Origin of the sequence: Paraburkholderia bannensis NBRC 103871 (assembly GCF_000685015.1) — a bacterium.
GTDB classification, from domain to species: Bacteria; Pseudomonadota; Gammaproteobacteria; order Burkholderiales; family Burkholderiaceae; genus Paraburkholderia; species Paraburkholderia bannensis.
On record NZ_BAYA01000008.1, the window covers coordinates 1 to 106367 of the forward strand.

The following is a 106367-nucleotide window of genomic DNA, read 5'->3' on the forward strand; positions in this document are numbered from 1 at the left end:
AGGGGCAACGCTAATAGACCGACACGACAACAAGGAAATGCCAAAAAAAATCACCCAAACGCAGGCAAAGTCACATCAATAGCCTCACCCAGCATATCGAACGCAGGCCCAATTTCCTCATCAGGCACACACGCATAGCCAATCAACAACCCCGACCCGGCCCGCTCCCGCTCCGAGTAATACCCCGACAACGGCCGCACAACGATATTGCGCGCCAACGCAGCCTCAGCCACCGCGCGATCGTCGCTGCCCTCGGGCAACTGCATCACCACATGCAGCCCCGCATCCCCTCCCATAGCGGGCAGCGCCTCCCCATAACGCCGCGCAGCAGCATCAAGCACGGCCTGCCGCCGCTGCCCATAAAGCGCCCGCATCTTGCGAATATGCGAAGTGAAATGCCCCTCGGCGATAAACTCCGCGAGCACAGCCTGCTGCAATAACTGCCCTTCCCGATAAAGCTCCGCACTCGCCGTAGCAAAACTCTCGGCAAGCGGTTCCGGCGCAACCAGGTACCCCACACGCAGGCCCGGAAACAGCGTCTTCCCAAAGCTCCCCACGTAAATCACCTGCCCCGCCGTATCGAGCCCCTGCAACGAAGCCAGCGGCCGGCTGCCGTAGCGAAACTCGCTGTCATAGTCGTCCTCAATAATCCAGCACTGATTCTGGCGCGCATATTCGAGCAGCGTGCGCCGCCGCGCCAGGCTCATCACCATCCCAAGCGGATACTGATGCGAAGGCGTGACGAGAATCAGCTTCGGCGGCGGCGCAGCGAAATCGGCAGCGGAAGGATTGATGCCCTCGCTATCGACGGCAATCGGACGCGGCTTTAGACCCGATACATGCAACACGCTGCGCACGCCCCAATAGCACGGATCCTCCGTCCAGATCGTGTCGCCCGGATCGGACAGCAGACGTACCGCCAGATCGACGGACTGGTGAATGCCGGTCGTGATGATGATCTGCTCAGGCGTGCAACGCACGGAGCGCGATGTCCGCAGATAGTCAGCCAGCACGTGACGCAGCAACGCAAGGCCGCCGCCCGGCGCATAGGTCAGCAGATCAGGGCGCAAGGTGCGCCAGTATTTGTTGTGCAATCGCGTCCAGATGCGCGCCGGAAAGCGCGAGACATCGGGCACGCCCGGCATGAACGCGCCGCCCTGCCGCTTGGAGACGCCCGCGCCAGCAATCAGGCGCGCGCCTCGCGCCGACAACGCCCGCGCAGCCGGACGATGCAACTGAGGCGACTGCAGCGACTGGGACACCCCCAGGATGAGCGAACCACCCTCGCCATCGCGCAAATCCGCGCCGACAGCCGCCACGGGCGGCGGCAATCCCGCCAGCACGTCCGCATTCGGCAAGGTCTGGCTGTTAGTTGCAATCAGACCGGATTGGCCCGTAATGGAACCCAGTTGCCTCGGGGTTTTCACTGATTCGATAGAGCCAATTTCCGCCGCGCCGACAATCTCATCCGGCGAAGTATCGGCCACAAATGTCCCGCGCCCCGTCGCCGAGGTCACGTAGCCTTCGAGCACCAATTGCTCGTAAACCTGCGTCACCGTATTGCGCGCAATCCCCAGCTCCGCCGCCAGAAGCCTTGAGGACGGGACTTTCGCGCCCGCCGGCAGTTCGCGCGAGTGGATCGCCTGCTGCAGCAAGCGGTGCAGTTGCCGGTACACCGGCTGCCCGCTGCCGCGCTCTAGCCGCTGGGCCAGCCAGTCGGACAGGACACTCGCACGCATAAAATTGGCTCCTAAAGATTGCACTGAATGGCTCTAAATTTTGGAGCCAAACGTGAGTATAGTCGCGGCATGGGCAAAGGATGCACTCCCGGCCCACCAACCAACCTCAGAACCGAAAGCATTGAAGGAGATGAACGTGAGCAAGAACGCCGATCTGCAGAGCCGCAAGGACGCTATCACCCCGCGTGGCGTGGGCGTGATGTGCAACTTCTACGCCGAGCGCGCCGAAAACGCGGAACTGTGGGACGTCGAAGGCCGCCGCTTCATCGACTTCGCAGCCGGTATCGCCGTGTGCAACACGGGCCATCGCCATCCGAAGATCGTCGCCGCCATCAAGGCGCAGCTCGACCAGTTCACGCACACCGCTTACCAGATCGTCCCCTACGAGTCGTACGTCTCGCTGGCCGAGAAGGTCGCGCAGCGCGCACCGGGCAGCTTCGCGAAGAAGGCCGCGTTCTTCACGACCGGCGCTGAAGCCGTCGAAAACGCCGTCAAGATCGCTCGCGCGTCGACGGGCCGTCCGGGCGTGATCGCCTTCGCAGGCGGCTTCCACGGCCGCACGATGATGGGCATGGCGCTCACCGGCAAGGTCGCACCGTACAAGCTGAACTTCGGCCCGTTCCCAGCTGACGTCTACCACGCTCCGTACCCCAACTCGGTTCACGGCATCAGCACGGCTGACTCGCTCAAGCACATCGAGATGCTGTTCAAGGCCGACATCGATCCGAAGCGCGTCGCCGCGATCATCTTCGAACCGGTTCAGGGCGAAGGCGGCTTCTACCAGGCACCGGCGGACTTCGTGCGCGGCCTGCGCAAGATCTGCGACACGCACGGCATCCTGCTGATCGCCGACGAAGTCCAGACGGGCTTCGCGCGTACCGGCAAGCTGTTCGCGATGGAACACTACGACGTCGCACCGGATCTCATGACGATCGCCAAGAGCCTCGCCGGCGGCATGCCGCTGTCGGGCGTGGTCGGCCGCGCGGAAGTCATGGACGCGGCAGCGCCTGGCGGCCTGGGCGGCACGTACGCCGGCAACCCTCTGGCGGTGGCGTCGGCACACGCAGTCATCGAGATCATCGAAGAAGAAAAGCTGTGCGAGCGCGCTACGAAGCTGGGCGACAAGATCAAGGCCAAGCTCACCGCGATGAAGGCTGAAGTCCCGCAGATCGCCGATGTGCGCGGCCCGGGCGCGATGAACGCCGTCGAGTTCTGCAAGCCGGGCACCAATGAAGCCGACGCCGACTTCACGAAGCGCGTGCAAACCGCCGCGCTCAACCGCGGCCTGCTGCTGCTCGTGTGCGGCGTGTACTCGAACGTCGTGCGTTTCCTGTTCCCGCTGACGATCCAGGAAAACGTGTTCGACGAAGCACTCGCGATCCTCGAAGAGTCGATCAAGGAAGCCGTGGGCGTGCCGGCGTAAGCCTCCCGCTCGCTGCTCCAGCGCTTCAGTTTCAGCTTTAGTCCCGAAAACGGCACACCGGCGCGCGCCGCTGTGCCGTTTTCGCTTAACCGTTTCGAATCGAATAGAAGCACTGCCCGGAGTTCAACCATGAACCTGAAAGACGCATCGCTGCTCAAGAACGCCGCCTATATCAACGGCGAATGGCAAGGCGCCGAAGACGGCGCCACGCTCGACGTGGTCAACCCCGCCACCGGCGCGCTGATCGGTACGGTGCCGCGCATGGGCGCCGCCGAAACGCGCCGCGCGATCTCCACCGCCAACGCCGCCTGGCCCGCATGGCGCGCCAAGACCGCGAAGGAGCGCAGCGTCATCCTGCGCAAGTGGCACGATCTGATGATCGAACACGCCGACGACCTCGCGCTGATCCTCACGACCGAACAAGGCAAGCCGATCGCCGAAGCCAAGGGCGAAATCGGGTACGCCGCCTCGTTCCTCGAATGGTTCGCGGAGGAAGGCAAGCGCGTCTACGGCGACACGATCCCGACGCCCGCCAACGACAAGCGCATCGTCGTGACCAAGGAAGCGATCGGCGTGTGCGCCGCGATCACGCCGTGGAACTTCCCCGCCGCGATGATCACGCGCAAGGTCGGCCCCGCGCTCGCCGCGGGCTGCCCGATCGTGCTCAAGCCCGCTGAAGCCACGCCGTTCTCGGCGCTCGCGCTGGCCGTGCTGGCCGAACGCGCAGGCGTGCCCGCAGGCGTGTTCAGCGTCGTCACCGGCGACCCGAAGGCAATCGGCGGCGAACTCACGAGCAACCCGATCGTGCGCAAGCTGTCGTTCACGGGCTCGACGCCGGTGGGCCGCCTGCTCATGAGCCAGTGCGCCGCGACCGTCAAGAAGGTCTCGCTCGAACTGGGCGGCAACGCGCCGTTCATCGTGTTCGACGACGCCGATCTCGACGCCGCAGTGGCCGGCGCCATCGCGTCCAAGTACCGCAACAGCGGCCAGACCTGCGTCTGCACGAACCGCTTCTACGTGCACGACGCCGTGTACGACGCATTCGCCGCCAAGCTGCGCGATGCGGTGGAAAAGCTCAAGGTCGGCCTGGGCACCGAAGCTGGCGTGACGCAAGGCCCGCTCATCAACGAAGCGGCCGTGCTGAAGGTGGAATCGCACATCGAAGACGCGCTCGGCAAGGGTGCGCAGGTGCTGACGGGCGGCAAGCGCCACGCGCTCGGCCACGGCTTCTTCGAGCCGACCATCCTCACGGGCGTCACGCCCGCGATGAAGGTCGCGCGCGACGAGACCTTCGGCCCGCTCGCGCCGCTGTTCCGCTTCTCGTCGGATGAAGAAGTGATCAAGATGGCCAACGACACCGAATTCGGCCTGGCCGCGTACTTCTACAGCCGCGACATCGGCCGCGTCTGGCGCGTGGCGGAAGCGCTCGAATACGGCATGGTGGGCATCAACACCGGCCTGATCTCGAACGAAGTCGCTCCGTTCGGCGGCGTGAAGCAATCGGGCCTGGGCCGCGAAGGCTCGCACTACGGCATCGACGACTACGTCGTCATCAAGTACCTGTGCATGGCGGGCATGTAAGCCTTCCGGCTTGGTCGGCTTGATTGGCGCTTGATTGGCTTCAAGCCGATCAGCAAAAACCGGCGCGTGGCGATGTGTTCGCTACGCGCCGGTTTTTTTATGTGCAGCGCTTACTGTGTCGAGCCGACCGGCGTCACCTGCGTGGCGTAGGCCGAAACGAACACGGCGTGAATTGTGTCGCCGACCTTGAGCGTCTTGAGATCGATGTCCGGCGTGGCCTTCACGATGGTGGTCTGATACGCGCCGCGCAGCGTGACTTCGCGCTTCTTCATGTTGATGTGCTGCACGGTCGCCTGAACCTCGACCTGACGCGCGGCGTCATAGCCCGACGAATCCGGCACATAGACGTTGGTATCGACGCGCTTGCGGATGCCCTTGTCCTTGCCCGTGACTTTTTCAGCCGTGACGAGCAGCGCGTTCTGATAAAGCACGTCGACGGTATCGCCAATGTTCAACTGATCGAAGTTGCCAACCTGCTTGCTCAGCGCGACATCGACGCTGTTGCCGAGCGGCCCGCGCAGCGTGACGATGCGCGAAGCGCGATCGATGCCGACGATTTTCGCCTGCACGTGAATCGGCTCGCTATGAGCGAGAACGTCTTGCGCCGCGCTCGCCAGTGCCGATTGTTGGGGCGCCGATGCGGGTTGCGCGTCCTGCGCGAACGAAACCTGCGAAACACACAAAGCCATCGTCATTGCAACTGCCAAAGCCGATACTTTTTTCATTTTTTGCACTCCTCTTTACGGTGAACTCGCTTCGCAAAACGAATCAGGCCTGCATGAGGCGCGATGTGCGAGCGATTCTACGCGGGAGTACGAAGTACAGGCTGCTGGATGCGCCGAGTTTGACCGAGATTATTCGCCGCGAATTTGAGATGATTGGTTTTAAATTGTTTGGTGATTGTTAACGAAATTCTCGGCCCGATTGTTTCGAATTTTTAAATCTATTGCGTCGATAAGACCAAGAAAAAAGCCGCGGATCTTAAAAAGACCCGCGGCTTTTTCGGAATGACCGGATGCGAATTAAACGCGTTCGATCGCAATAGCAATGCCTTGGCCGACGCCAATGCACATCGTGCACAGCGCATAGCGGCCGCCGGTGCGATGCAGCTGATACATCGCGGTGGTCACGAGACGCGCGCCGCTCATGCCCAGCGGGTGGCCCAGCGCGATCGCGCCGCCATTCGGATTGACGCGGGGATCGTCGTCCGCGACACCGAGCATGCGCAGCACAGCCAGACCTTGCGAGGCAAACGCTTCATTGAGTTCGATCACGTCGAACTGATCGATCGTCATACCCAGGCGCGCGAGCAACTTCTGCGTCGCCGGGCCGGGGCCGATACCCATGACGCGCGGCGCAACGCCTGCCGTTGCCATGCCGATCACGCGCGCACGCGGCGTCAGGCCGAAACGCTTCGCGTTTTCTTCGTTGGCGAGCAGCAGCGCGCAAGCGCCGTCGTTGACGCCGGATGCGTTGCCGGCCGTCACCGAACCGTCCGGGCCAACGACGCCCTTGAGTTTGGCCAGCGCTTCAAGCGAGGTTTCACGCGGATGCTCGTCGCGCGACACGACCAGCGGATCGCCCTTCTTCTGCGCGATGCTGACCGAGACGATTTCCTGAGCCAGCGTGCCGTCGGCGATGGCGCGCGCAGCCTTCTGCTGGCTACGCACCGCAAACGCGTCCTGATCGGCGCGGCTGATGTTGTAGTCGACAGCGACGTTTTCGGCCGTTTCCGGCATCGAATCGACGCCGTATTGCGCCTTCATCAGCTTGTTGACGAAGCGCCAGCCGATCGTCGTGTCATAGATCGCGGCGTCGCGTGCGAAAGCCGTGTTCGCCTTGCCCATCACGAACGGCGCGCGGCTCATGCTTTCCACGCCGCCAGCAATCATCAGACCGGTTTCGCCCGACTTGAGCGCGCGCGCGGCGATACCCACGGCATCCATGCCCGAACCGCACAGACGGTTGACGGTCGAACCCGGCACGGCCTGCGGCAGGCCCGCCAGCAGCAACGACATGCGCGCGACGTTACGGTTGTCTTCGCCTGCCTGGTTTGCGCAACCGTAGATCACGTCGTCGATCGCCGACCAGTCGAGCTCCTTGTTGCGCTCCATGAGCGCCTTGAGCGGCACCGCGCCCAGGTCGTCAGCGCGAACCTGAGCAAGGGCGCCCGCGTAGCGGCCGATCGGCGTGCGAATTGCGTCGCAGATGAATGCTTCCGTCATAAGAGTCTCCTGTCGATTGCGCGCGCGATGTGAGCGTCGGACGCAATCCCATGCAAAACCAGTTGGGATCGACGGACTGCGCGGGCGAAGAATGAGGTATCGAACGCGCACGTCCTCGTGCGTTTTGTTCGACCTACGAACTCATGGTCGATAATCGAACATTTGGCGCCCATGATAGGCGTCGCGGCGCGCGAGTGTCAAGCAGGGGTATCCGCAGGGTGGTGTGCAATCCGGACGTCAGAAATGGCGACGGCCGTGCAAGACGGAAGTCTCGCACGGCCGCTAGCCTGGTCTGATCAAATCGACTGGCTTATCGCGACATCATATTCATGCTCACGTTATGCATGACCCAGATCGTGCCGATAATCAGGAACGCAGCGGCCAGCACTGTATAGGCAAGCGACAACACGTTCCAGCCCTGCCCCGGCGACGCGTTCAGGTGCAGGAAGAACACCAGGTGAACGACCACCTGCACGAAGGCGAGCACTGCGAGAATCGCCATGCCCGTACCCGGCGCAAACGCGCCGTGCATCACGACGCCAAACGCACCGGCGGTCAGCAGCACCGAGAGAATGAAGCCCGCGGCGTAGCTGCCGAAGGAGCCATGAGCTTCGCTATGAGAATGAGCCATTTAGAGCACGCTCCCGAGATAGACAAAAGTAAACACGCAGATCCACACCACGTCCAGGAAGTGCCAGAAAAGGCTCAGGCACGTGAGGCGGCGCACTTCGCGCTCATCGAGTTGCGGACGGCGCAGCACCTGGATCATCAGCACGGCCATCCAGACGAGACCGAAGAACACGTGCAGGCCGTGGGTGCTGACCAGCACGAAGAACGACGAGAGAAACGCACTGCGCTGGGGCCCCGCGCCATCGGCGATCAGATGCGAGAACTCGCGCAGTTCGAGTACGAGGAACAGCACGCCCAGCACGAAGGTGAGCGCCAGCCAGCCGAGCACCGCACCGCTCTTGCGCTGCTGCGCGCCGAGCATTGCAAAGCCATAGGTGATGGACGAGAGCAGCAGGACGGCGGTTTCGATCGCCACGCCGCCGATATCGAACAGATCCTTGCCCGTCGGGCCGCCCGCATACTGGTGCGCGAGCACGCCGAAGGTCGCGAACAGCGATGCGAACAGGACGCAGTCGGTCATCAGGTACACCCAGAAGCCGAACACCGAGTTCGAAGGCGGGTGATCGTGATGATCGAAGTCGGCAACGGTTGCCGTGTTGGTTTTCTGTAGCATGGCTTAGGCCTCCACTTCCGCCAGTTCGCGCTCGACGGCGACTGCCGCGCGATGGCGCTTCTCTTCGATCTCGCGAACCTTCGCGGCCGGAATGTAATAGCCGTCGTCGTCACTGAAGCTGCGCACGGCGATCGTCACGACGATGGCGGCGAACGCCAGCGCCGCGAGCCACACGATGTGCCATACGCCCGCGAAGCCGAGCAACAGGCTGAAGATGCCGATGAAGAAGCCCGCCGACGTGTTGGACGGCATATGAATGTCGCTGTACTTCGCCGCGAGGCCCAGACCGCGGCCCGTTTCCTTCATGTGCGTGAAGGCGTCGATGTCCTGCACCTGCGGGATCAGCGCGAAGTTATAGACCGGCGGCGGCGACGAGGTTGCCCATTCGAGCGTACGGCCATCCCACGGATCGCCCGTGACGTCCTGGCATTCCGCCTTGTTGCGATTGACGAACGCCATCACCCATTGCAGCACCTGGAACACGATGCCCACCGCGATGATCGCCGCGCCGATGGCGGCCACGATGAAGTACGGGTGCCATACGGGATTGTCGTAGTGGTTCAGGCGGCGGGTTGCGCCCATGAAGCCGAGCACGTACAGCGGCACGAAGGCCACGTAGAAGCCCACGAACCAGCACCAGAACGAGGCCTTGCCGAGCTTTTCATTGGGCTTGAGGCCGAACACCTTCGGGAACCAGTAGTGCAGGCCCGCGAGATAACCGAACACCACGCCGCCGATGATGGCGTTGTGGAAGTGCGCGATCAGGAACAGCGAGTTGTGCAGCACGAAGTCCGCGCCCGGAATCGCCATCATCACGCCCGTCATGCCGCCAATCGAGAACGTCACCATGAAGCCGATTGTCCAGAGCACCGGCGCCGTGAATTCGATGCGGCCGCGGTACATCGTGAACAGCCAGTTGAAAATCTTCACACCCGTCGGGATCGCGATGACCATGGTCATGATGCCGAAGAACGCGTTGACGTCAGCACCCGAACCCATCGTGAAGAAGTGGTGCAGCCAGACCAGGAAGGCCAGCACCATGATCGCGCACGAGGCGTAGACCATGGTCTTGTAGCCGAACAGCGGCTTCTTCGAGAACGTGGCCATGACTTCCGAATAGATGCCGAACGCAGGCAGCACGAGGATGTAGACCTCGGGGTGACCCCACGCCCAGATCAGGTTCAGATACAGCATGGCGTTGCCGCCGCCGTCATTCGTGAAGAAGTGCGTACCGACGTAGCGGTCGAAACCCAGCAGCGCGAGCGCGATCGTGAGGATCGGGAACGTGGCCATGATCAGCACGTTCGAGCACAGCGCCGTCCACGTGAACACGGGCATTTTCATGAGGCTCATGCCCGGCGCGCGCATCTTCAGGATCGTGACGAAGAAGTTGATGCCGGTGATGAGCGTGCCCACCCCCGAAAGCTGCAGCGACCAGATGTAGTAATCCACCCCCACAGTTGGACTGAATTGCAGCTCGGAGAGCGGCGGATAGGCGAGCCAGCCGGTCTGTGCGAATTCGCCGATCACCAGCGACAGGTTGATGAGAATCGCGCTGATCGCCGTCATCCAGAACGAGAGCGAGTTCAGGAACGGGAACGCCACGTCGCGCGCGCCGATCTGCAACGGCACGACGAGGTTGAACAGGCCGACCATGAGCGCCATCGCCATGAAGAAGATCATGATGACGCCGTGCGCCGAGAAGATCTGGTCGTAGTGATGCGGCGGAAGATAGCCCGGCGCGTCGAAAGCGATGGCCTGCTGGACGCGCATCATGACGGCGTCGGTGAAGCCGCGCACGAGCATGAGCACCGCCACGATGATGTACATCACGCCGATGCGCTTGTGGTCTACGCTCGTGAGCCATTCTGACCAGATGTACTTCCACTTGCCCTTCACGGTCACGAGACCGAATGTGGAGAGCACGATCAGCGCCATGGCCGCCGCGGCGCCCATGATGATCGGCTGATCGAACGGGATATCCCCTAAGGTGAGTTTTCCGAACATGACTGCTTACCCCTTGGTCACGCACGACGGGTCATTGAAGTCCGTGACGTGGCCGTTGTTGTACTTCGCGATGATGTTGTTGAAGAGCTTCGGATCGACGGTCGAGAAGTACTGCACCGGTGCCTTCTCGGTCGGTTGCGCGACGCCCGCGTACTCGTCCATCGACAGGCCGTCGCGCGAGGCCTTGACCTTCTGCACCCACGCGTCGAAATCCTGCTGGCTGGTGGCGAGCGTGCGGAACTTCATGTCCGAGAAGCCCTTGCCGCTGTAGTTGGCCGAAATGCCTTCGAAATTGCCGGCTTCGTCCGCAATGAGGTGGAGGCGCGTCTGCATGCCCGCCATCGCGTAGACCTGGGTGCCCAGTTGCGGGATGAAGAACGAGTTCATCACCGAATCCGACGTGATGCGGAAGTTGACCGGCGTGCCCACCGGCACCGCGAGCTGGTTCACCGTGGCGATGCCCAGATCCGGGTAGATGAAGAGCCACTTCCAGTCGAGCGCGACGACTTCGACGTTGATGGGCTTCACGTTCGATTCAAGCGGCTTGTAGGGGTCGAGCTCGTGCGTGGTCTTCCAGGTAAGCACGGCGAGGAACAGGATGATGACGGCGGGAATCGTCCAGACCACGACTTCGATCGCCGTCGAGTGGGCCCACTTGGGCGCGTAGGTGGCGTTGCGGTTGGACGCACGGTAGCGCCAGGCAAAATAGAGCGTGAGCAGGATCACCGGCACCACCACGAGCAGCATGGCCCACGTGGCTGTCGCGATGAGGGATTTTTCGGCCACGCCGACGCTGCCCTTGGGGTCGAGCACCGTCAGGTTGCCGCTACATCCCGCGAGCGTGGCGACGAGCCCGCCGCCGAGGGGGATTAACCACCTTTTGAAGGCTTTTCTCTTCATGTTTGCCTGCTTTTCCGTTTAACCACTTTGAACGCTGTCACACATCTGTATGGCAAAACCCGCCATGCAAAATGCACCCGTACCGTTTTGAGCGAAATTCTACGGAAACGGGTTATTCAAAAATTTGATTTAGGCTAAGGTTTATTGCGGGTGCACCAGCGCATCGCTATCGGCGCGACGGAACGACACACATATCTTTCAACTGTCTTTCGCATTGGCCGGATTCCTTGCGTGGCAAGGCGCCGCAGGCAGCAACAAGCGCTTGCCAGGCGAAAAAGTGCGTGAATGTGACGGAAGCTTGCTTCGTCATTCAACGGCGCTTAAAAGTCAGCCGAGGCGGGTTCCAGACCTGTACGATTAAACGGCACGAATGAAAATATCGACCGATATATTCGATCGACTTATATTCACCGATTTCGTCAATATCATTAATCAACAACTCATTTGCGAAAAATCAAATGACATAAGTAAATTAGCGCGCCATTCTGCTTGCATTTTCCCGCCGGGGCGTCACCCCGCCGCCGCGCGCCGGTTGGCGAAACAATGCGCTTGCGCTATCGTCATGGGTTCCTTCCGCGCCGCCTCCAGCCCTTGATCCGACGCCACGACGCCATGAACCCCGCTACCCGCGCCACGCCCGCCCCCTCCGACGAGCCGACGGATATCCCCGAAAAGCCGGGCGACTCCTATGTGCAGTCGTTCGCGCGCGGGCTTTCCGTGATCCGCGCGTTCAACGCCGAGCACCCCGAGCAGACGCTCACCGACGTCGCGGCGGCCACCGGCCTCACGCGCGCGGGCGCGCGGCGCATCCTGCTGACGCTGCAAACGCTCGGCTACGTCGAGGCCGAAGGACGCCTGTTCCGGCTCACGCCCAAGATCCTCGACCTCGGCTTCGCCTATCTGACGTCGATGCCGTTCTGGAACCTGGCCGAGCCGGTCATGGAAGCGCTGTCCGGCGAAGTGCACGAAAGCTGCTCGGCGGCCGTGCTCGACCGCACCGAGATCGTCTACGTGCTGCGCGTGCCCACGCACAAGATCATGACGATCAACCTGTCGATCGGCAGCCGCCTGCCGGCTTACTGCACCTCGATGGGACGCGTGCTGCTGTCGGCGCTCGACGAGGACGCGCTCGACGCAACGCTCGGCGCGTCGCCGCTCTACGCGCACACGCCGCGCACGGTGACCGACAAGGACGAGCTCAAGAAGATCATCGCCCAGGTCCGCGAACAGGGCTGGGCCATCGTCGACCAGGAACTGGAAGGCGGCCTGATCTCGATTTCCGCGCCGATCCGCAACCGCCAGGGCCGCGTGATCGCGGCCATGAACATCAGCGGCAACGCGCAGCGCACCTCGGCCAAACAGATGGTGAAAACCTTCCTGGAGCCGCTGCAACAGGCGGCCCAGCGCGTTTCAGGGATGGTGTCGCGACGCACTTGAGGCGACCCGGCGGCCCGGAGCGCGCTTCAGGCTTGCCGCCGGATTCGAGACCGGATTCGACTGTATTGACCTCGCGCCCGCACCAACGCTACGATCGACGACATGCCTGATTTCCTCCCACTCCCCGCTTCGTTGCATCGCGCATGTTGTCCGAACATGCCGGGGGGAAGTCGCGTCTAGCGTTCCAGCTATACGTCGAATCCATTGCCTTCTGGCCGCCCGTTGAAAAACCGGCGGCCTTTTGTTTTGCCCAACGCTTTTGTGACGGAGAAGCCCATGCCGCTTGCGCTTTACGACTCCTGGTCGCGTACCGTGCGCCCCTTCACGCCGATCCACGGCAACCAGGTCGGCATGTATTGCTGCGGCCCCACGGTGTACGACCACGCGCATATCGGCAACCTGAGGACGTACGTCTTCGAGGACATCCTGCGCCGCGTGTTGATGCACAACGGCTACGCGGTGCGGCACGTCGTCAATATCACCGATGTCGGGCATCTCACCTCGGATGCGGACGAAGGCGAAGACAAGATGGAAAAAGGCAGCCGGCGCACCGGGGAATCCGCGTGGGCCATCGCCCAGCGTTATACCGAGGCCTTCGTCGCCGACTGGTGCGCCCTGCACCTGCTGGAGCCGACGATATGGTGCCGCGCGACGGATCACCTCGCCGAGCAGATCGGCTTCATCGGCGAGCTGGAGCGGGCGGGCTACGTCTATCGCACCTCGGACGGACTGTATTTCGACACGAGCCGGCAGGACGACTACGGCTATCTCGCGCGCCTCGATCGCGCTGGCTTGCAGGCGGGCAAGCGCGTCGCCGTGGGCGAGAAGCGCAGCAGCACGGATTTCGCGCTATGGAAATTCAGCCCGCCTGACGTCGTGCGCCAGATGGAATGGGACAGTCCGTGGGGGCGTGGCTTTCCTGGCTGGCATATCGAATGCTCGGCCATGTCGGCGAAATACCTCGGCGCCTGGTTCGACATTCATTGCGGCGGCGAAGACCATATCGCGGTTCACCACAGCAACGAAATCGCCCAGACCCAGGCGGCGCATGGCACCCGTCTCGCCAACTTCTGGATGCACGGTCACTTTCTGACGTTCGACGCGCACACGAAAATGTCCAAGTCGAGCGGCGACTTCGTGCGTCTGGAGACCTTGCAGAGCCGGAACATCGATCCGCTCGCGTATCGCTATCTGTGCCTGACGGCTCATTACCGGAGCAAGCTGCGTTTCAGCTGGCCATCGCTCGAAGCAGCGCAGACGGCGTTGAACCGGCTTCGGCATCTTTATGCGGGCTGGCCGCAGGGCGGTCGAGTCGATCAGGCTTTCGCGGCGCGCTTCGACGCCGAAGTCAACGACGACCTGAACCTGCCCAGAGCGCTCGCCATGCTGTGGGAGCTGATCCGCAGCGGCCTGCCGCCCGCGACCCTGCGGGCGACCGTGGATCGCTTCGATAGCGTGCTTGGCTTCAAGCTCAACGAATGGCGCCCCGAAGCGGCCGACGTGCCGGAAAGCATCCGCGCATTGCTGATCGCGCGCGAGCAGGCCCGGGCGGCGAAGGACTGGGCAGCAGCCGACCGGATCCGGGCAAGCTTGAGCGAGCAAGGCTGGCGAGTCGAGGACGGCAAGGACGGACAGCATCTGACTCACGTCCCCGCACTCCCGCTCGATTCGAGATAACCCGACGGCTCAGTGTTCCGGGGCGAGCGCTTCGCTCGCCTCGAACACCTCGCGCGCGGCGAATAACGCATTGAGCGCCGCCGGAAAGCCCGCGTAGAGCGCCATCTGCATGAAGACCTCGACGATCTCATCGCGGGTGCAGCCCACATTCAGTGCGGCCTCAATGTGGATCTTCAACTGCGGCTGCGCGTTGCCGAGCGCGGCCAGCGCCGCAATCGTCGCGATTTCGCGGGCGCGCAGATCGAGTTGGGGCCGGCTATAGATATCGCCGAAGCCGAACTCGATCAACAAGCGGCCGAAGTCCGGCGCAATGGGCGCCAGCGCCGCCACGACTTTCTCGCCCGCCGCACCGTCGATCTGCTTCAGCTTTTGCCAGCCTTGTGCATAACGGTCGTGCCGGTCGTGCTTGCGGGGTGTTGCGTCGGTTCCGTGTTCCATGGCGAGTCCTTTTCCTGTCGATGGGTGGGCGTGTCTTCGTCATGTCGGGCCGCGTCCCGCGCCGCCGCTTCGTACCAGCCGATCTTGTCCGTTATCGCCGCAAGATTGGCGTGCAGTTCGTCGATACGTGCGAGCACGTCGCTGCGATGCGCCGCCAGCATGTCGCGGCGCGCCTCGTAGGTCGCATCGCCCTGCGCGCGCAGCTCGGAAAACGCCTGGATGGACGCAATCGGCATCCCGGTCGCCTTCAGGCGCATGACGAACAGCAGCCAGTCCCGATCCGCCGGCGAATACAAACGGTGCCCCGCCTGCGTGCGTCCGATCGCACGCAACAGGCCGGCCTGCTCGTAATAACGTAGCGTATGGGTCGTGACGCCGGTGGCCGCGGCCACCTGGCCGATAGTCAGGGCTTTTGACATGACGGATCTCAGGTTAGGACTTCGAGTGCACTCTAAGTCAAGCGTCGCGCACTGTCAGCCCTCCCACGCGGTGTCGCCTCGACGGGGTCGCCCCGACGTGACGCCCCAAAACAGGAACGCATGTCAGCCAGCCCCGCCCCTCAAGACCCCGCGCTCTTGCGCCGCCTGCTACGCGCGAAAGACCGCATCGACGCCGCCTCGCACGAGGCCTGGCCCGTCAGCCGCCTGGCCGAAGTCAGCGGCGTCTCCGAGGCCCATTTCGCGCGCGCCTTCAAGCGCGCCTTCGGCATTCCGCCGCATCGCTATCTCCTGACGCGCCGCATCGAGCAGGCCACCACGCTCCTGCGCGACACCGACCTCGACATCACGGACATCGCCTTCGCGACCGGCTGGGAAAGCCTCGGCACCTTCGGGCGCACGTTTCGCGATATCACCGGCCTGAGCCCCAGCGCCGCCCGCCGCGTCGCCCAGGCGCAAGCGCAGGCGTCCCAGCTCGAACGCGTGCCTGCCTGCGTGCTCAAGGCCGCGCAGCGCCCCGACCTCACCAGCGCAGTTTTGGAGAAGCGCCGCCGCGAGGCCGGCGCTACAGTCCAGCCATCGACCCGACCACGTGGATCGGGCGATCGAAACCGATCAGATAGGGAGGAAACATGAGCGAAGGCATCAACGTGGCAGGGATCTACGTGGACGACCAGGACGCGGCGCTGGCGTTCTACGTCGACAAACTGGGCTTCCAGGTTCACACCGACGTGCGCAACGGCACGTACCGCTGGCTGACGATCCAGCACCCGGATCAGCCGTCGTTCCAGCTCGGCCTGTTCGCGCCAGGGCCGCCGGTTCATGACGAGGCGACGGCGCAGACGCTGCGCGCGATGGTCGCCAAGGGCGCGATGCCGCCGCTCGTGCTGACCGTTGCCGATTGCCGCGCGCGCTACGCCGAATGGAAAGCCAAAGGCGTCGAGTTCACGCAGGAGCCGGTGGAGCGCTTCGGCAGCATCGATGCGGGTTTTCGCGATCCGGCCGGCAACGGCTGGAAGCTGATCGAGGCGGCGAAAAACGCGTCCTGAACGCGGCCTTAACGCGTCCCGGGCACGAACGGCTCGCGCCCGCGTCAGCCGACGTCCGCGAAAACCTGCACGAGCCAGTCCGCGAAGGTGCGCACGCGCAGCGAAAGCTGGCGTGCCTGCGGAAACATCACCGATACCGGCATGGGCGGCGGCGGCTGGTCGGCCAGCACGACACACAGTTCGCCGTTAGCCAGCTGCTCCCGCACGCGGTAGCGCGGCACCTGCACCAGCCCAAGCCCGGCGATGGCGCCCGCTGTGTACAGCTCCGCGCCGTTCACGGCCACCGGGCCTGGCAGCGTGACGTTGCGCACGCCGTCCGCCAGCGCGAATTCGAGGGGATGCGCGCGGCCCGTGGCCGGCGAGAGGTAGTTGACGGCGCGATGACCGTCCGTGAGCGCGTCGATGGAAGCGGGGTCTCCGTGCCGTTCGAGATAGGCGGGACTCGCGACGGTCACCTGTTCGAGCAGCGCCACGCGCCGCGCGATCATCGACGAATCGTTGAGTTCGCCCGCGCGCAGCACGCAATCGATGCCCTCGCGCACGAGATCGACAAAATGATCGCCCGAGCCGATGAACAGTTCGATGCGCGGATAGCGCGCGAGGAATTGCGGCAGGCGCGGCATGACGAAGTACTACGCGAGCGTGCCCTGCATGTTCACGCGCAGACGGCCTTGCGGGTCGGTGTCGCGAAAGGCTTCCTCGGTTTCTTCCAGGTCCGCGAGCAGGCGCGTGCAGCGCTGGTAGTAAGCCTCGCCTTCGTGCGTCGGCTTCACCTGGCGCGTGGTGCGCTCAAGCAGGCGCACGCCCAGGCGCGTCTCAAGACGCTTGATGGAATTCGTGACGGTGGCGCGCGGCAGGTTCAGGTCTTCGGCCGCCTGCGTGAAGCTGCGGCGGTCGACGATGCGCGTGAAGATCTGCATCTCCTGGAAGCGGTCCAAGGGCGGTCTCGTGGTTTTGTGCGGTTTGGTAACGATTCACGGGTCGGCGTCATCTTCTCATGAGCCCATGAGGTGGCCAAAAATACCCGGAACCCGGCGCAGCACATGATCCGAGCACGCCGTTGCCCTCACCTTCACCGCACTTCAGCCCTTCAGCACCACTCGCTGCACCGCCGCGACAAAGGCCGCGCCCGCGTCTTCGATCCGTCCGGAATTGTCGATCTGCACGAACGTCGCGCCTTCGGGCACGACAAACGGCGCACGCCGCGCGAGCCGCTGCGCGACCTGTTCCGGCGTTTCCCGCGCCCGCGAGGCGAGCCGCGCGGCCAGCACATGCTGCGCGGCGTTCACGTGCACGAGCGTCATGCGCGGATAACGCGCAAGCGCCTCGCTCACGTAGGCGCGCGAGCCGTTCACCACGACCGTGCAGCCGAGCGTGAGCCACTGCTCGATTTCCACGCCGATCCCGTAGCGCAGCGCGTGGCTGCGCCATTGCAGCGCGAACAGGCCCATGCGCGAACGCGCCTCGAATTCGGCGTCGGTCAGGGCGATGTGGTTCTCGCCGCCGCCTTCCTCGCGCGTGATGTAGCGATGCGCGAACACGACGCCCTCCACCGCCAGCCGCTTGCGCGCGTAGCCGAGCAGCGTGTCCTTGCCCGCGCCCGACGGCCCCATCACGTAGATCAGCCGGGCCGTCATGCTTGAAGCTCCTGCTGGAAATCCACGCGCTGCCACAGCACGAACGGCGCGCCGGGCTGCGGCTCGACGTAGATCGCCGCGCCGTGCACGGGCAGCGCGCCCGCGTCGCACATCTGCGTGTTCCAGGCGTGCATGAGCGCTGCGCGCGCGGCTGCATCGTCGAGCGAATCGGAAAGCGTCATATGAAAACGGAACTCGTCGAACACGTACGGATAGCCCCAGGTTTCGACGTAATCGCGCTGGCGCGGCGTGAGCGGCGCGTCGAGGCGCTTCGCCAGTTCGGCGGGCGTCTGTCGCGCGCGCAGCGAGCCAAGCGTGCGCAGGGCGTCGGCGGCGAGATCCTGGAGCGCTTGTGCACCCGCATCGTCAGCGGCGCACACGGCGACAAAACGGCCGATCGTCGCGGCTTGTGCAGCGACTTCGAAGCGCGCAAGGCGTGCGGCCCATGCTTGCGTGGCGGCGGCGAGCGCCTGCGGCGTCACGCCGTCGGCCAGCCGGAACGGCGGCACCAGCGTGCCATGCCAGCCGTAGCGCGCAGGCGCCACGGTGAGCGACGCGAGCGGCCTTTCAAGCTCGGCAGGCTGCGGCGGCGCAAGCGTTGCGCCGCTTTCGGGATCGCGACCGAGCCACACGCAGCCAGCACGCCACCATGCGCTGTCACGCGGCGGCGCGAAGTAGAGCGCGAAGCGCGTCGCGGCGTTCCACTGCACGTGAGCGTCGCTCATACGTCGTGCTCCACCATCAACTGCACGCGATCCGCCGCAAAGTGCGTCACGCCGTACTTGATTGCCACACCTTCCAGATCGACGTCGACGTTTTCGACCCACAGCACCGGCTGCTGCCGGTTGATGTTCAGGCGCCGCGCCACTTCGGGCTCGGGCAGCACGCTGCCGATACGGCTCCATTTACGCAGATAGTCGGTCACGCCGAATTCGGCGAGCGCCTTCGAGGTGCTGTCGACGCGCTCCATCACCGAAGGCAGGTCGGCAAAGCGCGCCGCCGGATACCAGCTGCGCGCATACGTGAGCGGCACGCCGTCCGATTCATGCAGCGTTTCCAGCCGATACACCAGCGCGCCCGCGCGCAGCCCCAGCGCCTTGGCGACTGCGGGGTCGGCCTTCACGCGCGACGACGCCAGCAGCTTGCCCACCGCCGAATGCTGATGGCGCTGCAGGTTTTCGGTAAAACGCGTGCGCTTGCCGATGCTGTAGTCGATCGCGCCCGGCTGCACGAACGTGCCGCGCCCCTGCTCGACGCTCACGAGCCCCTGCGCCGCAAGGCCCAGCATTGCGCGCCGCACCGTATGGCGGTTCACGTCGAAGCGCCTGGCCAGTTCGCCTTCGCTCGGCAGCCGGCCGTCGTCGCCGAAACCCTTCGCGGCGATCTCGGCTGCGAGGATCTGTTCGATCTGCCGCCACACCGCCAGCCCTGCGCCGCGCTCGAGCGTGCTGTGTGGCGCGTCGTCGTTCGATGTCATGGTGCTGTCATTCCCCTCGGTTTCAATAGCGTTTTGCGCATTGTAGTGGCCAGGGCGTGATGGAAATATGAAAACGTCCTCAGTGCCGGCGTGGGTTCACTGTAACATGAAACGTCTAGACGTTTAGATGAATAGATGCTTCAATATCCCGACGTCGCGACGCCTCGCAACGTGCGCATTCCGGCAGCTGTTGCACCCGATTTAACCGGCTTTATCCGCAGTTCAATTCCGTTCACGACACAGGAACTCCGATGAACGCATCCTCCGCCCCGTCCACCGCCGCCGGTTCCGCCGCGCGCCGCGCCTGGATGGCGGTTCTCGCGCGCACGCCGCGCGCCGAGCTCGAAGCGGCCCTGGCCGCCGCGCTCGGCGGCGAACCGGCGCCTTCCTTCGACTGGCTGCGCGCCCCGCAAACCGGCCTCGCCATGGTGCGCGGACGCGTCGGCGGCACCGGCAACGCCTTCAACCTGGGCGAAGCCACCGTCACGCGCGCCACGCTGCGCCTGCGCGCCGCGGGCGGCGCCACGCCGGGCGCTTACGCCGCGACCGTCGGCGTCGCCTGCCATCTGGGCCGCGACAAGCGCCGCGCCGAACTGGCTGCGCTCGCCGACGCCCTGCTGCAACAGCCCGAACGACACGCCCGCCTGCACGCGCAGTTGATCGAGCCGCTGGCCGCGCGCCTCGCCGAACAACGCGCGGCGCGGCGCGACGACACCGCCAGCACGAAGGTCGAGTTCTTCACGATGGTTCGAGGTGACGCATGAACGAATACGCCATGACTGCCGATATCGCCAGCCCGCCCGTGCACCTGTCGCTCGACGTGCTCGCGCCCGGTTTCGCCGATCCGGTTCACGACACGCAAGCCGTGTTCCGCACGCTGCTGAACGCGCTTTCGCGCCCCGGCACGATCGATACGATCGAGACCCCGCTGCCTGCCGCCGACGTTGGCACTGACGACACGCCGCGCGCCGGTCTCGCGGTGTTTGCCGCCCTGCTCGCGCTGGCCGACTACGCCACGCCGATCTGGCTCGCGCAGCCCGACGCCGCCCTCGCCGCCGCCCTGCGCTTTCACGCCGACGCGCCCCTCGCCGCCACGCCGCGCGACGCCGCCTTCGCCTACGTGCACGACGCCGCCACGCTGCCGCCGCTCGACGCGTTCGCCTGCGGCAGCGCCGAATCGCCAGAACAGTCGGCGACGGTGTTCGTGCGCGTCGATGCGCTGACGGGCGGCGCGCCGCTCACGCTCAGCGGCCCCGGCATCAAGACAACGCAGCCGTTCGCGCCCGTTGGCCTCGCCGCGCATTTCTGGCAGGAGCGCGCCGCGCTCGCGCCGCTCTTTCCGTGCGGCATCGACTTCTATTTCGTCTGCGGCGCCCAGATCGTGGGCCTGCCGCGCACGACCCGCGTGGAGGTGAACTGATGTACGTCGCCGTCAAAGGAGGAGAGCGCGCGATCGAGGCATCGTGGCGCCTGCTCGACCAGGCGCGCCGTGGCGACACGAACGTGCCCGAGCTGTCCGTCGCGCAGATCCGCGAACAGATGCGCCTCGCCGTCGCCCGCGTGATGGCCGAAGGCTCGGTCTACGACGAAGAGCTCGCCGCGCTCGCGATCAAGCAGGCTGCGGGCGATCTCGTCGAAGCCATCTTTCTGCTGCGCGCCTATCGCACCACGCTGCCGCGCTTCGGCTACACGGTGCCGGTGGAAACCGAGCACATGGACGTCGCACGCCGCATTTCCGCGACCTTCAAGGACGTGCCCGGCGGCCAGGTGCTGGGCGCGACTTACGACTACACGCAGCGCCTGCTGGATTTCGCGCTGCTCGCAGAAGGGGACGATAGTCCGGATAACGAATCGATCGCCAGGCCCGCCGCATCGCATGAAGCCGAGCCGATGCCGCGCGTCGTCACGCTGCTGAACAACGAAGGCCTGATCGAGCAGGAAACGGTCTCGGGCGAAGGCGCCGAGCCGGGCGATCTCTCGCGCGAACCGCTGTCGTTTCCCGCCGATCGCAGCGTGCGCCTGCAAAACCTCGCGCGCGGCGACGAAGGCTTCCTGCTCGCGATGGGCTACGCCACGCAGCGCGGCTACGCGCACTCGCACCCGTTCGCGGGCGAGATCCGCTTCGGCACCGTGGCCGTGGAAATGGTGCTGGACGAACTGGGCGAAGCCGTCGAGATCGGCGAAATCGACCTGACCGAATGCCAGATGATCAACCAGTTCGCGGGCAGCAAGGACATGCCGCCCGCCTTCACGCAGGGCTACGGCTTGACCTTCGGCCACGGCGAGCGCAAGGCCATGGCGATGGCGCTGGTCGATCGCGCGCTGCGCGCCGGGGAGCTGGGCGAAACGCTCGCTTCACCGACCCAGGACATCGAATTCATGCTTTCGCATAGCGACAACGTGGAGGCGTCGGGCTTCGTGCAGCACCTGAAGCTGCCGCATTACGTCGACTTCCAGGCCGAACTCGAACTCGTGCGCCGCCTGCGCGCGCAGCATGGCGAAGCGCAGGGAGAACCGCGCGACCCACTCAGCGCCGACGACGAACTGCAAACCGGGGAGGCCGCATGAACGCGCCCGATACTTTCGACACGGCGCTCGCCTCGCACGAGACGCAGGCCGCCGATGGCTACAACTTCGCGTACCTCGACGAGCAGACCAAGCGCATGATTCGCCGCGCGCTGCTCAAGGCGGTGGCGGTGCCGGGCTACCAGGTGCCGTTCGCCTCGCGCGAAATGCCGCTGCCGTATGGCTGGGGCACGGGCGGCATCCAGGTGACGGCGGCCATCATCGGCGCGAAGGACACGCTCAAGGTCATCGACCAGGGTTCGGACGATACGACCAACGCCGTGAATATCCGCCGCTTTTTCGCGCGCACGACGGGCGTGGCCACCACGCGCCGCACGAGCGAGGCGACCATCGTGCAGACGCGCCACCGCATTCCGGAGACGCCGCTCACGGACAAGCAGATCCTCGTCTATCAGGTGCCGATGCCCGAGCCGCTGTTCCGTCTGGAGCCGCGCGTGGCCGAATGCAAGAAGCTGCATGCGCTCGCCGATTACGGCCTGATCAGCGTGAAGCTCTACGAGGACATCGTGCAGCACGGCAGCATCGCCACCACCTACGACTATCCGGTGACGGTGAACGGGCGCTACCTCACCTCGCCTTCGCCGATTCCGAAGTTCGACAACCCGAAGCTGCATATGAACGCCGCGTTGCAACTGTTCGGCGCGGGCCGCGAGCGGCGCATCTATGCGATTCCACCTTATACGCCGGTGAAATCGCTCGATTTCGACGATCACCCGTTCGAAGTCCAGCGCTGGGAACACGCGTGCGCGCTGTGCGGTTCGCGCGAGAGCTTCCTCGACGAGATGATCGTCGACGATGCGGGCAAGCGCATGTTCGTGTGTTCGGACAGTGATTATTGCCACGATCGGCGCGACAATCCGCAAGACAGTCAGGATCACGAAGCGAAGGGAGCGCAACAATGAATGCAGGAATGACGCCGCTCTTGAGCGCACGCGGCCTGACGAAACAATACGGCGGGCGCAACGGCTGTCGCGACGTGAGCTTCGACCTGTACCCCGGCGAAGTGCTGTGCATCGTCGGCGAATCGGGTTCGGGCAAGACCACGCTGCTCAACACGCTCGCGCTGCGCACCGACGCCAATGCAGGCTCGCTCGACTACACCAGCGCGAACGGCGAAACACTCGATCTGCGCACGTTATCGGAACCGCGCCGCCGGCTGCTCGCGCGCACCGAATGGGGCTTCGTGCAGCAGAATCCGCGCGACGGGCTGCGCGCGGGCGTGTCGGCAGGCGCCAACATCGGCGAGCCGCTGATGGCCGTGGGCGCGCGCCACTACGGGCGGATCCGCCAGAGCGCCCAGCAGTGGATGCGCCGCGTCGAGCTGGACGAGACGCGTATCGACGAATTGCCGTCGGCGTTTTCGGGCGGCATGCAGCAGCGCCTGCAGATCGCGCGCAACCTCGTCACCGGGCCGCGCCTCGTGTTCATGGACGAACCCACCGCCGGGCTCGACGTTTCCGTGCAGGCGCGCCTGCTCGACCTGCTGCGCACGCTCACGACCACGCTGCATCTTTCCGTGCTGATCGTGACCCACGATATCGGCGTGGCGCGCCTGCTCGCGCATCGGCTGATGGTGATGCAAGGCGGCACGGTGGTCGAATCGGGCCTGACCGACCAGGTGCTCGACGATCCTCAACACCCTTATACGCAGACGCTGGTAGCGTCCGTGCTGCCGGTCTAGGATGAACGCCATGACACTGAATTCCCAGCCTTCCCCGGCAGCGCGCGCGTTCGCCGAGCGCCCCGCGCTCATGCTGCGCGCCGAAGACGTGCGCAAGACCTTCACGCTGCATGGCCAGGGCGGCATCGGCATCGACGCGCTTGCGGGCGTGTCGCTCGACGTGGAGCGCGGCGAATGCGTCGTGCTGGTCGGCCCCTCGGGCGCGGGCAAGAGCACGTTCCTGCGCTGCCTGTACGGCAACTATCTGGCAAGCGGCGGTTCGATCGCGATTCGCGACGACGCGGCGCCCACGCGGCACCTGGAAATCACGGGCGCCGAACCGCATGACGTGCTGCGCCTGCGCCGCAACGTGATGGGCTACGTGAGCCAGTTCCTGCGCGTGATTCCGCGTGTGTCGGCGCTCGACATCGTGGCCGCGCCGCTGGTGTCGCGCGGCATCGACGAAGAACAGGCGCGCGCTCGCGCCGCAGCCTTGCTCGAACGCCTGAACGTGCCGCAGCGTCTCTGGCCGCTCGCCCCTGCGACGTTCTCTGGCGGCGAGCAGCAGCGCGTGAATATCGCGCGTGGCCTGATCGCGCAGCACCGCGTGCTGTTGCTCGACGAACCCACGGCCTCGCTCGACGCGGAAAATCGCGAAGTGGTCGCGGGCCTGATCGTCGAGGCGCGCGAGCGCGGCGCGGCCATCGTCGGCGTGTTCCATGACGAGGACACGCGCGAACGTGTCGCCACCCGCGTGCTGGCCTTGCAGGCGCCACGTGTCGTGCCAGCAACGGCAGCCGCCTGAACACGCATTCGTAATGCAGATTTTGTACCCTTAACAGTGACTCAAGAACCGAATTCCGGAGCCTGACGATGTTGATTAAGAACGCTCGCATCGTGACGCGAGACGACGTTTTCACCGGCACGCTGCATGTCGAAGGCGATACGATCCGCGACATCTCGCGCGGCTCCACCGCCACGCCCGAAGCCGAGGACTGGGAAGGCGACTTCCTGCTGCCGGGCCTCGTCGAGCTGCACACCGACAACCTGGAAAAGCACCTCGCGCCGCGCCCCGGCGTGCACTGGAATACCGACGCCGCGTTCGTGATCCATGACGCCCAGATCGCCGCTGCCGGCATCACCACGGTGTTCGACGCACTCGCCATCGGCACGCGCCTGGCGGTGGGCGTGCGCGGCCGCGACGTGCAACTGGCCAGCGCCGCCGCGCTCTCGCGCTTTTCCGAACGCAAGCTGCTGCGCGCCGACCACTTCCTGCATCTGCGCTGCGAGATCGCCACCGAAGACGTGATCGAGCTTTTCGACACCTTGAGCGAGCATCCGTTGCTGCGCCTGGCGTCGGTGATGGATCACACGCCGGGCCAGCGCCAGTGGCACGACCGCGCGCAATGGCGTCGCTACCAGGAGCGTCACGGCAAGTGGACTGACGAACACGCCGACAACCTGCTCACCGAAATGGAAACCGAGCAGGAGCGCTATGCGGACGCGCACCGCCGCGCCATCGTCGAGCGCTGCCGCGCACGCAACATTCCGCTCGCGAGCCACGACGACACGCTCGTCGAGCACGTCGAGCAGGCCGCCGCCGAAGGCATCGTGCTGGCCGAATTCCCGACCACGCGCGCCGCCGCCGAAGCCGCAAGGCAACGCGGCATCGCCACGATCATGGGCGCGCCCAATGTCGTGCGCGGCGGCTCGCATTCGGGCAATGTATCGGCGCTCGAACTGGCACAGGCCGATCTGCTCGACATCCTGTCGTCCGACTACGTGCCGTCGAGCCTGCTGACTGCTGCGTTCGATCTCGTGACCAAGGCGGACTGGACGCTGCCGCGCGCGCTCGCCACGGTGTCGTGGGAGCCCGCGCACAAGGCGGGCCTGCACGACCGCGGCGCGATCGAGACGGGCCTGCGCGCGGACTTCGTGCGCGTGACCATGCTCGACACGCTGCCCGTGCCGCGCGCGACGTATCGCGCGGGCCAGCGCGTGGTCTGATCGCCTGACACCCACGCGTTTTTACCTGCTGCACTGCGGCAATGGCGTGCCGTCGCCGACACTGAAACCGACGGCACGCCATCGTTTCGATTTCAACTTCCCTTCATGCGCCACGCTTAAGCGCCAACAAGCGTCGGCGCAGGCTTCCGACTGTTGCGGCAGAGCATCGCAATCCGTTTTTCGCCGCCCTCTTCACACCTCCCCTCATCGGCCAGAAAGCCTTGTCGTATAAGGCTTTTCGCCCATTGGCAGCCAACCGCGCCGACGCGTTAGAGCACTTGTTCGCCTGCCATCCGGTATTTCACTAGCGACGCAGCATTTTTGACCGGGTAAGCTTTGCGCCGCTGCTCGCAGCAACGCTTGCGAGGACAACCGAATCTCCAGCGCGAGCTGTGCTGGAAAAATGCACCGTGGCGGCACGACCGCACATGGCGCGCCATGAACCATAAGAGGAGTACAAAGAGTGAAGAAACTGCTTGCCACCCTGTCGGTTGCCCTGCTGGCCGTTTCGGCCAGTGCCGCCTACGCCAAGGACTGGACCACCGTGCGCTTCGGCGTTGACGCGAGCTACGCTCCGTTCGAATCGAAAGCTCCCGATGGCAAGCTGGTCGGCTTCGACATCGACCTCGGCAACGAGATCTGCAAGCGCATGAACGCAAAGTGCGTGTGGGTCGAGCAGGATTTCGACGGCATGATCCCGGGCCTGAAGGCCAAGAAGTTCGACGGCGTGCTCTCGTCGATGACGATCACCCCGCAGCGTCAGGAACAGATCGCTTTCTCGGCGAAGCTGTTCGACACGCCGACGCGCCTGGTCGCCAAGAAGGGCACCACGTACCAGCCGACGGCTGACTCGCTCAAGGGCAAGTCGGTGGGCGTCGAGCAAGGCACGATCCAGGAAACCTACGCGAAGGACAACTGGGCGCCCAAGGGCGTCAACGTTGTTCCCTACCAGAACCAGGACCAGGTCTACGCCGACCTGATCTCGGGCCGTCTGGACGCTGCGCTGCAAGACGAAGTGCAAGCCGACCTGGGCTTCCTGAAGACCCCGCGTGGCGCTGGCTTCCAGTTCGCCGGCAAGGAAATCCCGACGGGCGCTGCCGCTATCGGCCTGCGCAAGGAAGACGCCGACCTGAAGACCAAGATCGACAAGGCCATCGCCGACATGATCAAGGACGGCACGTACAAGAAGATCGAAGCCAAGTACTTCGACTTCGACGTGTACGGCGGCTAAGCGGTTTTTCACGCTTTTCTGTTGTGCTGAAAGCCCGAGCCCTTGCGGCTCGGGCTTTTTGCTTCTGGGGCGCGCGGGGTGCCTCTGAGGTTCTGTCCGAGTTCTGTCCATTACGCGGATCGGCTAAGATCATGGACACCGGCCCGCCAGCGGGCCATCCACCCGGTCAAGCCGAACAACGCGCCACGCGCCTGAAGCGCCCCGCGCGCATCCATCATGCAAACCCACCACCATCCGTTGATTGCGCCCGCACTGGGCACCGCGCGAGAGATCACGAGTTTCCACTACGGCCAGCCCGGCGGCGCCAAGGTCTACGTGCAGTCGTCGCTGCACGCCGACGAGCTGCCCGGCATGCTCGTGTCCTGGGCGCTGCGGCGCAAGCTCGCCGCACTCGAGGCCGCAGGGCGCATGCGCGGCGAAGTCGTGATCGTGCCGGTGGCGAACCCGATGGGCCTGAACCAGCACTGGCTCGGCCATCTCGTGGGCCGCTTCGAGTCGAACACCGCGCAGAACTTCAACCGCAACTTCCACGACCTGACGGCGCTCGTGCTGCCGCAGGTCGAGTCGCGGCTGGGCCCCGATGCCGATGCGAACCGCAAGGCGATCCGCGCGCTGATGGGCGAGGGCCTGGCCGCCATGCAGCCGAAGACCGAGCTCGAATCGCAGCGCCTCGCGCTGCAACGCCTGTCCTACGACGCCGATATCGTGCTCGACCTGCATTGCGACTGGGAAGCCGCCATGCACATCTACACGAATCCCGAGATCTGGCCCGACGTCGAGCCGCTCGCGCGTTATCTGGACGCGAAGGCGTCGCTGCTCGCGCTCAATTCGATCGGCAATCCGTTCGACGAGATTCACAGCTTCTGCTGGAGCGAGCTGCGCGAGCGCTTCGGCGAGCGTTTCCCGATTCCGCACGGCTCGATTTCGGTGACCGTCGAGCTGCGCAGCCAGCGCGACGTCTCGCACGAATTCGCCGAACACGACGCGCAGGGCATCGTCGATTACCTGATCACGCGCGGCGTGATCGACGGCGCGGCCTCGCCGCTGCCGCCGCTCGCGCACCCGGCCACGCCGCTTGCAGGCACCGAGCCGATCGTCGCGCCCGCCAGCGGCGTGATCGTGTTCCGTGCGGACTGCGGCGCATGGATCGACGCGGGCACGCCGGTCGCCGACATCGTCAACCCGCTCACCGACGAAGTCACCACGCTCAGCGCGAGCGTGAGCGGCGTGATGTACGCGCGTCACAGCGCGCGCTTCGCGACCGCCGGCATGGAAATCGCGCGCATCGCAGGCGACACGCCCATCCGTTCAGGGTCGCTGCTGTCGCTCTAACCGGCACATGCGGTGAACCCGACGCCCCGGCTTGGCAACAAGCCGGGGCGTTGTCATTTCTGGCGGCAAAAACACGCCTGTCCGCGCATCGCCAAAAATCGCGAATATTGCAGAAATCGTCATAATCAAACGATTGCGAGGGATGAGACCCTGCTTGCCGAACCGTCATTTGCATCACAAAACTAACAGAACGTTCATGCAAATCGCGTAGCCAACCTTACAAAGCAGAAAATCTTATAAAGGTTATTTGTCGCCCGGCGGCGCCGCGCGAGCCCCGCGATATTCCTCGCAAATCCCCACCCAACAAGGCTTTCAGCCGATCTCCCCGAGTCGCAAGACCACTGTCGCATTCGCACAACATAACAGCGACATTTCAGCGACATATCCTTACTGTCACATTTCTTTCGCTAGCGACCCTTAAATTGCAGCGCGACACATCAACCGGTCCGCACGAGACCGGAGACTCACTTTCCTTCATCCGGAGAAACAGTTGAAAAAGAAGATTCTGACCACCGCTATCCTCGGCCTGATCGCCGGTTCCGCTCACGCACAAAGCAGCGTGACGCTGTACGGCCTGATCGACGCGGGTGTGAACTACATCAACCACACGACGAACGCGACGAAGGGCAGCTCGAAGGCCTTCACGTACGGCGACGGCGTGGCGCAAGGCAGCCGTTGGGGCCTGCGCGGTTCGGAAGACCTGGGCGGCGGCCTCAAGGCGATCTTCGTCCTTGAAAACGGCTTCAACAGCGGCAACGGCACGGCGGGTCAAGGCGGCGCGATGTTCGGCCGTCAAGCCTATGTCGGCCTGACGCAAAGCAACATCGGCTCGATCACGTTCGGCCGTCAATACTCGTTCAGCACCGACATCCTCGGCGCGCTGTACTCGACGGGCGGCAACTCGGTTTCGGGCAACTGGGCCTACCACGTCAACGACGTCGACCAGCTCACGTCGAGCCGTATCAACAACGCCGTCAAGTTCCAGAGCGTGAACTTCTCGGGCTTCACGTTCGGCGGCCTGTATGGCTTCTCGAACACGACGTCGTTCGCAGGCGCTCCGTCGACCGCTTCGACGGCATCGTCGCGTGCTTACAGCTTCGGCGCGAACTACGCATACGGCCCGTTCAGCATCGGCGGCGCGTACACGGACATCACGTACCCGGCATCGGCATCGCCGACGACGTTCTCGACGTCGCTGGCCAACGTGAACACGGCAGGTTCGAGCGTCGTGCGTGACCTGCGTTCGTTCGGCTTCGGCGGCCGCTATGTCTACGGCCCGGCTACGGCATGGCTGCTGTGGACGAACACGCGCTTCGAGCCGATCACGGGTTCGTCGACGCTGTACAACGCGTACGAAGCAGGCGTCAAGTACGCCTTCACGCCGGCTCTGACGGGCGCTGTGGGCTACACGTACTCGCGCGCTTCGGGCCTGTTCAACGCGCACTGGAACGACGTCAACGGTTCGGTTGACTACGCTCTGAGCAAGCGCACGGACGTCTACGGTCTCGTCGCATGGGAAGAAGCGTCGGGCACGTACAAGGGCGCGCCGGTTCAGGCTCAGATCGGCGATTCGTCGTCGAGCATCTTCGCGCCGTCGGGTTCGGGTTCGCAGGAACAAGTCGCGGTTCGCGTCGGTATCCGCCACAAGTTCTAAGCATCGCGAATGCAGCGCCTGCCTTGCGGGCGCTGTGTGCAAGCTGCATGCAAACTGCGTGCAAACTGCGTGCAAAAGGCCTCCTTCGGGAGGCCTTTCTGTTTTGTGCGCTCGCCCTGCGGCGCCGTGCTACCTGCCGTCCCGCGCGCGCATCTGGTACGCTGCGCCCTTTCCCTTCGCAGCAATCGATCCGATGGAACTCCCTTTCAACGAAGCCGGCGTGTCCGTCACGCGCACCTCGCTTTCCGCCGCGGGACAGATCTTCGCACTACGTGATATCGACGACCTGCAGGTCGTGACGATCGGGCGCAGCCGCGTGGTGCCGGTGCTGCTTTCGCTGCTCGGCGTGGTGCTCGCGGCCGTGGGTGGCGCTTACACGTCGGGCGCGGCGCTCGGCTGCGGCGTGATGCTGGTGGTGGTGGGCTGGCTTGCCTGGATCTGGCAGGAAGTCACGCATCGCCTGCTGGTGGTGACGAAGGGCGAGACGCGCGAAGCGGTCTCCAGCAGCGACCGCAGCTTCGTCGAGCGCGTCGAACAAGCGGTGCGCGCGGCCAAGGCGGCCAGCGCCGATGCTCCGGCGCCGCGCCCCGCCGCGCAATAAAGCCGCTAGCAAACTCCCGCGACGCGAACCGGTCAGCCTACCTGCTCGACCGGCTTCGTGTGCCAGATGTCGCGCGCGTACTCGGCGATCGCCCGATCCGACGAGAACGTGCCCATGCCCGCCACGTTCAGGATCGCGCTCGCCGTCCAGCGCGGCGTATCGACGAAACGTTCGTCCGCCGCTTCCTGCGCCTGCACGAACGCAGCGTAGTCGGCCAGCACCATGTAGTGATCGCCCCAGTCCACCAGCGTGTGGAAAATATCCGAGTAGCGCGCCGGGTCGCCCGGCGAGAAAAAGCCCGTGCGGATCTGGTCAAGCACGGCGCGCAGCTCGGCATTCTCTTCGTAGACCTGGCGTGGCCGATAGCCCGCGCAGCGCAACGCATCGACCTGATCCGACGTGTGGCCGAAGATAAAGATATTGTCGTTGCCCACCGCGTCGCAGATTTCGATGTTCGCACCGTCCAGCGTGCCCATCGTCAGCGCACCATTGAGCGCGAGCTTCATGTTGCCGGTGCCTGACGCCTCGGTGCCCGCCGTCGATATCTGCTCGGACAGATCGGCGGACGGAATCACCACCTCCGCCACGCTCACGCCATAGTTCGGCACGAACACCACCTTGAGACGGTCGCCCACCACGGGATCGTGGTTGATCTTCTCGGCCACGTCGTTGATGAGACGGATGATGGTCTTCGCCATCCGGTACGCCGACGCCGCCTTGCCCGCGAACAGCACGACGCGCGGCACCCAGTCCCGCTCGGGCTGCTGCACGATGCGGTTGTAGCGCGTGATGACGTGCAGCACGTTGAGCAACTGGCGCTTGTACTCGTGGATGCGCTTGACCTGCATGTCGAACAGCGCATCGGGATTGAAGCTCAGGCCCGTGCGCGCCGTCATGCGCTCGATGAGACGCACCTTGTTCGCGCGCTTGGCGGCGCGAAAACGTTCGCCGAAAGCCGCGTCGCCGCTGAACTTGCGCAAGCCGTCCAGCGCGAACAGGTCGCCGCGCCAGTTCGGCCCGATCGCCTCGTCGACGAGATGCGCGAGCGGCGGGCTGGCCTGCGCCAGCCAGCGGCGCGGCGTGATGCCGTTGGTGACATTGGTGAAGCGATCGGGAAAAAGCCGCGCAAAGTCCGCGAAGATATCGCGCGTCATCAGCTGCGAATGCAGCTTGGACACGCCGTTGACCTTGTGGCTCGCAACGATCGCCAGATAAGCCATGCGCACGCGCCGCTGGCCATATTCATCGACGAGCGAAATGCGGCGGATAAAGTCGAGATCGTGCGCGCCCTTGTCGCTCGCTTCGCGCAAAAAGGCCGCGTTGATGTCGAAGATGATTTCCAGGTGGCGCGGCAACAAGCGCGCCAATAGTTCGACGTCCCAGGTTTCCAGCGCCTCGGGCATCAGCGTGTGGTTCGTGTATGAGAACACGCGCTTGATATGCCCCATCGCCTCGTCCCACGGCATGTGGTGGACGTCCACCAGCAGGCGGATCAACTCGGGGATCGCCAGCACCGGGTGGGTGTCGTTCAGGTGCACCGCGACTTTGTCGGAGAAGCGCCCGAACGTGCTGTGCGTGCGCAGATAGCGGCGGATCAAGTCCTGCATCGTCGCCGAAACGAAGAAATATTCCTGGCGCAGACGCAGTTCGCGGCCCGCCATGGTCGAATCGTCGGGATACAGCAGACGCGATACGTTCTCCGAAATATTGCGTGCTTCCACGGCGCGCTGATAGTCGCCCTGGTTGAAGGCCGAAAGATCGAGTTCCTCGTCGGCGCGTGCCGACCAGAGCCGCAGCGTGTTGGTCGCGCTGGTCGCATAGCCGGGAATCACGGTGTCGTAGGCCATCGCATTGACGTGCGTGGTCTCGATCCATTCGACATGGCCGTCGCGCTGCACCGTGCGCCCGCCGAAATGCACGGGATACTGCACCTCGGGCCGCGGAAACTCCCACGGATTGCCCGAGCGCAGCCAGTAATCGGGCGCCTCCACCTGCTCGCCGTTGATGATCTGCTGGCGGAACATGCCGTAGTCGTAGCGAATGCCGTAGCCGAAGCCCGGAATGCCCAGCGTCGCCATCGAGTCGAGAAAGCAGGCCGCCAGCCGGCCAAGGCCGCCGTTGCCGAGCGCCGCGTCGGGTTCGAGATCGATCAGCGCTTCCATGTCGACGCCGACGCCCGCGAGCGCCTCCTTCATCGGCTCATAGATACCGAGCGCGAGCAGCGCGTTCGAAAACGTGCGGCCGATCAGGAATTCCATCGACAGGTAATAGACGCGTTTGACGTCCTGGTCGTACTGGCGGCGCGTGGTCACCATCCAGCGCTCGACGAGACGATCGCGCACGGCGAGCGCCGCGGCATGCAACCAGTCCTGCGGGCGCGCGGTCACGGCGTCCTTGCCGACGCCGTACATCAGACGGTTCGAGATGGAACGGCGCAGCGCATCGGCGCTGCTCTTCAACTGGTCGAATTCAAGACCAACTGCTGTCATCGAATGCCTCCCGGAAAAAGCGGCGCGCTGCGGGATGCCAGGATGGCGGGCGCGGCGCGCGGGCGTTCGGGCTGCGCTTGCACGTCGCGTGCCGGGCATGGCGAGATTCGCTCGCAAGGGCAACGCGCGTGGGCACCGTCGCGGTGCACTTCGGCCACGCAAAAACGCGGGCCGGCAGGCGCAGATCAGTTTGCAGAGTAGGACATTTTCAAGACGTGCGGCGGCGCGGCAACCATGCAGGACGCATTATCTACGGCGTTCGTATAGGGTAGCGAAACGCGTTATGCGCCGCTGCACGGCCCATTCGCGAAGCCCGCACGGGCTGGCTGTTAGTTGCGATCACGACGCGAATAAAGACTCGGCTTACAGCTTCCCCACGCTCTGAAGCAAGCGCTGCACAATCGCGCGACCTCTGTGACAATCGCGGAATCGTTCGCACGATGCCGTGGCGCGCCTGTGCCCCCGCCCGTGCCTGAACCTTTGCTCCGCCCTGACCACGCCTGAGACCGCCTTGTCCGAAACCGTATCCGCGCCGAAAGAAACCGGGCGCGCCGACGCCCCCATGACGGCGAAGAACCGCCGCGCCATGGCCGCCGTGATGCTCGCCGTCGCGCTGGCGACGCTCGACACCGCCATCGCCAACACGGCCCTGCCCGCCATCGCTGCCGATCTGCACGCGGCGCCCGCGGCCTCGGTGTGGATCATCAACGCCTATCAACTCGCGATGGTCGCCACGCTGCTGCCGCTCGCGGCGCTGGGCGACATCCTCGGCCATCGCCGCATCTATCTGAGCGGGCTGGCGATCTTCACCGTCGCGTCGCTCGCCTGCGCGCTCGCGCCGTCGCTCACGGCGCTGGCCGGGGCGCGCGTGCTCCAGGGCCTGGGCGCGAGCGCGATCATGAGCGTCAACACCGCGCTGATCCGCTTTCTCTACCCGCCGCACCGGCTCGGGCGCGGCCTCGGCATGAACGCGCTGATCGTGGGCGTGTCGTTCGCGGTGGGCCCGACCATGGCTTCGCTGATTCTCTCGGCGGGCACGTGGCCGTGGCTGTTCGCGATCAATGTGCCGCTCGGCGTGGTCGCGCTGGTGTTCGCGATGCCCGCGCTGCCGCAGACGGCGCGCGGCAAGCACGCGTTCGACCCGGTCGCCGCGCTGCTCAATCTCGTGACCTTCGCCGCGCTGATCTTCGCACTCGGCGAGGCGGCGCAGCGCGCGCCGGGCAAGGAAGTGGCGACGGCCGCCGTCATCGCGCTGGTGTTCGGCGCGCTGCTGATCCGCCGCGAAGTCGGCCATCCCGCGCCGATGCTGCCCGTCGATCTGTTCAAGCGCCCCGTTTTCGCGCTCTCGTCGCTCACGGCAATCTGCTCGTTCGCGGCCCAGGGCCTGGCGTTCGTGTCGCTGCCGTTCTATTTCGAAACCGTGCTGATGCGCAGCCAGGTGGAAACCGGCTTCCTGATGACGCCCTGGCCCGTGGTCGTGGCCGCCGCCGCGCCCATCGCGGGACGCCTTTCCGACCGTTATCCGCCGGGCCTGCTCGGCGCGATCGGGCTGGCGATCCTCGCGGTGGGCATGGCGTCGCTGGCGATGCTGCCGGTGCACCCGAGCGTGATCGACATCGTGATCCGCATGGCGATCTGCGGCGCGGGCTTCGGCTTCTTCCAGTCGCCCAATCTGCGCGCGATCATGGCGGCCGCGCCGCCCGAGCGCAGCGGCGGCGCGAGCGGCACCGTCGCCGTTTCGCGGCTGCTCGGGCAGACCACGGGTGCGGCGTTGGTCGCGCTGTGCTTCGGGATCGCGGGCAAGCATGGCCCGACCGTGGCGCTCAGCCTGGGCGCCGCGTTCTCGGCGGCAGCGAGCGTGGCGAGCGGCCTGCGCCTGTTCGCACCGTCGCATCGCGCAGGCGGACATTGAAGCGGGAGGAAGCAGGAGGAAGCGGCGCGGTTGCCCGCGCCGCCTATTGACGCCGGGAGAATCAGCGGTTGAAGTACGCCTTCACGGCGGCGACGAAGGTGTCGATATCGGCGGCGCTCACGTCCAGATGCGTCACGAAGCGCGACGCGTAGAGCATTTGCGTGAGGATGCCGCGCTCCTTGAGCCACGCCTCCAGCGGCACACAGTCCGCTTGCGGGAACTGCGCGAACACCATGTTCGTGGCGTGCGACGTCACCTTGACCTCGTCGATCTGCGCAAGTCCGGCCGCGAGGCGCGCGGCATTCGCGTGATCGTCGGCTAGGCGCGCGACGTTGTGGTCGAGCGCGTAGAGGCAGGCCGCCGCCAGCACGCCCGCCTGGCGCATGCCGCCGCCCAGCACCTTGCGCCAGCGGTGCGCCACGTCGATCAGCGCACGGCTGCCCACCAGCACCGAGCCGACCGGCGCGCCCAGTCCCTTCGAAAAACAGATCGACACCGAATCGAAACCCTCGGCCAGCGCGCCCAGCGACTGGCTCGACGCCACCACCGCATTGAACACGCGCGCGCCGTCGAGGTGGGTCGCGAGGCCCTTGCCATGCGCGAACTGCGTGGCTTCGGCGACGTAGGCCGCCGGTAGCACCTTGCCGCCGATGGTGTTTTCCAGCGCGAAAAGGCGCGTGCGCGCGAAGTGATCGTCGATCGGCTTGATCGCGGCGGCGACCCGTTCGAGGGGAATCGAGCCGTCCGCGGCATTGTCGAGCGGCTGCGGCTGGATGCTGCCGAGCACCGCCGCGCCGCCGCCCTCGTACTTATAGGTGTGCGCCAGCTGGCCGACGATGTATTCGTCGCCGCGCCCGCAGTGCGCCATCAGCGCGGCGAGGTTGCTTTGCGTACCGCTCGGGAAGAACAGGCCCGCTTCCTTGCCGGCTTCTTCGGCGACGCGCGCTTGCAGGCTCAGCACGGTGGGATCGTCGCCCCAGACGTCGTCGCCGGTTTCGGCGCGGGTCATGGCGGCCAGCATGGGCTGGCTGGGACGGGTGACGGTGTCGCTACGCAAATCGATCATGCGATGGAATCCTCAAAAAAGCCGAGCCGTCTGGCGGTGCACGGCAAGCAGGCGAGACGTGGAAACCATCGAGTGTATTTTCAAACAACGCGCCCTGGCAAATCACCGAAAAGCGCACCGAAAAGCGCACCGAAATGCACGGCGACAGGCAGGGCGCGAAGTTGCGCGGCGTTGCGGGAGCGCCGCGCGAGAGGTATTGCGAAGATTTAACGCGACAGCAGCGGCAGCGGATCGACCGGCTTGCCGTCGCTGCGCACTTCGAACTGAACGCCCGCGACGCCATTGTTGTCGACGCCCATTTCGGCAATCGGCTGGCCCTGCGAGACGGCGTCGTCTTCCTTCACGAGCAGGCGGCCATTGTGGCCATAGGCCGTCACGGTCTGGTCGTTGTGCTTGATGATGACGAGCGGGCCGTAAGCCTCGATGCCCGTGCCCGCGTACACCACGCGGCCAGCGGCGGCGGCCTTGACCGGTTCGCCCGGCGCGCCGCCGATCACGATGCCCGTCGACTTGCCCGGCACGAAGCGTTGCAGGATGGGGCCGCGCGCGGGCCACATGAGCGTGAGCGTCGAGCCAACCGGATTGGGCACGGCAACACCGTTCGCGGCAGGCGCGTTGCTGGTGAGCGCGGGCGGCTGGGGCGCGGCGCCGGCGCTGTAGCCTGCGGGCGGCGCGACGCGCAGCACCTGGCCCGGCAGCACCTGGGCGTTCGGCGGCAACTGGTTCCAGCTCGCCAGATCCTGCGGGCGCTGGCCATAAGCCGACGCGATGCGCGAAAGCGTGTCGCCGGGATTGACGCGGTAGTAACCAGCGGGCACACCGTTGGATGTCGGGGTGGGCGGCGCGGAGTAGCGGTTGCCTTCCCAGGGTGTGAGCGTACAGGCGCCGCAGGCAAGCGTGAGTGCAGCCAGAGCCGCGTACGCGCCTGGAATTCGCCGTTGTTGATTCATGTTGCTGTTCCTCGCTGGTTCCTCGCTACGTACGACGGGGATACGTATTGTTGGATGCGCGTGGGGCCGCCGGCGTTCGCCCGCGAAACCCTCTCCGTTGATTAATAAGCCGGAATTGGCGAACGGCCCCCATTATATCGTCCCGGGCGTGGCGGCTTTTTTAAGGCGCACGCACAGCCGCATCCGTTAAATTCCCTGCCATCGGCAGAATGTTCTTACTTCCGTCGTACAAACTCGCTAGCCCGTTTCAGCCCTCGCCTATACTGGGCTTTATCGCCTGCCGATAATCAGACAAAAACCGCCGATCCGCCTCTCGCTGTGGTGCAACGTACGTCCCTGAGGGAACCCAGGATGAACAAAGCCACCTTCCTTTCTGTGCAGATCAACGTCGAAGACGTCGCGGCATCGCCGGGCCTCGTCGAATTGTTGAACAACCACCTCGTGTTCGCCGCCGACGTGGCCGAAGCCGCCGACGAACTTGTCCAGCACGCCAGCGTCGCCCGCCTGTCCGGCGGCCTGCACGCCACCGTCGAGATACCCGCCATCGTCGTCGAACGCCTGCGCGATGCGCTCGACACCCTGAGCGGCTACGACGAGACCTGGCTGTTCGCGCTGGAGCCCGGCCGCGCACTCTTCGACGATATCGCACGCCGGCCGCGCCTGCTGCACTGACGCGCCGGGCGCACAACCATCATCGGACACGCCGGAGCGGGCCGCGCGAGCGCCCGCCCCGCCTGACCGCCTGGCGAACGTTATCGGTCATTCAAGTCGCAGGATGCACGAACCGTCTGGCGGGGCATTTCTGGGGACACACCGTGAAGTCATTTCTACATCGCCGCAACGCCGTGCTGTCGGGCGGCGCATCGCATCTGGTCTCCGTGAACGTCGATCCGTCATCCGATGACGCGAACGCCGCAATCGAGGCAGTCGAACTCATCGCCGACGCAGCGCCGTCAGCAAATCACGCGCCTGACGCCGCTGGCAGCGATGAGCAAGCCAGCGCGATTGCGGCGGACGGCCCTGATTCGAGCGCGCCTGCCCGCCCCGTGTCCACGCTGCATGTGGTGCCGGCCGTGCCCGCGCACCTCGCCAATCGCCCGGTTCAGCTTGCAGACGGCGCGTCTTTCGCCGCCCTCGCCGCTGCGGACGAGTTGAGCACCTTCCGCGCATTCCGCAGTTTCGATTATTCGGTGACGCTGCTGTTTCACGCGCGCTCGCTCGCGTACTTTGTGGCCATGTACCAGGACGACACGCTCTGGCATGCCTTTCGCGCCGCCGATCTCGAATCCGCGGGCGCGGTGTTTCACCATCTGGAGGAGCAGGCGACGCGTCTAGCCGATGGCGAAACGCGTCTTGCGCAGCTGGCTGCGCAAAATGCGACGCTGGCTCGGCAAATCGAGGAATCAGAAGCGCACGCCGAACGGCTGCGAATAGACCTGCAACGTCACGCGGAACAGGAGCATCAGGTCACGGCACGCCAGCATCAGGTGCGCCGGGACGTGGCCCAACTGGAGGCGCAGCGCATTGCGGCGCAAGCGCAGTTGAACAAGGCGCACCGGACGATTCATCAGCTCAGCGTGACGAGCAACGAAGGCGTGCCGCATTTGCCTGGGCGCTGAAGCGGCTGCGCGGCGCGAAAACCGGCGCCCCAAAAACGAAAAGCGCGGGCCGGTAAGAACCGGGCCGCGCTGGACTGCATGCTGCTACTGCGTACTTCACTTTCTACCTCTGCTGCTTCATACACCTGCGAGTACTGCTTACTGCAACAACTCATGCAACCTCTCTGCGTACTGCGACTTCTACTGCTTACTGCTTACTGCTTACTGCTTACTGCTTACTGCTTACTGCAACTTCTACTGCCTCTTTCTCACGCAACTGCTACTGCAACATCTACTGCGTACCGCAACGACTCAAGCAACAACACAACAACATCAACTGCGTGCTACGTACTGCTACTGCGTACTACACCTCTGTGCTGACTTCGACCTTCTACTGCGTACTGCAACTGCTACTACGTACCGCATGCTGCAACTGCTAACTACTCAAGCAACAACCAGAACAACTTCAACTGCGTACTGCAACTGCTGACCACTACTGCGTACTACACCTCTGTGCTTGCTTCGACCTTCTACTGCGTACTGCAACTTCTACTACTCACTACCTGCAACCACTGCTAACCACTGCTAACCACTCAAGCAACAACACAACAACTTCAACTGCGCACTGCAACTGCCTGACACACCTCTGTGCTCACTGCAACCTTCTACTGCTCCACTCACTACCACTTCTACTGCTACTACTCGCACTGCATTTACAACCGCCTTCTTCGCGAAGCCGCTGCACACCGCAGCTCCGCTTCAACTCACAGCCACGCCCTGCTTAGTGGCCGAAATACACTGCCTGCGACGGCGTGACATGTGCCGGTTGCACAGCCGGGCCGCCAGCCTGCGACGTGCCAACTGCCGGCGCGCCGTAACCGCTGGTGTCGCCGCGAGCCAGCTTTTCCTGGGTCACGCGCGCCTGGGCGGCTTGAAGATTTTCGGGGTAATTCACACGGTCGGCCGACGGGTTGTAGCCAGCCTGTTCGAGCTCGACGAGCTCGGCGCGCACCTGGGCGCGGGTCAAGCCTTGCTGGCTCGACTGGGCAAACGAAAGCGACGGAACAACGAGAGCGGCTGCCACGACGACTGCGGGGATAAGCTTCTTCATGATTTGACCTCCATCTGTTTTATTGACGCTTCCGGGCGGGTGTTCATGTCCGTCTGCGATTGACTGAAGTCTAGGCTCTTATCCGCTCTAGGGAAAACCCTAATTACAAAATACACCGTTGCGAAAACGGTAATAAAAAAGGGGAACCTCATGAGGTCCCCCTATTCATTCGACGAATACCCGCAACGACAATGCGGGCAATAGCCGCAGTGAACGCTGACCTAGCCGCCCACTACGACCTGCCGGTTGATGCGATTACGACCAGTCGGCGTGGAAGCTGCCCGGCTTGTCGGTGCGCTCGAACGTGTGCGCGCCGAAGAAGTCGCGTTGCGCCTGCACCAGATTGGCGGGCACGCGCTCCGAACGGTAAGCGTCGAAGTACGCAATCGCCGACGAGAACGCCGGCACCGGCACGCCTGCCGTCACGGCCTGGATCACCACGTCGCGCAGCGCAGCCTGATAGTTCGCCGCGATATCGGCGAAATAGGGATCGAGCAGCAGGTTGGCGAGCTGCGCGTCCTTCGCGTAGGCGTCCGTGATCTTCTGCAGGAAGCGCGCACGGATGATGCAGCCCGCGCGGAAGATTTTGGCGATCGTGCCGTACTGCAGATCCCACTTGTACTCGTCCGAGGCGGCGCGCAGCTGCGCGAAACCCTGTGCGTACGAAATCACCTTCGAGAAGTACAGCGCGCGGCGCACAGCTTCGATGAAGGCCGCACGGTCGCCCGAGAACGGCTTCGCGTCCGGGCCAGACAGCACCTTGCTCGCGGCCACGCGCTGCGTCTTGAGCGACGACAGGACGCGGGCGAACACGGCTTCGGTAATGAGCGGCAGCGGCGCGCCCAGGTCCAGCGCGTTCTGGCTCGTCCACTTGCCGGTACCCTTCTGCGCGGCGCGATCCAGGATCACGTCGACGAGGTACTGGCCCGTCTCTTCGTCCTTCTTGGCGAAGATCTTCGAGGTAATTTCGATCAGGTAGCTGTCGAGCTCGCCCTGGTTCCACTCGGTATAGACCTTGCCGAGTTCTTCGTTCGTGAGGCCGGCCACCTGCTTGAGCACCGCGTAGCTTTCCGCGATCAGCTGCATGTCGCCGTATTCGATGCCGTTGTGCACCATCTTCACGTAATGGCCTGCGCCGTCCGGGCCCATGTAGGCCACGCACGGCTCGCCGTCGGCGGGCGCCTTCGCTGCGATTTCGGTGAGGATCGGTGCAACCAGATCGTAAGCATCGCGCTGGCCGCCCGGCATGATCGACGGGCCCTTGAGCGCGCCTTCTTCGCCGCCCGACACGCCCGTGCCGATGAAATGCAGGCCCGCCTTGGCGAGTTCCTGGTTGCGGCGGATCGTGTCGGTGAAGTGCGTGTTGCCGCCGTCGATCAGGATGTCGCCCTTGTCCAGCAGCGGCTTGAGCGCCGCGATGGTGGCGTCGGTGGCTTCGCCGGCCTTGACCATCAGCAGAATGCGGCGCGGCTTTTCGAGCGACTCCACGAACTCTTCGAGCGTGAAAGTGGGCACCAGCTTGCGCTCGGGGAACTCAGCGATCAGCTCATCGGTTTTCTCGCGGCTGCGGTTGAACACCGACACCGCATGGCCGCGGCTTTCGATGTTGAGCGCAAGATTGCGCCCCATCACGGCCAGACCCACCACGCCGATTGCCTGTTTGCTCATGTTGACTCTCCACTTCAATCGATTGGGGTGACGCTCGCGCAGGTCTTGCGCAAGACGTCGATCGTGCAAGGATAAGGGAAACGCTCCAACGATGCGTGATTGCGGGCAAGGGCTACAGCGCGCTTTCGCCTCGCCTTTGCGCCTGCAATCGCGCCTGCAACCGCGCGTTCAATCGCACCTGCATTCGTCTTCGCATTGTCTTCGTGTCCGGCGCACGCTTTGTGGGCGCGCGCCGCTTATCGAGGGCCGCGATTATCGCTCAGTTGACGCCTGCTGGGCGCTCGCAGCCAACTTCTCCTTGCGAAAAACTACCGTGAAATTGTTTGCCGGCATCGGCACGACAGCCTCGCAAACGAAGCCCTCGGCGCGCGCAAGCGCATCGACGGCCTCAAGGTCGCGCACGCCCCATGCCGGATCACGCGCACGCAGATCGGCGTCGAAGGCTTCGTTCGACGGCGCCGTGTGCGCGCCGTCGCGCCGGTACGGCCCGTACAGCACCAGCACGCCGCCCGGCGCAATGCGCGCGCCCGCGCCTTTCGTCAGCGCAATCGCGGCTTCCCACGGCGCAATGTGGATCATGTTGATGCAGACGATCGCATCGACCGACTCGATCGGCCATGGTTCGCTGCGCACGTCCAGATCCAGCGGCGCACGCAGGTTCGCGAGGCCGGCGTGCGCGCGCCACGCGTCGATGGAGGCGCGAGCGCGCGGATCGGCGTCGCTCGGCTGCCAGTCGATGCCGGGCAGCGCCGCCGCGAAATGCACGGCGTGCTGGCCCGTGCCGCTCGCGATCTCCAGCACCGTGCCGCGCGCGGGCAGCGCCATGCGCAGGACGTCGAGGATCGGCGCGGCGTTGCGCGCGGCGGCGGGCGCGGTGAGGCGCAGGCTGGCTTGAGGGTCGGTCATCGGGTTCGGCAAATGTCGGTTTTCAGTTCAGTAGAGGCTCTTTTTCATGCGCTCGGCGAGATCGGCTTCGTAGCGTTCGACGTCGAAGCCCTCGCCGTATTGCTCGTCGCTTACGCGGCGCAGCATTTCACCGGCGCTCGGCAGTTGCGAGCGCTCCACGAAGCGCGCCGGATCCCAGAGATTCGAGCGCGCAATCGCCTTGGCGCAGTGGAAATACACGCTTTCGACCTCGATCAGCAGCACCGAGCGCGGCGGCTTGCCGTCGACGGCGCAACTTTCTAGCAGCGCCGCATCGAGACTCACGCGCGCACGGCCATTGACGCGCAGCGTCTCGCCCACGCCCGGCACCATGAACAGCAGTCCGACCTGCGGCGCGGCCACGACGTTACGCAGGCTGTCGACGCGATTGTTGCCGGGCCGGTCGGGCAGCGCGAGCGTGCGCGAATCGAGGATCCTCACGAAACCGGGCGCGTCGCCACGCGGCGAGCAGTCGAGCCCGTCCGGGCCACCCGAGGCGAGCACCACGAACGGCGACAGCTCGATAAAGCGGCGGTAATCCGCATTGATATGGTCGATTTCCTTGCGCAGCGAGCGTTCGTTCGGCGCGCCGTAGTGCGCTTCGAGTTCGGCGGTCGTGTTCATCGTGTTCAGCATGGGGCACTTCCTCGTCGATGGATCGAATCTGGAGCGATGCAAATCAACAGCGAATCAGGCCGCGAGGCGCGCGACGAGCGCTTCGAGCGTGGCCGCGCAGGGCGCCGCCACCTTGAGCGCAAGCAGCGGATCGGCGCGCGTCTTGCCGAGGTTGATGGCCGCAACCGGCTTGCCGCGCTGCTGCGCCCAGGCGCAAAAGCGATAGCCCGAATACACCATCAGCGACGAGCCCACCACGAGCACCGCGTCCGCCGCATCGAGCGCCGCCGACGCCGCGGCCACGCGCTCGCGCGGCACGTTCTCGCCGAAGAACACCACGGAGGGCTTGAGCATGCCGCCGCAAGCCGCGCAGGCCGGAATGTCGAAGGCATTGGCGCCGTCGAAGTCGAGATGGGCGTCGCCGTCGGCGGCCGGTTCGGCGAGTGCGCCCGCCACGGCCGGGTTACGCGCGACCAGTTCCGGCTGGATCGAGGCGCGCGTGTACTGCGCGCCGCAATCGAGGCAATGCACGTGGCCGATGCTGCCGTGCAGCTCGATCACGTCGCGGCTGCCCGCACGCTGATGCAGGCCGTCGACGTTCTGCGTGACGAGCGCGCCGACCCGTTGCGCCGCGTCGAGCTGCGCGAGCGCGCGGTGCGCGCCGTTGGGCTGCGCAAGGCCGACGGTCGGCCAGCCGATCATGCTGCGCGCCCAGTAGCGGCGTCGCCAGCTTTCCGAACCGAGAAACTCTTGCAGCGTGATGGGCGGCGAGCGCTTCCAGGCGCCGTTGTCGTCGCGATAGCCCGGGATGCCCGAATCGGTGCTGATACCCGCGCCGGTCAGCACGAACAGGCGCGGGTGACGCTCGATGAACGCGTGAAGCGCGTCGAGCGCGGCGGTTTCCAGGGTGGCCGGTGCGGGCGAGACCACGGAATTGACGGCGATGAGCGGGGCGGGATCGGGCATGGCTCGGGACGTGACTCGACTCGGCGGGGCTTGGCGTGGCGTGGCGTGAAGTGGCGGCTTGCTAGCCCGTCGCTTTCGCGGATTGTTCCGCTGCCGGCTGACGTTGCGCCTCGCGCGTTTCCCACGCCGCGAGTTCGGCGCGGTAACGGCTCACTTCGTCGTTGTACAGATCGAAGACGCAAGGGTCGCAGCCGCTTTGGCAGCAGGCGTTGTCATCGGGCCGCTCGGGCGGCTGCGGACGCGGATCGTCCTCGGGACGCGGGGGCAAAGACATGAAGGGACAGGCTTTTTAAGCAGAACGCCTTCCAGTATACGGGAGGGCGTCGAGGTGCGTTGAGGGCGCTGCAGGGGGCCATGTCTGGCGCCTGGTGACTAGTCGTCGCTCAAGCGCGCATACAACTGAAAATTTCCGGGTATGCCGCGGATCATGCGATAGGAGCGAAGCAACCCCTCGTGCCGATACCGGCACTTCTGCAGCACGCGCGCCGAGCCTGAGTTCGTCTCAAGCACTGTCGCCTGCACTCGAATAAATCCAAATGCCGAAAACGACCATTCAGTCACCGCCGAGCATACGGCGCTCGCAATGCCCCTGCCCCAATAGTCAGGCGCAAGGTCATACGCGATTTCAGCGGTACGGTTGACGTCGGAGACGGTATGAAACCCTATCGTGCCAATCAGGTCGCCAGCAATGTCGTTGACGATCGCCAACCGCCTGATTGAGGACGGCAACTCAGAGTCAAACCCATCAAACATCGGCAGAAGGTCATTTTCCGATTGCAGGTTCCAGCTAGTGTGCCGGACAACGTCAGGCTTGCGCAGATAGGCATACCACGAAGGCAAATCATGGCGTTCGAGCTGACGTAGCGAGAGGCCTGGATAGCCTGACTGAGGCGCGTTGTGAATTTTCATCGTTGTTTCCTCGGTAGGGAGAGTGCGCGTAAAGCCCGCAACCATGGCGGTGAAAGAGGCATGGCCAGGCTCGGCGAAAACTTACCCCTGCAACTTCAACGTCAACCTCAACTCAACCCCAGCCCCGCCCGCAACACCTCTACAAACGCCCTGCCCGCCTGCGAATCCATGCCTCCGTCGCGCCACACCGCGAACACGCCGACCGTCAGTTCCGGCGCGACGCGCCGGATCGCCACCGGTTCGCCCGCGCTGCGCGCCGTGATCTCGTCGAGCAGCACACGCCCCACACCGCGCGCCGCGAGCGAGCGCGCCACGTACCAGGTCTGCGCCTCGACGGCGGCAAGCTGCCCGTCCACGCCCTGCGTTTCGAGCCAATGCCCGATAGCCTCGCCCAGCGGATCGACATTGCCAATGCTGATCCATTCGCCCGCGACGCACTCCTCAAGCGCGAGCGGCGCGTCTTCGGGCGACGGGTCGTCGGGCGGCGCGACACACACCACGGCGGTGCGCCCGAGCTCGAACGCCTCGATGCCTGGCCGCGCGGGCGGGTTCAGCGCAACGCCCACGTCGAGTTCGCGCGTAAGCAGGGCGTTGAGCAGTTCATCGGTATGGCGGGTCTGGATCTTGAGCGAGACGTCCGGATAGCTCGCGCGGAACGCTTCGACGGCCTGTGGAATCAGGCTCATCCCGAGGCTGGGCAGGCAGCCGATCCGCAGCAATCCTTGCGGACGCAACGAAAGATTGCGGGCGAGATCGCGAATGCTGTCGAGATTCGACTGCAGCTTCTGCGTTTCGGCGAACAGCAGTTCGGCTTCGCGCGTGGGCTGCAGGCGGCCGTGAGCACGCGCGAACAGCTTGAGGCCCGCGCTGCGCTCGGCATGCGCGAGCACTTTGCTCACGGCGGGCTGCGAGACGCACAGCAACTCGGCGGCCTTGGAAAGCGAGCCGGTGCGCATGATCGCGTGGAAGACTTCGATATGACGTAGACGCATGGTGCGCGAGCCGTATGCAGGCCAGCCTCAGGCATGGCCCGCATACCGCGGAACAAAAGCGCAAGGATAGCGCGTCCGGGCCCGTCGACGGTCGCGCTCATCGGCAAAAACAACGGCAAAAACACGGGCAAAAAGCACCGGCAAAAGCCCGCAAAAAAATCACACGCGGAAATCGGCCGCCATGTCCTCGTCGCTGCGCGCGGAAATCTCGCCGCTGCGCGCCGCTTTCACGAATGCGTCGTAGTCGCGCTCCACCTGATCCGCGTAGGCCGCGCCGTAACCCACGAGCGCTTCGGCAAACTGATCGCTGCGGCCGATATACGCGGCAATTTCAATCGCCGAGTTACCCGACTTCGCGTGCGCACGCGCCATCGCCCAGCCGCACATGCGCGCATAACCGGCGAGCAGCGTGCTGTCGAGCAGATCGAGTTCGACCGAAAGCTTCATGTCGCGCAACTGCCGAAAATAAAAGTGCCGCCCCGACGGCCCGGTCGACCAGCCTAGGAACAGGTCGCTCGCGGCCTGCAACAGGCGCTGCCCATGCACGACGCGCGCGCCTTCGTGCTTGAACGCGGGAGACTTGAAATACTGCGAAATCACCGAACGGCGCGCCTCCTTGATTTGCAGGAACAGCGGCTTGTCATAGTGATCGACGAGCATCATCACGAGGCAGCGCGTGCCCACGCTGCCCACGCCCACCACCTTGAATACGAGATCCTGGATCTCGAAGTGCTCCAGCAACTCGCGGCGCTCGGGCGCGAGCGTCTTCAGGTAGGCATCGTATGTGGGCGTGATGAGCGAGCGCCAGTCGCCGAGCGTCAGCCAGTTGTCTTCGGATTCGTAGAGCGAGTTCGGGCCGTGTACGTGAAAGAGCGCGGGCGGCGCATCGCGGATCGTCCAGTGCGCGCCGTCACGATATGCCAGCTTCTCCAGCATGCTTTCGTGCGTGCGGCCCGCGGCCTTCTCCATGCCCCGGCGGATCATGCGGCGGCCTTCCGGCGTGAGCGCGCCTTCGGCCATGCGGTCGAAGGTGATCTTGTCGTACCAGAGTTCGAGCGCGCCGAATTCCGAGTACTGGCGCATGCGGTCGCGATAGGTGTTCACGACCGTCATCACCAGGTCCTCCGCCACGCCGCGCGAATAGCGCATGTGCCGCGCGGCGACGACGAAGCTCGCGACCAGCCGCTTGAGATCCCATTCCCAGGGGCCGGGCGCGACCTCGTCGAAATCGTTGAGATCGAAGACCAGCTGGCGCTCGGGCGTCGCGAAGCCGCCGAAATTCAGCAGATGGCCGTCGCCGCAAATCTGCATCGCCATGCCGGTGTTGGGCACCTGGGCGAGGTCGTGCGCCTGGAGCACGGCGCTGCCGCGAAAGAACGTGAACGGCGAAACGATCATGCGCCCGTAACGCAGCGGCACGAGATTGGGCACGCGGCCTTCACTGCTTTCCTTGAGTAGCGCGAGCGGGTCGCGCTTGAGATCGCCCACCATGCGGTGGCTCGAACGCTTCGCCTTTTCGCGCGCGGCGCGTCCGGCCGCTTCGCGTTCCGCAACGGTCCTTCCATTCATGAACTGCTCCCGTTCTTGAGGATGTTCGTGGATGCCGTGATTCGTCCCGCATCGGCGCGCCTGCTCGTCTTCCCGTCTGCTCGTCTGACAGAACAAGGCGCCTGCGTATTTAAGCGTGTGGCCCTCTTTCGCGCAAGCGCCCATTGTGCGCGCAACGCCCGCCACGCTCGTGTACCGTGCGCACTGGACGTCGCGCGCGGGGACGGCGTCAGCGGGCTGTCCCGGACGCGTGAGCCGGGTTCGACCTTCGCCGCATCGCGAGGCCTCAATGAATGTCGACGTTTATGGAACGCTCGTCGCTGCGTCGCTCGTGCTGCTGCTCGGCAACCGGCTCGTGGCCGCGCTGCCGCTGCTGCGCCGCTGGACGATTCCAGAGCCCGTGGCGGGCGGCCTCGTGGCCGCGCTCGTGCTGTTCGGCCTGCATGCGTTCGCTAACATCGACGTAAGCTTCGACGCTTCGCTGCAGACGCCGCTGATGCTCGCGTTCTTCGCGACCATCGGACTCAATGCGAATCTCGCGAGCCTCAAGGCAGGCGGCCCGATGCTCGCGCGCTTTCTGGTCGTGGTCATCGGCCTGCTGGTGCTGCAGAACGTGGTCGGCATCGGGCTCGCCTATGCGCTGGGCGTCGATCCGCTGTTCGGCTTGCTGGGCGGCTCGGTCTCGCTGTCCGGCGGGCATGGCACCGGCGCAGCGTGGGGCAAGGTCTTCACCGAGCATCACGGCTTGCAGTCCGCGACCGAAGCCGCCATCGCCTGCGCGACCTTCGGGCTCGTGATGGGCGGCATCCTCGGCGGCCCGGTCGCGCAACGTCTGCTCAAGCGGCTTGGGCGCGGCGCAGACGCGATCGAAGGCCAGCAGGCGAAGGGCAGCGCCGATGCCCAGGCGTTCGAGGAGCCCAAAGCCGAGCAGCCCACCACCGCCGCCGCCTTCATCGGAACGCTCACGCTGATCGCCATCAGTCTCGCGGCCGGCAACGTCATTGCGCGCTGGCTCGTGGGCACGCCCGCGGAGCTGCCGGCGTTCGTTTGCGTGCTGTTCGTGGCGGTGCTGCTCGCCAACGGGCTCGCGCTCGCGGGCCGCCCGGTCACCGCCCATGCCGTGGCGCTGATCGGCAACGTGAGCCTGGCGCTGTTCCTCGCGATGGCGCTCATGACGCTGCGGCTCTGGGATCTGGCCGCGCTCGCGTTGCCGGTATTCTCGATCCTCGTCGCGCAGACGGTGCTGATGGTGCTCTACGCCCTCTTCGTCACGTTCCGCGTGATGGGCGCGAACTACGACGCCGTCGTGCTCGCAGCGGGCCATTGCGGCTTTGGGCTGGGTGCGACGCCCACCGCCATCGCCAACATGCAGGCCGTGACTGCGCGCTTCGGTCACTCGCATCTCGCGTTTCTGGTTGTGCCGATGGTCGCCGCATTCTTTATCGATATCGCCAACGCCATCGTCATCAAGCTGTTTCTCGCCTTGCCGATCTTTCAGTAAATCAGCGTGTAGAACAGCGCCGATTCCATAAGTCATCCTTGATGCTTCGACGGAGAAACTTTAACTGTCGTTAATCGATGGCTGCCCCTATGCTCGAATCATCGTCCGTTTTCATCGTCCGCTTCGGTCGTCTGTCTGCCAGACGCATGAGCGGCAAGCGAACAACGGACACGCGGCTTTCAACGTCATTGGGGAATCACATGAAGATCTGCATTTTCGGCGCCGGTGCGATCGGCGCGATGATGGGCGTGCAGCTCGCGCGCGCGGGCGCGGACGTGAGCTTCGTTGCGCGCGGCCCGCATCTGGCCGCGATGCGCGAAAACGGCGCGCGGCTCTTGATGGACGGCGAGGAATACGTCGCAAAGGTTCGTTGCACGAACGATCCGCGCGAACTGGGCGTGCAGGATGTCGTGATCGTCACGCTCAAGGCACATTCGGTGGCTGGCGTGATCGATTCGATGCAGCCGCTCATCGGCAAGCATACGGCCATCGTCACGGGCACCAACGGCATTCCCTACTGGTACTTCCATCGGCACGGCGGCAAGTTCGAAGGCACGCGCCTGGACAGCATCGATCCCGACGGCGCGCAATGGACGCGCCTGGGCCCCGAGCGCGCGATTGGCTGCGTGCTCTACCCCGCCGCCGAAATCGAGGCGCCGGGCGTGATCCGTCATGTGTACGGCAAGAAGTTTCCCATCGGCGAGCCGTCGGGCGAACGCACGTCACGCATCGTGCAGTTGCACGAAGCGATGACCGCCGCCGGTTTCGACGCGCCAATCCGCGACAATATCCGCGATGAAATCTGGCTCAAGCTGTGGGGCAACCTCTGCTTCAATCCGATCAGCGCGCTCACGCACGCAACGCTCGACGTCATCACGCAGGATCCCGCGACGCGCGCCGTCGCGCGCACGATGATGCTGGAAGCGCAGCGTATTGCCGAGCATTTCGGCGTGCATTTTCGGGTGGATGTCGAGCGGCGTATCGACGGCGCGGGCGCAGTGGGCGCGCACAAGACCTCGATGCTGGTCGACCTGGAGCAGCGCAGGCCCATGGAAATCGATCCGCTGCTGACCGTCGTGCAGGAGATGGGCATGCTGGTGGGCGAAGCGACGCCTGCCATCGACACGGTGCTCGCCCTCGTCAAGCAGCGCGAGCAGATGATGAAGCTTGCGGCTTGAACGGCAGCGACTGGAAACAAAAAGCCGCGCGCAAGCGCGGCTTTTTTCATTACGTCTTTTTCATCACGTCATTGCGCGATTGAATCGACGAGTTGCGGTTCTGGTGTATCGCCATGATCGACGCGCCCCGCTGCGATGAACTGCGCCCACGCGGCCTGCGCACACGGGCGCAAGGAGCGATGACGTCTGCGCACGAGCAGCGTGCTGACCTTCACGACCGGATGCAGCACATGCGCGACGAGCGCCCCGGCGGGCGCCGCCCAGTGGTTGGCATCGTCATCGGCGCAGACCGGCAGGATGCCGATGCCCATGCCGAACTGCGCCATGCGCGCGACGCCTGCCGCGTGGGCGAGTTCCTGCACATGGAGTTCCGGCGCGCGCACGCCATCGAGCGCATGCATGACAGCGTTACGGCAACCCGAATCGCGATTGAGCGTCACAAGCGGCTGATCGGCGAGTGAGCGCCAATGCAGCGCACCACCTGACGCGAGAGGATGTTGCGCGGGCAACAATGCGCACAACGGCGTGGCCGCAATCGGCTGCACGTCGAACTGGCCGCTCGCGAGACGCACTGAAGGGATCGCTTCGGCAATCACGCCGAAGTCCGCCTCGCCCTGTTCCACGGCCTGCAAGACGGCTTCTTGCGGCCAGTCCTGCAAATGCAGCGTGACGGCGGGCAAGGCGGCGGCGCAGTGGGCAATCGCATGAGGCACCCAGCCCGACGACAAGGCAGGATTGCTCGCTACCGTCACCACGCCGCGATGCGCCTGATGCGCGTCGCGGCCTTCGCTCAAGGCCATGTCGATTTCGTCGAGCAGGTGCGCAATGCGCCGCTCGAAGCCGCTGCCCGCCAGCGTGAGTTCGACCTGGCGGGTGGTGCGATCGAAAAGCTTCAGGTCGACGGCTTCTTCCAGTTCGCGCACGCATCGGCTCACGGCGGACTGCGTCAGACCAAATTCGCGCGCCGCGCGCGTAAAGCTGCGCGAGCGCGCGACGGCGACGAATACCTTGAGTTGCTGAAGCGAAACGTTCATCGACATCGGCGGATCAGTGCGTCATTCGCCGGTCTGGTTCTGCCACTGCTGGAGCGTGCCGGAGTGCGTCGCGAGCGTGGCCGACGATGTTTCGCCATCCTGCTCGATCAAGCGCTGGCGCATTGGCGCGAGGATGAATTTCGCGCTCACACCGGCGGCAATCGTGATGACCGCGGCGGCGATGAACACTGCGCTCCAGCCGCCGGTCGCCGACAGCACCGAGGCCACCGGCACGAGCAGCGCGGCCGTACCCTTGGCGGTATAGAGCGTGCCTGCATTGGCGGCCGCGTACTTGCTGCCGAAGGTATCGGCGCAGATCGCCGGGAAGATCGAGAAGATCTCGCCCCAGAACAGGAAGATCAGTGCAGCGAAGGTCATGAACGCATAGGGGTTCGTGCCGTACTGCATCATGCCGAGCAGCGCGAGCCCTTCGCCCACGAAGATGATGAACATGGTGTTTTCACGGCCGATCTTGTCGGAGATGAAGCCGCACAGCGGACGCGTGAAGCCGTTGCAGATATTGTCGATCGACAGCGTGAGCGTGAGCAGCGGCAACGTCGCGCCGAACACCGTCATCGGAATGCGCGCAAGACCCCAGTCTTTCGCAATCGGGCCGATCTGCGCAGTCGCCATCAGGCCACCCGCTGCAACCGCGACGAACGATACGTAGATGATCCAGAACACGGGCTGCCGCACCATCTGCCCAGGCGTGTAGTCGATCCGCGAAACGAGACGCCGTGCCACGCCGCCCACACGCGGCACCGGCTTCACGAGCAGGAAGGCCAGCACGAGAATCGCCGCGCCTTGCAGGATGCCAAAGAACAGAAACGTGTGTTCATAGCCCGAGCGCGTAATCATATTGGCAATCGGGATCACGGTGACCGCCGCGCCCGCGCCAAAGCCCGCCGCCGTGAGGCCCGCCGCCAGGCCGCGCCGGTCGGGAAACAGCTTGAGCGCATTGCCCACGCAGGTGCCGTACACGCCGCCCGCGCCAATGCCCGCGATCACCGAAGACGCATACAGCATCGGCAACGTGGTCGCATAGGAATTGAGCACCCAGGCCAGACCCGCGCAGAGCGCACCGACGGCAACGACCGGACGCGGGCCGAACTTGTCGACGAGCCAGCCTTCGACGGGCACGAGCCAGGTTTCGGTGAGGATGAAGATAGAGAACGCCAGTTGAATCGAGGCTTCGCCCCAGTGATGGCGCGCATTCATCGGCGCGACGAACAGCGTCCACGCGTATTGCAGATTGGCAACGAGCGCCATGCATAGCATGCCGACCACCAGTTGACACCAACGGTTCGTCCAGAACGGACCGTCTTCGCTCCTCTGACCGATTGCATTCATCTCGCTTGTCTCCGCTATCCATTCATGGGGGCCGGTACTTTTGCCGGCCTGCATAGTCTTCAACTTATGGTTCTAGATCTTTCGCTTGTTTTTATTCGATTCGTCACACGGAAATTCGTATTGAAATTCTTTGAATCGATTTCGATTGCTGCTTCCACTTGATACGTTGAAGTGCTTAAAGGACAGCCTCTTGATCCGGGTTTTCCCGCTATAAACGCGGCTTTTTTTGCTGATTTACGCGTTAACCCGCAAGCAATAGACGAGGCATTCGGACTCCTTTCAACTCATGCTAGGGTGAATGCTCAATTACTCACAATTAAAGTTTGTTAGTATGTGGATTCACCATCCTTTATGGATCGGCTATGACCATGCGGAACGCCACGCTGCGCCAGTTGAAGGTCTTCGAGACCGTGGCGCGCCACCTCAGTTTTTCGCGTGCCGCCGAGGAATTGCATCTCACCCAGCCAGCCGTTTCCACCCAGGTCAAGCAGCTTGAGGAACACGCGGGCCTGCCGCTCTTCGAGCAACTGGGCAAGAAGATCTACCTCACGCCGGCCGGCACGGAGATGCTGCATTACAGCCGCGCGATCATGCAGCAGTTCCATGAAGTCGACGAAGCCATGAGCCAGCTAAAAGGCGTCTCAGGCGGCAAGCTCAACGTGGCGGTGATCAGTGCAGGCGACTACTTCTTTCCGCGCCTGCTTGCGGAATTCACGCGGCGTTACAAGGGCGTCGAGCTCAATCTCTCGGTGCACAACCGCGAGCAACTGCTGCATCAGCTTTCCACCAACCAGACCGATCTCGCGATCATGGTGCGGCCTCCGCACGCGACGGATGCGGTCAACGAAACGTTTGCGCCGCATCCGTACGTGATCGTCGCCGCGCCCACGCATCCCCTTGCGCACAAGCGCGGCATCAAGCTCAGCGCGCTCGCCAACGAGGCGTTCATCGTGCGCGAGCGCGGTTCGGATACATGGAATTCGATGGAAGAAGGGTTCGCGGGCAAGCTCACGAACCTGAAGATCGCGATGGAGATTCACAGCACGGAAACCATCAAGCAGGCCGTGATTGCGGGCATGGGGATCGCGTTTCTATCGGCGCATACGATCAGCCTGGAATTACAGGTCGGCCATCTCGCCGTGCTCGACGTCGAGGGCTTTCCCGTCATGCTCAACTGGTATGTCGTGCACCGCAAGAACAAGCGCCTGCCGCCCGTTGCGCTCGCGTTCAAGCGCTTCCTCATGGAGGAAGGCGCACAACTGATCGAGAACATTACACAAGTCTCACAGGCCTCACTTCATAAGTAAGGCACTATGGTTACGGGCGTAACGTTTACGCTTGATTAATGATTCGCGCGATCCGGGACAATTCAGCGCGATTCAGCGTGATCGACGCCTTCGGCGCCGGGAATCGCGCGAGGCACGGTAGGTTTTGTGCGGCGCCTGCACCGGCGCTTCGTACACCGAAATCCAGGTATCGAAGTTCGCCGGTTCATAAGCGGCCGGGCCACACGCGGCGACCAGCCATGCATCGGGCACCGCGGCCAAAGGCGCTGGCGCTGATCGTTTCGATACATCGTGCGCGATGCGTGCGATGCGTGATTCACGCATGTGCCGCGCGCCACCCATCGCGCGCACGCCCAATGCCACGGCAAGCACACACGCCGCCCCCAGCGCAGAAACGGCAAATTCCATCGATCCCGGCGACACCGCCATGCCGACGCCCAACGCAACGATCAACGCGAGCGCCGCGAGGTGCAACACATGCTCGCCACGACTGAGCGCGGTTCGCTTGCGCCCAATGAATCCTTGCTCTCGCGCCAGGCGGCAAGCCGTGGCAAACGCGCCGAACGCCAGCGCGCCCAGCGTCGCGATCAAATAGAACGCAAGTCGCGTCTCGATGGAATGCAGTGACGCCGACAGTATGCCGATGACGCCCGCACCCGTCGCAGCGACGCCCAGCGCGGCGCCCACTGCGCTCGTCACGCTTGCGTGTCGCACAGGATTGGCGCGCGCTGTCAACCAGAGGCCGACTAGCGCGCCCGCCTCCGCTGCGGCTACGGGCAGCGCCCTCGGGACGAAAAGCGCCGCTATCACACCCGGCGCCACGGTTGAAAGCAGTGCAAATGAAATGGCAAACAGCAGATGACGTTGCGGCACGATGTTGCGCTTGCAGCCTGGCTTCCTGTGAACGGGTGCACGACGCGCCCATCCCGGCGCAAGCGCCGCGAATTGTGCAAATGCACAGACAAACCCACCGAACAGCATTGCGCCGCCCAGCGCTATCGCAACTTCAGCGAGTTGCTGCTGCATCTCGTCTCCTTGCGCGTCACGTGCGTGCTCAAACCACGCGTGCGTCTTCGGTTTGCACCTGCTCTGCGGCCACCTGCGAGCGCAGCGTGTTCGCGAGCGTGCCAATGCCCTCGATCGTCACTTCCACCGTCGCGCCTTCGCCCATCGAGCCCACGCCCAGCGACGTCCCGCACGCGATCACGTCGCCCGGTTCCAGCGTGAGATCCTGCGAAATCAGGCTCACCTGCTGCGCGGGAGAGAACACCATGTCGTCGAGCGGATAGTTCTGTCGCTCGACGCCATCGAGCCGCGTCACCACACTCGCGCTCCGCCAGTCGAAACCCGAGACGATGGCCGGCCCCAGACAGCAGAACGTATCGAATCCCTTCGCGCGGCACCATTGCGGGAAGTGCGGATTTTCGGTCAGCAGTCCAGCCGCCGTCACGTCGTTGACGACCGTGAAGCCAAAGATCGCGGCCTGCGCTTCGTCCTCGCTCACATTGCGACAGCGCTTGCCGATCACGATGCCCAACTCGCCTTCGAAGACGATTTTTCCCGCATAGTGGGCCGGCCGCACGATGGTTTCGCCCGAACCGATCACCGACTCCGCGGGCTTGATCAGGAAGAGGGGGTGTTCAGGAACAGGCTTGTCGAGCTTGCGCGCCAGGGCGTGAAAGTTGTTCCAGAGCGCGACGACCTTGCCGGGCGCGCAAGGCGCAAGCGGCGTGAGCGCACGCAGCGAGAGCACCGCGCCCGTCGGCACCGGCTGGTCGATCCCTTCGTATTCGTGCAGATAACCGTTCTCGACGCGGCCGAACACCATGCTGCCGTCGTTCGCCATCAAGCGCATCCATGTATCCATGCTCTGCTCCTGCGGTTCATGTATTCGTTGCGCGCACATCTATATAGTGTGCGCGCGTGATCGCTGGCCTCCCGGCCCTAGATCGCCCCCGACGCGCGCAGCGAACGGATCTCCGTTTCGCTATAGCCAAACTCGGTCAGCACTTCATCGGTATGCTCGCCCAGCATGGGCGAGCGCGTGACTTCGGTCGGACTGTCGGACAGCTTGATCGGGTTGCCGACCGTGAGATATTTGCCGCGCACCGGATGCTCGACCTCGACGATGGTGCCGCTCGCACGCAAGGATTCGTCGTTGGCGATTTCCTTCATCGAGAGAATCGGGCCGCACGGAATGTCGTGGCGGTTGAGCACGGCCATCGCCTCGAACTTGGTGCGATGCATCGTCCAGTGCTCGATCTCGGCGAAGATGTCCTTCAGGTGCGGAAGGCGTGCGCTGGGCGTGGCGTAATGCGGATCGTCGATCCATTCCTCGCGGCCGATCAGCTTGCAGATGCGATCCCACACCGGCGCCTGGGCGATGAAATAGATGTACGCGTTCGGGTCGGTCTCCCAGCCTTTGCACTTGAGGATCCAGCCCGGCTGGCCGCCGCCCGACGCATTCCCGGCGCGCGGCACGGCATCGCCAAAAGCGGCGTTCGGAAATTGTGGGTACTCCTTCATGACGCCGGTGCGCTCCAGCCGCTGCTGGTCGCGCAACTTCACGCGGCAGAGGTTCAGCACGCCGTCCTGCATGGCCGCCAGCACTTTCTGGCCGCGCCCCGTGTGCGTGCGCTGATAGAGCGCCGTGACAATGCCCAGCGCCAGATGCAGGCCCGTGCCGCTATCGCCGATCTGCGCGCCCGACACCACCGGCGGCCCGTCGTCGAATCCCGTCGTCGAGGCGGCGCCGCCCACGCACTGCGCGACGTTCTCGTAGACCTTGCAGTCTTCGTACGGCCCCGGGCCGAAGCCCTTCACAGAGGCCACGATCATGCGCGGATTGAGCGACTGGATATGCTCCCAGCTAAAACCCATACGCTCAAGCGCGCCCGGCGCGAAATTCTCGACCAGCACGTCGCACTCGCGGATCATGCGTTCCAGCACGCGCTTGCCCTGCGGATTCTTCGTGTCGAGCGTGAGCGAGCGCTTGTTGCCGTTGAGCATCGTGAAGTAGAGGCTGTCCGCGTCGGGCAGGTCGCGCAGTTGCTCGCGCGTGATATCGCCCGCGCCCGCGCGCTCCACCTTGATGACATCGGCGCCGAACCATGCGAGCAGTTGCGTGCAGGTCGGGCCCGACTGCACATGCGTGAAGTCGAGAATGCGCACGCCATCCAGTGCCTTGCCCATGTCATGTCTCCTTGGTTAGTCGTGGCCGGGCGAGAGAAACGAAATCCGTCAGTAGCTTTCGATGCGTCCTTGATCAATACGGTATGTGATATATCACAGCGAAGCAAGAGCGGGTTTATCCGCTGGAACGACACGTCGATCAGGCTCTCAGCCTTTTCCTGTATGGCTTTGTTGGAAAAAACGCCGAATTGCTGCGCCGCAGGAGCGGGAAAACCCCGAGGGTTTTGTGCGCAGATATTTCAGATTCGGTGTGCGAGATGTGGCGCGGGAGGGAGCCCTGCCTTGATGCGCATAAAGCCCGGATGAAGCTGCGCGGAGGGTCTTCCCGCGCGTAGCCCTGAAACGAAAACGGGAGACCCGAAGGTCTCCCGTTGGCCGCACAAGCGGGCTACACCCGTCGCGCATTCAATCCAGAAAATCGCAGTTTTTCTCGACGAAGACCGCCAGATCGAGCGAATGCTGGCGTACGAGGCGCTCGGCAAGTTCCGTGTCGCGCTTTTCAAGCGCTTCGATGATGCGCAGGTGATCGACGATTGAACGCGACGCGCGGTCGCTCTGCGAAATCGTCATGCGACGGATCGCGCGCACGTGCACGAAGATGTTCTTGATCGTGTCGAGGATGATCTGCGACTTCGACAGTTCGACAATCGCCTGGTGGAAGGCGATGTTGGCGTCCGAGTACTCGGCGATATGCTCCGCCGGCGTGCTGTCGCGGAAAGCGTCGAACATGTGGCGCAGCCGGGCGATCTCCTCGTCCGTCGCGTGCAGCGTCGCGAGGCGCGCGGCCATGCTTTCGAGCGCGGCCCACATCTGGATCATCTCGACGATCTCGCGCTTGTTCTTGCGCACGATATAGATGCCGCGGCGCGGCACCATGCGCAGGAAGCCTTCCTGTTCCAGCAGCGTCATGGCCTCGCGCACGGGCGTGCGGCTTACGCCGAGCGTCTCGCTCAGCACGCGCTCGTCCAGGCGAATTTCTTCGCGCGACTGATAGATGTCGGCGTCGGCGATGGCCTGGCGCAGCATCGCATAAGCCTGGTCGCGCAGGCTCAGCGTGGCGTTGATGGGTTGCAGCGCCAGCGTGAGCGGCGCGGCGTCCCGGGTGGCGACAGCTTCAGTGTGTTCTGACGACATTCATTGCCCTTTAACCGATACGACCAACCTGCGGGCCAACCTTGGGCCCCACGTGCGAACGGACTGGCTGACGAACGGGCTGCACGCGCGGTGCCTCGCCCAGTCCAGCGAAACGGCCATGCTGGCCAGCCTGATCGATGGCCGACTGCGGCAGCCATCTGGCGATCATAACCGTTGCAGCCGCGCCTAAACCCACCACTGCCGCACCGAAGAGAGCGAGAGAGACGAAATCCATTTGAAGCTCCACAAGATTGAGTCGTTGAATGACTCAATCATATGCTGCGTCGCGACAAAAATCAATATTCTGTATGTGATATATCAAAAACAGGGATCTCATCTGTGGCGTCTTCGATACACGCTGCCCTGGCCCGGCCTGCGACGGCAAAAGTCGATGCTGAACCAAACGCGCCAGCGCGGCAAGAGGATCAATAGAGGCATCGCTTCGCGCATCCCGGCCGAAATCGCGCGCAAGAAATTTTGTTGACAGTGCAAACAAGCTGCCCGTACATTCGATTCATGCACACCTTTGCCACCCTTCCCCACACGACCGCGACAAATCGCCCGTGGCATATGCCGAAACACGGCATGGCACGGGGGAATGTGTGCGTATAGGCAATCCAGGCAGTCTGTCGTTACGCAAACCACAAGCCCCGCCGACTCGACGGGGCTTTTTGATTGGTGAGTGGCAGAAGTAACGCTCAACGCTCCGTCCGTCGGCTTCAGAAATGGAGAACGCGATGGATCAAGCTTCACAGCAGGACGCCGCCGGCGCCTGTCCCGCCTTCAGTTTCGATCGTCTTCCCGCCGACGCCGCACTGCCCGTGCAGTCGATCCACTTCGCCCTGCCAGCGGGGCAGACGCTCACGTGGCGCGTCGTCGCCGATAGCACCGTGCGCGTCCACGGCTCACGCATCTGGCTCACGCGCGCACGCTCGCCTTACGATCATTGGCTGAACCCCGGCGACACGTTGCGCGTTGCGCGCGGCGATCGGCTCTGGTTGAGCGGCGACCCGGCATGGGACGCGCCGCCGAACACCGCGCGCGTCACGATCACCTGCGCCTGGCGGCCGCCGCTGGGCATTGCGCGCCGTGTCGTCGAGCTTTGCGTCGCGCTTTTTTCGCTGCTGACGTTGCGCAAACTGCAGACGCTGCTAGCACCGCGCAGCTCTCGCTAGCCAGCACACGCCCGCCATGAAAAACGCCGGACGCGCCTTGAATCGGCGCGCCCGGCGTCTGTGCTCCTCGTATCGTTGTCGTCGGAAGATCAGAACTTGTGTCGCAGGCCCAGATTGATCATGGTTTGCGACGCCGTCCCGTTGTAGCCATACGAGCCAATTGACGCCTCGGCGGGCATCGAGCCGCCCGAGCCGTCGCCCTGGTCGCCGCTCGCGTGCTGCCACGCGGCCGTCATATAGAGATCGGTGCGCTTGGACAGGCTGTAATCGGCGCCGATCGACACCTGATGGTAAGTCGCGTTGGTATCGCCATTGGCGTGCGTGTAGCTGTAGCCGAGGCCCAACAGCAGCGCCGGACTCAGCTGATAGTTCATGAAGCCCTGGCCGGTGTTGTACTTCTCGGTGTCGCGGAACACCGAACTCGCGTCCGGCGCGTACTGCGCGTTGCTGTAACCGAGCCCGAACGTAAACAGGCCGAGCGAATACTGCGCCGCTGCGCGCGCGATCGAAAGTGAGTGAGCGCTCGCATAGCCGGAGTTGATCGGGCCGTCGAAGGTGCCGTCCGAGGTGCTCGTCCAGCCGTCCGTGCGCACGCCCAGACCGGCCTGGCTGTTGGCCGCGTAGAAGTAGCCGCCCGCAACCGCGATCGGCCCATTGTTATAGGCGACCGCCGCCGAATACGACTGCTCGGAGCCCGTCGTGCCCGCAATGCCGCCGAACGAGTACATCGCCGCGGCCTGCAAGCCGTTCCACACGGGCGTGGTGTACTTGACCGCGTTGTTCACGCGGAAGCTGTTGTCGTAGTTGTCGACGTCGCCGGCTGTCGCGAACGCCGAGCCGAAGTAGTTGTCCTCGGTAATGCCCTGCACCAGATCGATCAGCGGATCGTACTGACGGCCCAACGTGAGCGATCCATATTGCGCGGCGGTCAAGCCGACATACGCCTGGCGGCCGAACAACCGTCCGCCCTGCGCCGACGACCCCGTCGACGGATTGAACCCGCTCTCCAACTGGAAGATTGCCTTGAGGCCGCCGCCCAGATCCTCGGCGCCTTTCATGCCCCAGCGCGAGCCGGACAGGTTGCCGTTGCTGCTGTTGCCGAGCGACCAGAGGTTCTTGCTGCCGTCGGCGTGATTGACGTAGGTGATCGAAGTGTCGATGGTGCCGTAGAGCGTGACACTGGTCTGGGCATGTGCCGTGCCGGCGGCGCCCAGCGCGACAAGCGAAAGCGAAGTCAACGCGAATCTTTTCACGTCATTCTCCTTGTCGATCGAAGCCCGTGCTCCGATCCGATGCAAGACCTCATGCGGGATCGCACGTTGCTGGATCCCCGGCGCAGTTCACATCACTTGACTGGTTGAGACTAACTCCACCGTGACCCGAAGTAAAAGAATTAAAAAGCGTGTCTCGATTTGGTAACAGCGGATTCAGAAAGGGTTGGCGGCTGCCGTAATGCATTGAGTCGCGCGACGAAGCAATACGTGTGCAAACAGGCACTGACTGTTCGAAGCGCCTTTTTAATCAAATTGCTCCTGGCATGGCCGCCGTTTCCTTTGCGCGTCATTGCAAGCCGGTCTGCGCGGCGACCGGGTTTCGATGTGTTTGCAAACATGAAGAATCGTGACAATCCGGATAATTCGCGCCTGAATAACGGAAGCGGAGCAGGGCAATTGCGTAAAATGCCGTCCCCGCACGCCAAAGTAACGAATTTTCATCCGAACCCGTTTGAGGTTTCTTTAACTACGTAGTCAACCGTCCCGACGCCCCGCGCGTTTGCTGCTTTACCAGTCATTTACCAAACGTTTACGTTTTCGCGCGCCGCAGCGGGCCGCCAGCCAGGTCCGCCGCCCCCAAACGTAACGTCCAACATGCGATGTCGCCCCCGGGGACGCCAGCACGGCGCCTGGGCGGCATCCGGAAATCGCCGGACCGACCCATGCCCCAAACGCCTCCTTCGCGCCTCGCGCGCGCCGCCCTCGTGGCGCTGCGCCGCCGCGCCCGCGTCCTGCGCCTGCAGCGCTTCGCGGCGCCGGCCCTGGCGCTCGGCATCTGCGCGCTGCTGCTGATCGTGTTCCAGCACCTGTCGAAATCGGTGGACTACCGCTCGGTGATCCGCCAGCTCTGGCATCTGGCCCCCGGACAGTGGACTGGCGCGCTCGGCGCCACGGCGCTCAGCTTCGTCGCCCTCGTCGGGCGCGACGCCGTCGGCCTGCGCTACCTCGGCGCGCGCGTCTCGCGCGGCGCGCTGTGGGTGGGCGCGATCGCCGGTTCGGCGCTCGGCAACGTGACGGGCTTCGGCGCGCTCACGGGCGGCGCGGTGCGCTGCCGCGTCTACGGCCCCGCGGGCGTCACCGCCGCGCAGATCGGCCGCATGACCGTGTTCACGAGCGTCACGCTCGCCATCGCCCTCGCGCTGATGGCCGCGCTCGGCATGGTCGCGTCCGCCGACACGCTCTCGGGCCTGCTGCACCTCACGCCCGACGCGCTGCGCTGGATCGGCGGCAGCGTGCTCACGCTCGGCGCTGCGATGATCGTCGCCTGCCCCGCCCGCGCCCGCGAGATCGAACCCTTTAAGCGCGCCTGGCTGCGCTTCACCGTGCCCGCGCGCCGCGATCTCGTCGCGCAATTGCTGCTCGCCGCGCTCGACGTGGTGGGCGCAGGCCTCGCGCTCTGGTCGGTGATGCCGCATGCGCAGCTCGATTTCGCCGATTTCCTGACCGTCTACACCGCCGCCATGCTGCTCGGCCTGATCGGCCACACGCCAGGCGGCATTGGCGTGTTCGAAGCGGCGATGGTGTTCGCGCTCGGCGCCAGCGTGCCCGGCTCGAAGGTGTTCGCCGCGCTGCTGGCCTATCGTGCGATTTATTTCGGCGCACCGCTCGCGCTGTCGGCGGCGCTGCTCGCCGTGTTCGAAGGCCGCGCGCTCAAGAATCCGCTCAACACCACCTTCGCGAAGCGCGGCGCCGACGGCGTCTCGCAGCTCGCGCCGCTGTTCCTCGCCATCGTCACCTTCGTGACGGGCAGCATGCTCGTGATCTCGGGCGCGACGCCCGCGTTCGCCAAGCGCATCGCGCTGCTGCAGACCTTCCTGCCGCTGTGGGTGCTCGAAAGCTCGCAGATGCTCGGCAGCCTGTTTGGCGTGCTGCTGCTGTTCGTCGCACGCGGCCTGCTGCGCCGCCTCGACGCCGCCTGGTGGCTCGCGCTCATTCTCGCGGTCGCCAATCTCGCGCTGTCGCTCACCAAGGGCCTGGCTTTTGTCGAAGCAGGCGTCCTGTGCGTGCTGATCGCGCTGCTGATCGCCACACGCGGGCGCTTCAACCGCCATTCGTCGTTGTTCAAGGAGCCGTTCACGCCCGCGTGGCTCGCCTCGGTCGGCTGCGTGATCGCGCTGGCCGTGTGGGTGCTGCTATTCGCCTTCCGCGATGTCGACTACTCGCAGCATCTGTGGTGGCAATTCGCCTTCGACGAACGCGCGCCGCGGGCGCTGCGCGCAACGCTCGGCGCGGGCGTGTTCGCCGCTGCGCTCGCTTCGTGGCAATTGCTGCGTCCGGCGGCGGGCCGCTTCGTCATGCCCGCGAGCGAAGACCTCATCGAAGCCGCTCGCATCGTGCGCGCGCAGGAACGCAGCGACGCGGGCCTCGCGCTGATGGGCGACAAGAGCTTCCTGTTCTCGCAGTCGCGCAACGCCTTCCTGATGTACGCCAAGCGCGGCCGCACGTGGGCCGCGCTGCACGACCCGGTCGGCCCGCGCGACGAATGGCCCGCGCTGATCCGCGAATTCGTCGCGCTCGCGCACACGCATGGCGGGCGCGCCGCGTTCTACCAGGTGCGCGCCGACGCCCTGCCGCTCTACCTCGACGCCGGTCTCACGCTGATGAAGCTCGGCGAGGAAGCGCGCGTGATGCTGCAGGAATTCGATCTCAAGGGCCCGCAGCGCGCGCACCTGCGCTACGCGCTCAAGCGCGGCGAACGCGACGGTTTCTCCTTCGAGAACATCGAACCGGCGCAGATGGCCGACAGCCTGCCGGTGCTGCGCGCGATCTCTGACGCGTGGCTCGAAGACCGCGAAGCGCGCGAAAAGAGCTTCTCCGTGGCGGCTTTCGAGGACGATTACCTCGCCGCGCAGAACGTGCTGCTGGTGCGCCAGAACGGCGCGCCGCTCGCCTTTGTCACCTTCATGACGACCGACCTGAACACCGACGCGACAGTCGGCGTCATGCGCCATCTGCCGGGCGCTTCGCCCTACGCGATGGAGTATTTGTTCACGCAGCTCGCGCTGCACCTGAAAGCCGCCGGGTATCAGTCGCTCTCGCTCGGCATGGCGCCGCTTTCCGGCATGGGGCCGACGCCGCTGGCGTCGTCGTGGCACCGCCTGGCCGGACTGATCTGGCGCTTCGGCGGCAAGTTCTACAACTTCCGGGGGCTGCGCGGCTTCAAGAACAAGTTCGCGCCACGCTGGGAACCGCGTTATCTGGCCGCCTCGGGCTCGATGAGCGTGTTCATCACCCTCGCGGATCTTTCGTTGCTGGCAGGAGGCTGGCGTTCATGATTCATCGTATTTTCTCGCTGCCGCGCACGGTTCGCGCGGCGGCGGGTGCAGCATTGCTCGCGTTTGGCGCCACTCAGGCGCAGGCCACCGAGGCGCCGGCGCATAGCGCCGTCACGCATGTCTCCGGCGGCCGTTATGGCGATGTCGCCGTGACGCGCCCCATCGGCGGGATGCGCGGTTTCACCGTGCTGTTCTCCGCAGGCGATCACTGGAACGCCGACGACCAGACCCGCGCCGATGCGCTCGCGCATCACGGCGCACTGGTGGTGGGCGTGGACAAGGAGCGTTACGCCACGAACCTCGCAGCGGTCAAGAACGAGACCTGCCACAAGCTCTACAGCGACGCCGAAGCGCTCAGCCATCAGCTCGAACGCCAGGAAGCGTCGAGCCAGTATTTCGCGCCGATCGCGATCGGTACCGGCGAAGGCGCGCTGATCGCGCAGCGCATGCTCTCGCAGGCGCCCGCGAACACGATGGCGGGAGCGGTGTCGCTCGATCCGGCTGCGAAGCTCGATCCGCGTTTCGCGCCCTGCCCCGCCGATCCGACGCTCTCGCGCGGCAAGGGCCTGCCGGGCTTCTTCGAGCAAGGCGTGACGACGGTTGCGAACGCAACGAAAGCGCCTGCGACCACGGCGAGTGGCGCCGCGCCACGTACGTTCGCCGCCAACGTCAGCGACGCCGACAAGCTCGCCGCGCTCGCTGCGCCGCATCTGCACCTGGCCGCGGAAAACGAGGAAGACGTCTCCGACCTGCCGCTCGTCGAGCTGCCCGCCGCGCATCCGACCGACATGCTCGCAGTCGTGATTTCCGGCGACGGCGGCTGGCGCGACCTCGACAAGACGATTGCGGAAGCGCTGCAAAAGCAGGGGATTTCGGTGATCGGCTGGGACGCGCTGCGCTACTTCTGGAGCGAGAAGTCGCCCGCGCAGACGAGCCACGATCTCGCGCGCGTGATCAACACCTACGCGTCGCGCTGGCACGCGAAGCACATCGCGCTGGTGGGCTATTCGTTCGGCGCCGATGTCATGCCGTTCGCCTATAACCGCCTGCCGGATGCGCTGCGCGCGAAGGTGTCGTATATGTCGCTGCTGGGCTTCGCGCCCGATGCGGACTTCCAGATTCGCGTGGTGGGCTGGCTCGGCATGCCGGCGAGCGACAAGGCGCTCAAGGTGCAGCCGGAACTCGCGAAAGTGCCGCCGTCGATCGTGCAATGCGTCTACGGCGCGGACGAAAAGGACACGCTGTGCCCGGCGCTGGCCAACACCGGCATCGATCTGGTGAAGACCAACGGCAGCCATCACTTCGATGGCGACTACAGCGCGCTCGCAGCGAAGATCATCGAAGGGTGGAAGCGGGAGATTGCGGCGCGCGGGTGAGGCTCGGGTTTCTGACTGTTGCTTGACTCAGGGCAGACTTTGTCCGACTATAACGCCACGCGTCATATGACGCGTGGCGTTATGCTTTGGCATGGCGATCCAAAACTTCGAAGACCGGGAAACCGCGCTCGTCTGGGCAGGCGAACGCTCGCGGCATCTGCCAGCCGAAATGCAGCAGATCGCTCGTCGCAAGCTGCGTATGCTCAATGCAGCCCACACGTTGTGGGATTTGCGCATTCCTCCGGCTAATCGGCTCGAGCAACTGAAAGGCGACCGCGCGGGTCAACACAGCATACGCATCAACGACCAATGGCGCGTCTGCTTTCGTTGGCACAATGGAAACGCCCACGACGTCGAGATCGTCGACTACCACTGAGGCGCTGACTATGAAAAAACTCGCGAACGTCCACCCCGGAGTCATACTTCAGGACGAATTCCTCACACCGATGGACATGAGCCAGAACGCGCTGGCGCGTGCCATGAACGTGCCGCCGCGACGCATCAACGAAATCGTCCACGGCGAACGCAGCGTAAGCGCAGATACGGCACTGCGCCTCGCCTTCGTGTTCGGCACGACGCCGCAGTTCTGGATGACGTTGCAGGCCGACTACGACCTGGAAGAAGCCGCGCGACACGTCAAGCTCTCGGATCTGCGCCGCCTCGCGGCCTGATCCTTGCGCGCCGCTTCGCCTCACCCCTTGCGTCCCGCCAGATACTGCACGCCCTGCGGGCCGTAATGCTCGACGTGCGGCACATTGGCGGCGACGTGAAACACGTCACCCACCCGATATAGCCGCTCCTGCCCGGCCACGCTGATCGTCATCTCGCCGGCGACGATCAGCGCCTTCGCTTCGAACGGATGCGAATGCTCGCCCATATGGCCCGGCTCGCGCGTCACGAGCACCGGCTCAGGAAAGCCCTCGTCCGCCAGCGTACGGATAAATGTATCGCGATCCACGGCAGTCTCCTCGCTCAATGACGACGCGGCAGCACGCCGCCGCTTGAAGTGTGGCACGCCTGCGCGCTGCGGACGCGACCACGCGAAAAAAAACGCCGGCCACTGGCCGGCGTCCGCATGGGGCATCCCGCGGCAAAAAACTTATGCGACGGCGGCAGCCGCCTTGGCATCCTCTTCCTCGTCCACCGACGAGCGAATCAGGTAATCGAACGCAGCCAGCGAAGCCTTCGCGCCTTCACCCACGGCAATCACGATCTGCTTGAACGGCACGGTCGTCACGTCGCCCGCCGCGAACAGACCCGGCACCGACGTCTGGCCCTTCGCGTCCACTTCGATCTCGCCGTGCTTCGACAGCGCCACCGTGCCCTTCAGGAACTCGGTGTTCGGCACGAGGCCGATCTGCACGAACACGCCTTCGAGTTCGACATGACGCTTCTCGCCCGAGGTACGCTCCAGGAACGCCAGGCCCGTGACCTTCTGGCCGTCGCCCGAAATTTCCGTGGTCTGCGCATTCACGTGCACCGTGACGTTCGGCAGGCTGCGCAGCTTGCGTTGCAGCACTTCATCCGCACGCAGTTGCGCGCCGAATTCGAGCAGCGTGACGTGGCTCACGATACCGGCGAGGTCAATCGCCGCCTCGACGCCCGAATTGCCGCCGCCGATCACGGCAACGCGCTTGCCCTTGAACAGCGGGCCGTCACAGTGCGGGCAGTACGCCACGCCCTTGTTCTTGTACTCCTGCTCGCCCGGCACATCGACATTGCGCCAGCGCGCGCCGGTCGCCAGCACCACGCTCTTCGCGCGCAGCGTCGCGCCGCTTTGCGTGCGCACTTCGAAGCCGCGACCGACCGGCACCACGGCGTCGGCGCGTTGCAGGTTCATGATGTCCACGTCGTAGGCGCGCACGTGCTGTTCGAGCGCCGTCGCGAACTTCGGCCCTTCCGTTTCCGTGACCGAGACGAAGTTTTCAATCGCCATCGTGTCGAGCACCTGGCCGCCGAAACGCTCGGCCAGCACGCCGGTCTTGATGCCCTTGCGCGCCGCGTAGATCGCAGCCGCTGCGCCTGCGGGGCCGCCGCCGACGATGAGCATGTCGAAAATGTCCTTCTGGTTCAGCTTCTCGGCAGCGCGCGCCGATGCGCCCGTGTCGAGCTTGGCGAGGATTTCTTCCACGCCCATGCGGCCCTGGCCGAACACTTCGCCGTTCAGGTAGATGGTCGGCACGGCCATGATCTTGCGCTTTTCGACTTCATCCTGGAACAGCGCGCCGTCGACCGTGACGATCTGCACGTTCGGGTTGAGCGCCGCCATCGCGTTGATCGACTGCACGACTTCCGGGCAGTTCTGGCACGTGAGCGACATATAGACTTCGAACGAGAACACGCCGTCGAGCGACTTGACCTGCTCGACCGTCTCGTCTTCCAGCTTGACCGGGTGGCCGCCCACCTGGAGCAGGGCCAGCACGAGCGACGTGAATTCGTGGCCCATGGGGATGCCGGCGAACGTGACCTTCACGTCCGAATTGGCGCGACGGATCTCGAACGAAGGGGTACGCGCGTCGCCAGCAGCGGCGCCACGGCGTTCTTCGTAGGTGATGCGGTCGGACAGCGATGCGATGTCCTGCAGCAGTTGCTGCAGTTCCTGCGACTTCTCGCCGTCGTTCAGGAACGCAACGATCTCAATCGACTGCGTGACTTTTTCGAGGTAGCTTTTCAGTTGGGTCTTGAGATTTGCGTCGAGCATGGCGTTTTCCGGCTAAAGAAGAAGCGGGGGGAATTCTTTGAGTTTATTGCTCAGTATTGCCTGGCATTTGCGCCGCTTTGTAGCAGGCGATTCAGGCATCCGGGCCGCAGCCGCGTAGGCGCGGCCCGGAAATACAGCTAGTGAGACTTCAGCGTCATGCGGTCAATGCGACCGCATCGATGAAACGACGCTTAGATCTTGCCGACGAGGTCGAGCGACGGCTTGAGCGTTTCTGCGCCCGGCGTCCACTTGGCGGGGCAAACTTCACCCGGGTGCGATGCGACGTACTGAGCTGCCTGAACCTTGCGCAGCAGTTCCTTCGCGTCACGGCCGATGCCGTTGTCGTGGATTTCGCACAGCTTGATCTCGCCTTCCGGGTTGATCACGAACGTGCCGCGCAGTGCCAGGCCTTCTTCTTCGATCATGACGTCGAAGTTACGCGTGATTGCGCCCGTCGGGTCGCCAACCAGCGGGTACTGGATCTTGGCGATCGTGTCCGACGTGTCGTGCCATGCCTTGTGCGTGAAGTGCGTGTCGGTCGACACACCGTAGATCTCAACGCCCAGCTTCTGGAATTCTGCGTACTGGTCAGCCAGGTCGCCGAGTTCGGTCGGGCACACGAACGTGAAGTCAGCCGGGTAGAACACGACGACCGACCACTTGCCCTTCAGGTTTTCTTCAGAGACCGGAACGAACTTACCGTTGTGGTATGCGGTTGCCTGGAACGGCTTGACTTGCGTGTTGATGAGAGACATGCGTTGTTTCCTCGCTCTGGGTTGGGAAAAGGTATGGACGAAGGTTACGGGAACTCCGCCCATTTGAAAAATTGGTTGCTTTGATCGCAGGAATAAACCGTGCCTATCGGGCCCCGTGAAAGCCCTTAATCGGCCTCAAAAGCCCGCCAGCAGGGGTTCCGCGCCCGCCACCACCCACTTCGGGCGGCCCGAACAACCCTCGGGGCGGTGAGCATACAACGAAACTGCGACATTGCACCTCACGCGCCAGCGCTTCGTGTTCCACTTTCTTGCGCCATCCAGGTGCATGCGCGCAGCTGGCCGCGGCATGCAACGGCTGTGATCGTGCGAGAGGCCGCGAGGTTCCACGGGCCTGACGCTACATAAGTCCCGCCACAACCTCCAATTAGATGCAGGCGCAACCGCCATTCCTCAATGGCGCGCGGGCAGCCCGCGTCAAAGCGCCCCGCCACGCGCCCTTGCCGCGCGCGCGGCCAGCCGCTCGCGCAGGAATTGCGTCAGCGCCCGGATCGTCACGGAAGCTTCACGATGCTGCGGATACAGCGCGTGCAGGGCGTTGGACGGCGGCATGAAGTCCTCCAGCACCTCGACCAGCAGTCCCGCATCGACCGATCCCGCAACGATGAAGTCCGGCAGGTAGCAGATGCCAAGGCCCGCGATAGCCGCGTCGCGGATCACCTCGCCATTGTTGGCGCGCAGGGGCCCATGCACCTCGAACGGCGTTCTGACCCCGTCGATCATGAATTCCCACGGCGCGCGCCCTTGTTGCCCGTACGGCAGGCAGGCGTGCTGGGCCAGATCGGCGGGCGTGTCGGGGGCACGCCGACGGCGACGATAGCCGGGACTGCAGCAGGCGATCATGCGCACGTCGATGAGCTTCTGCGCCACCAGCGTGGAATCGGCCAGCCGCCCGATGCGCAGCGCCATATCGAAACCTTCGCCGATCACATCGACGGTGCGGTCGCTCAAGTCCATGTCGAAGCGCACGTCCGGATGCTCACGCAGGAATTCGGCGACGAGCGGCGACAGATGCGCCATCCCGAATGACATCGGCGCGCTCACTTTCAGCAGGCCGTGCGGTTCCGAGCGGCGATCGGACATCGCGCGCTCCGCGTCGACCACGTCGCCGAGAATGCGTTTTGCGCGCTCATAGAAGTCGTGCCCCAAATCCGTCACGGCGAGCTTGCGCGTGTTACGGATCAACAGGCGCGCGCCCAGGTCGGCTTCGAGCGCGGCCACACGGCGGCTGACGAACTGTTTCGAGAGCCGCAGCCGGTGTGCTGCCGCCGTGAAATTGCCCGCATCAACGGTGTTGACGAAGATCCGCATGTCGTCGAGTTGCATTTTATTGTCCACTAAACAGTGACGGTGAGTCGTATTTTACGGCCATCTAAGCCGATTTGGTTGACCTAAACTTCTCTCCATCGCAACTGACAACGAATTGCAACCGATTCGACCGGAGAGAAAAAATGATCGAACTTCGCAAGGCAGACCAACGCGGCCGCGGTGAACATGGCTGGCTCAGCTCGCGTCACACGTTTTCTTTCGCGAACTACTACGACCCGAAGCAAGTGGGTTTCTCCGACCTGCTCGTGATCAACGATGACCGTGTCGCCCCGGCGCGCGGCTTCGGCAAGCACCCGCACCGCGACATGGAAATCTTCTCGTACGTGCTGGAAGGCGCGCTGGAGCACAAGGATTCGATGGGCACCGGCTCGGTGATCGTCCCCGGCGACGTGCAGCTGATGAGCGCCGGCACCGGCGTGGCGCACAGTGAGTTCAACCACTCGGCCGACGAGGGCGTGCACTTCCTGCAAATCTGGATTGCACCGAACGAGAAGGGTGCGCAACCGCGCTATCAGCAGAAGAACATCGCCGATGCAGACAAGCGCGGCAAGCTGCGCCTGATTCTCTCGCCGGACGGCGCCGATGAGTCGCTGGTGCTGCGCCAGGATGCGCGTGTCTACGCCGGCCGCTTCGACGGCGCGGAAAGCGCGAAGGTCGAGATTGGCGCAGACCGCTTCGCCTATGTTCATGTGGCGCGCGGCAGCGTGAAGCTGAACGGCGTGGAGCTGGGCGAAGGCGACGGCGCGCGTATCCGTTCGGAACGCGAATTGAGCTTCACGGACGGACACGATGCAGAAGTCCTGGTGTTCGATCTGCGTAATATCGAAGTGTCGGAGCTCTGGTCGTAAAGCCGACTTGCCGGGCGCTCGCCGCCCGGCAGACAAACGCTCTTACTGCTTCAACCACTTAAAACCGCAACGGTAGATCCTTATAAACATCTGCCGGCAAAATCTGGAGAAACACCATGCGCTATAACCTCTTTGGCCAGAACAACGACGTCGTCCTGCTGATCTCGCGTGTCCTGCTGGCCGCCCTGTTCGTGCTGTTCGGCTGGTCGAAAATCACCGGCTTTTCCGGTACCGTCGATTACATGGCGCACGTGGGCACACCCGCCCCGATGATCTCGGCGATCATCGCCGTCGTGATGGAATTCGTGGTTGGCATCCTCATTGTCGTGGGCTTCTATACGCGTCCGCTCGCCGTGCTGCTTGCGCTTTATACGGTCGCTACCGCAATCATCGGCCATCACTTCTGGAACATGACCGGCGCTGACCAGATGGCGAACATGATTAACTTCTACAAGAACGTCAGCATCGCGGGCGGCCTGCTTGCCCTCGCTGTGACGGGCCCGGGCAAGTTCTCGATCGACCGCAAGTAAGCTGCTTTCGGCGCTCCCCCCGGAGCGCGACGGACAAAGGCGCGATGACCGTAACGGTATCGCGCCTTTTCGCTTTTGTAGACTCAGCCGAATGGCCTATGCCATTTGTCCGAATTTACTTCGATGCAGGTGCATGCGACGATCGGTGCAGACCCAACCAGGCACTGGAGGAACCGTCCATGCAAGACCGTCAAGGCGTGAACTGGGAGCGCGCGCAGCGCGTCCTCGCACGCGAACGCGACGCTTTTATCGCCGCGCGCCCGAAATCGCAGGCGCTTTCCGCGCAGGCCGCCCAGCATCTGTTGTTCGGCGTGCCGCTGCACTGGATGAACGACTGGTCGACGCCGTTTTCGCTGTACGTGGACAGCGCGCGCGGCGCGGCCTTCAGCGACGTGGACGGACATCGCTACATCGACTTCTGTCTGGGTGACACAGGCGCGATGTTCGGTCATGCGCCGGCCGCCGTCGCGCAGGCGCTCGCACGCCAGGCGCAGCGCGGCTATACCACCATGCTGCCAGGCGAAGACGCGGTCGCCGTGGGCGCGGCGCTCGCGCAACGCTTCGGCCTGCCCTACTGGCAGTTCGCAATGACGGCAAGCGACGCCAACCGCTTCGCGCTGCGCTGGGCGCGCGCGGCCACCGGACGGCAGAAGATCGTCGTGTTCAATGGCTGCTATCACGGCACCGTGGACGACGTATTTGTCGACCTCATCGACGGCGAAGCCACGCAGCGTGCAAGCCTGCTCGGCCAGGTGTACGACCTGCTGCCGCATACGCGCGTGGTGGAGTTCAACGATCTCGCGGCGCTGGAAAACGCGCTCGCCGATGGCGAAGTCGCGTGCGTGCTGGCCGAGCCCGCCATGACCAACGTCGGCATGGTGCTGCCGGACGCGGGCTTCTGGCATGAAGCCCAGGCGCTCATCAAGCGCTACGGCACGCTGCTGCTGATCGACGAGACGCACACCATCAGCAGCGGCCCGCGTGGCTATGCGCGTGCGCATGGCATCGAACCCGATCTCTTCGTGCTCGGCAAGCCGGTGGGCGGCGGCGTGCCCTGCGCTGTCTATGGCTTCACAGCGGAACTGGCGGCTCGCGCGCAGAAAGCGAAACTCGACGCACCGCCGGGGCATTCGGGCATTGGCACGACGCTCACGGCCAATGCGTTGTCGATGAGCGCGATGCGCGCGACGCTCGCCGAGGTCATGACCGACACCGCTTATGCGCATATGTTCGCGCTCTCCGAACGCCTCGCGAACGGCCTCACGGCCACGATCGCCCGCCACGCGTTGCCGTGGTGCGTGACGCGCGTAGGCGCGCGCAGCGAGTTCCAGTTTTGCGCCACGCCGCCGCGCAATGGCAGCGAAGCACGCGCCGCGATGGACGACGAACTCGAGCACATCATTCATCTGTATCTGCTCAATCGCGGCGTGCTCATCACGCCGTTCCACAACATGATGCTGGTGTGCCCCGAGACAAGCGAAGCGGACGTCGACCGCCTGCTTGAAGCATTCGATGACTGTCTCACGCAGCTGTGCGGCTAGCCGTCGAGATCGGGGATTTGCATACGGCCTTGCTATGCTTGGCGGCCTGATGGTGCGTGTCGGATGCGATAGGCGCGATACAAGCGCCGCGCCTTCGAATTCGACATTTCGCCATTTCGCTTTCACACCGGTTTTCTGGCCGCTTTTTCACGCAGCACAACAACGATGCACGACCCGCAAGACAACCTTTACGCTTACCTCTCATCGCTTCAACAAGCAGCGCTTGGCGCGCTCAAGCGCCTGCCGCTCAAGAGCCGCGCCGCGCAAGGCGCGCTGATGGCGTTGCGCGCCGTTTGCGGCGCGGGCCTCGCCTATACGATCGGCCGCGCGCTGCATACCGAACAAGCGTTCTGGGCCGCGATCACGGCCATCGCCGTCACGCAGCACGATTACGCCGACACGCTCTCGCAGTCGCGCGACCAGTTCATCGGTGCGATTGCAGGCGGCATTGTCGGCTTTGCGGCGGCAACGCTTGGCGCGGAGAACATCCCGGCGTATCTCGCCGCGGTGGCGGTGGTCATCGTCGCGTGCTGGTGTCTGCGCGTGAGCACCGCCGCGCGCCTGGGCGCCATCACAACCACCATCGTGCTGCTCGTGCCCACGCACGGGCCGGTGTGGGACGTCGCGCTGTTTCGCGTGGCGGAAGTCGCCATCGGCATGGCCTGCGCGCTGCCGGTGTGCTGGGCGTTTTCGTTTGCGGAACGGCGATGGCTGCACGGCTGAGCGCATAACAAAGCGCACCGCCCGGCGAGTGCCTTGCTTGTGTGCCTTGGTCGTGTGCCTGCTTATGTACCTGATCGCGCACGAATTTCGGCGCTCTCAACCCTCGCGAAATAATCCATCTCCCGTCGCTGCGCAATGTTCTGCGCAATCGCGGCGATAATGGCGCACGCCATGCGGCAATGCCCGATCCGGGCGCACGCAAAGGCTTCGCCGGGTGCGGCGCGAGCGCGCGGGCGGCGTCGAAACGCCCCCTGCCGACACGAAATCGTGCGACACTCCTCGGCCGCGCCAATCCTGGCGCACGAGACTCCACGACACGCTTTCGCGACGCCGCACGCCATGAATACGACTCCTCAATCTGTCCCCGCCACGAACGCCGCTCCGCGCAAGACCATTTCGCTGCTGCAAATGCTCGCGCTGATCGCCTTCGGCGGCATCGCGGCTTCGCTGGTGCTCCGCCTGTTCGTCTAAGCGACGAGCACCGCACCGCGAGGGACGCCTGAACCCGGTTTTTTCGCTTATGTACAAGAAAGGCGTCGCCCTCGAAATCCAGTTCTCCCCCGAGCGTCTGAACGACGGCGCAGGCGATCCGTACTGGATCGACCTCACCGCCGACGAAGCCGCCGCGCTGCTCGACACCTTGCAGACAAAGCTCGCCGCTCGCGAAAGCACGTCGGCGCCGCTTGTGGTCGCGCTCGACACGCCGCGTGAAGCGCCTGCAGCGCAAGCGCCCGCCGAAGTCGCAGCAGGAGCCACCGCCGCCGCCGCCCAGGACACCGCTTTCAAGCAATGGGTCTGCGTGATCTGTGGCTGGGTCTACGACGAGGCAGCAGGCGCGCCCGACGACGGCCTCGCGCCCGGCACGCGCTGGGCCGACGTGCCCGAAGACTGGCGCTGCCCGCTGTGCGACGTGGGCAAGGAAGACTTCGCGCTGGTCGAGTTTTAACCCGGACTGCAGCCTTAAAGCCGCTCAGCCGCCCTCGCGCGGCGCATGCGGCTCGTAGAACAGCGCAAAGAGTTCCGACTGCGAACTCACGCCAAGCTTCGCGTAAATGTGCTTTTTATGCGCCCGCACGGTCTCGAACGAGATTTCGAGCCGTTCGGCGATGGCGCGCGTCGAAAATCCCGAAAGACTCTGCCGCACCACTTCAATTTCGCGCGCCGTCAGCGGCGTGCGTCCGTTCTGCTGCGTGACCGCTTCGAAGCGGCCCGCGCTGTCCGCCTCGCGCAACGCGACCAGCGCGCTCGGCTCCACCGCTTCCGATTGCGGCACGTCCGCCACGACATCGTTCGCGATCAGCGGCTCATACGCGAGGCGCTGGCGCATCAGTGCAATCACCCACGGCGCGAACAGCGCGAACTGCGCAATATCCCGCTCCGTGTAATGGTGCTTTGCACCCAGCGAGAAAATCAGCGTGCGCTGCGCATCGAAGGGCACGTTGAACTGCACTTCGTCGCCGATGATGTTGCTCTTGAAGTAGCGCTGATAGTAGTCCGTCATGCGGAAGTTATCGGGCGCGACTTCGGCGAGCGTGACGAGCCCCGCGCGCGGTCTTTCGCATGCGTTGATATAGAACGGATCGAGCTGGTACATCCCCTCCAGATACGCGCGGAACAAGAGATCCACGGTGCCGTCGGGCATCGGCGACTCGGCGCAGACGAGCGGTGCGCGATCGCGTATGAAGACGAGCGCGACCCAGTTGTCGAAGGCGGCGAAGCGCTCGATCACGCGCGTCGTGCGCGTCCAGAAATCGGGGCCGTCGAGGGCGTCGATCAGCGTCGCGATGTGATGATGGAACGCACGGTCCTGCCAGTCGTGTTCCATGGTTCCTCCGATCAGGGTAACCCTGCTGGGTAATTCCTGGACAAAAATAACGTGGTGATAATAGCCGCTCCAGACGCTCGCGCGGCCAATTAAATGGACAGCATCAAAGCAACACCGCCCGCGAGCCCGCAAGACGGAAGTAAATTGGAGACAAGCATGCAACTCGAACTCGCGCAGATTCCCCTCGTTGACGGCGCCGTCGCCCCGAACCTGGCACGCACCATCGACGCAATCGGCCAGCGCCGCGCGGGCACCGACCTGATGGTCTTCCCCGAAGCCACCCTGACCGGGTTCCCCACGCGCGAGAACGTGCGCGATATCGCCGAGACGCTGTCCGGCCCGTCGCTTTCCGCCGTGCGTGACGCCGCGCGCGCCGCCAATGTCGCCGTCGCCGTGGGCCTCGCCGAACGTGACGGCGAACGCTTCTACAACACCACGGTACTCATCGACGAGCGTGGCGACATCGCCCTGCGCTATCGCAAGACCCACCTGTGGGCCACGGACGTGGGCGTCTTCACGCCCGGCGACCGCTTCGAAGTCTGCGAATTCAAGGGCATGACCGTCGGCCTGCTGATCTGCTACGACATCGAGTTTCCCGAATCCGCGCGTGCGGTCGGCTCGCTCGGCGCGGAAATGCTGGTCGTCACCAACGGCAACATGGATCCGTTCGGCCCGGTGCACCGCCGCGCGATCGTCGCGCGCGCGCAGGAGAACCAGATGTTCGCCGCGCTCGTGAACCGTATCGGCGACGGCGACGACAACCTGACGTTCCCCGGCGAATCCGCGCTCGTGAGCCCGTTTGGCGACGTGCTGGCCGAGCTGAAAAACGAAGACGCCGTGCTGCCCGTGACCGTCGACCGCGCACTGCTCGCGCAAAGCCGCGAGCACTACAGCTATCTGCACGACGCGCGCATTGCGCTGAACCTCGTCGACGAGAACGACGCGCAAGGCCGCCGCTCGCTCAATATCCGTCCGCGCGCGCGCTAAACCGCCCTACCCTGGATCGCCGGATCGACAGCACACGCTCTGCGCGAGTCGATCTGGTTCCCCGCAGTACTGTTTTGCCGATGGCCGCGCCCTTTTTGCGTCGAATAAAAGGCAAGCGTGGCTCGATCAAGCAGCATCCAGTGATTCGGACACCAAAACGAATCGCGAAGTCGAATTGAAATACCTGGCGCGCCACGCAGGGAGAAAGCGCGCCGCACGTTTGCCCCGGATTCGCAGGCCTTTGCCCCGCCCGGCATGGCCGCACGGGATCCGCGCAACCCACACCCGCAGCACTTTGGAGACACCTGCATCATGAAGCCATCCTCACCGCCCGCCGCCAGCGGCGCACGAGAAACGCACCTCAAGCGAACCCTCGGCCTGCCTTCGGTGCTGCTGTTCGGCCTCGCCTACATGGCGCCGCTGATCGTCTACGGCACCTACGGCGTGCTCGCCGGCGCAAGCCAGGACACGGCCGCGCTCGCGTACCTGATCGCGCTCGTCGCCATCGTCTTCACGGCGCTGAGCTACGGCAAGCTCGCGCGCCTGTTCCCGGTCGCAGGTTCCGCCTACACCTACACGCGCAAGAGCTTCAACGCGCACATGGGCTTCATGATCGGCTGGGCCACGCTGCTCGACTACTTCTTCCTGCCCATGGTGATCTGGCTGATCGGCGCGGCTTACCTGGGGGCAGCGTTCCCGAGCGTGCCCGCGTGGGTCTGGATCGTCGCGTTCATCGTGCTCACCAGCGGCCTGAACGTGCTCGGCATCGAACTGGCTGCGCGCTTCAACATCGTGCTGATGGTCGTGCAACTGGGCATCGCCGCGATGTTCGTCGTGCTGTGCTGCCACTACGTGTCGGCCGCCGGTACGGGCAGCCTCCTGACCGTGCAGCCGTTCTTCCAGGCGCACGTGCCGCTGTCGGCCACGATGGCGGGCGCTGCGATCGCTGCGTACTCGTACCTCGGCTTCGATGCAGTCTCGACGCTGACCGAAGAAACCATCGAACCTGAAAAGACCATCCCGCGCGCCATCGTGCTGATCGCGCTGGTGGGCGGCGCGATCTTCGTGATCGCCGCGTACACGCTGCAACTCGCCCATCCGGGCGCGGTGTTCAAGGATCCGGATTCGGCTGCGTTCGAAATCGCACGCAAGGTCGGCGGCGATATCTTCGTGACGATCTTCCTGGCAGGCCTGATCCTCGCGCAGTTCGCCTCGGGCATCTCGGCGCAAGCGAGCGTTGGCCGTCTGCTCTACGCCATGGGCCGCGACGAAGTGCTGCCGAAGTCGATCTTCGGCTACATTCACCCGCGTTTCCGCACGCCGGCAATCAACATCATCATCGCCGGTATCGTCGGCCTGATCGCACTGAAGCTCGACGTCGCCACGTCCACGTCGTTCATCAACTTCGGCGCATTCCTCGCGTTCACCGCGGTGAACCTTTGCGTGATCCGCCAGTACTTCAGCGGCGCGCCGGGCTCGCGTGGCTTCGGCTTCATGGGCGGCGTGGTTTTCCCGCTGATCGGCGCGGTCACCGACCTCTGGCTGTTGTGCAGCCTCGAAAAGACGGCGATCGTGCTTGGCGTGATCTGGTTCGTGCTGGGTCTGGCCTACCTCGGCTGGATCACGCGCTGCTTCCGCCGCGCGCCGCCGGAAATGGCTGTGTAAGCAGCACGTTTCTCAAGCCAGCACCAAAACAAACGGCGAGCGTCCCGCAAGGGGCGCTCGCCGTTTTTCGTTGTGTGCACAATCAAATCAAACACAAAGCGCACACAACGCACCATCAATCGCGCTTAATCCTCCAGCCCCGCCAGCCGCGCCGCGGCCATCACTTCGCGTTTGGTATCGAGAATATGCCGCTCGATCAGCGCAACCACGTCATCCACCGCACGGCGCTTGCAGGCCTCGACGATCTCGTAGTGATCGCGCTGCACGTCGCCCTTCTCCGTATCGAGCGACATGCGCAGATGCGGATAGCGATTCGTCGTGCTCAAACAGTATTCCTCGATCATTTTGCGCAGCCGCGCGTTGTTCGCAGGCGCGCACAGCGCGAGGTGGAACTGGCGGTTGTACTCGGCCCAGTCGGCGGGCGAGGTCGCAGCGTCGTAGGCGGCGAGGATGCGCTTCATCACGTCGATATCGGCGGCCACCATGTTCGGCACCGCGAGCTTCGCGGCGTACGTTTCCAGCGCCGCGCGGATATCGAGCAGCTCGCAGATCTCGCGCGTGGACATCGCCATCACCACCGCGCCGCGATTGAGCTGATAGCTCACGAGCCCTTCGGCTTCGAGCTGGCGCAGCGCCTCGCGCACGGGAATGCGGCTCGCGCCGAAGCGCTCCGCCAGCCCCTCCTGGCGCAGTTGCGCGCCCGGCGGCAGCACGCCGCGCAGGATCTCGTCGCGCAACTGGTCGCGGATGGTTTGAGGCAGCGATCGTTGGTCTTCCTTGCCCTGCACTGTCGTCATGTGTTCGTGAGCGTTTTGGCCGGCCGAGCGTAGGCCGACGAAAAAGTGTTGTCGTCTTTTTTTGCGTCTGCCAGAATTGGATACAATCCAGCCAGTTATGGATACTCATGTTGCTGAGTTGTATCCGTCAAGCTGACCTTCACTGTTGCCGCATCCTTGTCCGGAGACCCTATGGGATGTTGTAAGCGTCTGAAAAACAAACAATTTTAGCGTATCCGTCCGGGCCGCCCGAGACCGTTGCGTGCGCAACGGTTTTAGGGTCGCAGCGTGGCTGTCGCGTTGGATACACGCGGCCCGGCTCCAGTCGATTCACCCCTGCGCATCAGGCACGCCGCGCGTTTTCACGCGGTGCGGGCCCGCTTGCGCCCATGAAAAACGTAGAACGCAGAGGAGAGAACCAAGATGGCACGCAACACCCATGACAACACTCGCAAGCCGAGCCTGCGCACTCCCGTCCTGATCGCCGCCCTGGCCGGTCTCTGGAGCGCGGGCGCCTGCGCCCAGGCCAACGACGTGAAGATCGGCTTCGCCGCGCCGCTGACCGGCGGCCAGGCCCACTACGGCGCAGACTTCCGCAGCGGCGTGGAAATGGCGATCGAGGACGAAAACGCCACCAACCCGACCATCGGCGGCAAGCCCGTGCATTTCGTGCTGGACGCCTACGACGACCAGGCCGACCCGCGCACCGGCACGACCGTCGCGCAAAAGCTCGTCGACGACAACGTCGCCGCCGTGATCGGCCACTTCAACTCGGGCACCAGCATCCCGGCCGCGCCGATCTACGCCAAGGCCGGCATTCCCGAAATCGCCACCGCCACCGCGCCCGCCTACACGCGCCAGGGCCTGCCGACCACCTTCCGCCTCGTGACCTCCGATGCGCAGCAGGGCAGCGTGCTGGGCGCCTACGTCGTGAAAGACCTGAAATTCAAGCGCTTCGCCGTGATCGACGACCGCACGGCCTACGGCCAGGGCGTGGCCGAAGAATTCGCGAAAGCAGTGAAAGCCGCGGGCGGCACGGTGGTCGCGCAGGAGTTCAGCAACGACAAGGCCGTCGATTTCCGCTCGATCCTCACGCACATCAAGTCGGCCGATGTCGACGCGATCTTCTACGGCGGCGCCGACACCCAGGCGGCGCCGATGCTCAAGCAGATGAAGTCGCTCGCCATCAAGGCGACGCTGATCGGCCCCGACATGGTTCATTCCGCCGAGCTGATCAAGATTGCCGGCCCCGCCGCCGACGGCGCGCTGGCGTCGTCGGGCGGCAGCCCGCTTGAGCAGATGCCGGGCGGCAAGAGCTATGTCGAACGTTATTCGAAGCGCTTCAACAAGCCGGTCGAGCTGTACTCGCCGTACGCCTATGACGGCACGCGCGCGGTGTTCGCGGCCATGAAGAAGGCCAATTCGACCGATCCGCACGTCTATCTCGCCTCGCTCAAGAGCACTTCGATGAAGGGCGTGACCACCAACGAACTGGGCTACGACCAGTACGGCGACCTGAAGTACGGCGGCGTGACGGTCTACAAGGTCGTCAACGGCCAGTGGCAGCCGCTCACGACGGTCGGCACGAAGTAAATCGCGATGTAAGTGAACGCTCACGCCGTGCGCCTTCGAGGCGGCGCGGCGTGCACGGGACAGCCGGCGGTACCCGGCTGCGGTGCGCAGACCGGCGGGCACTCTTCTCCGTCCGCCGGCGAGCGCGCCGGGTTGACACGGGCTTTCGCATTACGCGGGAGCCCGTTTTTTTCGCTCTGCCGATTTTTTTCGCGCTCGCCAGCAAAGAGCGACACAGTGCCGCAGAACACCGTCGCACGGGGCTTTGAGCGCTTTTAGGGTCGGGCGGAATCTGGCATTCGGTCGTGCAGCCCCGAACCGCACTACAATGCATGCCGTCCACTGGTTTGCCGGTCGTTCGTTAACTGTGGTTTGAGTCCCGAACGCCGTCCCGTTTGCACCGAACATGCCCCGTTTTCCCCGACTTTCCCCGTTCCTGTTGATTCCGCTGGTTGCTGCCCTCGGCGCATGCTCGTCGGCCAAGCCCGGTAACAAGTTTCAGGACGACCAGTTGCTGAGCAGCGCGCCCAGCCCGTTCTCGCGCAATTTCAGCTACGCCAGCGCCGATGCCTGCGAGGCGTCGCGCCGCGCGCTGCTGAGCCAGGGCTACATGACGACGATGACGCACAACGACACCGTCGACGCCACCAAGAACTTCCAGCCGACGAGCGACCAGCACGTCGTCGTGGAAGTGCACGTGGTGTGTACCGTGGCGGACGCGTCCAACACCAGCATGGTCTACGTGAACGCCGTGCAGAACGGCTATGCGCTCAAGAAGAGCGACACGTCGGCGAGCGTCGGGCTGTCGATTCTGGGGTCGGTGTCGCTGCCGATCCGCTCGAATAGCGACGAGATGGTGAAGGTGTCGAGCGAGACGATCCAGTCGGGCGCGTTCTACACGCGCTTTTTCGAGCTGGTCGGCAAGTACCTGAACACGGTCGCGAAGAGCGAACCGATTCCCGGCAGCGGCGCAATCAAGATCACGCCCTTGCCGCCGAGCTTCGAACCGGCTCCGGCGATGGCCAATGCCGGTGCGCCTGGCGTCGCGACGCCGGGTATCTCGGCTTCGCCTGCGGCGGCGGTTGCCGCTGCGGCGACGGGCGCTGCCGCCGTTCATAACGATGCGCTGCCCGCGACGCCGGTATTGAGCGCAACGCAGCCGACCCAGCCGGCGCAGCAAACCAGCGCCGTGCACGCGGTCATGCCGGTGGCGCCCGCCGCCACGGCGACGCTGCTCACGCCGGTCGTGCCCGCTGCGGTTGCGGCTGCGGCCAGTGCGGCCAGTGCCGCCAGCGCGGCGGCCCCGGCCAGCACGCCGGTTCAAGCTGCCGCTCACGCGGCCAGCCAGGCCGTAGCCGCTGCGCCTGCGGCCGCGTCGGCGGCCCCGGCGGCTGTTCAAGCTTCGGCGGCGACGCCTGCCAGCGCGGCGCAAACGCTCGCCGCCGCATCGACTCCCGCGACGGCCAGCGCGGCTAACGCCACGCCCTCGAACAGCGCGACGTCAGCGGCCACCACGGCGCCCTGACGCCTTCTCTCGCGACAAGACGGGGCAGTTAGACGCCCAAAGCAGCGCAAAGCCGCTTTAGCGCAGCCCCGCCATCATCGCTCCCATCCCGACCAGCAAGCTGCCCATCAGGCGATTGACCGCGCGCAGACGGCGCGGGCGCTGCAACACGTGGCGCAGGCGGTGCGAAAACAGCGCCATCGACGCCACGCCGCCCGCGAACAGCAACGCGAAGGTCGCGGCCAGCACCAGATACTGGCGATTGGCGCCCCACGCCGCATCGGCGTTGATGAACTGCGGAAAAAACGAAGGGAAAAACAGCAACGTCTTGGGATTGAGCCCCGAGGTCGCGAATCCGCGCCAGAACAGATCGCGCTGCGAAGTGAGCGCAGGCTCACTCGTTTCACTCTCTTGCGGCCCGCCCAGCGTGCGGCTGCGCCACTGCTTGCAGCCCAGCCACACCAGATAGGCTGCCCCGACCCATCGCAGCACAGTGAGCGAGTGCTCACTAATGAGCAGCAGCGAATTCAGGCAAAGCGCCGTCAATCCGAGTTGCAGCAGCACCGCGAGCGTGCCGCCCCATACGCAGGGCAGCGCGCGCAGCCAGCCGGCGTGCAGCGCCTGGCTCATGGTCAGCACGTTGACGGGGCCGGGGGTATAGACGAGCACCAGGGCGGCGGCGAGAAACGACAAATACAGCTGAAGCGACATTTCCGAAAGTTCTGGCGAAGGCGTTTTGGGTAGAGGCGCGAACCCGGCAAGCCGGATCGGCCACGAAAAGTGGGCAACAAAAAACCGCGCAACAGCGCGGTTTTCAAATGCCATTCGCCCGATCGGACGCCGCAGGCCGCGAGATAATCGCGCGCCGCGCCCGATGGCCGCCGCAGGATGCAGCGAGGATCGGCTCAGACGGTCCACCGCGGCTTGTGGCTGCGGCGGCGCGCCCCGACGCGGGGAGGTGGCCGCGTGGGTCGTGCCGGGCGAGATGGCATGTGAAAAATATACCGCGACAGGGGCGGGATTTGCTTCCTGTTTTTCGGCTCCAGGCCGCTGAAACCAGAAGCTCCTTCCGCTAAAATCGGATTTCCCTGTACAAGATTCTTTTTCGCCATGAGCGCCCGCGAACGCCAGCCCAAAACCCTCGACAATCAGGATCGCAAGATCCTGCGCGCCCTCCAGCAGAACGCGCGTCTGTCCAATGCCGAACTGGCCGAACAGGTCGGCATGTCCACCACCGCCTGCTGGAACCGCACGCGCCAGCTGGAAGCCGACGGCTATATCGACGGCTATGTGGCGCTAGTGAACCAGCGCAAGCTCGGTTTCGCCGATATCGTGATCCTGGAAGTCACGCTCGACCGGCACGAGGACGACGCGCTCGCGCGCTTCGGCTCCGAGCTCGCGGCGCTGCCCGAAGTGCTGGAGGCGTATCTGGTGTCGGGCGAATACGACTACTGGATCAAGGTCGCCGTGGATGGCACGGCGGGTTACGAGCGCTTCCTGCGCGAGAAGCTCTATCGCATTTCCAGCATTCGTCACAGCCGCTCGATGTTCGCGTTGCGCTGCATGAAGGACGTGGCGTCGATGCAGGTTTAGTTCGGCCTCCGAAATTCAATCAGGCATCAGGCGAGCGCGCCCCGCTCGCCCGCAGGATCATCTTCACGACTTCGTCGGTCGTCGCCTCGAAGCTTGCCGCCGACAGCGCACGCTTGCCCGCAAGCGCGCGAATCTGCGCTTCGAAATCCGCGTAATGCTGCGTGGTCGCCCAGATCATGAAGAGCAAGGTCCTGGGCTCGACGGGCGCGAGCAGGCCCTCCGCGATCCAGCGCTCGATCAGCGTCACGCGCGACTCCATCCACGGCTTCACGCGCTTGAGCAGAATGTCCTGCATATGCGTCGCGCCGCTGATGATCTCGTTGGCCCACACCTTCGAGCCTAGCGGCCTGCGCCGCGACAGCTCCATCTTCGCGCGCACATAGCCGCCGATGGCTTCGACGGGATCGTCGCTCGCATCGAAGGTATCGGCCGCTGCATTCCACTCCTCGAACAGGTCGTCCAGCACGCGCCAGTAGAGCGACAGCTTGGTCGGGAAGTAGTAGTGCAGGTTCGCCTTGGGCAGGCCTGCGCGCTCGGCGATCAATGCGGTGCTCGCGCCTTCGAAACCGCGCTCGGCGAACACGGCTTCCGCACACGCGAGCAGATGCAATTCGTTCGACGCGCGGATCGACGCCTTGCGGCGCGGCTTCGTCTCCTTCTGTTTGGCGTCCTGGTTCGCGTGTGCGTTCGCGCCTGGGCGCAGTGCAAGGTTCGCGGCTGGCGTGTCGGTGTCGTCGTCGCGCATGGCATCCGTCCGTTCAGGAAGAAAAGCATCGCACCGCGATGCGGTTTCATTGTAGACACGCAACCCACGCAGCGTGATCCGGTGCGTGCCGTGCCCGCGGGTAAACCTGCGTGCCTTGCGCGCGTTATCACGCACTGCAACATCGATGGCACGCTTTTCGCTCGTATTACCGCATTGAATTCCCGAAGTTTATAGCCTACAACCTGTCCAATCGGACAGGATTCGGAGAGCGCGGAATCATCGCCCCGAATGAGCGTCGAGCGCATGCACCGTGATCGCGCAAGACGCCCCAGACGATGGCGACGATGCACGCTTTATGAACACGCTTCATGGATACAACGGCGGCGCGATCCCCACAGCGGCCATTTAAAAACAGGCCGCATCGCGCTGCACCGCCAGTCGATCATTGACAGGAGAGCACGCATGAACGTAGTAAGCGAAGCCGCGCTGACCACCTCGATTCACGTGAATGGCCAGCGTCTCTGGGACAGTCTGATGGAAGTGGCGAAGATCGGCGCGACGCCCAAGGGCGGTGTGTGCCGCCTCGCGCTCACGGATCTCGACAAACAGGGCCGCGATCTCATCGTCAAGTGGGCGCAGGAAGCGGGCTGCACGGTGAGCGTCGACCAGATGGGCAACGTGTTCATGCGCCGCGCGGGCCGCAACAACGACCTGCCGCCCGTGATGACCGGCTCGCACGCGGATTCGCAGCCCACGGGCGGGCGCTTCGACGGCATCTACGGTGTACTGGGCGGCCTCGAAGTGATCCGCGCACTCAACGACCACGGCATCGAAACCGAACACCCCATCGAAACCGTGATCTGGACGAACGAGGAAGGCTCGCGTTTCGCACCCGCGATGGTGGCCTCCGGCGTGTTCGCGGGCGTGTTCACGCTCGACTACGGCCTGTCGCGCAAGGACGTGGACGGCAAGACCATCGGCGAGGAACTCCAGCGCATCGGCTACGCGGGCGACCTGCCGTGCGGCGGCCGCAAGATTCACGCGGCGTTCGAATTGCACATCGAACAAGGGCCGATTCTCGAAGCCGAAAACAAGACGATTGGCGTGGTGACGGACGCGCAAGGCCAGCGCTGGTATGAAGTCGTGCTGACGGGCCAGGAGGCCCATGCGGGCCCCACACCGATGCCGCGCCGCCGCGATGCACTGCTGGGCGCGTCGCGCGTCGTGCAACTGGTCAACGAAATCGGCCTGCGCCACGCGCCGCTCGCGTGCGCGACGGTCGGCATGATGCAGGTGCATCCGAACTCGCGCAACGTGATCCCGGGCCGCGTGTTCTTCACCATCGACTTCCGCCACCCGCTGGACGAAGTGCTCGCGAAGATGGATGCGGAACTGCGCGAAGGCATCGCGAAGATCGCCGAGCAAGGCAAGCTGGAAACCGAGCTTGAGCAGATTTTCTATTACGCGCCCGTGCCGTTCGACAAGGCCTGCGTGAAGTCCGTGCGCGCCGCCGCCGAGCGCTTCGGCTATTCGAATCGCGACATCGTGTCGGGTGCGGGCCACGACGCCTGCTATCTGGCGACGGTTGCGCCCACGTCGATGGTGTTCGTGCCGTGCATCGACGGCATCAGCCACAACGAGATCGAAGACGCGACCCAGGAATGGATCGAGGCCGGCGCAAACGTGCTGCTGCATGCCATGCTCGAACGTGCGAGCGAGCCAGGCTGAACATCCACTTTTAGCCGAATAGAGCCCTAAAACAAGCTGTTCCCCACGTACCGGCTGCCGCGCGTTGCGCGCAGCCGGCGGATCCGTGTTTTGCCTCGCAAGGAGCATCCGGATGTCCCACTCCGCCAAGAACAACACGCGTGCCACTCAAGGCATTGCCGCAGGCCGGCTCAGCGCAGAAGAACTGGGCTGCCAGTTCGCCGACGTTGCCCCGCCGCTTTCCGCCAACGCCGCCGTGATCGCTTCGGATCGCTGCCACTACTGCTACGACGCGCCCTGTGTCGCAGCCTGCCCCACCGGCATCGACATTCCCAGCTTCATCCGCAAGATCGGCAACGGCAATCTCAAGGGCGCCGCGCGCGACATCCTGAGCGCCAATCCGCTGGGCGGCATGTGCTCGCGCGTCTGCCCGACCGAGATTCTCTGCGAAGGCGCCTGCGTGCGAAATCATCAGGATGGCGAACCAGTCCAGATCGGTGCGCTGCAACGTCACGCCACCGACTTCCAGATGGCGCGCGAAGCCGAAGGCGCGACGCCGCTGTTTCGCCGCACGAGCGAAACGGGCCGCAAGGTCGCTGTAGTCGGCGCTGGCCCTGCGGGCCTGGCCTGCGCGCATACGCTCGCGCTTGCGGGGCATCACGTCACGGTGTTCGACGCGCGCGAGAAACCCGGCGGCCTCAACGAATACGGCATCGCCGCGTACAAGACCGTCGACGATTTCGCGCAGCGCGAAGTCGCGTGGCTGCTCTCCATCGGCGGAATCGAGTTGAAGCAGAACCAGCAATTGGGCCGCGACTTTACGCTCGATGCGCTGCGCAGCGACTTCGACGCCGTGTTTATCGGCGTGGGCCTGGGCGGCACGCATGCGCTGAAGATCGACGGCGAAGCGCTAGACGGCGTGCGCGATGCGGTGGACTTCATTGCGCAACTGCGCGAAGCCGACGATCTGGCCGCGCTGCCCGTGGGCCGCCGCGTGGTCGTGATCGGCGGCGGCAATACCGCCATCGACGCCGCCGTGCAAAGCCGCAAGCTGGGCGCGGAACACGTCACGCTCGCTTACCGTCGCGGCAGCGCACAGATGAGCGCGACGTGGGCCGAGCAGGAATTCGCACGCCAGCAAGGCGTGACGATCGTGGAGTGGATGAAGCCCGTGCGTATCGTCGGCGAACACGCTGTGCAAGCCGTGGAGTTCGAACGTGCGGCGCTCGATGCGAACGGCGCGCTGCAAGGCACCGGCGACATCGAGCGCATCGAAGCCGACGTGGTGCTCAAGGCCATCGGCCAGAAGCTCCTGCCCGCCGGTCTCGATGCGCTGCAATTGAGCGACGGCGGCGCGCGCATTGCCGTCGACGCCGATGGCGCGACGTCGCTCGCCGGCGTCTGGGCAGGCGGCGACTGCGCGGGCCACGGCGCGACCGACCTCACCGTCCAGGCGGTGCAGGACGGCAAGCTCGCGGCGCGCGCCATTGACCGCTATCTCGCCGCACAGACCGGCAAGGCCGCGTGACCCGCGCAGTCGAAAACGCAAGCACAAAGCATCCACACCGATATAACAAGGAGTCGCATCATGGCCGATCTGCGCTGCTCGATTGCCGGTATTGAATCGCCCAATCCGTTCTGGCTCGCCTCCGCGCCGCCCACCGACAAGGCCTACAACGTCAACCGCGCCTTCGAGGCGGGCTGGGGCGGCGTGGTCTGGAAAACGCTCGGCCTCGACCCGCACGTAGTCAACGTGAGTTCGCGTTACGGCGCGACCACCTGGCGCGGCCAGCGCATCGCGGGCCTGAACAATATCGAACTGATCACCGACCGCCCGCTCGACGTCAATCTCAAGGAAATTGCCCAGGTAAAGCGCGACTGGCCCGACCGCGCACTGATCGTCTCGCTGATGGTGCCGTGCAATGAGAGCGACTGGAAATGGATCCTGCCGCTCGTCGAAGACACGGGCGCCGACGCGGTCGAGCTGAACTTCGGCTGCCCGCACGGCATGAGCGAACGGGGCATGGGCGCGGCCGTGGGCCAGGTGCCCGAGTACATCGAAATGGTCACGCGCTGGGTCAAGGAAGGCACGCGCCTGCCCTGCCTCGTCAAGCTCACGCCCAACGTCACGGACATCCGCCACGGCGCGCGCGCGGCGCTCAAGGGCGGCGCGGACGGCGTCTCGCTCATCAACACCATCAACTCGATCGTCGGCGTCGACCTGGACGTCATGGCGCCGCTGCCGACCGTCGATGGCAAGGGCACGCACGGCGGCTACTGCGGCCCTGCCGCCAAGCCCATCGCGCTGCACATGGTCGCCGAGATCGCGCGCGACCCGCAGACACAGGGCCTGCCGATCTCGGGCATCGGCGGCATCTCCGACTGGCGCGACGCCGCCGAATTCATGGTGCTGGGCGCGGGCAGCGTGCAGGTCTGCACCGCCGCCATGCACTACGGATTCCGGATCGTCAGCGACATGATCGACGGCCTGTCGAACTGGATGGACGACAAGGGCTACGCGAACCTCGACGCAATTCGCGGCCGCGCCGTGCAGAACGTGACCGACTGGCAATACCTGAACCTGAACTACGACATCAAGGCGCGCATCGACCAGGATCGCTGCATCCAGTGCGGCCTGTGCCATATCGCGTGCGAGGACACCTCGCACCAGGCCATCACGGCGACCAAAGACGGCCAGCGTCATTTCGAAGTCGTCGATGCGAATTGCGTCGGGTGCAATTTATGCATGCATGTGTGCCCGGTCGACCAATGCATCACGATGGAGCGCGTCGATTCGGGCCGCTATGCGAACTGGACGACGCATCCCAACAACCCGGGCCGCGTGGCCGATCCGAAAGCCGCTTGATCCATCGGTACTAAAAAGAAGCCCTATAAAACCCAACGACAAGTCACGGAGAATCCGCATCATGAGCCAGCCAGCAGCGAGCCCGGCCCCAGGCGACGCAAGCGCGCGCCGCAGTGCAAGCGAGTTGTACAACGACGACCTCGCGCCCATGGGCGTCGCGCAGCGTACGTGGCGCTGGTATCACTTCGCGGCGCTTTGGGTGGGGATGGTGATGAACATTGCCTCCTACATGCTCGCGGCCGGGCTGACCGAGCAGGGCATGTCGCCGTGGCAGGCCGTCATCACGGTGCTGCTCGGCAACGTGATCGTGCTGGTGCCGATGCTGGCGATCGGCCACGCGGGGGCAAAGTACGGCATTCCGTATGCGGTGCTGGTGCGTTCGTCGTTCGGCACCCAGGGCGCGAAGCTGCCCGCCATGCTGCGCGCCATCGTGGCATGCGGCTGGTACGGCATTCAGTCGTGGCTCGGCGGCAGCGCGATCTACACGCTCGCCAACATCCTGTTTCATAACGCGCTGGTCGGCGACGCGCTGCCGTTCCTGGGCATCTCCATCGGCCAGGGCGCGTGCTTCCTGCTGTTCTGGGTGCTGCAGCTTTACTTCATCCTGCACGGCACGGACTCAATCCGCTGGCTGGAAAGCTGGTCGGCGCCGATCAAGGTGGTGATGTGCGTGGCCCTCGTCTGGTGGGCCTGCTCGAAGGCGGGCGGCGTGGGCAGCATGCTTTCGCAGCCCTCGCAGTTCGCGGCGGGCGGCAAGAAAGCGGGCCTCTTCTGGGTCACGTTCTGGCCGAGCCTCACGGCGATGGTCGGCTTCTGGGCCACGCTCGCGCTCAATATTCCCGACTTCACGCGCTTCGCGAAGACGCAGAAGGATCAGCTGGTCGGCCAGGCGATTGGCCTGCCGATTCCGATGGCGCTGCTTTCGGTGGTGTCGGTGGTGGTGACGTCGGCGACGGTCGTGATCTACGGCAAGGCGATCTGGGATCCCATCGACCTCACCAGCCGCATGGAAGGCATTGGCGTGGGCATTGCGCTCGTGATCCTCACGCTCGACACGATGTGCTGCAACCTGGCCGCGAACCTGGTCGGCCCCGCCTACGACTTTTCGAGCCTCTGGCCCAAGGGCATTTCGTACAAGACGGGCGGCCTTATCACGGCGGGACTCGCCATCGTCATGATGCCGTGGAAGATTCTGGCCACCACGCAGGGCTATATCTTCACGTGGCTCGTGGGCTATTCGGCGCTGCTTGGCCCGGTCGCGGGCATCCTGATGGTCGATTACTTCCTGATTCGCGGCACGCGGCTCGATACCGACCAGCTCTTCGAAGAAAGCGGCGAATATGCCTACACGAACGGCTGGAACCGCGCTGCCGTGATCGCGCTGCTAGCGGGCGTGCTGCCTAACCTGCCGGGCTTCCTGAACGAGGCGTTTCCGGCTGCGTTCCCCTCGGTGCCCGACGCGTTCAAGGGACTCTATACCTATGCGTGGTTCGTGGGACTCGCCATCGCCGCCGTCGTCTACGGCGTGCTGATGAAGCTCGGCAAGAGCCGCAGGCCGAGCGTCGCGAGTGCATGAGATCACGCAAATACACTGGAAATGCAGGCTCAAACTGAAGGAGACATAGCATCATGGCGATCCTGATTCGAGGCGGCACCATCGTGGACGCGGACAAGACGTATCGCGCCGACGTGCTCTGCGACAACGGCACGATCACGGCGATCGGCGAGAACCTCGACGCTCCGGCCGGGGCCACCGTGGTCGATGCGGGCGGCCAGTACGTCATGCCGGGCGGCATCGATCCGCACACGCACATGGAACTGCCCTTCATGGGCACCAAGGCCCACGACGACTTCTATACGGGCACGGCGGCGGGTCTCGCGGGCGGCACGACGTCGATCATCGACTTCGTGATCCCGAACCCGAAGCAGCCGCTCATGGAAGCGTTCCGCGAGTGGCGCGGCTGGGCCGAAAAGGCCGCTGCCGATTACGCCTTTCACGTGGCCGTGACGTGGTGGGACGAGAGCGTGCATCGCGACATGGGCCTGCTGGTGAACGACCACGGCGTGTCGAGCTTCAAGCACTTCATGGCGTACAAGAACGCCATCATGGCCGACGACGAGATCCTCGTGAACAGCTTTGCGCGCGCGCTCGAACTGGGCGCGCTGCCGACCGTGCACGCGGAAAACGGCGAACTCGTGTTCCAGCTACAGCGGCAATTGCTCGCGCGCGGCTTCACGGGGCCGGAGGCGCACCCGCTGTCGCGCCCGCCCGAAGTCGAAGGCGAAGCGGCCAATCGCGCGATTCGCATTGCGCAGGTGCTGGGCGTGCCCGTGTATATCGTGCATGTGTCGGCGAAAGAGGCGCTGGAAGCCATCACGCGTGCGCGCGCGGAAGGCCAGCGCGTGTTCGGCGAAGTGCTCGCGGGCCACCTGGTGATCGACGAAGCCGTCTATCGCGACCCCGACTGGACGCGCGCCGCCGCGCACGTGATGAGCCCGCCGTTCCGCACCAAAGAACATCGCGACGCGCTCTGGCGCGGCCTGCAAGGCGGCCTGCTGCAAACCACGGCGACCGATCACTGTGTGTTCTGCGCGTCGCAGAAGGCCATGGGCCGCGACGATTTCACACGGATTCCTAACGGATGTGGCGGCGTGGAAGACCGCATGGCGATCCTCTGGGACCAGGGCGTGAACACGGGCCGCCTCACGCCGAACGAATTCGTGCGCGTCACCTCGACCAACGCGGCGCAGATCTTCAATCTCTATCCGCGCAAAGGCGCGGTGGCCGTGGGCGCGGACGCCGATCTCGTCGTCTGGGATCCGCAAGCCACGCGCACGATCTCGGTCAAGACGCATCACCAGAACGTCGACTTCAACGTCTTCGAAGGCATGACGGTGCGTGGCGTGCCCACGCATACGGTCTCGCAGGGCGAACTGGTGTGGGCCGACGGCGACCTGCGCACGCGCCGTGGCGCGGGCCGCTACCTGAAGCGGCCCGCCAATCCGGGCTATCTGCAGGCGTCGCGGCTCGCGAAGCAGTTGAAGGAGACCGAGCCGGTGCATCGCGAAGGCGACAAGGTCGCCTGAGTCGCGAGCCCTAGTACTGCACGACGATCGTGACGCGGCGATTGAGCGCGCGGCTCGCGGGGTCGGTGCCGGCAACGAGCGGGAAGTTGTCGGCCCGGCCGATGGCCGCGAGACGATGCGGCTCGACGCCGCGCTCCACCAGGTAGCGCACCACGGCGCCCGCGCGCGCCGACGACAGCTCCCAGTTCGACGCGTAACGCGCGTTGGCGATCGGCGTGCTGTCCGTGTGCCCTTCCACGAGGATGTTGCCGTCCGGCACCTGCGCCAGCACGCCCGCGATGCGGCTCAACACGCCAAACGAATCGGGCAGCAGCGCGGCATCGCCCGCATTGAACAGAATCTTCGCGTTAATGCCGATTTCCATGCCGTGCGCCACGGGCGCGATGGTGATTTCGCCACGCGCGCGCAGCGGATCGAGCGAGGCGAGCAGCGTGCGTTCGGTGACCGGCGCCTGCGGCGTGCTCGCGGGCGCGCTACTGGCCTTCGCCACCTGTACCGCCTGCACCGCCTGCGACTGCATGCGCAGCTCCTGCTCGTGACGCTTCGCGAGCTGCATGGCGTAGAGCGCGAGGAACAGCACCATCATCGTCGTGACGAGGTCGGCGTAGGACAGCAGCCAGCGGCCCGATCCCGATTGTTCGCCGCCCTCGTCCTCGTCGTGATCGAGGATGCTGAGCGTGAGGTCGCGCGCCGCGTGTTTATCGGGTGACGTCGTTTGCATGCCTGGGCACTCGCGCTTAATTGACCACTGCACCGGCCTGCGCGCCTTGGCGGGCCCAAGCATGCGCTTCGCCGCGTGCGCCTACTTCGCCTGAGAGACGCGTGGCGATCATATGCGGCGTCTCCTTGCGCGAAATCGCCAGCAGGCCGTCCAGATAGAGCTTGCGCAGGCGCAGTTCGCTTTCGATATGCGCGCGCATCTTGCCGTACAGCGGCAGAAACACAAGGTTCGCGAGCGCGAGACCGTACAGCGTGGCGACGAACGCCACCGCGATACCGGTGCCAAGCTGCGATGGCTCGACCAGATGCGTCGTCACCTGGATCAGCCCGAGCACCGACCCGAGAATGCCGAAGGTCGGCGCATAGCCGCCCGCCTGCTGCCAGACGCGCGCGGCGGCCAGATGCGTGCGCCCATAGGCTTCGAGTTCGCGATTGAGCGCGTCTTCGAGCACGGCCGTGGACACACCGCTCGCCAGCAGTTCGAGGCCGCGCCGCGCGAACGGATGAATGCCCTGCCAGTCCATCGACTCGAATGCGAGCAGGCCGCTGAGCTTGGCCTGGTCGCCCCATTCGAGCACGGCGGCAAGGCTCGCTTCATCGACCTGCTGCGCGCGCACGAACACCGTGCGCAGGCGGCGGATCGCATCGAAAAAGCGCGCCCAGGTATTCTGGATCATCACCGCGCCGAGCGTGCCGCCCAGCACGACCACCAGCGCCTCGGGCTGCAGCAGCGCGCCGAAGTGGCCGCCTTCCAGCATGAAGCCCACGACGACCGCCGCGCCGCCCAGCAGGACTCCGAACAAAGTCAACAGATCCATGCATGTTCCGATAAAAATAAGATTGAAAGCGCCGCGCAGGCGCATCCGGCGCGCCCGCATGGTGCGAGCGCGCTAGCCTGCCTGGCGGTTACGCTAATGAATCGCGGCTTACGCGGCGCGTGTCTTGAGTTCGCGCACGGCGTTCACGAGACGCTCCTCGATGCCTTCCAGCTCCATCGGATCGGACTTGATCTCGCGGCGCATGAGCCACGAAATCTCGTTCTTGCGCGCCTCAGACAGCACCGACTGCAAGCGCTCCAGGACAGCGGCATCCTGCGGCGACGCCAGCAGCTTCGCGAGGTCGTAGGTATCGAGCGCGTTGACCGCATCGAACAGCGTGCGCTGATCGACGAACAGCAGATCGTCGAGTGTCTTCACGTCGCCCGAACCGCGGTTCGCACGCTTGCTGAAGTACGACACGCCCTTTTGCTCGACGAAATTGAGCACTTTCGACTTTCTGAACGCGAACAGTTCGTCGGCGATCTCGCCGTGCGAGAGCTTGTTGAGCAGCAGCGTGCGCTCAACGCCGATCAGCGCTTCCAGGTCGCTCAGCTCGATGAGTTCAAGCTCGCTGTTGATGGACACGTCGAGATCGTGGTCGGCCACTTGCGCCGCACGGTCGATGATCCGCACCGGGTCGAAGGTGACGACCTGGCGGCCAAGCGCGCCTTCGCCGCTTTCCGCGCCGCCCAGATGCGAGGACGACTGGCCCGATTCCATCGTGATGAGGTTGAGCTTTTCCATGCGGCGCAGCATCGCCATCACGTGCGGGCGCGAATGGCCCGCCACCGCGCGGCACTTGTGCACCACGTCCGCGAGCGCGACGCTCACTTCGCCCGCGCCGGCGTTATTGCCCTGGCGCAGCCAGCCGCCCTTGGGCTCGGCGCGTTCGGCGCCCGCCAGCAACGACAGTACGTGCGCGTAGGACAGCACGCCTGGCATGAAGTCGGCGTGGGTGTAGGTCGCGAGCTGATCGTCCTTGGCCTTCGCGCGGCGGATCATCGTGCGCACGACGTGACGCAGCAGCGGCGAGACGCGTTCGAGCTCGTCTTCGATGATGTTCGCAGGGATGACCGTGAGCTGGCAGAACGACAGCGCCTTGGCGGTGCTCGGGCGCGGCTCCGCGCCAAGCAGCGCGCTTTCGCCGAAAAACTCGCCACGGCCGAGTGTGGCCGTCACGACGCGCTTCTCTTCACAACGGGTGGAAATTTCGACTTTGCCGTCGGCGATGACGAAGAGCAGGCGCTCACCCGCGTAGCCCTCCGAATAGATGACTTCGCCTGGCGCAGCGGTGCGCGACCATGTTTGACTGCGATTCAAGGTGATTCCCCGTGTGCGGTGTCTTTGTCGACCGTATGAAGCGACCGTCTCAAGGACGATCGATCTGGTTCTCGTATGACTGCCGTTTACGGCTTCGCACGGGGGGTTCTTGAATCAATTTGCATCGGCTTTGCGCACGTGCAAGTGACTCTTGTTCACGGCGCGATGAGCGCTGTGATCGATACACACGTTTTAGCGATTCAATCGATGCCGACAGATAAAAGGCAAACGATTGCGTTGACTGTGCATGCGCACGCGTTCATGTCGACCGGGATCGCGCTTGCTCGCCATTTTCCCGGTCTCATCTATTGATCAAGCATCGATCAAGCCGCCAGTTGCCCCACCGAACCATTCGCTGGAGGCACTGCAACGCCCGCGCGCGCGAAGCGGATCGCTTCCATCAACGCCTGATGTTCGCCAACGTGATTGGCCAGCAGCAGGATCAGTTGCGCGTTGACCGACTGGCTCTGCGCATCGTCGAGGTCGCGATGCATGTCGATCAGCGCTTCGTAAAAGTCGTCGGGGCGCGCGAGATTGGGTTGGGTATTCAGCATCGTCGTCTCCTGTCCCATCTTCATATCGTCGTTTGATTCGTAATGATCTGCACAATCGATTCGAAAGGCGGCCGCGCTTTTACGCTTTCAAGCTGTATGCGTTGCCCACGTCGCCGCCTTTCGGCTTCATCGCTTCAAGCCGTGCCTTCCACGCACAGCGCGCGCTTCAACGCACGCTCCACACGCGGCGCACTGACGCGATGCCAGCGCGCGCTCACGTGCTGATCCGGGCGGATCAGGTAGAACGCGCCGTCCTGCGCGCCGTAACGCTGCGCCGCGAGACCTTGCGTATCGCGCAGCACCGACGTACCCGCAGGCAGGGCTTCGGGCGCCGCGCCCTCGCCGTCGATCACCGCTACGAAGTTCAGCGGCACCGGCCCATTCGCAAGCGCATCGAGCGCCGCGCGCGTTGGCTCGTCCAGCGTCGCTCCGGCACGGCAAAACAGCAGCCCCGTAAAGCGTCCGCCAAGCTGCTTGAGCAGCCACTGCGCGTTGCCTTGCGCGTCGCCCAGCGGCGCGTCGGCGCACGATGCGCCCGGCACCATCTGGCCCGTGAAGCGGTCTTCATCGGCCGTATTGAGCGTCGATTCGTGCAGCACCGCAGGCACCGAAAGCCGTCCGCTGTTCACCAGTTGGCGCGCAAACGGATGCTCGCGCGCCAGCGTGAGCACCGCGTCGCGAAACACGCGGCTCACCGCGCTCTTGGGCGTGATGAAGTCCGTCGAACGCGTGGAATTGCGGATGTTTTCATCGGCGGCATATTCGCGCTCGCTCGCATAGGTGTCGAGCAGCGCATCGGGCGCGCGCTGCTCCAGCACCATCGCGAGTTTCCACGCCAGGTTTTCGCTGTCCTGGAAGCCGCTATTCGCGCCGCGCGCGCCGAACGGCGAAACCAGATGCGCCGAGTCGCCCGCAAACAGCACATTGCCATGCCGGAAGCTGTCCATGCGCAGGCACGAGAACGTGTAGATGCTCACCCATTCCAGCTCGAACTTCACGTCGGGGCCGAGCAGCGCGCGCACGCGCGGGATCACGCGCTCGGGCGTCTTTTCTAGCACCGGATCGGCGTCCCAGCCCAGCTGAAAGTCGATGCGCCAGACGTTATCGGGCTGGCGATGCAGCAGCACCGACTGGTTCGGATGGAACGGCGGATCGAACCAGAACCAGCGTTCGGTCGGGAAATCGGCTTCCATCTTCACGTCGGCGATCAGGAAGCGATCCTTGAAGGTGCGCCCGTGACTGTCGAGACCCATCAGCTTGCGCACGGGGCTGCGCGAACCGTCCGACGCGACCACATAGCGCGCGAGCAGTTCATACGGGCCGTCGGGCGTGTCGATTTCGAGCGCCACGTGGGCATCGTCCGAGCGCGGCTCGCCACGTTGCGCAATACCGGTGACCTTGCTTTTCCAGCGGATTTCGAGGTTCGGCAACGCCTGCGCGCGTTCGAGCAGGAAGCCTTCGACGTAGTACTGCTGGAGGTTCACGAAAGCCGGACGATGATGGCCGGTTTCGGGCAGCAGGTTGAAGGTGTAAACCAGCTCGTCCTTACGGAACACTTTGCCCACGTTCCAGCTCACGCCCTTTTCGACCATGCGCTCGCCGCAGCCGAGGCGATCGAAAATATCGAGCGAGCGCTTCGAAAAGCAGATCGCGCGCGAGCCGGTGGAAAGCGTGCAATCGTCGTCGACGAGCACGACGTGAGTGCCTTGCTGCGCGAGGTCGATCGCCGTGGCGAGGCCCACCGGGCCCGCACCGACGACGACGACCGGGCGCACGCGCTTTTCAACTTCCGCGCCTTGTTCGTGGCAGCGCGTGTAGTCGAAAGTCAGCGATTGATAGTCGATCATTGTCTCTCTCCGTCTCTTCTGCGACCGCTCAATCCTGCAACGCGTCCCACATGTCCTTGTCGCGCTGCGCCGTCCAGATGCGCGGGTGCGTGATGCCGCTCGCCTCGTCATACGCGCGCGACACGTCGAACGGCAGGCAATGCTCGTAGATGAACACGTGGCCGAACTTCGGATCCATCGCTTCACGCGTGAGCGCCATCGACTGCTTCAGGTCGAGCTTCTGTTCGACCGCCTTGCGGCCCTGCGCGAGCAGCGTCGAGACGAAATCCTTCGTGTAATCGAGGCCCTTGTTCACTTCGTCGGGATTGAGCAGCGCGGGGCCGCGGCCCGGCACGAGCTTTTCCGCGCCCAGCGAGCGCAGCGCTTCGAGCGTAGCGGGCCATTCGGCGAGTTGCGCGTCGCCGCAATAGCAGGCCGCGTCGTATTCCACGAGGTCGCCCGAGTACAGCACCTTCTGCTGCGGCAGCCACACGACCGTGTCGCCCTTGGTGTGGCCCGAGCCCAGATGCGCGATCTTCACTTCGAGCTTGCCGAGGAACAGCGTGATTTCCTTCTCGAACACGAGCGTCGGCCACGTCAGGCCCGGCACCGTTTCGACGCCTGCGAAGAGACGCGGGAAGCGCTCGATTTCCGACTTCATGTCCTGCTCGCCACGCTCGACGATCATCTCGTAGGTGCCGCGGCTCGCGATGATCTGCTGCGCGCCTTCCTCGAAATACGCCGACGCGCCCAGCACGCGCACCGCGTGATAGTGCGAGAGCACGACGTACTTGATGGGCTTGTCGGTGACGCTGCGGATCTTCGCGATGAGATCCTGCGCCATGGCGGGCGTGGCCGTGGTGTCGACGATCAGCACGCCGTCGTCGCCGATGATGACGCCCGAATTCGGGTCGCCTTCGGTCGTGTACGCGTAGGCGTTTTCCGAGAGCTGGGTGAAGGTGACCTGCTTTTCTTCGAGGTCGGCCTGCGATGCGAACGCCTTTGCCATCTGGAGTCTCCGTATCTGTAGGGAACGGGCGACGAGGCGAGGCCGGGCGCACGCGCTACGGGGGCGCATGTGCAGTGACCGGCGCGCGGGCGCCAGCCGGTTTTGTCTCGCCCCGTCTGGTTTGGTTAAGGCGCTGTTCTGCCGGGGTGAGGCCATGATCGCCCGACGGTTTTTATTTGTCAATAGCGAATACACTAGCCATATGCAAACAACGGAGCTAGCGGAATTCTCCCCTCCTTCGGTTAACATGAACCCTTTTTTAGCCTGGTACAACGAGTGAAGACCCCTCGCAACGCGCCGCCCAGCGTCGCCGAACCGGACGCGGACGGCGCAGGCGCCGGCAAGACCCAGCGCGGCATCCAGAGTGTCGAAGTGGGCGCACGCCTGCTGCGCGTGCTCGCCGACGCGCGCGTGCCGCTCGCGCCCACCGATCTCGCGGCGGCGGGCGACATCGCGTCGAGCCAGGCGCACGCCTATCTTGTTAGCCTCACGCGCCTGGGACTGATCAAGCGCGACGCGCTGTCCGGTCGTTACGAAGCGGGGCCGCTGGCGTTGCGCCTGGGCCTGCTGCATCTCGCGCAGCAGCCCGCGCTGCGCCACGCCGTGCCGCATGCGGCGGCGCTTGCGCAGGCCCACAACTGCAGCGTCGCGCTGTGCATCGCCGGGCCGCAGGGGCCGACCATCGTGCGTTACGAGCACGCCAGCCTGCCGCTGCACGTCAACCTGCACGTGGGCACGGTGATGTCGCTGCCGGCCACGTCGACGGGCCGCGTGTTCTGCGCGTTTCTCGACGAAACCACCTTGCGCGCGATGTGGGCCAACCAGACGGCGCAGCCGGTCTGGCGCGGCACGGCGGCAGCCGAAGCCATCCCCACGCCCGATGCCGCCTTCGCCGCCACGCTCGACACGATCCGCGCACGCGGCTTCGAACTCGGCATCGATGCGCCGAGCCCCGGCGTAAGCAGCGTCTGCATGCCCGTGCTCGATGCGCAAGACACGCTGCGCGTCACGCTCACGGCCATCGGCGCGAGCGGCGCACTCGACGTGCGGCCCGACGGCAAGCTCGTGCGCGCGCTGCACGGCGCCGCGCAACAGATCGCGCAAGCCGCCTTTCCATCGACCTGACCATGCCGAAAACCTCTTTGGAACCCGACGCGTCCACCAGCATCGATAGCGCCGATAAACCCCAACGCGGCATTCAGGCGCTCGACGTCACGGGCGAACTGCTCGCTGCCCTCGTCGCGGCCGGCACGCCGCTGTCGCTGCGCGACCTCGCTGCGGCGGCGGGCATGCCCAGCGCGAAGGCCTTTCCGCATCTGGTGAGCCTGCTCAAGACCGGCCTGCTCGCGCGCGACGAAGCGGGCCGCTACGAAGCTGGGCCGCTGAGCCTCGAACTCGGCCTGCTGGGTCTCGCGCGCCTGTCGCCCGTGCGCGAAGCCGATGCCGAACTCGTCGATCTCGCCACCGGCACCGGCATGAGCGTCGCGCTCGCGGTGCCCGGGCCGCTTGGGCCCACGGTCGTGCGCCTGGAAGAATCGCCGCGTCCGCTGCATGTGAGCCTGCGCCCGGGCACGGTGATGTCGCTCGTGAACACCGCCATCGGCCGCGTGTTCGCCGCGTGGCTCGACGACGACGTGCGCGCCGCGCTACTCCTGCAGGACGGGTTGCGGCTCGCCGGTGTAGCGGCGTTGCCCGATGACGACGCTCACTATGCGCAGCGCCTTGCCGCGATCCGCGCGCAGGGACTCGACACCGCGCTCGACAAGCCGGTTCCCGGCATCAGCACCGTGGCCGCGCCCGTGTTCGACCACACCGGCAGCGTGTGCCTCGTGCTCGCGCTGATGGGGCCGTCGGGCAACCTCGACGTCACGCGCGAAGGCGCGAGCGCGCAACGCCTGATCGCCGCCGCCGAGCGCCTGTCGCGCCGCTTCGGTTATGTCGCGGGCGCGGCGTTACCGGGTCTATAGGCGGTCGATATAATCGCGCTTCAAACGCGGCTGATTCAAACGCAGGCGATGCAGATTCAATCCGCATTGCCGCGTCGCCAAGCCGACCCAGCCGAAAGAAAGCCCACCGCTATACAACAGGCACAAGGAAGCGCCCATGAGCACAGCCTCCACCGGTTCCAGCGCCGCGTTGCGCCAGGTTGCGGATCTGCCCGCCCCGCGCGGCCTGCCGCTCATCGGCAACCTGCTGCAGCTTTCGCCCACGCGCCTGCATCTGATCCTCGAACGCTGGGCCGAAGAACTCGGCACGCCGTACCGCTTCCAGGTGGGCAGCATTCCCATCACGATCTGGACGGACACCGAGCTGATCCAGCAGATCATGCGCGAGCGTCCTCATCGCTACCGCCGCTATCAGCCGATCGAAGCCGTGCTTGAGGAGATGGGCTCCAACGGCCTTTTTTCCGCCGAAGGCGCGGCGTGGGAAACGCATCGGCGGCTGGTGATGCAGGCGCTGTCGATCAACAACATCAAGGCGTTCTACCCGACGCTTTCCGACATCACGCAGCGCCTGCGCACGCGCTGGCTGCGTGCAGCCGAACGTGGCGAGACCGTCGAGATGACCGACGATCTCAAGCGCTACACGGTGGACGTGACGAGCGCGCTCGCATTCGGCGAAGACCCGCGCACGCTGGAGCGCGATCACGGCGTGATCCAGGAGCACCTGGAGCGCATCCTGCCGAGCGTGATGGGCCGCATCAACGCGCTGTTCCCGTACTGGCGCTACGTCAAGCTGCCCGCCGATCGCAAGCTCGACCAGTCGCTCGTGGAAGTGCATCGCTATATCGATTCGATGATGGCGCGCGCCCGCGAGCGCATGCGCGACGAGCCGTCGGACACGCCGCGCAACCTGATGGAAGCGATGCTCGTGCAGCAGCATGGCGGCGAACATGGCGCCATCACCGATGCGCAGATCCGCGCCAATGTCCTGACGATCCTGCTCGCGGGCGAGGACACGACCGCCGATTCGATCGCCTGGACGCTGCCCTATCTGGCCGCCGATCCCGCCTTGCAGACGCATCTGGGCGAAGAAGCCCACCGCGTGCTGGGCGACGCGCCAGTTTGCCCCGACTACGCGACGCTCAAGGAACTCGACATCTTCGAGGCCATCTGCATCGAGGCGACGCGTCTGCGCCCGGTGGCCGCCGTGCATTCGTTCGAGCCGCTCGAAGACGTGGTGGTGGACGACGTGGCGCTGCCCAAAGGCACGCGCATGTTCTTCGTCGCGCGGCCCGCGATGATCGACGCGAAGAATTTCGTCGATCCGCAGCGCTACGATCCGTGGCGCTGGATGCGCAAGGGCGAGCACGCCGCGCCGGAGGGTGCGCACGACGTGCGGGCGTATCTTCAGTTCGGCGCGGGGCCGCGTGTGTGTCCCGGTCGCCATCTGGCGACGGTGGAGATGCGCCTCGCGCTCTCCATGCTGATGAACGAGTTCTCGATCGAACTGGCCATCGATCCCGCGAAGATCAACGAAGTGTCCGCGTTCACGATGGTGCCGGACACCATGCCGGTGAGGCTCACGAAGCGCAGGCGCTAGCTTCGCACCACGCCTGCCACATGTGCCGGAAAGCGGCTTCCATGTTGCGGGCGAAGCGCGCGCCGTCCATCAGCGGCGACGCCTGCATGCACGCGCGCAATCCCGCGCGCAGTTCGGCCAGGCGCGGCAGGTCGCGCGCCAGCGCCGTGACGATGCGGGCGTAGTCGGCATCGTTATCGGCTGCAAGTTCCGGCAAGCCCAGATTCGCGAGCAGGCATAGCCCCGCGCGGCTAAGCGCCGTGCGCCCATGACGCGTGGGCACCGGCACGCCCATCCAGAGCGCGTCGAGACTCGTGGTGTGGCCGTTGGCCGGAAACGTATCGAGCGCGATGTCGATTTTCCCGTACGTGCGCAGATAGGCCTCGCGCGCCTGGAAGCCCACGAAATCCAGCTGCGCGGGATCGATGCCGTGCGCGCGAAAACGCGCCGCCAGCCGCTCGCGGGCTGCGCCCGGCGGGGCCATCAAGATGAGCCGCGCGTCGGGTAGCGCCGCGAACACAGGCGCCCAGAGCGCGAGCGTGGCGTCGGTGAGCTTGCAGGGGTTATTCAGGCATCCGAATGTTATGTGACCGTTTTCCAGCGCGGGCAGCGGAGAAACTTCCACGCCTGGCGACTGCGCGTCGTAACACCAGAACGAATCGGGCAGGCGCAGCGAACGCTCGGTGTACGGGGCGTCGATATGCGGCGTACCGGGCGGATCGATCCACGGATCGGTGAGCCGCCAGCCAATCGACGGGCTGCCCGTCGTGCCCGGATACGCCAGCCACGCCACCTGAACAGGCGCGGGCCGGCGCGCGAACAGCAAACGCCGCGCGCCGTCCATATGCATCGTCAAATCGACGAGGACATCGATGGAATCGTCGCGGATCTGCTGCGCAAGGCGCGCGTCGTCGAGTTCGCCGGCTTCGCGCCAGAGATCGGCGTGACGCTTGATCTGGTCGGTCATGTCGTCGCGCTGGTTGCCGAGCGCGTAGCAGACGATCTCAAACGCAGCGTGATCGTGATGGCGCAGCAGCGGCATCATGAACAGCGACTGGCAATGGTGGCGAAAATCCGGCGACACGTAGCCGATCCGCAAGCGTCGCGCGGGATCGGGCAAGTTTGCGTGGTGCATGTGCTCGCTTGCGGCAAGCAGCGCGGCTTCGTGCTGCGCTGCGAAACGCTCGGCCTCGACGCGCACCGTATGGCCATCGTCCGTTGCGAACATCAGCGCGAAAAGCAGATTGCTGTGCGCACCGATATGCGCGGGCTGGGCGACCAGGGCGCGGCGATAGCTCGCGATGGCCCCTTCGATATCGCCCATCTTGCTATGCGTATTGCCGAGATTGAGCAACGCATCGGCGAAATCGGGCTTTAGCTCGATGGCGCGCGTGAACGCCGCGCGCGCTTCGTCCACGTCGCCCAGACGCAGGTGCAGGTTGCCGAGGTTGTTCCACGCGGACACGCGGGTTGGCTCCAGCGTAAGCGCCCGTTCGAGCGCGGCGCGCGCTTCGTCGATGCGACCCACGCCCGCCAGCAATGCGCCGAGATTCGTCAGCACGTCGACGGAATCGGGCGCGAGCGTGCGGGCGTGTTCGAAGACAGTCAACGCTTCGCTCTGCCGATGCTGTTTCAGCAGCACTTGCCCGAGGTTGTTCCACGCGTTCGCATGCGCGGGCGCGAGTTCCAGCGTGCGCCTTAGCACGGCCTCGGCGCGCGCGAGTTCGCCTGCCTGCGAGAGCATCGTGCCGTAGTTGAAGTGGATCGCCGCGTGTGTGGGCATGAGCGCGAGCGCGCGCTCGAAGCACAGCGATGCCGCTGCGCAATCGCCCGCTTCGCCGTACACATGGCCGAGATTGTTGAGCGCGATGGGCGAACGGGGTTCCAGTTCCAGTGCACATTGCAGCGCATGGATCGCGCGATGGCGTTCGCCAGCGTCGCACGTCATCGCGAACGTCACGAGAAAGCTGGGTGTTTCGCGCACGGCCAAAGCACGGTCGACGAGCGCGCGGGCCGCCAGCCGGTCGCGGCCGATTTCGAGCATGGCGGCAAGGTTCAGCGCATCGGCGTCATGCGCATTCGCGCAGATCAACTGCGCGCATAGCGCGCGGGCGGTTTCGATGTCGCCGCGCTGCCAGGCGGATTCGGCGGCGGCCAGTGAAGGTTCGGAAGTTTGGGAACGAGACATGATGCGTAGTGCGCGGCAAGCGGCGCGGCAAGCGGATAACGCTCAAGTCTAGTGACGTCTCAATTTGGCTGGCCGGACTCCTGACAGAGCACGCAGCGCGAACGCGTCTCAAAAGCCGAAGCGCTCACTCCTTCACTTCGCCTACGCTATCCGAACCGCTGCGCGCCTGCGCATCGCGCATCTTTTCGAGCGCATGCGGCGTTAGGCCCATCGCCACGGCAATCGCCAGCGCGTCGATCACGGCCAGATGCGCGATGCGCGCGACGCCCGGTGCGTGCGGTTCCTGCGCGGCGGGCACGCGCAGCAGCAGCGGAATATCGACGACCCACGCGAGCCGCGATCCCGCATTGGTCAGCGCGATGGTGGTCGCGCCGCGCTCCTTGGCGATCTGGATGCTCTCGTTGACTTCGACGCTGCGCCCCGACTGCGAAATCGCGAAGGCCACGTCGCCGGGTTCGAGCAAGCCCGCGTAAAGCCGCTGCAGGTGTGCGTCCGTGAACGCGCTCGCGGCGATGTCGAGGCGCAGCAGGCGCAGCGCCGCGTCCTGCGCGACCAGCCCCGACCCCGCGCCCACGCCAAAGAAGTACACACGCCGCGCGCTGCCCAGAGCGGCGGCCGCCGCCTCGAACACCGCCGGATCGAGCGACGCGCGCGCGTGCTTCACCCCTTGCGCCACCGCCTCCGCGACGTTGTCGAGCAACGTGCCGACCTGGGTGACATCGCCGCTCGTCACTTCCTGCGCCGCCGCGAACGGCATGCTGCCCGCCGCGCTCTGCGCGAGCCGCATCTTGAAGTCGCGCAGGCCGTGCGCGCCCACCGCGCGGCAAAAGCGCGTAACCGAAGGCTCGGACACATCGGCGCGCAGCGCGAGTTCGGTGATGCTCGCGCGCATCGCAAAGTCGATGTCGGCGAGCACCATCTGCGCGACCTTGCGCTCGGCGGGCCGCAGCGACTCCGCGACATTGCGGATATGGTGGATCAGGTTGGAGACCGGCAAGCTAAATTCCGTGGCGTGAGCCGTGGGTTGAACCATGGAAGGTGCGAGCGCCGCAACGTGCCTGTTTCGGGCGATGAGCAGGCCGGGCGCGGGCCCGGCGCGCATTTCGTCAATCGAGCCGCTTGCCGCTTTCGGTATCGAACAGATGCAGGTGCGCGAGAGGCAAACCCAGCGTCATGCGCTGGCCCGGTTCGATGCCGGGCCGCGCGCGCGTCGTGACGCACCATGAATTGCCGCCTATTTTCCCGTACAAGTGGGTCTCGGCGCCAGTCGGCTCGATCACTTCGACGCCGAAGGGCACGTCGCCCGCGCCCGTTTCGATGTGCTCGGGCCGGATGCCCAGCGTCACGCGCGCGCCCTGCTGCGCGCGCCCTTCGGGCAGCGCGATGCGCACGCCGTCGTCGAGCACCAGCGCCGTGCCGCGCGCGTCGCTCATCACGCTGCCGGCGACGAAGTTCATCGACGGCGAGCCCAGGAAGCTCGCCACGAACAGGTTGCCGGGTCTGTCGTAGAGATCGAGCGGACGGCCGATCTGTTCGATGCGCCCGGCGTTCATCACGACGATGCGGTCGGCCATCGTCATCGCCTCGATCTGGTCGTGCGTGACGTACACCACCGTGTTGCGCAGACGCTGATGCAGCGCCTTGATTTCGGTACGCATCTGCACGCGCAGCTTGGCGTCGAGATTCGACAGCGGCTCGTCGAACAGGAACAGCGACGGCTCGCGCACCACGGCGCGGCCCATCGCCACGCGCTGCCGCTGGCCGCCCGAAAGCGCGCGCGGCAGGCGCTCCAGATAGTTCGAGAGATTGAGCATCTTCGCGGCGGCCTCGATGCGCGGCTTGAAGCCGTCCTCGCGCTCCTTGCGGATCCGCGGGCCGAACGCGATGTTGTCGTACACCGAAAGATGCGGATACAGCGCGTAGCTCTGGAACACCATCGAGATATTGCGCTGCTGCGGCGGCAGCGCATTCGCGCGCGTGCCGCCGATGGTCAGGTCACCGCCGCTGATGTCTTCGAGACCCGCGATCATGCGCATGAGCGTGGTCTTGCCGCAGCCCGAGGGGCCGACCAGCACGACAAACTCGCCGTCCTCGATGTCGAGATCGACGCCATGCACGACCTGGGTGTCGCCGTAGCGCTTGTAGATGCCGTTCAGTTGTACCGCTGCCATGCTGTCCTCGTGCGTGTGCGTGTGCGTGTGCGTGTGCGTGTGCGTGTGCGTGTGCGTGTGCGTTCTTCAGATTTCGTCGAGCGTGAGTTCGCTCGCCATCAGCCGGTTGCCCGCCATCAGCCCCGCGTCCACCGGCAGCGCGACCCCCGTGATCACGCGCGCCTGCGGCGAGGCGAGAAACTGCACGGCATCGGCAATATCGTCGGGCGTGGCCACGTCGCCAAGCGGATACCACTTCTTGAGTTGTTCGAATATTTCCGGGTTCTGCGCCACGCGCGCATGCCACGCGGGCGTCTTCACGGTGCCGGGACAGACGATGTTCGCCCGAATGCCGTGCGGCCCCAGTTCCATCGCCAGCGCCTTCGTGTAACTCACGAGTCCCGCCTTCGCCGCGCTGTAGGCGGGATGGCCGAGCGCGCTCAAGCCGTTCACCGAGCCGATCAGCACCAGCACGCCGCTGCGACGCTCGATCATCGAGGCGCGCACCGCTTCCACGGTGTAGTAAGTGCCGTTGAGGTTCAGGTCGACGTCATGCCGCCAGCTGGCCGCGTCGGTGCGCGCGAGCGACGTGCCGAGCGCCGCGCCCGCGTTCGCGACAGCCACGTCCACCGGCCCGCGCGCGGCGACGGCGCGCGCCACGGC

97 protein-coding genes and 1 pseudogene are annotated in these 106367 nt (G+C 64.8%); 48 read left to right on the forward strand and 50 right to left on the reverse strand.

From position 1 onward, the window contains the following. Positions 1–50: 50 nt before the first annotated feature. A complete protein-coding gene (pdxR, locus tag BBA01S_RS14780; RefSeq protein ID WP_027817129.1) occupies positions 51–1739 on the reverse strand; it encodes a MocR-like pyridoxine biosynthesis transcription factor PdxR in 1689 nt (562 codons plus the stop codon). 130 nt (positions 1740–1869) lie between these two features. Here pdxR and gabT point away from each other — a divergent pair, with 130 nt between their 5' ends. Together gabT and gabD are read left to right on the forward strand one after the other, a co-directional pair. Beyond that, positions 1870–3162, forward strand: a complete 1293-nt coding sequence (gene gabT / locus BBA01S_RS14785; protein ID WP_027817130.1) for a 4-aminobutyrate--2-oxoglutarate transaminase — start codon at positions 1870–1872, stop codon at positions 3160–3162. 129 nt (positions 3163–3291) lie between these two features. Further along, the gene (gene gabD / locus BBA01S_RS14790; RefSeq protein ID WP_027817131.1) at positions 3292–4743 is read left to right on the forward strand and encodes an NADP-dependent succinate-semialdehyde dehydrogenase; all 1452 of its coding nucleotides are present in this window, start codon (positions 3292–3294) and stop codon (positions 4741–4743) included. 110 nt (positions 4744–4853) lie between these two features. Here gabD and BBA01S_RS14795 read toward each other — a convergent pair whose 3' ends face one another. From BBA01S_RS14795 to cyoA, 6 genes are all read right to left on the reverse strand, one after another. Beyond that, a complete protein-coding gene (locus BBA01S_RS14795; RefSeq protein ID WP_042297229.1) occupies positions 4854–5468 on the reverse strand; it encodes a hypothetical protein in 615 nt (204 codons plus the stop codon). 297 nt (positions 5469–5765) lie between these two features. Beyond that, positions 5766–6968: a 3-oxoadipyl-CoA thiolase gene (gene pcaF, locus BBA01S_RS14800; RefSeq protein WP_027817133.1), complete on the reverse strand. Its 1203-nt coding sequence runs from the start codon at positions 6966–6968 to the stop codon at positions 5766–5768. Between the two features lie 310 nt (positions 6969–7278). Next, positions 7279–7599: a cytochrome o ubiquinol oxidase subunit IV gene (gene cyoD / locus BBA01S_RS14805; protein WP_027817134.1), complete on the reverse strand. Its 321-nt coding sequence runs from the start codon at positions 7597–7599 to the stop codon at positions 7279–7281. After that, entirely contained in the window at positions 7600–8211 is a 612-nt protein-coding gene (cyoC, locus tag BBA01S_RS14810; RefSeq protein WP_027817135.1) for a cytochrome o ubiquinol oxidase subunit III, read from the reverse strand. Between the two features lie 3 nt (positions 8212–8214). Continuing rightward, positions 8215–10218, reverse strand: a complete 2004-nt coding sequence (gene cyoB / locus BBA01S_RS14815) for a cytochrome o ubiquinol oxidase subunit I (RefSeq protein ID WP_027817136.1) — start codon at positions 10216–10218, stop codon at positions 8215–8217. 6 nt (positions 10219–10224) lie between these two features. Then, positions 10225–11118 (reverse strand): ubiquinol oxidase subunit II, encoded by an 894-nt coding sequence (cyoA, locus tag BBA01S_RS14820; RefSeq protein ID WP_042297231.1) that lies wholly within the window; start codon positions 11116–11118, stop codon positions 10225–10227. Between the two features lie 612 nt (positions 11119–11730). On the opposite strand from cyoA, the gene BBA01S_RS14825 reads away from it, so the two are divergent. Beyond that, positions 11731–12555, forward strand: a complete 825-nt coding sequence (locus BBA01S_RS14825; RefSeq protein ID WP_042297233.1) for an IclR family transcriptional regulator — start codon at positions 11731–11733, stop codon at positions 12553–12555. Positions 12556–12831: 276 nt separating this feature from the next. Continuing rightward, complete coding sequence (gene cysS / locus BBA01S_RS41355; RefSeq protein WP_042297235.1) at positions 12832–14232, forward strand: cysteine--tRNA ligase; 1401 nt, start codon at positions 12832–12834, stop codon at positions 14230–14232. Positions 14233–14241: 9 nt separating this feature from the next. Here the strand turns inward: cysS and BBA01S_RS14835 are convergent, their stop codons facing one another. Together BBA01S_RS14835 and BBA01S_RS14840 are read right to left on the reverse strand one after the other, a co-directional pair. Continuing rightward, positions 14242–14670 (reverse strand): carboxymuconolactone decarboxylase family protein, encoded by a 429-nt coding sequence (locus BBA01S_RS14835; protein WP_027817139.1) that lies wholly within the window; start codon positions 14668–14670, stop codon positions 14242–14244. Then, entirely contained in the window at positions 14595–15089 is a 495-nt protein-coding gene (locus BBA01S_RS14840) for a MerR family transcriptional regulator (protein WP_027817140.1), read from the reverse strand. Before BBA01S_RS14840 ends, BBA01S_RS14835 begins: the two co-directional genes overlap by 76 nt. Positions 15090–15209: 120 nt before the next feature. Between BBA01S_RS14840 and BBA01S_RS41360 the strand changes: the two genes are divergently transcribed. After that, entirely contained in the window at positions 15210–15743 is a 534-nt protein-coding gene (locus BBA01S_RS41360) for a helix-turn-helix transcriptional regulator (protein ID WP_042297237.1), read from the forward strand. After that, positions 15740–16156: a VOC family protein gene (locus tag BBA01S_RS14850; protein WP_027817141.1), complete on the forward strand. Its 417-nt coding sequence runs from the start codon at positions 15740–15742 to the stop codon at positions 16154–16156. The genes BBA01S_RS41360 and BBA01S_RS14850 overlap by 4 nt, the downstream gene beginning before the upstream one ends. Before the next feature lie 44 nt (positions 16157–16200). On the opposite strand, the pseudogene BBA01S_RS41365 reads toward BBA01S_RS14850, so the two are convergent. From BBA01S_RS41365 to phnF, 4 genes and pseudogenes are all read right to left on the reverse strand, one after another. Beyond that, positions 16201–17094: pseudogene (locus BBA01S_RS41365) on the reverse strand (LysR family transcriptional regulator). Positions 17095–17238: 144 nt separating this feature from the next. Next, positions 17239–17793: a phosphonate metabolism protein/1,5-bisphosphokinase (PRPP-forming) PhnN gene (gene phnN, locus BBA01S_RS14860; RefSeq protein ID WP_027817142.1), complete on the reverse strand. Its 555-nt coding sequence runs from the start codon at positions 17791–17793 to the stop codon at positions 17239–17241. Further along, entirely contained in the window at positions 17790–18518 is a 729-nt protein-coding gene (locus tag BBA01S_RS14865) for a DUF1045 domain-containing protein (protein WP_027817143.1), read from the reverse strand. The genes phnN and BBA01S_RS14865 overlap by 4 nt, the downstream gene beginning before the upstream one ends. Further along, positions 18515–19270 (reverse strand): phosphonate metabolism transcriptional regulator PhnF, encoded by a 756-nt coding sequence (gene phnF, locus BBA01S_RS14870; protein ID WP_027817144.1) that lies wholly within the window; start codon positions 19268–19270, stop codon positions 18515–18517. Before phnF ends, BBA01S_RS14865 begins: the two co-directional genes overlap by 4 nt. Positions 19271–19521: 251 nt before the next feature. Between phnF and phnG the strand changes: the two genes are divergently transcribed. From phnG to BBA01S_RS14930, 11 genes are all read left to right on the forward strand, one after another. Continuing rightward, positions 19522–20034 carry a phosphonate C-P lyase system protein PhnG gene (gene phnG, locus BBA01S_RS14875; RefSeq protein WP_027817145.1) on the forward strand — a complete coding sequence of 171 codons (513 nt, stop codon included), beginning with the start codon at positions 19522–19524 and terminating at the stop codon, positions 20032–20034. Then, complete coding sequence (gene phnH / locus BBA01S_RS14880; protein ID WP_156965956.1) at positions 20031–20690, forward strand: phosphonate C-P lyase system protein PhnH; 660 nt, start codon at positions 20031–20033, stop codon at positions 20688–20690. Before phnG ends, phnH begins: the two co-directional genes overlap by 4 nt. Then, the gene (locus tag BBA01S_RS14885; protein ID WP_027817147.1) at positions 20690–21838 is read left to right on the forward strand and encodes a carbon-phosphorus lyase complex subunit PhnI; all 1149 of its coding nucleotides are present in this window, start codon (positions 20690–20692) and stop codon (positions 21836–21838) included. Before phnH ends, BBA01S_RS14885 begins: the two co-directional genes overlap by 1 nt. Next, complete coding sequence (locus tag BBA01S_RS14890) at positions 21835–22758, forward strand: alpha-D-ribose 1-methylphosphonate 5-phosphate C-P-lyase PhnJ (protein WP_027817148.1); 924 nt, start codon at positions 21835–21837, stop codon at positions 22756–22758. Before BBA01S_RS14885 ends, BBA01S_RS14890 begins: the two co-directional genes overlap by 4 nt. An 8-nt stretch (positions 22759–22766) precedes the next feature. Further along, positions 22767–23537 carry a phosphonate C-P lyase system protein PhnK gene (gene phnK, locus BBA01S_RS14895; protein ID WP_027817149.1) on the forward strand — a complete coding sequence of 257 codons (771 nt, stop codon included), beginning with the start codon at positions 22767–22769 and terminating at the stop codon, positions 23535–23537. Positions 23538–23547: 10 nt separating this feature from the next. Continuing rightward, positions 23548–24321: a phosphonate C-P lyase system protein PhnL gene (gene phnL, locus BBA01S_RS14900; RefSeq protein ID WP_027817150.1), complete on the forward strand. Its 774-nt coding sequence runs from the start codon at positions 23548–23550 to the stop codon at positions 24319–24321. Between the two features lie 68 nt (positions 24322–24389). Then, on the forward strand, positions 24390–25523 hold the full coding sequence (locus BBA01S_RS14905) for an alpha-D-ribose 1-methylphosphonate 5-triphosphate diphosphatase (RefSeq protein WP_027817151.1): 1134 nt from the start codon (positions 24390–24392) through the stop codon (positions 25521–25523). Positions 25524–25986: 463 nt separating this feature from the next. Beyond that, the gene (locus BBA01S_RS14910) at positions 25987–26754 is read left to right on the forward strand and encodes an ABC transporter substrate-binding protein (protein ID WP_027817152.1); all 768 of its coding nucleotides are present in this window, start codon (positions 25987–25989) and stop codon (positions 26752–26754) included. Between the two features lie 216 nt (positions 26755–26970). Beyond that, positions 26971–28086, forward strand: a complete 1116-nt coding sequence (locus BBA01S_RS14920; protein WP_027817153.1) for a succinylglutamate desuccinylase/aspartoacylase family protein — start codon at positions 26971–26973, stop codon at positions 28084–28086. Between the two features lie 490 nt (positions 28087–28576). Beyond that, complete coding sequence (locus BBA01S_RS14925) at positions 28577–29740, forward strand: porin (RefSeq protein WP_027817154.1); 1164 nt, start codon at positions 28577–28579, stop codon at positions 29738–29740. Positions 29741–29933: 193 nt separating this feature from the next. Further along, positions 29934–30341, forward strand: coding sequence for a DUF6232 family protein (locus tag BBA01S_RS14930; protein WP_027817155.1), 408 nt, complete (start codon positions 29934–29936; stop codon positions 30339–30341). Positions 30342–30373: 32 nt separating this feature from the next. Here BBA01S_RS14930 and BBA01S_RS14935 read toward each other — a convergent pair whose 3' ends face one another. Further along, positions 30374–32830 (reverse strand): glycogen/starch/alpha-glucan phosphorylase, encoded by a 2457-nt coding sequence (locus tag BBA01S_RS14935; RefSeq protein WP_027817156.1) that lies wholly within the window; start codon positions 32828–32830, stop codon positions 30374–30376. A gap of 511 nt (positions 32831–33341) precedes the next feature. Here BBA01S_RS14935 and BBA01S_RS14945 point away from each other — a divergent pair. After that, on the forward strand, positions 33342–34742 hold the full coding sequence (locus BBA01S_RS14945) for an MFS transporter (protein ID WP_042297241.1): 1401 nt from the start codon (positions 33342–33344) through the stop codon (positions 34740–34742). 61 nt (positions 34743–34803) lie between these two features. Here the strand turns inward: BBA01S_RS14945 and ltaE are convergent, their stop codons facing one another. Together ltaE and BBA01S_RS14955 are read right to left on the reverse strand one after the other, a co-directional pair. Next, entirely contained in the window at positions 34804–35808 is a 1005-nt protein-coding gene (gene ltaE / locus BBA01S_RS14950; RefSeq protein WP_027817159.1) for a low-specificity L-threonine aldolase, read from the reverse strand. A 206-nt stretch (positions 35809–36014) separates the two neighbouring features. Then, a complete protein-coding gene (locus BBA01S_RS14955; RefSeq protein WP_027817160.1) occupies positions 36015–36758 on the reverse strand; it encodes a peptidoglycan DD-metalloendopeptidase family protein in 744 nt (247 codons plus the stop codon). Between the two features lie 351 nt (positions 36759–37109). Here BBA01S_RS14955 and BBA01S_RS14960 point away from each other — a divergent pair, with 351 nt between their 5' ends. Together BBA01S_RS14960 and BBA01S_RS14965 are read left to right on the forward strand one after the other, a co-directional pair. Then, a complete protein-coding gene (locus tag BBA01S_RS14960; RefSeq protein WP_027817161.1) occupies positions 37110–37430 on the forward strand; it encodes a hypothetical protein in 321 nt (106 codons plus the stop codon). Positions 37431–37573: 143 nt separating this feature from the next. Continuing rightward, positions 37574–38377, forward strand: a complete 804-nt coding sequence (locus BBA01S_RS14965; RefSeq protein WP_027817162.1) for a DUF2968 domain-containing protein — start codon at positions 37574–37576, stop codon at positions 38375–38377. Between the two features lie 760 nt (positions 38378–39137). On the opposite strand, the gene BBA01S_RS14970 is transcribed toward BBA01S_RS14965, so the two are convergent. The 9 genes from BBA01S_RS14970 to BBA01S_RS15015 all read right to left on the reverse strand — a co-directional run bounded on the left by BBA01S_RS14970 (position 39138) and on the right by BBA01S_RS15015 (position 47110). Next, on the reverse strand, positions 39138–39467 hold the full coding sequence (locus BBA01S_RS14970; RefSeq protein ID WP_027817163.1) for a DUF4148 domain-containing protein: 330 nt from the start codon (positions 39465–39467) through the stop codon (positions 39138–39140). Positions 39468–39722: 255 nt separating this feature from the next. Further along, positions 39723–41135: an NADP-dependent phosphogluconate dehydrogenase gene (gndA, locus tag BBA01S_RS14980; RefSeq protein WP_027817164.1), complete on the reverse strand. Its 1413-nt coding sequence runs from the start codon at positions 41133–41135 to the stop codon at positions 39723–39725. 252 nt (positions 41136–41387) lie between these two features. After that, positions 41388–42041, reverse strand: a complete 654-nt coding sequence (locus BBA01S_RS14985; RefSeq protein ID WP_027817165.1) for a DUF938 domain-containing protein — start codon at positions 42039–42041, stop codon at positions 41388–41390. A 27-nt stretch (positions 42042–42068) separates the two neighbouring features. Continuing rightward, positions 42069–42695, reverse strand: a complete 627-nt coding sequence (locus BBA01S_RS14990; RefSeq protein ID WP_027817166.1) for a pyridoxamine 5'-phosphate oxidase family protein — start codon at positions 42693–42695, stop codon at positions 42069–42071. A gap of 54 nt (positions 42696–42749) precedes the next feature. Then, on the reverse strand, positions 42750–43640 hold the full coding sequence (locus BBA01S_RS14995; RefSeq protein ID WP_084162182.1) for an NAD-dependent protein deacetylase: 891 nt from the start codon (positions 43638–43640) through the stop codon (positions 42750–42752). A 61-nt stretch (positions 43641–43701) separates the two neighbouring features. After that, positions 43702–43914: an oxidoreductase-like domain-containing protein gene (locus BBA01S_RS15000; protein ID WP_027817168.1), complete on the reverse strand. Its 213-nt coding sequence runs from the start codon at positions 43912–43914 to the stop codon at positions 43702–43704. Between the two features lie 98 nt (positions 43915–44012). Further along, on the reverse strand, positions 44013–44549 hold the full coding sequence (locus tag BBA01S_RS15005; protein WP_027817169.1) for a GNAT family N-acetyltransferase: 537 nt from the start codon (positions 44547–44549) through the stop codon (positions 44013–44015). Between the two features lie 107 nt (positions 44550–44656). Further along, positions 44657–45541, reverse strand: coding sequence for a LysR family transcriptional regulator (locus BBA01S_RS15010; protein WP_027817170.1), 885 nt, complete (start codon positions 45539–45541; stop codon positions 44657–44659). Between the two features lie 159 nt (positions 45542–45700). Continuing rightward, positions 45701–47110, reverse strand: a complete 1410-nt coding sequence (locus BBA01S_RS15015; RefSeq protein ID WP_027817171.1) for a DUF2252 domain-containing protein — start codon at positions 47108–47110, stop codon at positions 45701–45703. Between the two features lie 268 nt (positions 47111–47378). Between BBA01S_RS15015 and gltS the strand changes: the two genes are divergently transcribed. Next, on the forward strand, positions 47379–48590 hold the full coding sequence (gene gltS / locus BBA01S_RS15020) for a sodium/glutamate symporter (protein ID WP_027817172.1): 1212 nt from the start codon (positions 47379–47381) through the stop codon (positions 48588–48590). A gap of 200 nt (positions 48591–48790) precedes the next feature. Further along, a complete protein-coding gene (locus BBA01S_RS15025) occupies positions 48791–49768 on the forward strand; it encodes a 2-dehydropantoate 2-reductase (protein ID WP_027817173.1) in 978 nt (325 codons plus the stop codon). Positions 49769–49836: 68 nt separating this feature from the next. Here BBA01S_RS15025 and BBA01S_RS41370 read toward each other — a convergent pair whose 3' ends face one another. Both BBA01S_RS41370 and oxlT read right to left on the reverse strand, forming a co-directional pair. Beyond that, on the reverse strand, positions 49837–50802 hold the full coding sequence (locus BBA01S_RS41370; protein ID WP_042297268.1) for a LysR family transcriptional regulator: 966 nt from the start codon (positions 50800–50802) through the stop codon (positions 49837–49839). A 21-nt stretch (positions 50803–50823) separates the two neighbouring features. Then, positions 50824–52152, reverse strand: coding sequence for an oxalate/formate MFS antiporter (gene oxlT / locus BBA01S_RS15035; RefSeq protein ID WP_027817174.1), 1329 nt, complete (start codon positions 52150–52152; stop codon positions 50824–50826). 362 nt (positions 52153–52514) lie between these two features. On the opposite strand from oxlT, the gene BBA01S_RS15040 reads away from it, so the two are divergent. Further along, positions 52515–53459, forward strand: coding sequence for a LysR family transcriptional regulator (locus BBA01S_RS15040; RefSeq protein ID WP_027817175.1), 945 nt, complete (start codon positions 52515–52517; stop codon positions 53457–53459). A gap of 72 nt (positions 53460–53531) precedes the next feature. Here BBA01S_RS15040 and BBA01S_RS15045 read toward each other — a convergent pair whose 3' ends face one another. From BBA01S_RS15045 to BBA01S_RS15060, 4 genes are all read right to left on the reverse strand, one after another. Beyond that, positions 53532–54464, reverse strand: coding sequence for a hypothetical protein (locus tag BBA01S_RS15045; RefSeq protein WP_027817176.1), 933 nt, complete (start codon positions 54462–54464; stop codon positions 53532–53534). A gap of 28 nt (positions 54465–54492) precedes the next feature. After that, on the reverse strand, positions 54493–55305 hold the full coding sequence (locus tag BBA01S_RS41375; RefSeq protein ID WP_042297242.1) for a fumarylacetoacetate hydrolase family protein: 813 nt from the start codon (positions 55303–55305) through the stop codon (positions 54493–54495). Positions 55306–55382: 77 nt separating this feature from the next. Then, on the reverse strand, positions 55383–56630 hold the full coding sequence (frc, locus tag BBA01S_RS15055; protein WP_027817177.1) for a formyl-CoA transferase: 1248 nt from the start codon (positions 56628–56630) through the stop codon (positions 55383–55385). A gap of 405 nt (positions 56631–57035) precedes the next feature. Further along, complete coding sequence (locus tag BBA01S_RS15060; protein ID WP_027817178.1) at positions 57036–57764, reverse strand: GntR family transcriptional regulator; 729 nt, start codon at positions 57762–57764, stop codon at positions 57036–57038. Positions 57765–58501: 737 nt separating this feature from the next. Here BBA01S_RS15060 and BBA01S_RS41380 point away from each other — a divergent pair. Then, complete coding sequence (locus BBA01S_RS41380; RefSeq protein ID WP_042297245.1) at positions 58502–58939, forward strand: DUF2917 domain-containing protein; 438 nt, start codon at positions 58502–58504, stop codon at positions 58937–58939. 89 nt (positions 58940–59028) lie between these two features. Here the strand turns inward: BBA01S_RS41380 and BBA01S_RS15075 are convergent, their stop codons facing one another. Further along, positions 59029–60192, reverse strand: coding sequence for a porin (locus BBA01S_RS15075; RefSeq protein ID WP_027817180.1), 1164 nt, complete (start codon positions 60190–60192; stop codon positions 59029–59031). 683 nt (positions 60193–60875) lie between these two features. Between BBA01S_RS15075 and mprF the strand changes: the two genes are divergently transcribed. The 4 genes from mprF (at position 60876) to BBA01S_RS15095 (ending at position 65535) form a co-directional block, all read left to right on the forward strand. Continuing rightward, the gene (gene mprF, locus BBA01S_RS15080) at positions 60876–63488 is read left to right on the forward strand and encodes a bifunctional lysylphosphatidylglycerol flippase/synthetase MprF (protein ID WP_027817181.1); all 2613 of its coding nucleotides are present in this window, start codon (positions 60876–60878) and stop codon (positions 63486–63488) included. Then, complete coding sequence (locus BBA01S_RS15085) at positions 63485–64864, forward strand: virulence factor family protein (RefSeq protein ID WP_042297247.1); 1380 nt, start codon at positions 63485–63487, stop codon at positions 64862–64864. The genes mprF and BBA01S_RS15085 overlap by 4 nt, the downstream gene beginning before the upstream one ends. A gap of 91 nt (positions 64865–64955) precedes the next feature. Beyond that, the gene (locus BBA01S_RS15090) at positions 64956–65240 is read left to right on the forward strand and encodes a type II toxin-antitoxin system RelE/ParE family toxin (RefSeq protein WP_042297249.1); all 285 of its coding nucleotides are present in this window, start codon (positions 64956–64958) and stop codon (positions 65238–65240) included. Positions 65241–65250: 10 nt separating this feature from the next. After that, a complete protein-coding gene (locus tag BBA01S_RS15095; RefSeq protein ID WP_027817184.1) occupies positions 65251–65535 on the forward strand; it encodes a HigA family addiction module antitoxin in 285 nt (94 codons plus the stop codon). 20 nt (positions 65536–65555) lie between these two features. Here the strand turns inward: BBA01S_RS15095 and BBA01S_RS15100 are convergent, their stop codons facing one another. From BBA01S_RS15100 to BBA01S_RS15115, 4 genes are all read right to left on the reverse strand, one after another. Next, a complete protein-coding gene (locus tag BBA01S_RS15100; RefSeq protein WP_027817185.1) occupies positions 65556–65822 on the reverse strand; it encodes a cupin domain-containing protein in 267 nt (88 codons plus the stop codon). Between the two features lie 141 nt (positions 65823–65963). Then, entirely contained in the window at positions 65964–67565 is a 1602-nt protein-coding gene (gene ahpF, locus BBA01S_RS15105; protein WP_027817186.1) for an alkyl hydroperoxide reductase subunit F, read from the reverse strand. A gap of 191 nt (positions 67566–67756) precedes the next feature. Continuing rightward, positions 67757–68320, reverse strand: coding sequence for an alkyl hydroperoxide reductase subunit C (gene ahpC / locus BBA01S_RS15110; RefSeq protein ID WP_027817187.1), 564 nt, complete (start codon positions 68318–68320; stop codon positions 67757–67759). A gap of 435 nt (positions 68321–68755) precedes the next feature. Next, positions 68756–69664: a LysR family transcriptional regulator gene (locus BBA01S_RS15115; protein ID WP_027817188.1), complete on the reverse strand. Its 909-nt coding sequence runs from the start codon at positions 69662–69664 to the stop codon at positions 68756–68758. Between the two features lie 125 nt (positions 69665–69789). Here BBA01S_RS15115 and BBA01S_RS15120 point away from each other — a divergent pair, with 125 nt between their 5' ends. From BBA01S_RS15120 to BBA01S_RS45895, 6 genes are all read left to right on the forward strand, one after another. Continuing rightward, complete coding sequence (locus BBA01S_RS15120) at positions 69790–70515, forward strand: pirin family protein (RefSeq protein WP_027817189.1); 726 nt, start codon at positions 69790–69792, stop codon at positions 70513–70515. 116 nt (positions 70516–70631) lie between these two features. After that, positions 70632–71045, forward strand: coding sequence for a DoxX family protein (locus BBA01S_RS15125; protein WP_027817190.1), 414 nt, complete (start codon positions 70632–70634; stop codon positions 71043–71045). A 179-nt stretch (positions 71046–71224) separates the two neighbouring features. After that, positions 71225–72586: an aspartate aminotransferase family protein gene (locus BBA01S_RS15130; RefSeq protein ID WP_027817191.1), complete on the forward strand. Its 1362-nt coding sequence runs from the start codon at positions 71225–71227 to the stop codon at positions 72584–72586. A 165-nt stretch (positions 72587–72751) separates the two neighbouring features. Beyond that, entirely contained in the window at positions 72752–73309 is a 558-nt protein-coding gene (locus BBA01S_RS15135; protein ID WP_027817192.1) for an FUSC family protein, read from the forward strand. 339 nt (positions 73310–73648) lie between these two features. Further along, positions 73649–73780, forward strand: a complete 132-nt coding sequence (locus BBA01S_RS48450; RefSeq protein ID WP_281176972.1) for a hypothetical protein — start codon at positions 73649–73651, stop codon at positions 73778–73780. A 49-nt stretch (positions 73781–73829) separates the two neighbouring features. Further along, positions 73830–74255 (forward strand): rubredoxin, encoded by a 426-nt coding sequence (locus tag BBA01S_RS45895; RefSeq protein ID WP_084162186.1) that lies wholly within the window; start codon positions 73830–73832, stop codon positions 74253–74255. A 24-nt stretch (positions 74256–74279) separates the two neighbouring features. Here the strand turns inward: BBA01S_RS45895 and BBA01S_RS15150 are convergent, their stop codons facing one another. Further along, complete coding sequence (locus tag BBA01S_RS15150; protein WP_027817194.1) at positions 74280–75134, reverse strand: helix-turn-helix transcriptional regulator; 855 nt, start codon at positions 75132–75134, stop codon at positions 74280–74282. Positions 75135–75290: 156 nt separating this feature from the next. On the opposite strand from BBA01S_RS15150, the gene BBA01S_RS15155 reads away from it, so the two are divergent. Both BBA01S_RS15155 and BBA01S_RS15160 read left to right on the forward strand, forming a co-directional pair. Beyond that, entirely contained in the window at positions 75291–76121 is an 831-nt protein-coding gene (locus tag BBA01S_RS15155; RefSeq protein WP_027817195.1) for a carbon-nitrogen hydrolase family protein, read from the forward strand. A gap of 312 nt (positions 76122–76433) precedes the next feature. Then, positions 76434–77786: an APC family permease gene (locus BBA01S_RS15160; protein ID WP_027817196.1), complete on the forward strand. Its 1353-nt coding sequence runs from the start codon at positions 76434–76436 to the stop codon at positions 77784–77786. Positions 77787–77911: 125 nt separating this feature from the next. On the opposite strand, the gene BBA01S_RS15165 is transcribed toward BBA01S_RS15160, so the two are convergent. Further along, entirely contained in the window at positions 77912–78583 is a 672-nt protein-coding gene (locus BBA01S_RS15165) for a GntR family transcriptional regulator (protein ID WP_027817197.1), read from the reverse strand. A 402-nt stretch (positions 78584–78985) separates the two neighbouring features. On the opposite strand from BBA01S_RS15165, the gene BBA01S_RS15170 reads away from it, so the two are divergent. Beyond that, a complete protein-coding gene (locus BBA01S_RS15170) occupies positions 78986–80155 on the forward strand; it encodes a branched-chain amino acid ABC transporter substrate-binding protein (protein ID WP_042297253.1) in 1170 nt (389 codons plus the stop codon). A gap of 385 nt (positions 80156–80540) precedes the next feature. After that, on the forward strand, positions 80541–81659 hold the full coding sequence (locus BBA01S_RS41390) for a DUF2242 domain-containing protein (protein WP_042297273.1): 1119 nt from the start codon (positions 80541–80543) through the stop codon (positions 81657–81659). 57 nt (positions 81660–81716) lie between these two features. Here the strand turns inward: BBA01S_RS41390 and BBA01S_RS15180 are convergent, their stop codons facing one another. After that, positions 81717–82349: a LysE family translocator gene (locus tag BBA01S_RS15180; protein ID WP_027817199.1), complete on the reverse strand. Its 633-nt coding sequence runs from the start codon at positions 82347–82349 to the stop codon at positions 81717–81719. A gap of 399 nt (positions 82350–82748) precedes the next feature. Here BBA01S_RS15180 and BBA01S_RS15185 point away from each other — a divergent pair, with 399 nt between their 5' ends. Continuing rightward, a complete protein-coding gene (locus BBA01S_RS15185; RefSeq protein ID WP_027817200.1) occupies positions 82749–83231 on the forward strand; it encodes an Lrp/AsnC family transcriptional regulator in 483 nt (160 codons plus the stop codon). Positions 83232–83250: 19 nt separating this feature from the next. Here the strand turns inward: BBA01S_RS15185 and BBA01S_RS15190 are convergent, their stop codons facing one another. Then, entirely contained in the window at positions 83251–83976 is a 726-nt protein-coding gene (locus BBA01S_RS15190; RefSeq protein ID WP_027817201.1) for a TetR/AcrR family transcriptional regulator, read from the reverse strand. 423 nt (positions 83977–84399) lie between these two features. Here BBA01S_RS15190 and BBA01S_RS15195 point away from each other — a divergent pair, with 423 nt between their 5' ends. From BBA01S_RS15195 to hydA, 5 genes are all read left to right on the forward strand, one after another. Continuing rightward, on the forward strand, positions 84400–85665 hold the full coding sequence (locus tag BBA01S_RS15195) for a Zn-dependent hydrolase (RefSeq protein ID WP_027817202.1): 1266 nt from the start codon (positions 84400–84402) through the stop codon (positions 85663–85665). Positions 85666–85777: 112 nt separating this feature from the next. Continuing rightward, positions 85778–87172 carry an NAD(P)-dependent oxidoreductase gene (locus BBA01S_RS15200; protein ID WP_042297255.1) on the forward strand — a complete coding sequence of 465 codons (1395 nt, stop codon included), beginning with the start codon at positions 85778–85780 and terminating at the stop codon, positions 87170–87172. A gap of 60 nt (positions 87173–87232) precedes the next feature. Further along, entirely contained in the window at positions 87233–88510 is a 1278-nt protein-coding gene (gene preA / locus BBA01S_RS15205) for an NAD-dependent dihydropyrimidine dehydrogenase subunit PreA (RefSeq protein WP_027817204.1), read from the forward strand. A 61-nt stretch (positions 88511–88571) separates the two neighbouring features. After that, positions 88572–90086 carry an NCS1 family nucleobase:cation symporter-1 gene (locus BBA01S_RS15210; protein WP_027817205.1) on the forward strand — a complete coding sequence of 505 codons (1515 nt, stop codon included), beginning with the start codon at positions 88572–88574 and terminating at the stop codon, positions 90084–90086. Positions 90087–90139: 53 nt separating this feature from the next. Next, a complete protein-coding gene (gene hydA / locus BBA01S_RS15215) occupies positions 90140–91597 on the forward strand; it encodes a dihydropyrimidinase (RefSeq protein ID WP_027817206.1) in 1458 nt (485 codons plus the stop codon). Between the two features lie 10 nt (positions 91598–91607). Here hydA and BBA01S_RS15220 read toward each other — a convergent pair whose 3' ends face one another. The 3 genes from BBA01S_RS15220 to BBA01S_RS15230 all read right to left on the reverse strand — a co-directional run bounded on the left by BBA01S_RS15220 (position 91608) and on the right by BBA01S_RS15230 (position 94455). After that, complete coding sequence (locus tag BBA01S_RS15220) at positions 91608–92318, reverse strand: OmpA/MotB family protein (RefSeq protein ID WP_042297258.1); 711 nt, start codon at positions 92316–92318, stop codon at positions 91608–91610. 16 nt (positions 92319–92334) lie between these two features. After that, the gene (locus tag BBA01S_RS41395; RefSeq protein ID WP_042297275.1) at positions 92335–93135 is read right to left on the reverse strand and encodes a flagellar motor protein; all 801 of its coding nucleotides are present in this window, start codon (positions 93133–93135) and stop codon (positions 92335–92337) included. A 108-nt stretch (positions 93136–93243) separates the two neighbouring features. Continuing rightward, the gene (locus BBA01S_RS15230) at positions 93244–94455 is read right to left on the reverse strand and encodes a cyclic nucleotide-binding domain-containing protein (RefSeq protein WP_027817208.1); all 1212 of its coding nucleotides are present in this window, start codon (positions 94453–94455) and stop codon (positions 93244–93246) included. Positions 94456–94530: 75 nt separating this feature from the next. Here BBA01S_RS15230 and BBA01S_RS15235 point away from each other — a divergent pair, with 75 nt between their 5' ends. Next, the gene (locus BBA01S_RS15235) at positions 94531–94767 is read left to right on the forward strand and encodes a hypothetical protein (RefSeq protein ID WP_027817209.1); all 237 of its coding nucleotides are present in this window, start codon (positions 94531–94533) and stop codon (positions 94765–94767) included. An 11-nt stretch (positions 94768–94778) separates the two neighbouring features. Here the strand turns inward: BBA01S_RS15235 and BBA01S_RS15240 are convergent, their stop codons facing one another. The 3 genes from BBA01S_RS15240 to BBA01S_RS15250 form a co-directional block, all read right to left on the reverse strand. Continuing rightward, entirely contained in the window at positions 94779–95009 is a 231-nt protein-coding gene (locus BBA01S_RS15240; RefSeq protein ID WP_042297277.1) for a DUF2783 domain-containing protein, read from the reverse strand. 134 nt (positions 95010–95143) lie between these two features. After that, the gene (locus BBA01S_RS15245; protein ID WP_027817211.1) at positions 95144–96856 is read right to left on the reverse strand and encodes an FAD-dependent oxidoreductase; all 1713 of its coding nucleotides are present in this window, start codon (positions 96854–96856) and stop codon (positions 95144–95146) included. A 28-nt stretch (positions 96857–96884) separates the two neighbouring features. Next, complete coding sequence (locus BBA01S_RS15250) at positions 96885–97844, reverse strand: MBL fold metallo-hydrolase (RefSeq protein WP_027817212.1); 960 nt, start codon at positions 97842–97844, stop codon at positions 96885–96887. Between the two features lie 276 nt (positions 97845–98120). Between BBA01S_RS15250 and BBA01S_RS15255 the strand changes: the two genes are divergently transcribed. From BBA01S_RS15255 to BBA01S_RS15265, 3 genes are all read left to right on the forward strand, one after another. Next, entirely contained in the window at positions 98121–98969 is an 849-nt protein-coding gene (locus tag BBA01S_RS15255) for an IclR family transcriptional regulator (RefSeq protein WP_027817213.1), read from the forward strand. 2 nt (positions 98970–98971) lie between these two features. After that, the gene (locus tag BBA01S_RS15260; protein WP_042297260.1) at positions 98972–99811 is read left to right on the forward strand and encodes an IclR family transcriptional regulator; all 840 of its coding nucleotides are present in this window, start codon (positions 98972–98974) and stop codon (positions 99809–99811) included. Between the two features lie 136 nt (positions 99812–99947). Then, on the forward strand, positions 99948–101387 hold the full coding sequence (locus tag BBA01S_RS15265) for a cytochrome P450 (protein WP_027817215.1): 1440 nt from the start codon (positions 99948–99950) through the stop codon (positions 101385–101387). On the opposite strand, the gene BBA01S_RS41400 is transcribed toward BBA01S_RS15265, so the two are convergent. From BBA01S_RS41400 to BBA01S_RS15285, 4 genes are all read right to left on the reverse strand, one after another. Next, positions 101368–103554, reverse strand: coding sequence for an O-linked N-acetylglucosamine transferase family protein (locus BBA01S_RS41400; RefSeq protein ID WP_052391763.1), 2187 nt, complete (start codon positions 103552–103554; stop codon positions 101368–101370). The two genes, BBA01S_RS15265 and BBA01S_RS41400, sit on opposite strands and share 20 nt — an antisense overlap. Positions 103555–103678: 124 nt before the next feature. After that, entirely contained in the window at positions 103679–104551 is an 873-nt protein-coding gene (locus tag BBA01S_RS15275) for a MurR/RpiR family transcriptional regulator (RefSeq protein WP_027817216.1), read from the reverse strand. A gap of 109 nt (positions 104552–104660) precedes the next feature. After that, a complete protein-coding gene (locus BBA01S_RS15280; RefSeq protein ID WP_027817217.1) occupies positions 104661–105725 on the reverse strand; it encodes an ABC transporter ATP-binding protein in 1065 nt (354 codons plus the stop codon). 66 nt (positions 105726–105791) lie between these two features. After that, positions 105792–106367, reverse strand: a 576-nt coding sequence (locus BBA01S_RS15285; protein ID WP_027817218.1) for an SDR family oxidoreductase, incomplete at its 5' end; no start/stop codon positions are given.

Excerpts from the sequence above, each read along its gene's own strand:
- pdxR (WP_027817129.1), bottom strand. The coding sequence starts at position 1,739 with ATGCGTGCGAGTGTCCTGTCCGACTGGCTGGCCCAGCGGCTAGAGCGC.
- gabT (WP_027817130.1), top strand. The coding sequence starts at position 1,870 with ATGAACGTGAGCAAGAACGCCGATCTGCAGAGCCGCAAGGACGCTATC.
- gabD (WP_027817131.1), top strand. The coding sequence starts at position 3,292 with ATGAACCTGAAAGACGCATCGCTGCTCAAGAACGCCGCCTATATCAAC.
- BBA01S_RS14795 (WP_042297229.1), bottom strand. The coding sequence starts at position 5,468 with ATGAAAAAAGTATCGGCTTTGGCAGTTGCAATGACGATGGCTTTGTGT.
- pcaF (WP_027817133.1), bottom strand. The coding sequence starts at position 6,968 with ATGACGGAAGCATTCATCTGCGACGCAATTCGCACGCCGATCGGCCGC.
- cyoD (WP_027817134.1), bottom strand. The coding sequence starts at position 7,599 with ATGGCTCATTCTCATAGCGAAGCTCATGGCTCCTTCGGCAGCTACGCC.
- cyoC (WP_027817135.1), bottom strand. The coding sequence starts at position 8,211 with ATGCTACAGAAAACCAACACGGCAACCGTTGCCGACTTCGATCATCAC.
- cyoB (WP_027817136.1), bottom strand. The coding sequence starts at position 10,218 with ATGTTCGGAAAACTCACCTTAGGGGATATCCCGTTCGATCAGCCGATC.
- cyoA (WP_042297231.1), bottom strand. The coding sequence starts at position 11,118 with ATGAAGAGAAAAGCCTTCAAAAGGTGGTTAATCCCCCTCGGCGGCGGG.
- BBA01S_RS14825 (WP_042297233.1), top strand. The coding sequence starts at position 11,731 with ATGAACCCCGCTACCCGCGCCACGCCCGCCCCCTCCGACGAGCCGACG.
- cysS (WP_042297235.1), top strand. The coding sequence starts at position 12,832 with ATGCCGCTTGCGCTTTACGACTCCTGGTCGCGTACCGTGCGCCCCTTC.
- BBA01S_RS14835 (WP_027817139.1), bottom strand. The coding sequence starts at position 14,670 with ATGGAACACGGAACCGACGCAACACCCCGCAAGCACGACCGGCACGAC.
- BBA01S_RS14840 (WP_027817140.1), bottom strand. The coding sequence starts at position 15,089 with ATGTCAAAAGCCCTGACTATCGGCCAGGTGGCCGCGGCCACCGGCGTC.
- BBA01S_RS41360 (WP_042297237.1), top strand. The coding sequence starts at position 15,210 with ATGTCAGCCAGCCCCGCCCCTCAAGACCCCGCGCTCTTGCGCCGCCTG.
- BBA01S_RS14850 (WP_027817141.1), top strand. The coding sequence starts at position 15,740 with ATGAGCGAAGGCATCAACGTGGCAGGGATCTACGTGGACGACCAGGAC.
- phnN (WP_027817142.1), bottom strand. The coding sequence starts at position 17,793 with ATGACGGCCCGGCTGATCTACGTGATGGGGCCGTCGGGCGCGGGCAAG.
- BBA01S_RS14865 (WP_027817143.1), bottom strand. The coding sequence starts at position 18,518 with ATGAGCGACGCTCACGTGCAGTGGAACGCCGCGACGCGCTTCGCGCTC.
- phnF (WP_027817144.1), bottom strand. The coding sequence starts at position 19,270 with ATGACATCGAACGACGACGCGCCACACAGCACGCTCGAGCGCGGCGCA.
- phnG (WP_027817145.1), top strand. The coding sequence starts at position 19,522 with ATGAACGCATCCTCCGCCCCGTCCACCGCCGCCGGTTCCGCCGCGCGC.
- phnH (WP_156965956.1), top strand. The coding sequence starts at position 20,031 with ATGAACGAATACGCCATGACTGCCGATATCGCCAGCCCGCCCGTGCAC.
- BBA01S_RS14885 (WP_027817147.1), top strand. The coding sequence starts at position 20,690 with ATGTACGTCGCCGTCAAAGGAGGAGAGCGCGCGATCGAGGCATCGTGG.
- BBA01S_RS14890 (WP_027817148.1), top strand. The coding sequence starts at position 21,835 with ATGAACGCGCCCGATACTTTCGACACGGCGCTCGCCTCGCACGAGACG.
- phnK (WP_027817149.1), top strand. The coding sequence starts at position 22,767 with ATGACGCCGCTCTTGAGCGCACGCGGCCTGACGAAACAATACGGCGGG.
- phnL (WP_027817150.1), top strand. The coding sequence starts at position 23,548 with ATGACACTGAATTCCCAGCCTTCCCCGGCAGCGCGCGCGTTCGCCGAG.
- BBA01S_RS14905 (WP_027817151.1), top strand. The coding sequence starts at position 24,390 with ATGTTGATTAAGAACGCTCGCATCGTGACGCGAGACGACGTTTTCACC.
- BBA01S_RS14920 (WP_027817153.1), top strand. The coding sequence starts at position 26,971 with ATGCAAACCCACCACCATCCGTTGATTGCGCCCGCACTGGGCACCGCG.
- BBA01S_RS14930 (WP_027817155.1), top strand. The coding sequence starts at position 29,934 with ATGGAACTCCCTTTCAACGAAGCCGGCGTGTCCGTCACGCGCACCTCG.
- BBA01S_RS14935 (WP_027817156.1), bottom strand. The coding sequence starts at position 32,830 with ATGACAGCAGTTGGTCTTGAATTCGACCAGTTGAAGAGCAGCGCCGAT.
- ltaE (WP_027817159.1), bottom strand. The coding sequence starts at position 35,808 with ATGATCGATTTGCGTAGCGACACCGTCACCCGTCCCAGCCAGCCCATG.
- BBA01S_RS14955 (WP_027817160.1), bottom strand. The coding sequence starts at position 36,758 with ATGAATCAACAACGGCGAATTCCAGGCGCGTACGCGGCTCTGGCTGCA.
- BBA01S_RS14960 (WP_027817161.1), top strand. The coding sequence starts at position 37,110 with ATGAACAAAGCCACCTTCCTTTCTGTGCAGATCAACGTCGAAGACGTC.
- BBA01S_RS14970 (WP_027817163.1), bottom strand. The coding sequence starts at position 39,467 with ATGAAGAAGCTTATCCCCGCAGTCGTCGTGGCAGCCGCTCTCGTTGTT.
- gndA (WP_027817164.1), bottom strand. The coding sequence starts at position 41,135 with ATGAGCAAACAGGCAATCGGCGTGGTGGGTCTGGCCGTGATGGGGCGC.
- BBA01S_RS14985 (WP_027817165.1), bottom strand. The coding sequence starts at position 42,041 with ATGACCGACCCTCAAGCCAGCCTGCGCCTCACCGCGCCCGCCGCCGCG.
- BBA01S_RS14990 (WP_027817166.1), bottom strand. The coding sequence starts at position 42,695 with ATGCTGAACACGATGAACACGACCGCCGAACTCGAAGCGCACTACGGC.
- BBA01S_RS14995 (WP_084162182.1), bottom strand. The coding sequence starts at position 43,640 with ATGCCCGATCCCGCCCCGCTCATCGCCGTCAATTCCGTGGTCTCGCCC.
- BBA01S_RS15000 (WP_027817168.1), bottom strand. The coding sequence starts at position 43,914 with ATGTCTTTGCCCCCGCGTCCCGAGGACGATCCGCGTCCGCAGCCGCCC.
- BBA01S_RS15005 (WP_027817169.1), bottom strand. The coding sequence starts at position 44,549 with ATGAAAATTCACAACGCGCCTCAGTCAGGCTATCCAGGCCTCTCGCTA.
- BBA01S_RS15010 (WP_027817170.1), bottom strand. The coding sequence starts at position 45,541 with ATGCGTCTACGTCATATCGAAGTCTTCCACGCGATCATGCGCACCGGC.
- BBA01S_RS15015 (WP_027817171.1), bottom strand. The coding sequence starts at position 47,110 with ATGAATGGAAGGACCGTTGCGGAACGCGAAGCGGCCGGACGCGCCGCG.
- gltS (WP_027817172.1), top strand. The coding sequence starts at position 47,379 with ATGAATGTCGACGTTTATGGAACGCTCGTCGCTGCGTCGCTCGTGCTG.
- BBA01S_RS15025 (WP_027817173.1), top strand. The coding sequence starts at position 48,791 with ATGAAGATCTGCATTTTCGGCGCCGGTGCGATCGGCGCGATGATGGGC.
- BBA01S_RS41370 (WP_042297268.1), bottom strand. The coding sequence starts at position 50,802 with ATGAACGTTTCGCTTCAGCAACTCAAGGTATTCGTCGCCGTCGCGCGC.
- oxlT (WP_027817174.1), bottom strand. The coding sequence starts at position 52,152 with ATGAATGCAATCGGTCAGAGGAGCGAAGACGGTCCGTTCTGGACGAAC.
- BBA01S_RS15040 (WP_027817175.1), top strand. The coding sequence starts at position 52,515 with ATGACCATGCGGAACGCCACGCTGCGCCAGTTGAAGGTCTTCGAGACC.
- BBA01S_RS15045 (WP_027817176.1), bottom strand. The coding sequence starts at position 54,464 with ATGCAGCAGCAACTCGCTGAAGTTGCGATAGCGCTGGGCGGCGCAATG.
- BBA01S_RS41375 (WP_042297242.1), bottom strand. The coding sequence starts at position 55,305 with ATGGATACATGGATGCGCTTGATGGCGAACGACGGCAGCATGGTGTTC.
- frc (WP_027817177.1), bottom strand. The coding sequence starts at position 56,630 with ATGGGCAAGGCACTGGATGGCGTGCGCATTCTCGACTTCACGCATGTG.
- BBA01S_RS15060 (WP_027817178.1), bottom strand. The coding sequence starts at position 57,764 with ATGTCGTCAGAACACACTGAAGCTGTCGCCACCCGGGACGCCGCGCCG.
- BBA01S_RS41380 (WP_042297245.1), top strand. The coding sequence starts at position 58,502 with ATGGATCAAGCTTCACAGCAGGACGCCGCCGGCGCCTGTCCCGCCTTC.
- mprF (WP_027817181.1), top strand. The coding sequence starts at position 60,876 with ATGCCCCAAACGCCTCCTTCGCGCCTCGCGCGCGCCGCCCTCGTGGCG.
- BBA01S_RS15085 (WP_042297247.1), top strand. The coding sequence starts at position 63,485 with ATGATTCATCGTATTTTCTCGCTGCCGCGCACGGTTCGCGCGGCGGCG.
- BBA01S_RS15090 (WP_042297249.1), top strand. The coding sequence starts at position 64,956 with ATGGCGATCCAAAACTTCGAAGACCGGGAAACCGCGCTCGTCTGGGCA.
- BBA01S_RS15095 (WP_027817184.1), top strand. The coding sequence starts at position 65,251 with ATGAAAAAACTCGCGAACGTCCACCCCGGAGTCATACTTCAGGACGAA.
- ahpF (WP_027817186.1), bottom strand. The coding sequence starts at position 67,565 with ATGCTCGACGCAAATCTCAAGACCCAACTGAAAAGCTACCTCGAAAAA.
- ahpC (WP_027817187.1), bottom strand. The coding sequence starts at position 68,320 with ATGTCTCTCATCAACACGCAAGTCAAGCCGTTCCAGGCAACCGCATAC.
- BBA01S_RS15115 (WP_027817188.1), bottom strand. The coding sequence starts at position 69,664 with ATGCAACTCGACGACATGCGGATCTTCGTCAACACCGTTGATGCGGGC.
- BBA01S_RS15120 (WP_027817189.1), top strand. The coding sequence starts at position 69,790 with ATGATCGAACTTCGCAAGGCAGACCAACGCGGCCGCGGTGAACATGGC.
- BBA01S_RS15125 (WP_027817190.1), top strand. The coding sequence starts at position 70,632 with ATGCGCTATAACCTCTTTGGCCAGAACAACGACGTCGTCCTGCTGATC.
- BBA01S_RS15130 (WP_027817191.1), top strand. The coding sequence starts at position 71,225 with ATGCAAGACCGTCAAGGCGTGAACTGGGAGCGCGCGCAGCGCGTCCTC.
- BBA01S_RS15135 (WP_027817192.1), top strand. The coding sequence starts at position 72,752 with ATGCACGACCCGCAAGACAACCTTTACGCTTACCTCTCATCGCTTCAA.
- BBA01S_RS48450 (WP_281176972.1), top strand. The coding sequence starts at position 73,649 with ATGAATACGACTCCTCAATCTGTCCCCGCCACGAACGCCGCTCCGCGC.
- BBA01S_RS45895 (WP_084162186.1), top strand. The coding sequence starts at position 73,830 with ATGTACAAGAAAGGCGTCGCCCTCGAAATCCAGTTCTCCCCCGAGCGT.
- BBA01S_RS15150 (WP_027817194.1), bottom strand. The coding sequence starts at position 75,134 with ATGGAACACGACTGGCAGGACCGTGCGTTCCATCATCACATCGCGACG.
- BBA01S_RS15155 (WP_027817195.1), top strand. The coding sequence starts at position 75,291 with ATGCAACTCGAACTCGCGCAGATTCCCCTCGTTGACGGCGCCGTCGCC.
- BBA01S_RS15160 (WP_027817196.1), top strand. The coding sequence starts at position 76,434 with ATGAAGCCATCCTCACCGCCCGCCGCCAGCGGCGCACGAGAAACGCAC.
- BBA01S_RS15165 (WP_027817197.1), bottom strand. The coding sequence starts at position 78,583 with ATGACGACAGTGCAGGGCAAGGAAGACCAACGATCGCTGCCTCAAACC.
- BBA01S_RS15170 (WP_042297253.1), top strand. The coding sequence starts at position 78,986 with ATGGCACGCAACACCCATGACAACACTCGCAAGCCGAGCCTGCGCACT.
- BBA01S_RS41390 (WP_042297273.1), top strand. The coding sequence starts at position 80,541 with ATGCCCCGTTTTCCCCGACTTTCCCCGTTCCTGTTGATTCCGCTGGTT.
- BBA01S_RS15180 (WP_027817199.1), bottom strand. The coding sequence starts at position 82,349 with ATGTCGCTTCAGCTGTATTTGTCGTTTCTCGCCGCCGCCCTGGTGCTC.
- BBA01S_RS15185 (WP_027817200.1), top strand. The coding sequence starts at position 82,749 with ATGAGCGCCCGCGAACGCCAGCCCAAAACCCTCGACAATCAGGATCGC.
- BBA01S_RS15190 (WP_027817201.1), bottom strand. The coding sequence starts at position 83,976 with ATGCGCGACGACGACACCGACACGCCAGCCGCGAACCTTGCACTGCGC.
- BBA01S_RS15195 (WP_027817202.1), top strand. The coding sequence starts at position 84,400 with ATGAACGTAGTAAGCGAAGCCGCGCTGACCACCTCGATTCACGTGAAT.
- BBA01S_RS15200 (WP_042297255.1), top strand. The coding sequence starts at position 85,778 with ATGTCCCACTCCGCCAAGAACAACACGCGTGCCACTCAAGGCATTGCC.
- preA (WP_027817204.1), top strand. The coding sequence starts at position 87,233 with ATGGCCGATCTGCGCTGCTCGATTGCCGGTATTGAATCGCCCAATCCG.
- BBA01S_RS15210 (WP_027817205.1), top strand. The coding sequence starts at position 88,572 with ATGAGCCAGCCAGCAGCGAGCCCGGCCCCAGGCGACGCAAGCGCGCGC.
- hydA (WP_027817206.1), top strand. The coding sequence starts at position 90,140 with ATGGCGATCCTGATTCGAGGCGGCACCATCGTGGACGCGGACAAGACG.
- BBA01S_RS15220 (WP_042297258.1), bottom strand. The coding sequence starts at position 92,318 with ATGCAAACGACGTCACCCGATAAACACGCGGCGCGCGACCTCACGCTC.
- BBA01S_RS41395 (WP_042297275.1), bottom strand. The coding sequence starts at position 93,135 with ATGGATCTGTTGACTTTGTTCGGAGTCCTGCTGGGCGGCGCGGCGGTC.
- BBA01S_RS15235 (WP_027817209.1), top strand. The coding sequence starts at position 94,531 with ATGACTGCCGTTTACGGCTTCGCACGGGGGGTTCTTGAATCAATTTGC.
- BBA01S_RS15240 (WP_042297277.1), bottom strand. The coding sequence starts at position 95,009 with ATGCTGAATACCCAACCCAATCTCGCGCGCCCCGACGACTTTTACGAA.
- BBA01S_RS15245 (WP_027817211.1), bottom strand. The coding sequence starts at position 96,856 with ATGATCGACTATCAATCGCTGACTTTCGACTACACGCGCTGCCACGAA.
- BBA01S_RS15250 (WP_027817212.1), bottom strand. The coding sequence starts at position 97,844 with ATGGCAAAGGCGTTCGCATCGCAGGCCGACCTCGAAGAAAAGCAGGTC.
- BBA01S_RS15260 (WP_042297260.1), top strand. The coding sequence starts at position 98,972 with ATGCCGAAAACCTCTTTGGAACCCGACGCGTCCACCAGCATCGATAGC.
- BBA01S_RS15265 (WP_027817215.1), top strand. The coding sequence starts at position 99,948 with ATGAGCACAGCCTCCACCGGTTCCAGCGCCGCGTTGCGCCAGGTTGCG.
- BBA01S_RS41400 (WP_052391763.1), bottom strand. The coding sequence starts at position 103,554 with ATGTCTCGTTCCCAAACTTCCGAACCTTCACTGGCCGCCGCCGAATCC.
- BBA01S_RS15280 (WP_027817217.1), bottom strand. The coding sequence starts at position 105,725 with ATGGCAGCGGTACAACTGAACGGCATCTACAAGCGCTACGGCGACACC.